At 45.9% G+C, this 115,343-nt stretch carries 102 protein-coding genes, 1 other RNA gene and 2 pseudogenes (2 of these 105 cut by a window edge); 46 read left to right on the top strand and 59 right to left on the bottom strand.

The window, feature by feature from the left end; all coding sequences use genetic code 11:
* The 3 genes from glmM to ftsH all read right to left on the bottom strand — a co-directional run.
* On the bottom strand, window positions 1-718 hold the 5' portion of the coding sequence (gene glmM, locus AC121Z_RS07305) for a phosphoglucosamine mutase (RefSeq protein WP_498127754.1). The gene continues 626 nt to the left of window position 1, outside the view; the window shows 718 of its 1,344 coding nt (coding positions 1-718); its start codon is at window positions 716-718; its stop codon lies beyond the left edge, outside the window.
* Window positions 719-732: 14 nt separating this feature from the next.
* On the bottom strand, window positions 733-1,548 hold the full coding sequence (folP, locus tag AC121Z_RS07300; protein WP_498127753.1) for a dihydropteroate synthase: 816 nt from the start codon (window positions 1,546-1,548) through the stop codon (window positions 733-735).
* 92 nt (window positions 1,549-1,640) lie between these two features.
* Window positions 1,641-3,587 carry an ATP-dependent zinc metalloprotease FtsH gene (gene ftsH / locus AC121Z_RS07295; RefSeq protein WP_498127751.1) on the bottom strand — a complete coding sequence of 649 codons (1,947 nt, stop codon included), beginning with the start codon at window positions 3,585-3,587 and terminating at the stop codon, window positions 1,641-1,643.
* Between the two features lie 594 nt (window positions 3,588-4,181).
* On the opposite strand from ftsH, the gene yhbY reads away from it, so the two are divergent.
* Window positions 4,182-4,478: a ribosome assembly RNA-binding protein YhbY gene (yhbY, locus tag AC121Z_RS07290; protein WP_498127750.1), complete on the top strand. Its 297-nt coding sequence runs from the start codon at window positions 4,182-4,184 to the stop codon at window positions 4,476-4,478.
* Between the two features lie 36 nt (window positions 4,479-4,514).
* Entirely contained in the window at window positions 4,515-5,294 is a 780-nt protein-coding gene (locus tag AC121Z_RS07285) for an SDR family NAD(P)-dependent oxidoreductase (protein ID WP_498127749.1), read from the top strand.
* 15 nt (window positions 5,295-5,309) lie between these two features.
* Here AC121Z_RS07285 and AC121Z_RS07280 read toward each other — a convergent pair whose 3' ends face one another.
* The 5 genes from AC121Z_RS07280 to AC121Z_RS07260 form a co-directional block, all read right to left on the bottom strand.
* Window positions 5,310-7,697 (bottom strand): Lon protease family protein, encoded by a 2,388-nt coding sequence (locus AC121Z_RS07280; protein ID WP_498127747.1) that lies wholly within the window; start codon window positions 7,695-7,697, stop codon window positions 5,310-5,312.
* 93 nt (window positions 7,698-7,790) lie between these two features.
* Entirely contained in the window at window positions 7,791-8,081 is a 291-nt protein-coding gene (gene nadS, locus AC121Z_RS07275; protein ID WP_498127746.1) for a NadS family protein, read from the bottom strand.
* A complete protein-coding gene (locus AC121Z_RS07270) occupies window positions 8,078-8,395 on the bottom strand; it encodes a type II toxin-antitoxin system RelE/ParE family toxin (RefSeq protein ID WP_498127744.1) in 318 nt (105 codons plus the stop codon). The genes nadS and AC121Z_RS07270 overlap by 4 nt, the downstream gene beginning before the upstream one ends.
* A 219-nt stretch (window positions 8,396-8,614) precedes the next feature.
* Window positions 8,615-9,184 carry a hypothetical protein gene (locus tag AC121Z_RS07265; protein ID WP_498127743.1) on the bottom strand — a complete coding sequence of 190 codons (570 nt, stop codon included), beginning with the start codon at window positions 9,182-9,184 and terminating at the stop codon, window positions 8,615-8,617.
* Window positions 9,185-9,186: 2 nt separating this feature from the next.
* Window positions 9,187-10,668, bottom strand: coding sequence for a hypothetical protein (locus tag AC121Z_RS07260; RefSeq protein WP_498127742.1), 1,482 nt, complete (start codon window positions 10,666-10,668; stop codon window positions 9,187-9,189).
* A gap of 302 nt (window positions 10,669-10,970) precedes the next feature.
* Here AC121Z_RS07260 and leuS point away from each other — a divergent pair, with 302 nt between their 5' ends.
* The 15 genes from leuS to AC121Z_RS07185 all read left to right on the top strand — a co-directional run bounded on the left by leuS (window position 10,971) and on the right by AC121Z_RS07185 (window position 25,875).
* Window positions 10,971-13,580, top strand: a complete 2,610-nt coding sequence (gene leuS / locus AC121Z_RS07255; RefSeq protein ID WP_498127741.1) for a leucine--tRNA ligase — start codon at window positions 10,971-10,973, stop codon at window positions 13,578-13,580.
* Between the two features lie 14 nt (window positions 13,581-13,594).
* Entirely contained in the window at window positions 13,595-14,116 is a 522-nt protein-coding gene (locus AC121Z_RS07250) for an LPS-assembly lipoprotein LptE (protein ID WP_498127740.1), read from the top strand.
* 4 nt (window positions 14,117-14,120) lie between these two features.
* Window positions 14,121-15,140 (top strand): DNA polymerase III subunit delta, encoded by a 1,020-nt coding sequence (gene holA / locus AC121Z_RS07245; protein ID WP_498127739.1) that lies wholly within the window; start codon window positions 14,121-14,123, stop codon window positions 15,138-15,140.
* Between the two features lie 5 nt (window positions 15,141-15,145).
* Window positions 15,146-15,790, top strand: a complete 645-nt coding sequence (gene nadD / locus AC121Z_RS07240; RefSeq protein WP_498127738.1) for a nicotinate-nucleotide adenylyltransferase — start codon at window positions 15,146-15,148, stop codon at window positions 15,788-15,790.
* Window positions 15,791-15,862: 72 nt separating this feature from the next.
* Window positions 15,863-16,132: a ribosome silencing factor gene (gene rsfS, locus AC121Z_RS07235; protein WP_498128177.1), complete on the top strand. Its 270-nt coding sequence runs from the start codon at window positions 15,863-15,865 to the stop codon at window positions 16,130-16,132.
* A complete protein-coding gene (gene rlmH, locus AC121Z_RS07230) occupies window positions 16,133-16,603 on the top strand; it encodes a 23S rRNA (pseudouridine(1915)-N(3))-methyltransferase RlmH (RefSeq protein WP_498127736.1) in 471 nt (156 codons plus the stop codon).
* A gap of 2 nt (window positions 16,604-16,605) precedes the next feature.
* On the top strand, window positions 16,606-18,510 hold the full coding sequence (gene mrdA, locus AC121Z_RS07225) for a penicillin-binding protein 2 (protein ID WP_498127734.1): 1,905 nt from the start codon (window positions 16,606-16,608) through the stop codon (window positions 18,508-18,510).
* The gene (gene rodA / locus AC121Z_RS07220) at window positions 18,507-19,622 is read left to right on the top strand and encodes a rod shape-determining protein RodA (RefSeq protein ID WP_498127733.1); all 1,116 of its coding nucleotides are present in this window, start codon (window positions 18,507-18,509) and stop codon (window positions 19,620-19,622) included. Before mrdA ends, rodA begins: the two co-directional genes overlap by 4 nt.
* Window positions 19,622-20,494, top strand: coding sequence for a septal ring lytic transglycosylase RlpA family protein (locus AC121Z_RS07215; protein ID WP_498127731.1), 873 nt, complete (start codon window positions 19,622-19,624; stop codon window positions 20,492-20,494). The genes rodA and AC121Z_RS07215 overlap by 1 nt, the downstream gene beginning before the upstream one ends.
* 179 nt (window positions 20,495-20,673) lie before the next feature.
* Complete coding sequence (locus AC121Z_RS07210; protein WP_498127729.1) at window positions 20,674-21,834, top strand: serine hydrolase; 1,161 nt, start codon at window positions 20,674-20,676, stop codon at window positions 21,832-21,834.
* Between the two features lie 89 nt (window positions 21,835-21,923).
* A complete protein-coding gene (ybeD, locus tag AC121Z_RS07205; RefSeq protein WP_498128176.1) occupies window positions 21,924-22,130 on the top strand; it encodes a DUF493 family protein YbeD in 207 nt (68 codons plus the stop codon).
* A gap of 3 nt (window positions 22,131-22,133) precedes the next feature.
* A complete protein-coding gene (lipB, locus tag AC121Z_RS07200; protein WP_498127727.1) occupies window positions 22,134-22,796 on the top strand; it encodes a lipoyl(octanoyl) transferase LipB in 663 nt (220 codons plus the stop codon).
* Window positions 22,789-23,751: a lipoyl synthase gene (gene lipA / locus AC121Z_RS07195; protein ID WP_498127726.1), complete on the top strand. Its 963-nt coding sequence runs from the start codon at window positions 22,789-22,791 to the stop codon at window positions 23,749-23,751. Before lipB ends, lipA begins: the two co-directional genes overlap by 8 nt.
* Window positions 23,752-23,820: 69 nt before the next feature.
* On the top strand, window positions 23,821-24,825 hold the full coding sequence (gene ansA / locus AC121Z_RS07190) for an asparaginase (RefSeq protein WP_498127724.1): 1,005 nt from the start codon (window positions 23,821-23,823) through the stop codon (window positions 24,823-24,825).
* Between the two features lie 216 nt (window positions 24,826-25,041).
* A complete protein-coding gene (locus AC121Z_RS07185; RefSeq protein ID WP_498127722.1) occupies window positions 25,042-25,875 on the top strand; it encodes a class I SAM-dependent methyltransferase in 834 nt (277 codons plus the stop codon).
* 16 nt (window positions 25,876-25,891) lie between these two features.
* Here the strand turns inward: AC121Z_RS07185 and AC121Z_RS07180 are convergent, their stop codons facing one another.
* From AC121Z_RS07180 to AC121Z_RS07145, 8 genes are all read right to left on the bottom strand, one after another.
* On the bottom strand, window positions 25,892-26,110 hold the full coding sequence (locus AC121Z_RS07180; protein WP_498127720.1) for a hypothetical protein: 219 nt from the start codon (window positions 26,108-26,110) through the stop codon (window positions 25,892-25,894).
* Window positions 26,111-26,112: 2 nt separating this feature from the next.
* Complete coding sequence (locus AC121Z_RS07175; protein WP_498127719.1) at window positions 26,113-28,899, bottom strand: DUF349 domain-containing protein; 2,787 nt, start codon at window positions 28,897-28,899, stop codon at window positions 26,113-26,115.
* Window positions 28,889-29,176, bottom strand: a complete 288-nt coding sequence (locus AC121Z_RS07170; protein ID WP_498127718.1) for a YeaC family protein — start codon at window positions 29,174-29,176, stop codon at window positions 28,889-28,891. Before AC121Z_RS07170 ends, AC121Z_RS07175 begins: the two co-directional genes overlap by 11 nt.
* Window positions 29,177-29,184: 8 nt before the next feature.
* A complete protein-coding gene (locus tag AC121Z_RS07165; protein WP_498127716.1) occupies window positions 29,185-29,511 on the bottom strand; it encodes a hypothetical protein in 327 nt (108 codons plus the stop codon).
* A gap of 152 nt (window positions 29,512-29,663) precedes the next feature.
* Window positions 29,664-31,325: an alanine/glycine:cation symporter family protein gene (locus tag AC121Z_RS07160; RefSeq protein ID WP_498127714.1), complete on the bottom strand. Its 1,662-nt coding sequence runs from the start codon at window positions 31,323-31,325 to the stop codon at window positions 29,664-29,666.
* A gap of 46 nt (window positions 31,326-31,371) precedes the next feature.
* The gene (locus AC121Z_RS07155) at window positions 31,372-32,499 is read right to left on the bottom strand and encodes a M14 family metallopeptidase (RefSeq protein WP_498127713.1); all 1,128 of its coding nucleotides are present in this window, start codon (window positions 32,497-32,499) and stop codon (window positions 31,372-31,374) included.
* 82 nt (window positions 32,500-32,581) lie between these two features.
* On the bottom strand, window positions 32,582-33,097 hold the full coding sequence (locus tag AC121Z_RS07150) for a redoxin family protein (protein WP_498127711.1): 516 nt from the start codon (window positions 33,095-33,097) through the stop codon (window positions 32,582-32,584).
* Window positions 33,098-33,209: 112 nt separating this feature from the next.
* On the bottom strand, window positions 33,210-34,667 hold the full coding sequence (locus AC121Z_RS07145; protein ID WP_498127709.1) for a glyceraldehyde-3-phosphate dehydrogenase: 1,458 nt from the start codon (window positions 34,665-34,667) through the stop codon (window positions 33,210-33,212).
* 296 nt (window positions 34,668-34,963) lie between these two features.
* On the opposite strand from AC121Z_RS07145, the gene AC121Z_RS07140 reads away from it, so the two are divergent.
* Window positions 34,964-35,680, top strand: coding sequence for a DUF2989 domain-containing protein (locus AC121Z_RS07140; protein WP_498127708.1), 717 nt, complete (start codon window positions 34,964-34,966; stop codon window positions 35,678-35,680).
* A gap of 95 nt (window positions 35,681-35,775) precedes the next feature.
* On the opposite strand, the gene glgC is transcribed toward AC121Z_RS07140, so the two are convergent.
* From glgC to malQ, 7 genes and pseudogenes are all read right to left on the bottom strand, one after another.
* The gene (gene glgC, locus AC121Z_RS07135; RefSeq protein ID WP_498127707.1) at window positions 35,776-36,996 is read right to left on the bottom strand and encodes a glucose-1-phosphate adenylyltransferase; all 1,221 of its coding nucleotides are present in this window, start codon (window positions 36,994-36,996) and stop codon (window positions 35,776-35,778) included.
* A gap of 273 nt (window positions 36,997-37,269) precedes the next feature.
* A pseudogene (locus AC121Z_RS07130) lies at window positions 37,270-38,118 on the bottom strand (iron-containing alcohol dehydrogenase); the annotation flags it as partial.
* A complete protein-coding gene (msrB, locus tag AC121Z_RS07125; protein WP_498127705.1) occupies window positions 38,115-38,507 on the bottom strand; it encodes a peptide-methionine (R)-S-oxide reductase MsrB in 393 nt (130 codons plus the stop codon). The gene msrB and the pseudogene AC121Z_RS07130, both read right to left, overlap by 4 nt.
* A gap of 22 nt (window positions 38,508-38,529) precedes the next feature.
* The gene (gnd, locus tag AC121Z_RS07120) at window positions 38,530-40,080 is read right to left on the bottom strand and encodes an NADP-dependent phosphogluconate dehydrogenase (protein WP_498128175.1); all 1,551 of its coding nucleotides are present in this window, start codon (window positions 40,078-40,080) and stop codon (window positions 38,530-38,532) included.
* A gap of 47 nt (window positions 40,081-40,127) precedes the next feature.
* Complete coding sequence (gene glgX / locus AC121Z_RS07115; RefSeq protein WP_498127704.1) at window positions 40,128-42,173, bottom strand: glycogen debranching protein GlgX; 2,046 nt, start codon at window positions 42,171-42,173, stop codon at window positions 40,128-40,130.
* Between the two features lie 17 nt (window positions 42,174-42,190).
* On the bottom strand, window positions 42,191-44,374 hold the full coding sequence (glgB, locus tag AC121Z_RS07110) for a 1,4-alpha-glucan branching protein GlgB (RefSeq protein ID WP_498127702.1): 2,184 nt from the start codon (window positions 44,372-44,374) through the stop codon (window positions 42,191-42,193).
* A 9-nt stretch (window positions 44,375-44,383) separates the two neighbouring features.
* Window positions 44,384-46,588, bottom strand: a complete 2,205-nt coding sequence (malQ, locus tag AC121Z_RS07105) for a 4-alpha-glucanotransferase (protein WP_498127700.1) — start codon at window positions 46,586-46,588, stop codon at window positions 44,384-44,386.
* Window positions 46,589-46,799: 211 nt separating this feature from the next.
* Between malQ and gap the strand changes: the two genes are divergently transcribed.
* Both gap and AC121Z_RS07095 read left to right on the top strand, forming a co-directional pair.
* Complete coding sequence (gene gap / locus AC121Z_RS07100; protein WP_498127698.1) at window positions 46,800-47,795, top strand: type I glyceraldehyde-3-phosphate dehydrogenase; 996 nt, start codon at window positions 46,800-46,802, stop codon at window positions 47,793-47,795.
* Window positions 47,796-47,885: 90 nt separating this feature from the next.
* A complete protein-coding gene (locus AC121Z_RS07095; protein WP_498127696.1) occupies window positions 47,886-48,731 on the top strand; it encodes a D-hexose-6-phosphate mutarotase in 846 nt (281 codons plus the stop codon).
* Window positions 48,732-48,866: 135 nt separating this feature from the next.
* On the opposite strand, the gene AC121Z_RS07090 is transcribed toward AC121Z_RS07095, so the two are convergent.
* Genes AC121Z_RS07090 through zwf form a run of 5 tightly spaced genes read right to left on the bottom strand, consistent with a single transcriptional unit; the run spans window position 48,867 to window position 54,496 of the window.
* Complete coding sequence (locus AC121Z_RS07090) at window positions 48,867-49,508, bottom strand: bifunctional 4-hydroxy-2-oxoglutarate aldolase/2-dehydro-3-deoxy-phosphogluconate aldolase (protein ID WP_498127695.1); 642 nt, start codon at window positions 49,506-49,508, stop codon at window positions 48,867-48,869.
* A complete protein-coding gene (glk, locus tag AC121Z_RS07085; RefSeq protein WP_498127693.1) occupies window positions 49,505-50,464 on the bottom strand; it encodes a glucokinase in 960 nt (319 codons plus the stop codon). Before glk ends, AC121Z_RS07090 begins: the two co-directional genes overlap by 4 nt.
* Window positions 50,461-52,290: a phosphogluconate dehydratase gene (gene edd, locus AC121Z_RS07080; protein ID WP_498127692.1), complete on the bottom strand. Its 1,830-nt coding sequence runs from the start codon at window positions 52,288-52,290 to the stop codon at window positions 50,461-50,463. The genes glk and edd overlap by 4 nt, the downstream gene beginning before the upstream one ends.
* A gap of 10 nt (window positions 52,291-52,300) precedes the next feature.
* Window positions 52,301-52,993 carry a 6-phosphogluconolactonase gene (gene pgl / locus AC121Z_RS07075; RefSeq protein WP_498127690.1) on the bottom strand — a complete coding sequence of 231 codons (693 nt, stop codon included), beginning with the start codon at window positions 52,991-52,993 and terminating at the stop codon, window positions 52,301-52,303.
* Window positions 52,994-53,002: 9 nt separating this feature from the next.
* Window positions 53,003-54,496 (bottom strand): glucose-6-phosphate dehydrogenase, encoded by a 1,494-nt coding sequence (gene zwf / locus AC121Z_RS07070; protein ID WP_498127689.1) that lies wholly within the window; start codon window positions 54,494-54,496, stop codon window positions 53,003-53,005.
* Between the two features lie 263 nt (window positions 54,497-54,759).
* On the opposite strand from zwf, the gene AC121Z_RS07065 reads away from it, so the two are divergent.
* Window positions 54,760-55,608, top strand: a complete 849-nt coding sequence (locus tag AC121Z_RS07065; protein WP_498127687.1) for a MurR/RpiR family transcriptional regulator — start codon at window positions 54,760-54,762, stop codon at window positions 55,606-55,608.
* 137 nt (window positions 55,609-55,745) lie between these two features.
* A complete protein-coding gene (gene pyk / locus AC121Z_RS07060) occupies window positions 55,746-57,182 on the top strand; it encodes a pyruvate kinase (RefSeq protein WP_498127685.1) in 1,437 nt (478 codons plus the stop codon).
* Between the two features lie 97 nt (window positions 57,183-57,279).
* Here pyk and AC121Z_RS07055 read toward each other — a convergent pair whose 3' ends face one another.
* On the bottom strand, window positions 57,280-57,834 hold the full coding sequence (locus tag AC121Z_RS07055; RefSeq protein ID WP_498127684.1) for an NAD(P)H nitroreductase: 555 nt from the start codon (window positions 57,832-57,834) through the stop codon (window positions 57,280-57,282).
* Window positions 57,835-57,902: 68 nt separating this feature from the next.
* Window positions 57,903-58,520: an HvfX family Cu-binding RiPP maturation protein gene (locus AC121Z_RS07050; protein WP_498127683.1), complete on the bottom strand. Its 618-nt coding sequence runs from the start codon at window positions 58,518-58,520 to the stop codon at window positions 57,903-57,905.
* A 339-nt stretch (window positions 58,521-58,859) separates the two neighbouring features.
* Between AC121Z_RS07050 and sppA the strand changes: the two genes are divergently transcribed.
* Together sppA and AC121Z_RS07040 are read left to right on the top strand one after the other, a co-directional pair.
* Complete coding sequence (gene sppA, locus AC121Z_RS07045; protein ID WP_498127681.1) at window positions 58,860-60,725, top strand: signal peptide peptidase SppA; 1,866 nt, start codon at window positions 58,860-58,862, stop codon at window positions 60,723-60,725.
* A gap of 51 nt (window positions 60,726-60,776) precedes the next feature.
* Complete coding sequence (locus tag AC121Z_RS07040; RefSeq protein ID WP_498127679.1) at window positions 60,777-61,271, top strand: SprT family zinc-dependent metalloprotease; 495 nt, start codon at window positions 60,777-60,779, stop codon at window positions 61,269-61,271.
* On the opposite strand, the gene yfbV is transcribed toward AC121Z_RS07040, so the two are convergent.
* On the bottom strand, window positions 61,252-61,698 hold the full coding sequence (gene yfbV / locus AC121Z_RS07035) for a terminus macrodomain insulation protein YfbV (protein ID WP_498127678.1): 447 nt from the start codon (window positions 61,696-61,698) through the stop codon (window positions 61,252-61,254). The two genes, AC121Z_RS07040 and yfbV, sit on opposite strands and share 20 nt — an antisense overlap.
* Window positions 61,699-61,990: 292 nt before the next feature.
* Here yfbV and trxB point away from each other — a divergent pair, with 292 nt between their 5' ends.
* From trxB to infA, 4 genes are all read left to right on the top strand, one after another.
* Window positions 61,991-62,953, top strand: coding sequence for a thioredoxin-disulfide reductase (trxB, locus tag AC121Z_RS07030; RefSeq protein ID WP_498127677.1), 963 nt, complete (start codon window positions 61,991-61,993; stop codon window positions 62,951-62,953).
* A gap of 38 nt (window positions 62,954-62,991) precedes the next feature.
* A complete protein-coding gene (gene aat / locus AC121Z_RS07025; protein ID WP_498127675.1) occupies window positions 62,992-63,717 on the top strand; it encodes a leucyl/phenylalanyl-tRNA--protein transferase in 726 nt (241 codons plus the stop codon).
* Window positions 63,717-64,415: an arginyltransferase gene (locus tag AC121Z_RS07020; protein WP_498128173.1), complete on the top strand. Its 699-nt coding sequence runs from the start codon at window positions 63,717-63,719 to the stop codon at window positions 64,413-64,415. Before aat ends, AC121Z_RS07020 begins: the two co-directional genes overlap by 1 nt.
* A gap of 77 nt (window positions 64,416-64,492) precedes the next feature.
* Window positions 64,493-64,711, top strand: coding sequence for a translation initiation factor IF-1 (infA, locus tag AC121Z_RS07015; protein ID WP_137166795.1), 219 nt, complete (start codon window positions 64,493-64,495; stop codon window positions 64,709-64,711).
* A 68-nt stretch (window positions 64,712-64,779) separates the two neighbouring features.
* Here infA and clpA read toward each other — a convergent pair whose 3' ends face one another.
* Both clpA and clpS read right to left on the bottom strand, forming a co-directional pair.
* Entirely contained in the window at window positions 64,780-67,053 is a 2,274-nt protein-coding gene (gene clpA, locus AC121Z_RS07010; protein ID WP_498127672.1) for an ATP-dependent Clp protease ATP-binding subunit ClpA, read from the bottom strand.
* Window positions 67,054-67,070: 17 nt separating this feature from the next.
* A complete protein-coding gene (gene clpS / locus AC121Z_RS07005; protein ID WP_100657072.1) occupies window positions 67,071-67,391 on the bottom strand; it encodes an ATP-dependent Clp protease adapter ClpS in 321 nt (106 codons plus the stop codon).
* Between the two features lie 196 nt (window positions 67,392-67,587).
* Between clpS and cspD the strand changes: the two genes are divergently transcribed.
* Complete coding sequence (gene cspD, locus AC121Z_RS07000) at window positions 67,588-67,806, top strand: cold shock domain-containing protein CspD (RefSeq protein ID WP_498127670.1); 219 nt, start codon at window positions 67,588-67,590, stop codon at window positions 67,804-67,806.
* Window positions 67,807-67,861: 55 nt separating this feature from the next.
* Here cspD and AC121Z_RS06995 read toward each other — a convergent pair whose 3' ends face one another.
* Window positions 67,862-70,090 carry an NADP-dependent isocitrate dehydrogenase gene (locus tag AC121Z_RS06995; RefSeq protein WP_498127669.1) on the bottom strand — a complete coding sequence of 743 codons (2,229 nt, stop codon included), beginning with the start codon at window positions 70,088-70,090 and terminating at the stop codon, window positions 67,862-67,864.
* 170 nt (window positions 70,091-70,260) lie between these two features.
* Here AC121Z_RS06995 and AC121Z_RS06990 point away from each other — a divergent pair, with 170 nt between their 5' ends.
* The 6 genes from AC121Z_RS06990 to AC121Z_RS06965 all read left to right on the top strand — a co-directional run bounded on the left by AC121Z_RS06990 (window position 70,261) and on the right by AC121Z_RS06965 (window position 76,420).
* On the top strand, window positions 70,261-70,824 hold the full coding sequence (locus tag AC121Z_RS06990; RefSeq protein ID WP_498128172.1) for a pseudouridine synthase: 564 nt from the start codon (window positions 70,261-70,263) through the stop codon (window positions 70,822-70,824).
* A gap of 144 nt (window positions 70,825-70,968) precedes the next feature.
* Window positions 70,969-72,033: a tRNA 2-thiouridine(34) synthase MnmA gene (gene mnmA, locus AC121Z_RS06985; RefSeq protein WP_498128171.1), complete on the top strand. Its 1,065-nt coding sequence runs from the start codon at window positions 70,969-70,971 to the stop codon at window positions 72,031-72,033.
* A complete protein-coding gene (gene hflD, locus AC121Z_RS06980) occupies window positions 72,034-72,660 on the top strand; it encodes a high frequency lysogenization protein HflD (RefSeq protein WP_498127667.1) in 627 nt (208 codons plus the stop codon).
* 13 nt (window positions 72,661-72,673) lie between these two features.
* Window positions 72,674-74,047, top strand: coding sequence for an adenylosuccinate lyase (gene purB / locus AC121Z_RS06975; RefSeq protein WP_498127665.1), 1,374 nt, complete (start codon window positions 72,674-72,676; stop codon window positions 74,045-74,047).
* Window positions 74,048-74,094: 47 nt separating this feature from the next.
* The gene (locus AC121Z_RS06970) at window positions 74,095-75,255 is read left to right on the top strand and encodes an adenylate/guanylate cyclase domain-containing protein (RefSeq protein ID WP_498127663.1); all 1,161 of its coding nucleotides are present in this window, start codon (window positions 74,095-74,097) and stop codon (window positions 75,253-75,255) included.
* Between the two features lie 40 nt (window positions 75,256-75,295).
* Window positions 75,296-76,420: a JmjC domain-containing protein gene (locus tag AC121Z_RS06965; RefSeq protein WP_498127662.1), complete on the top strand. Its 1,125-nt coding sequence runs from the start codon at window positions 75,296-75,298 to the stop codon at window positions 76,418-76,420.
* A gap of 30 nt (window positions 76,421-76,450) precedes the next feature.
* Here the strand turns inward: AC121Z_RS06965 and AC121Z_RS06960 are convergent, their stop codons facing one another.
* Window positions 76,451-76,864, bottom strand: a complete 414-nt coding sequence (locus AC121Z_RS06960; RefSeq protein ID WP_498127660.1) for a DUF4826 family protein — start codon at window positions 76,862-76,864, stop codon at window positions 76,451-76,453.
* 2 nt (window positions 76,865-76,866) lie between these two features.
* Window positions 76,867-79,920: a D-2-hydroxyglutarate dehydrogenase YdiJ gene (gene ydiJ / locus AC121Z_RS06955; RefSeq protein WP_498128170.1), complete on the bottom strand. Its 3,054-nt coding sequence runs from the start codon at window positions 79,918-79,920 to the stop codon at window positions 76,867-76,869.
* Window positions 79,921-80,255: 335 nt separating this feature from the next.
* On the opposite strand from ydiJ, the gene AC121Z_RS06950 reads away from it, so the two are divergent.
* Window positions 80,256-80,471 (top strand): PGPGW domain-containing protein, encoded by a 216-nt coding sequence (locus tag AC121Z_RS06950; RefSeq protein WP_498127659.1) that lies wholly within the window; start codon window positions 80,256-80,258, stop codon window positions 80,469-80,471.
* On the opposite strand, the gene AC121Z_RS06945 is transcribed toward AC121Z_RS06950, so the two are convergent.
* Together AC121Z_RS06945 and ppsA are read right to left on the bottom strand one after the other, a co-directional pair.
* Window positions 80,458-82,485 (bottom strand): putative bifunctional diguanylate cyclase/phosphodiesterase, encoded by a 2,028-nt coding sequence (locus tag AC121Z_RS06945; protein WP_498127657.1) that lies wholly within the window; start codon window positions 82,483-82,485, stop codon window positions 80,458-80,460. The two genes, AC121Z_RS06950 and AC121Z_RS06945, sit on opposite strands and share 14 nt — an antisense overlap.
* 139 nt (window positions 82,486-82,624) lie before the next feature.
* Window positions 82,625-84,997 (bottom strand): phosphoenolpyruvate synthase, encoded by a 2,373-nt coding sequence (ppsA, locus tag AC121Z_RS06940; protein ID WP_498127655.1) that lies wholly within the window; start codon window positions 84,995-84,997, stop codon window positions 82,625-82,627.
* 184 nt (window positions 84,998-85,181) lie between these two features.
* Here ppsA and ppsR point away from each other — a divergent pair, with 184 nt between their 5' ends.
* On the top strand, window positions 85,182-85,994 hold the full coding sequence (gene ppsR, locus AC121Z_RS06935; RefSeq protein ID WP_498127654.1) for a posphoenolpyruvate synthetase regulatory kinase/phosphorylase PpsR: 813 nt from the start codon (window positions 85,182-85,184) through the stop codon (window positions 85,992-85,994).
* Between the two features lie 21 nt (window positions 85,995-86,015).
* Here the strand turns inward: ppsR and AC121Z_RS06930 are convergent, their stop codons facing one another.
* Both AC121Z_RS06930 and AC121Z_RS06925 read right to left on the bottom strand, forming a co-directional pair.
* The gene (locus tag AC121Z_RS06930) at window positions 86,016-86,357 is read right to left on the bottom strand and encodes an RnfH family protein (protein ID WP_498127652.1); all 342 of its coding nucleotides are present in this window, start codon (window positions 86,355-86,357) and stop codon (window positions 86,016-86,018) included.
* A complete protein-coding gene (locus AC121Z_RS06925) occupies window positions 86,357-86,788 on the bottom strand; it encodes a type II toxin-antitoxin system RatA family toxin (RefSeq protein WP_498127651.1) in 432 nt (143 codons plus the stop codon). Before AC121Z_RS06925 ends, AC121Z_RS06930 begins: the two co-directional genes overlap by 1 nt.
* A 131-nt stretch (window positions 86,789-86,919) precedes the next feature.
* Between AC121Z_RS06925 and smpB the strand changes: the two genes are divergently transcribed.
* Window positions 86,920-87,390, top strand: a complete 471-nt coding sequence (gene smpB, locus AC121Z_RS06920) for an SsrA-binding protein SmpB (RefSeq protein ID WP_498127650.1) — start codon at window positions 86,920-86,922, stop codon at window positions 87,388-87,390.
* Window positions 87,391-87,414: 24 nt separating this feature from the next.
* Here the strand turns inward: smpB and AC121Z_RS06915 are convergent, their stop codons facing one another.
* The 11 genes from AC121Z_RS06915 to AC121Z_RS06865 form a co-directional block, all read right to left on the bottom strand.
* Window positions 87,415-87,918 (bottom strand): HisA/HisF-related TIM barrel protein, encoded by a 504-nt coding sequence (locus tag AC121Z_RS06915; protein ID WP_498127648.1) that lies wholly within the window; start codon window positions 87,916-87,918, stop codon window positions 87,415-87,417.
* A gap of 454 nt (window positions 87,919-88,372) precedes the next feature.
* A complete protein-coding gene (locus tag AC121Z_RS06910) occupies window positions 88,373-88,618 on the bottom strand; it encodes a hypothetical protein (protein ID WP_498127646.1) in 246 nt (81 codons plus the stop codon).
* A gap of 24 nt (window positions 88,619-88,642) precedes the next feature.
* Window positions 88,643-89,029, bottom strand: a complete 387-nt coding sequence (locus tag AC121Z_RS06905) for a hypothetical protein (protein WP_498127644.1) — start codon at window positions 89,027-89,029, stop codon at window positions 88,643-88,645.
* 553 nt (window positions 89,030-89,582) lie between these two features.
* Window positions 89,583-92,696 carry an efflux RND transporter permease subunit gene (locus AC121Z_RS06900; RefSeq protein WP_498127642.1) on the bottom strand — a complete coding sequence of 1,038 codons (3,114 nt, stop codon included), beginning with the start codon at window positions 92,694-92,696 and terminating at the stop codon, window positions 89,583-89,585.
* Between the two features lie 78 nt (window positions 92,697-92,774).
* Window positions 92,775-93,716 carry an efflux RND transporter periplasmic adaptor subunit gene (locus tag AC121Z_RS06895; RefSeq protein WP_100656030.1) on the bottom strand — a complete coding sequence of 314 codons (942 nt, stop codon included), beginning with the start codon at window positions 93,714-93,716 and terminating at the stop codon, window positions 92,775-92,777.
* A complete protein-coding gene (locus AC121Z_RS06890; RefSeq protein WP_498127640.1) occupies window positions 93,713-95,068 on the bottom strand; it encodes a TolC family protein in 1,356 nt (451 codons plus the stop codon). Before AC121Z_RS06890 ends, AC121Z_RS06895 begins: the two co-directional genes overlap by 4 nt.
* Window positions 95,069-95,135: 67 nt before the next feature.
* Window positions 95,136-95,534 carry a hypothetical protein gene (locus tag AC121Z_RS06885; protein ID WP_100656028.1) on the bottom strand — a complete coding sequence of 133 codons (399 nt, stop codon included), beginning with the start codon at window positions 95,532-95,534 and terminating at the stop codon, window positions 95,136-95,138.
* Between the two features lie 92 nt (window positions 95,535-95,626).
* Window positions 95,627-96,538 carry a cation diffusion facilitator family transporter gene (locus tag AC121Z_RS06880; RefSeq protein WP_100656027.1) on the bottom strand — a complete coding sequence of 304 codons (912 nt, stop codon included), beginning with the start codon at window positions 96,536-96,538 and terminating at the stop codon, window positions 95,627-95,629.
* A complete protein-coding gene (locus AC121Z_RS06875) occupies window positions 96,519-96,890 on the bottom strand; it encodes a DUF3703 domain-containing protein (RefSeq protein WP_498127638.1) in 372 nt (123 codons plus the stop codon). The genes AC121Z_RS06880 and AC121Z_RS06875 overlap by 20 nt, the downstream gene beginning before the upstream one ends.
* Before the next feature lie 2 nt (window positions 96,891-96,892).
* Window positions 96,893-97,522 (bottom strand): cation efflux transmembrane domain-containing protein, encoded by a 630-nt coding sequence (locus AC121Z_RS06870; protein WP_498127636.1) that lies wholly within the window; start codon window positions 97,520-97,522, stop codon window positions 96,893-96,895.
* 65 nt (window positions 97,523-97,587) lie between these two features.
* A complete protein-coding gene (locus AC121Z_RS06865; RefSeq protein ID WP_100656024.1) occupies window positions 97,588-97,773 on the bottom strand; it encodes a hypothetical protein in 186 nt (61 codons plus the stop codon).
* A 114-nt stretch (window positions 97,774-97,887) separates the two neighbouring features.
* On the opposite strand from AC121Z_RS06865, the gene cadR reads away from it, so the two are divergent.
* Window positions 97,888-98,280: a Cd(II)/Pb(II)-responsive transcriptional regulator gene (cadR, locus tag AC121Z_RS06860; RefSeq protein WP_100656023.1), complete on the top strand. Its 393-nt coding sequence runs from the start codon at window positions 97,888-97,890 to the stop codon at window positions 98,278-98,280.
* A 339-nt stretch (window positions 98,281-98,619) separates the two neighbouring features.
* Here cadR and AC121Z_RS06855 read toward each other — a convergent pair whose 3' ends face one another.
* The 8 genes and pseudogenes from AC121Z_RS06855 to AC121Z_RS06820 form a co-directional block, all read right to left on the bottom strand.
* On the bottom strand, window positions 98,620-100,848 hold the full coding sequence (locus tag AC121Z_RS06855; RefSeq protein WP_498127635.1) for an AAA family ATPase: 2,229 nt from the start codon (window positions 100,846-100,848) through the stop codon (window positions 98,620-98,622).
* Window positions 100,845-101,279 (bottom strand): VPA1267 family protein, encoded by a 435-nt coding sequence (locus tag AC121Z_RS06850; protein ID WP_498127633.1) that lies wholly within the window; start codon window positions 101,277-101,279, stop codon window positions 100,845-100,847. The genes AC121Z_RS06855 and AC121Z_RS06850 overlap by 4 nt, the downstream gene beginning before the upstream one ends.
* Complete coding sequence (locus tag AC121Z_RS06845) at window positions 101,276-101,932, bottom strand: hypothetical protein (RefSeq protein ID WP_498127632.1); 657 nt, start codon at window positions 101,930-101,932, stop codon at window positions 101,276-101,278. The genes AC121Z_RS06850 and AC121Z_RS06845 overlap by 4 nt, the downstream gene beginning before the upstream one ends.
* A gap of 1 nt (window position 101,933) precedes the next feature.
* On the bottom strand, window positions 101,934-103,943 hold the full coding sequence (locus AC121Z_RS06840; RefSeq protein ID WP_498127630.1) for a site-specific integrase: 2,010 nt from the start codon (window positions 103,941-103,943) through the stop codon (window positions 101,934-101,936).
* A gap of 8 nt (window positions 103,944-103,951) precedes the next feature.
* On the bottom strand, window positions 103,952-105,457 hold the full coding sequence (locus AC121Z_RS06835; protein ID WP_498127628.1) for a hypothetical protein: 1,506 nt from the start codon (window positions 105,455-105,457) through the stop codon (window positions 103,952-103,954).
* On the bottom strand, window positions 105,340-106,254 hold the full coding sequence (locus AC121Z_RS06830; RefSeq protein WP_498127626.1) for a hypothetical protein: 915 nt from the start codon (window positions 106,252-106,254) through the stop codon (window positions 105,340-105,342). The genes AC121Z_RS06835 and AC121Z_RS06830 overlap by 118 nt, the downstream gene beginning before the upstream one ends.
* Complete coding sequence (locus tag AC121Z_RS06825) at window positions 106,244-107,401, bottom strand: tyrosine-type recombinase/integrase (RefSeq protein WP_498127625.1); 1,158 nt, start codon at window positions 107,399-107,401, stop codon at window positions 106,244-106,246. The genes AC121Z_RS06830 and AC121Z_RS06825 overlap by 11 nt, the downstream gene beginning before the upstream one ends.
* A gap of 88 nt (window positions 107,402-107,489) precedes the next feature.
* Window positions 107,490-108,185, bottom strand: a pseudogene (locus AC121Z_RS06820) (oxidoreductase); the annotation flags it as partial.
* Window positions 108,186-108,374: 189 nt separating this feature from the next.
* On the opposite strand from AC121Z_RS06820, the gene AC121Z_RS06815 reads away from it, so the two are divergent.
* The 7 genes from AC121Z_RS06815 to acnA form a co-directional block, all read left to right on the top strand.
* Window positions 108,375-109,022 (top strand): DUF642 domain-containing protein, encoded by a 648-nt coding sequence (locus AC121Z_RS06815; RefSeq protein WP_498127623.1) that lies wholly within the window; start codon window positions 108,375-108,377, stop codon window positions 109,020-109,022.
* A gap of 60 nt (window positions 109,023-109,082) precedes the next feature.
* Window positions 109,083-109,443: a transfer-messenger RNA gene (gene ssrA / locus AC121Z_RS06810) on the top strand.
* A gap of 155 nt (window positions 109,444-109,598) precedes the next feature.
* The gene (locus AC121Z_RS06805) at window positions 109,599-110,252 is read left to right on the top strand and encodes a methylamine utilization protein (RefSeq protein ID WP_498127622.1); all 654 of its coding nucleotides are present in this window, start codon (window positions 109,599-109,601) and stop codon (window positions 110,250-110,252) included.
* Between the two features lie 80 nt (window positions 110,253-110,332).
* Complete coding sequence (locus tag AC121Z_RS06800) at window positions 110,333-112,579, top strand: putative bifunctional diguanylate cyclase/phosphodiesterase (protein WP_498127620.1); 2,247 nt, start codon at window positions 110,333-110,335, stop codon at window positions 112,577-112,579.
* A gap of 26 nt (window positions 112,580-112,605) precedes the next feature.
* On the top strand, window positions 112,606-113,427 hold the full coding sequence (locus tag AC121Z_RS06795) for a DUF3034 family protein (protein ID WP_498128169.1): 822 nt from the start codon (window positions 112,606-112,608) through the stop codon (window positions 113,425-113,427).
* Window positions 113,428-113,432: 5 nt separating this feature from the next.
* On the top strand, window positions 113,433-113,849 hold the full coding sequence (locus AC121Z_RS06790; protein WP_498127618.1) for a group I truncated hemoglobin: 417 nt from the start codon (window positions 113,433-113,435) through the stop codon (window positions 113,847-113,849).
* Between the two features lie 334 nt (window positions 113,850-114,183).
* Window positions 114,184-115,343 carry the start of an aconitate hydratase AcnA gene (gene acnA, locus AC121Z_RS06785; RefSeq protein WP_498127616.1) on the top strand. The gene runs 1,564 nt beyond the window's last position, so only the first 1,160 of its 2,724 coding nucleotides appear in the window; its start codon is at window positions 114,184-114,186; the stop codon falls past the right edge of the window.

The following is a 115,343-nucleotide window of genomic DNA, read 5'->3' as shown; positions in this document are numbered from 1 at the left end:
ATGCGATGCCCAAGTCTGCTCCGGACGCTTTAACTTCATCGACAATCGCTTTCATGCTAGTCGCACCAACCTGGTGATTAATATTGGTGCCGTTAGGTTTAGTACCGATTTCGATGACTTCTGCACCCAATTCACTCAATACATTAGGCGCAATGTGGTAAGTAGCGCCATGGGCGCAATCGACGACTATTTTTAGCCCAGTCAGAGATAAATTGGACGGGAAAGTGCCCTTACAAAACTCGATATAACGTCCAGCGGCATCATTAATACGAATCGCTTTACCTAATTTGTCCGAAGCCACACAGGTCATAGGCTCTTTCATTTGCGCTTCAATCGCCAGTTCAATCGAGTCATCTAACTTATACCCATCGGCAGAAAAGAATTTTATCCCATTGTCATAATAGGGATTATGGGACGCACTGATGACAATGCCAGCTTCGGAACGGAAAGTCTTGGTCAAATAAGCAATAGCTGGTGTTGGCATTGGCCCTAGCAGACCAATATTTATACCCGCCGCTGAAAGTCCCGCTTCCAGCGCAGATTCCAACATGTAACCGGATATCCGCGTATCTTTACCAATGAGTACTTTATTGGTGCCTTGCCCGGCTAAAATCTTGCCTGCAGCCCAACCTAACTTGGTTACAAACTCTGGATTGATTGCGCTCTCACCCACTTTACCGCGGATCCCGTCGGTTCCAAAAAATTCTCTTTGCCCCATATCCCTACTACCTTCTACTTGTTATTTTTAACCGCATTCACCACCCGCAACGCATCAATGGTGGCATCTACATCATGCACCCGAATAATCTGTGCACCCCAGTGAGCAGCCATGGTCGCAGCGGCGATACTAGCCGCTAGACGTTGCTCTACCGGCTTATCTGTTACCGCACCCAACATGGATTTGCGCGAGACTCCAACTAACAGTGGATAACCAAGTGCCAGGAAACGTGGAATGGCGGCAAACAGCGTATAATTGTGTGCCACAGTTTTACCAAATCCAAAGCCAGGATCCAATGCAATTTCGCTTTTATCTAATCCTACAGCTTCGCACGCGGCCACGCGTGCCGATAAGAAATCAATCACATCCTCTACGACATCAGTATATTCAGGTTTATGTTGCATGGTGCGAGGCTCACCCCGCATATGCATTAAACAAACCGGAACCTTAAGCTCGCTGGCTGCTTGCAGTGCGCCTGGTGTGCGCAAAGCATTGACGTCGTTGATCATTGACGCACCTGCACCTACGGCGGCGCGCATCACCTCTGGCTTATGGGTATCGATAGAAATAGGAATATCTGTTTTGCTGCGCAGTTGTGTGATGACCGGTACAACACGCTCGAGTTCCTGCTCGACGCTAACAGATTGTGCCCCTGGCCTTGTCGATTCACCACCGATATCAATGATCCCCACGCCTTGTGCAACCATTTCCAAGGCGGAATTTACCGCTTTATTAACGTGCAAGTGCTGACCGCCATCTGAAAATGAATCAGGCGTAACGTTTAGGATCCCCATAACAGTGGGTTGAGTTAATTGTGTAAGCGAAAACATAACTGCGTATTCTGTAACCAATTAGTTCGGCGTTTAAATTACCACAAAAAAACGCCAGCAATAGCTGGCGCTTTTCGGTCATTTACCCAACGTTAACTTGTTGCATCATTGGGTTTAGCATTGCTGGTGTCTGACGCTTCACCTTGGTTGACGTCTTGTTTGACTTCTGCACCACCGCTGGGTTTGTCGTTGTCATTAGATTTACTACTATCCCAGTCAGCTGGCGCACGAACTTCGCGACGCTCCATCAAGTCATCTATTTGCTTCGCATCAATCGTTTCATACTTCATCAACGCATCTTTCATGGCATGCAGGATGTCGATATTGTCTTTCAAAATTTGCTCTGCGCGCTCATAGTTACGATCAATTAATGACTTAATTTCTGCATCAATTGCGCGCGCAGTGTCGTCAGACATATGACTGGCTTTAGACATACTGCGCCCGAGGAATACTTCACCTTCCTCTTCTGCGTATAACATGGGCCCCATTTTGCTGGACAATCCCCACTGCGTTACCATTTTACGGGCAATGTCAGTGGCGCGCTCGATATCATTTGATGCTCCCGTTGTCACTTTGTCGTCACCATAAATGATTTGTTCTGCAATTCGTCCACCAAATAAGCTTGAAATCATGCTCTCTAGGTGTTGCTTGCTGTGGCTAACGCGATCCTGTTCGGGTAAGTACATGGTTACACCCAGCGCTCGCCCGCGCGGGATAATTGAAACCTTATACACGGGATCATGTTCAGGAACTAAGCGCCCGACGATAGCATGCCCCGCTTCATGGTATGCGGTCATAGTCTTTTCATCTTCCGACATAACCATCGACTTGCGTTCTGAGCCCATCATGATCTTGTCTTTGGCTTTATCGAACTCTTCCATCGAGACCAAACGCTTGTTCGAGCGTGCCGCAAATAACGCCGCTTCATTAACCAAGTTGGCTAAGTCAGCACCAGAGAATCCTGGTGTACCGCGCGCAATCACCGACGCTTCAACATTATCACTGATAGGAACCTTGCGCATATGCACTTTCAAAATCTGCTCGCGGCCACGAATATCGGGCAAACCAACCACTACCTGACGGTCAAATCGACCGGGGCGCAATAGCGCTGGATCCAATACATCAGGACGGTTAGTTGCAGCAATCACGATAATCCCTTCATGACCTTCAAAACCATCCATTTCGACCAACATTTGGTTCAACGTTTGCTCACGCTCATCATGACCACCGCCAAGACCAGCGCCACGCTGACGACCTACCGCATCGATTTCATCGATAAAGATAATGCAGGGCGCTGATTTTTTTGCTTGCTCGAACATATCACGGACACGGCTAGCACCAACGCCCACAAACATTTCGACGAAATCCGAGCCTGAGATTGTGAAAAACGGTACTTTTGCTTCACCGGCAATGGCTTTCGCTAGCAGGGTTTTACCCGTTCCTGGTGGCCCTACCATCAGCACGCCTTTCGGGATCTTTCCGCCCAGCTTTTGGAATTTGGACGGGTCACGCAAGAAATCAACGAGCTCAGACACGTCTTCTTTCGCTTCATCACACCCCGCCACATCAGCAAACGTGGTTTTAATTTGGTCTTCGCCAAGCAAGCGAGCCTTACTCTTACCAAACGACATCGCACCGCGGCCACCGCCGCCCTGCATTTGTCGCATGAAGAAAATCCATACCCCAATCAATAGCAGCATTGGGAACCAGGAAATAAAAATCGTGCCAAGCAACGATGGTGACTCTGGCGGTTCACCTAACACTCGAACATCTTGTTTGATCAGGTCAGAAATCAACTGTTCATCAAAATACGGGATGTAGGTAACAAAGGTATCGCCATTACTACGAGTACCGCGTATCTCACGCGCATCGCTGTTAATACGAACTTCTCTGATATTGCCCTGATTAACCTGATTGATAAATGTCGTGTAATCAGTTTGTGCCCGCGCAGACTCGCCAGGCGAGAAGCTCTGAAAAACGGACATTAAAACCACGGCGATTACCAGCCAAAGGATTAAATTTTTTGCCATGTCGCTCAACGCATTAAACCTCGTAAAAAATTGCTAAGACATTCGAGTTGCGCAGCCACGGATGGTTCCGGTGCCGAGCATGAAAATCTCATCGCGAAGTAGTAAACAATACTACACCTTGTAACCTGTCGCCACCTTATAGACAACACGCGAGTGAACTCGCAGCGGAACAGGCTTGCGCGTTTTTAAACCCTAAACACGCTTTTCACGGCTCGAAAAACTCATCTACATCCTTCGGCCTGAAATACTTTTATCACATCTGTCCATTCGACTTGGATCATGAATGGGGCAAATCTAACGCTAACTCACGCAAATACTATACTTACTACGTACTTGGTCAACGGTTGGATTACCAATCGTCTTGGCTGCCATAACTGTTACTACGACATCAAGCGTTTTTTGTCTCGCTATTGACCAATGCATTTGGCACCGACCTTCTCAATAATCGCCAGCCAGAGTTTTTTAAATAGCCGCGTTCACTGCCGGCGCAACACGCCTTTTTTGGTCATTAATTGCGATCATTGTCGTATTGCAACCTAGATGGCGTTAGAATACTGCTTTTCAAGTGACAATACGTCATCTAATTGTAAGAAAATTGGTACGATGAACTTAACAAACAAACAAAAACAGTTCCTGAAAGGGCTGGCGCACGACAAAAAACCGATTGTACAACTGGGCAATAACGGTCTTACCGAAGGTGTACTCGCTGAGATTGATAACGCACTTGGACATCATGAATTGATAAAAGTGAAAATCCCCACTGATGACCGTGAAGAGAAAAAACTCATTGCCGACGCAATCGTACGCGAAACTCACGCCGCGCAAATTCAAATTATCGGGCATACACTGGTACTCTATAAACCAGCAGATGAGCCCAAAATCGTGTTACCGAAACGTTAACCCGTTTCACCCTACAACGACAGAAGAAAAATAATTATGCAAATAACAAATAACATGACAGCCATTGTGACCGGCGGTTGTTCGGGTTTGGGGCATGCAACTGCGATCCGATTGCGCGCAGCCGGATTTAACGTTGCCATTTTTGATATGAATGCAGATGTAGGTGCGCAGCGAGTCACTGAACTAGGCGCAGATCAAACGCTCTTTTGTGCAGTTGATGTGCGTTCTGCTGAATCAGTGGAAAGCGCGGTTGCAGAAGTCGTAAAAACCTTTGGCAATATCCGTTTGTGTGTTAACTGCGCAGGTGTAGCGCCTGCCAAACGACTACTCGATAGAGAAAGCAACCCAATGCCACTGGATAGTTTTCAAAACGTTATCGATATTAATCTGGTCGGTTCGTTCAATGTTGCCCGCGTCGTCGCTGCCCACATGGCACAATTGGATACCGTCGGTGAAGCCGCTGAACGTGGCCTTATCATTAATACCGCTTCAGTCGCAGGGTATGAGGGCCAAATCGGACAAACTGCCTACGCGGCCAGTAAAGGAGGGATCATCGCCCTCACCCTACCTATGGCTCGTGACCTTGCTAAACTTGGCATTCGGGTCAATACCATTGCGCCGGGGATTATGGGAACGCCCATGCTATTAGCAATGCCAGATAATGTGCAGGACGCGTTGAAAGCCAACGTCCCCTTCCCTAACCGTCTAGGATTACCGGAAGAATACGCTAACCTCGCTGTTCACATGTTTGAAAATGCTTATCTCAATGGCGAGACCGTGCGTTTAGACGGTGCGCTGCGGATGCCGCCCAAGTGATCGTTTTGCGGCGGGCTAGTCTTGCCCGCCGTTTACGATATTCGCAATATTATATAAGCGATTAACCGCATGATAATTCACGCTGCCCTTCGGGTAGCGACCTTTCGCATTCATTTCCCCAGCCTCCTGCTGCATTAACAGGGTAATTGCCTCATCGACGGTGGCGACTGGGTAGATATGGAATTGCCCCTGACCAATGGCGTCGATTACCGGACCATCAAGCATTAAATTAACTTGATTAGAAGCCGGAATGATGACGCCCTGCTGGCCGGTAAGCCCACGATACTGACAAAGGTCAAAGAAGCCTTCAATTTTTTCGTTCACACCACCGACAGCCTGCACTTCGCCATACTGATTAATTGAGCCAGTGACGGCTAATTCCTGACTCGCTGGAATTTCGGTCAGTGCCGACAACAAGGCCAATAATTCTCCCAAAGAGGCACTATCTCCATCGATGTGGCCGTAAGATTGCTCTAAGGCAATATTCGCCGACAAGGTTAATGGGAAGTATTGCGCGTACTTATTCCCCAAATAGCCCGTTAACAACATAACGCCTTTGCTGTGAATGGGCTGACCAAGCTCAACTTCACGCTCAATATCAACAACCCCAGAAGCCCCTGCATACACTGTCGAGGTGATCCGAGCTGGCGTACCAAAGGTGGTATCACCAATTTCCAACACGGTTAAACCATTGACTTTGCCGACGGCTTTGCCTTGGGTATCGATCAGTACATGGCCTTCTTTAATATCATCGAATAAGGCCCCTTTTACCCGACCTGAGCGACGTTTTTTGGCTGCTAACGCTTCATCAATATGCACTAATTGAAGCTGCTCTTGCTGATTTTGACGCGCAAAATAGTTAGCTTCTTTGAGCAACTCGATTACATCTGAAAAACGCGCTGACAGTTTATGTTGATGCTCTGCCATACGCATCGAGTAAGTCACTAAACGCACCATCGCAGTCTGTTCAATGCCGCTTAGACCCAGCAATAATAATTGATGTCTTACCCGCCCGACGAAGTCCCGTAAGTTCTCATCACTGAGTTCAATTTCATGATCAAAATCCACCAAGACTCGAAACAGTTCATCAAATTCATCATCATAATCCTGCAAGGTATAATACAGATCACGCGACCCCATCAGGATGACTTTGACGTTCAGCTCCATCGGTTGTGGTGTCAACATGATCGCATTAACCATACCGATGTCTTGTTGCGGCGGTTCCATTTTCAAACTGGAAAACTTCAACGCCAATTTGAGAGACTCCCACACATAGGGTTGTTGCACCATTTTATCAGCATCAAGCAATAAATAACCGCCATTGGCGCGGTGCAAGGCACCCGCTTGGATCATGCTGTAATTGGTGTAAGCGACACCTTGACTGCTGTTATATTCGATTTTGCCAAATAAGTTCTGGTGTGTGGGATTCGGCTCATAGATCACTGGTGCGCCATCAGTAATCAAATGGGACACCATAACATTGGGTAAAAATTGCTCTTCTAATATTGCGCGTCGATCGAACTCTTCGGGTTTGTCATCTTTGTTCTCAACCAGCAACAATTCAAGAACCGCATCAATTAACGGGGTTTTCATTTGGCGTAAATACTTCAAAACCCCTAATTGTGACGCATATTGGTGCTCCAAATGCTTTAACAGCGGCCGTATCCCCTGCTCTGCGGTTGAACGCTTGAGTTCCCGCAGGCGTTCGCTGTGTTGACGCTTCCAAAGGGGCAATTCGATTAGCGCATCACTTAAACGTGTCTCTAAGTTATCGATCAAACTATAAAAGTGTGCCCGTTGTTGTTCGTCTAACTGGCTAAATTGTGCATCATTAATTGGCTCACCATTAATGATCGGTGAAAATGAAATACTGCCACTATCTTCATAGAGGGCTACGCCTTGCGACTGCGCGTATTTTTCAACCTCATCAATCGCATGATCGTACTGCAATTCAAATTGGCGCCCTAGAGCGGCCTTCTTGCGTTGATAGCCGGGGTTATCAAAAGCTGCCGGGAAGGTATCAAGGATATCATCAAGTAAATTCTCGATATCAGCAATCAAACGTTTACTGTCACCCGCCGGTAGATGCAGGATGAAAGGTTGGCGTTCATCGTCAAAGTTATTGACATAGACCCAATCCTCCGGCGTATTCTTATGCGTGACAGCCTTTGCTACATAGTCATGCACCAAGGTATAACGACCGGTGGCTTGTTCGCCCATCACGTAAAGGTTATAGCCTGTCGCTTCAATACCTAGCCCAAAACTGAGCGCCTCGCGAGCACGTGTCTGACCGACAAATGTTGCTTGCATTGCTGAATCATCAGCTAGTGCATGGATTATTTTCTGCAGTTGTGGGGCGGCATTCAGTTGTTCAGGGGTCAAGGCAGTGACGCCCTTCGGCATTTTTTTCATTGAATTATTTATCGTTATTGGATGCCTTTTGATTTTGCAGGGCTTTGCCACGCATTTCAACACGCCACCGAAATATTAATCAATCTAGTGATTAAGTGCTTCCAACGCATATTGAGGGTCAGCATCCAAGATTTTGAGCAGAGCGCGGGCGGGGCCAGTTGGATGACGGCGGCCTTGTTCCCAATTTTCTAATGTGCGTTTGCTCACGCCCAAAACATCAGCAAAACGGGTTTGCGTTAATCCCGTTTTGGCGCGAATGGCTTTTACTTGCGGCTCAGCAAATTCAGTTGTGCGAGCAGGCTTAGTCTTACCTTTGATGATCTCGTCGGCTTGACTAACGCTCTCTATCAATTGTTCAAACATGTCGTCATTCATTCTGACCACCTATCTACTATTTTCTTCAATTTTTTGAGCTGTGCATCTGTTAGATTATCCTGCACATTTTTTGGGTAAGCCAACAACATATACAATTGGTCGTTGTCATTCATCCAGTAATAGATAACTCTTACTCCACCACTCTTACCCCTTCCTTCCAGCGCCCAGCGGACCTTCCTTAGGCCACCACTGTTTTTGATTATTGCGCCCCTATCCGGCCTGCTAACCAATGCTTCCTGAAAGTCTTTGTATTCGTCATCACTCATCAGCTCGGTTATAAGCTTGGTGAATATGGGCGTTTCAATAATTACCATTTAGAAACTATACCACTAAAACAAAAATACGCCAATGGCGTATAAAAATAACCACTTGCATTGCTCAGGATAAGCTTGCTGAGGATCGAAAAGTTATACAGGACTGAACTTTACAGTATTTGGGCCAAAAGGCGCTTTAAGTGTTTCATCACCACCGCACGCTGTTTTGTCCCACCCAAACTATAAAGTTCCCCAACGCATTGCCAAAGGCATCGGCTGTTATTTACCAGGATTTACAATCTGTATTCTTGAAATACAAGCTTCAGCTCTTATCATTGAGCCTTTTCCTGAATTTACATCTGTATTGTGCATTAGATTAAGTTTTTCGGCATTTTCAGTGTTATAAACGAGATAATCTATTGATACAAAATGATTTTTTAGTTCCCGCAGTTTAAAGCTCAATTCTGTACTTCTACATGATTCAGGGAAAACATCTGATTCGACCCTGACCATCCTGCCATCAATAATGAATTCATATACCCCTCCAGCATTTCTATAATGTTCATATTCACCTTCAAATTTAAGCTGTACCAACTTTTCTCTATTCTCAATAAACCTTTCGTTTTTCTCCTTCTGAGTGTCAATACCGTTTAAGTAAACTGCGCCAGGTACCAAAAGATAAAACACCACCAAACACAGTTTATAAAAAACACCTGTTAGATTAAGCTTCTCGAAGACAATATACAAAATCAACGTAAGGAATAAATTTGCAAACGCGATCATCACTACCACTTCGATCTCTCGAAGTGGCAATACCTCCAATGAACCCAAGACATAATAATCCGTCACAGTCAACCTCCAAAGAAGTTAGCGATTTTCACGATGGATTGTGAATATTTATATGCTAATGCCCCTTGCCAACCCAGATCATAGGTTTTATCTATAACAAATGATCTTTCCAGCTCAAGTGCACCGTTGACTCCGGGTAGAAGTCGGGAACTTATATTGTTTGAAAGTGAGTTGACGCCAGGAATATTGTTAACAAATGGAATATCCTTTATTTCAAAACCGGCTCCTACATAAACACCCTGAAAATCAACCGGTTTAAGAACATAATCCGAGTCCAGCTTCATTAATGGAGAAAATTCATTTCCTAGAACATCATTTAAAGTATCTCCATTTAAAATTTGCCCTCGCTCAAGCCCAATAAATGGACCCATTTTTGCCTTCACGCCAATCAAATCAAGTGGAGACACATCGACCGTTGAGGATAATGCATAACCTGACAGGAAGTCTGTTGTGCTGGCAGTTTCGGAATATGAAATTCCTCCTGTTCCGAAAAGAGAAATATTTGATTCAGTTACGTCGGCTCCAAACAAATATCCTCCTCCAACCTGCATCTGGCCTTTTGAATTAATTGCAATTGCCATGTTTCCACTGCCAATTAATAGTCCAAATTGACCACCACCATTGAGTTCAAGCTCAACGGTTCCTCCGTCGTCTAGCAAAGGAATAATTACGGCATCAAGGCCATCATTGAACATCTCGTTGAAGCTATGGGAATTGTAATATTCAAGTCTCCCCTTACCCGCTCCCCACGCAGCTTGATCAAATGCACTTGCGGCATCCCAGTTATAGGCGCTAGCTGCATCTAAACCTACATTAGGTCGAGCATTACGGCCAGTAATGTATGAAGCATCTCCTCGCGAAACTGCCGCCTTCAAGCTTTGTTTATATTGGCTAGAAAATGCGCTTCTATCAGCATCAAACTGGGTTCTTTGTGCGCTGGCTAAAGCGCCAAGTGAACCACTTCTATTCACATATTTAGTCGACAATGCCACGCCCGCAGCGGAACTAGCAAATGAATCAACATTGCCGATTGATCGTGTGGGTATTTTTACCTTACTTTCAACATCAGACCTAATATCGCTCAATGCTTCAGACATTGAAGCTTCCAATCTAGTATTGAGAGTTAAGTTAACCGCCCCTGTGGCTTTGGAAGATATTGAACGATCAAAGGCTGACAGCTGTAATCCACGATCAATTCGTTCATTTACGACACCACTTACTTTGGCACCCAGCAGCGAACTCTGCTCAGCAAGGTATTGATTACGATTGCTGGACTCAATCTGCTTAGCAACTATCGAGTTCCCCAACGCATTGCCAAATACATCGGCCGTTGCATCATAGTCGTATCTGTAACGTTTTATGAAAAAATTCGCTTTAAATCCAGCGAGTTGATGACTAACGTTATTCAAGCGAGAAGTGCGTGTGTGCATCATAAACATACTTTGAAAAGCTTGCTTCCTTGCTTTTTTAAAACGATAACACATAGGCTTTTATTGCGAAATCCACTCAGTCGTAAAACTATTACTCATTTAAATACGCGCATCAATATAGGAAAAGGTGCTCTTTCGCTAGTCCTGTGTGCAAAAACAATTAGACAGCACAGTGCTGAATATCCACTGAAACGTTGACTACAATCTCACATTGGAAATCGGCTTTTTTTGTTAAATGCTGCGTTTGGATCTGTTGTTGGCTGCCTCGTTGAGGTATTCTTAGCGGCTTTATATTGGCGCGACAAATGCCCTCGCGTTGTTGCAATAACCCCCATGAATACGGAATCTTAAGCTGCATGTCAGAAAAGCAATACGATCACAAAGCCATCGAACAAGAGATCCAGGATCACTGGCAACAGAACGACACGTTTAAAGTCGACGTGGATGACACTAAAGAAAAATTTTATTGTTTATCCATGTTCCCGTATCCCAGTGGCAAGCTGCACATGGGGCACGTAAGAAACTACACCATCGGCGATGTGATCAGCCGTTATCAGCGCATGCAAGGTAAAAATGTGCTGCAACCCATGGGCTGGGACGCATTTGGTTTGCCAGCGGAAAATGCGGCAATCAATAACCAAACCGCGCCAGCCAAATGGACCTACGCCAATATCGACTACATGAAACAACAGCTTAAGTCACTCGGATTTGGCTACGATTGGTCACGCGAAGTCACTACCTGTAAGCCTGATTATTATCGCTGGGAACAGTGGTTTTTCACCCGTTTATATGAAAAAGGCTTAGTGTACAAAAAACTGTCAACGGTAAATTGGGATCCCGTAGACCAAACCGTGTTGGCCAATGAGCAAGTGATTGACGGTCGCGGCTGGCGCAGTGGTGCGGTGGTTGAGCAAAAAGAAATCCCACAGTGGTTTATTAAAATTACTGATTATGCTGAAGCCCTCTTAAACGATCTTGATGGATTAGACGAGTGGCCTGAGCAAGTAGTCGCCATGCAACGTAATTGGATTGGCAAATCTAAAGGCGCAAATATTCGCTTTGCATTACCTCAGGAAACCGCTGGTATCAGTAATCTAGAGGTATATACCACTCGCCCTGACACCTTGTTTGGCGTTACCTATGTGGCGGTTGCCGCACAGCACCCATTAGCTCAACACGCCGCACAATCGAATGCTAACGTGGCCGCATTTATCGCTGAAGCAAAACACACAAAAGTTGCCGAGGCTGAACTGGCAACCATGGAAAAGCGTGGCTGTGATACTGGTTTAACCGTGGTTCATCCATTAACCGGCGAAGCATTACCCGTCTGGGTCGCAAACTTTGTATTGATGGAGTATGGTTCAGGCGCAGTCATGTCTGTACCGGGTCATGACCAACGCGATTGGGAATTTGCCAGCAAGTATCAATTACCGATCAAACAGGTGGTAGCCGCTGCCGCAGACGCGGAAATTACGTCAATCGAGCACGCTGCGATCACTGATAAAGGCACCTTGATTAACTCTGAACAATACACCGGTTTAGATTTTGAAGCTGCATTTGATGCCATCTGCAAAACTCTCGAGGAACAAGGTAACGGCGAACGTACCGTTAATTATCGCTTACGTGATTGGGGAGTTTCACGGCAACGGTACTGGGGTGCACCAATCCCAATGATTAATCTGCCCGACGGCTCTGAAATGCCAGTGCCGGCAGAACACTTACCGGTCGAATTGCCTGAAGACGTCGTGATGGATGGTGTAACCAGCCCGATAAAAGCGGATAAGTCATGGGCACAAGTCAATATCGATGGTGTTGCCGGTGAACGTGAAACCGATACCTTTGATACCTTTATGGAATCCAGTTGGTATTATGCACGCTATGCATCAGCGCCAACAGATGCAATGCTAGATCCAAAGGAAAGCAATTACTGGTTACCGGTTGATCAATATGTCGGTGGCATTGAGCATGCAATACTGCACTTATTGTATTCACGTTTTTTCCATAAATTATTGCGTGATGAAGGCTTAGTTGATTCCGACGAGCCATTTAAGCGTTTGTTATGCCAAGGCATGGTATTAGCAGAATCCTTCTACCGCGAAGATTCGAGCGGCAAGAAAACCTGGTATTCACCCACGGATGTTGAGTTGACGCGCGATGACAAAGGCCGGGTTATCAAAGCTGTATTAAAGAGCGATGGCGAAACGGTGATTGCTGGTGGTATGACCAAAATGTCGAAATCCAAAAATAACGGCATCGATCCACAACAAGTAATTGATATGTATGGCGCCGACACAGTGCGGTTGTTTACCATGTTTGCGGCACCACCAGAGCAAACACTGGAATGGATTGATTCTGGTGTTGATGGTGCACACCGCTTCCTGAAACGTCTTTATCGCCTTGCCATGGACAATATGGATGCATTACAGCAATTCGCTAATCCTGCACAACAACACTTTGCCGACCTCAATAAAGCGCAAAAAGACTTGCGTCGTGAGATCCATAAAACCATCGACAAAGTCAGTGATGATCTTGGTCGTCGCCAAACTTTCAATACGGCTATTGCGGCAATCATGGAATTATTGAACCGCTTACAAAAAGCGCCAACAAATACTGCTACTGACAACGCTATTTTGGCGGAAGGCATTCAGGCAATGATCCAGTTGTTAAATCCAGTTACGCCGCACATTTGCCAACATTTGTGGCAAGCGCTGGGACATGCAGACAGCATCGAATTTGCTGGCTGGCCTCAGGCGGATCAATCAGCGTTAGTTGAAGATGAAAAACTGATCATCGTTCAGGTCAATGGCAAAGTTAGAGCGAAAATAACCGTTGCCGCTGATAGCGATGAAGAGTCAGTAAAAGCTACAGCCATGGCCCATGACAATGTGCAAAACTTTATCCATGATAAAACCGTACGCAAAGTCATTCTGGTGCCTGGTAAGCTTGTTAATATCGTCGCGAACTAGGTTTGGAAAATAGTATGCGTCAGTTAGCGCTTTGGATATGCCTCAGTCTTGGCCTGCTGACATTAGCAGGGTGCGGATTTGCGCTGCGCGGTTCGCAGCAGTTTCCTGAACACATTCAGCAAGTGGAAGTGCGCAGCTTGTCTGCGCACGATCCTCAAGCCCGTGCATTACGCGAGCGACTCGCAGTCTATCAACTAAATTACACGCGCAGTGCGACTGAATCTGAACTACCCAACACGGTGATCATTGAGTTACGCCCGGAAAACTTAACCCGCCGCTTATTGTCGGTGTTTCGTACCGGACAGGTCGCAGAGTATGAGTTAATATATCGCGTCGACTATCGCGTAACTTACCCCGGTTCGGAGGCGATTGATTCCAGTGTGGAAATTTTGCGCGAATATCAAGACGATCCGGATCAGGTATTGGCAAAATCACGCGAGCTCGATTTGATCCTTGATGAGATGCGCGCAGATGCTGCAGACCGCATGATCCGTTTAATGGCGAGCCAAGCGCCCGTCGCAATACCGAATCAATAGCCTGATGCAAATCTACCCCGATCGATTTAACGCCCACATTCAGCAAACACTACCGAGCATTGTTTTGCTGTTTGGTGATGAGCCACAACAAAAGCTAGAGTGCATTGATCAGCTTCGCACAACGGCCTTGGCGCAAGGCTTTAATGAACGACAAACGCTTGTGGCAGATAGTGAATTTGATTGGTCGCAGCTTATGCAGGCGACTCAATCGATGTCGCTGTTTGCTGATCGCCAGTACATTGAGCTCGAAATCCCAACCGGCAAACCCGGCACTGCGGGCAGTAAAGCGTTAGTAGAAATCGCCAATACCGAGTTAACTGATGTTTTATTGCTAGTGCATGGCGGCAAAATTGGCAAAGATGTACAAAATGCCAAATGGTTTAAAGCCTGTTTGCAGCGCGGATTTTATACCCCATGTTTTCCGCAAGAAGGCCAGCGCCTACAACAGTGGATCCGTCAATGTTTGCAGAGTAACAATCTACAAGCGGAACCTGAAGCCATCACGTTACTCGCCGATAATTGTGAAGGTAACTTGCTGGCCGCACGTCAGGAAATAGAAAAACTATCACTCCTATATCCCAATGCTCACATAACTCGCGAGCAAGTGGGTTCGGCTACTATCGACCAATCTCGATTCAATGTTTTTCAATTAGTCGACGGGTTACTGAATGGCGATATCCAGCGTGCAATTAAGATCCTGTATCGTCTCGAAAGTGAGGGCGTCGAACCGAATATCGTCATTTGGGCATTGATCCGCGAGTGGCAAACATTATGGGCGTTAAAACAAGAGCAGCTTGCTGGACAGCAACCCGCTTGGCAAAAACATCGAATTTGGCAGAATCGACAGGGTTTATATAGCGCCGCACTTGCCCGCTTAAACGCCGAAGATCTGCTGCAAATGCAGCATAAGTTGGCGATAGCAGATTTACAGTTTAAACAGACCAGTGTTAGCAAACCTTATGTCACACTGTGCCATTTATGTTTGTTGTTTCTTCCTGCGGCATTAGCCTCGTATACGTTATGAGCCGGATGCAAATGCCACTTGCTTTGTTCGGAGGCAGTTTCAATCCGCCCCATAACGGGCACATTTATCCATTAATCAGCGCCGCGCAGGAGTTTGGGTTAGAGCGTATTCGCCTGCTTCCAACCCCGAATCCGGCGCACAAGACGATCATTGGCGCATCCTTTGAGCAACGTGTCGAGATGCTAGAGTTAGTATGCCTTGACTATCCGTTATTTACTGTCGATTTAATCGAAACCCAACTGCCATCGCCCTCCTACACGATTCAAACATTGCGTCACTTGAGAGCACTGTCATCGGCTGGCAGTATCGTATTTATAATGGGGCAGGATTCGCTAAACACACTTGACCAATGGTACCAATGGGATGCCCTCATCGACCTGTGTAATATTTTGGTGTTGCCGCGCCAAGATGACATTACCGCCCCCTCACAACAGATAGCACAATGGATCGATAAGCATCATCAAAAACACAAGAGTCAGTTGCATACTGTGCCACATGGACAGCTATTTTTTGCAGAAAGCCCCCTTACAGAGGTATCATCTACGGAAATTCGTCACTTGCTTACACAACCGGACTCTGGCGACAAAACGCAGCATCTGCTGCCACGCAGTGTTTTCCAGTATTGTCAGCGCCATAATTTATATAACTAACGCTCAACTGTGATAGGAGAAAACTTGAACCACACAGAACTCGTTCAATTTGTTAAAGACAAGATTGATGATATGAAAGGTCGCGATCTCATCGAATTAGATGTATCCGGAAAATCCAGTATTACAGATACCTTAATTATTTGTTCAGGCAACTCTAAACGACACGTGATTTCAATTGCAGAAAATGTCACCTTAGCCTGTAAACAAGAAGGTAATCCTGCACTAAGTATTGAAGGCAAAGACACTGGCGAGTGGGTACTGGTTGATTTAGGCGATGTTGTTGTGCATGTAATGCAAGACGAAACTCGCGATTTCTATCAATTAGAGAAGCTCTGGAGCTAAATGCGCATTCAGATCATTGCCGTTGGGAACAAGATGCCGAAATGGGTGTCGGAAGGATGTAACGAATATTTACGTCGATTTCCACCGGATATGCCTGTCACGTTTACCGAAATTCCACCTGGGAAGCGCGGTAAAAACGCCGATATTCCGCGGATCCTCGAAAAAGAAGGTGATTTAATGCTGAAAGCCGCGGGTAAGCACACTCGGATTATTGCGCTAGCTGTGACCGGAAAAAACTGGAGTACAGGGCAATTAGCGCAAAATCTTGCCGCTTGGCAACTGGATGGGCGCGATGTCAGTTTATTGATCGGTGGGCCAGAAGGTTTATCTCCTGCCTGCACACAGGCTGCCGAACAGCAATGGTCCTTATCCGCACTTACTCTGCCGCATCCAATGGTCCGTGTCATTCTAGCTGAATCACTGTATCGCGCCTGGAGCGTTAATAATAATCATCCATACCACCGAGAGTAGTAGTGCCGATTAAGCGTCAAACCATTCGTGACCATACCGCTGAAGCGAATCTTTTTGCACGTCGCTCAGTGGTTGCGTTAATCATGATTGCAGCCTTGATTGGTATTGTGATTAGCAATCTCTACCATTTGCAGGTGACGCAGTTTGAAGACTACCAAACACGGTCAAACGGAAACCGCATCAAAGTGTTACCCGTGGCACCCAATCGCGGGCTAATTTTGGATCGAAATGGGATCATTTTGGCTGAAAATGTCCCCGTTTTTAGTCTCGAGGTGATCCCTGAACAAGTAGCAGATATAGACCAAATGCTCGCCGAGGTTAGGGCAATTATTACGGTTACCGATGAGCAAATCGACGATTTTAAAAAGAACTTAAAGAGTCAGCGACGCTTCAAACCTGTGGCTTTAAAAACCCGACTTGAACAAGATGAAGTTGCCAAGTTTTCGGTCCATCAACACCGCTTCGACGGTGTCAGCATTAATGCACGACTGGCGCGACATTATCCGTTTGGTGCTGCATTGACCCATGCGCTGGGCTACGTTGCCAAGATTAACAAAAATGATCTGAATAAACTTATCGAGTCAGGCCAAGAGGCGAATTACGATGCCACTCACGATATTGGGAAATTAGGTATCGAGCGATTTTATGAAGAGCGATTACACGGCCAAGTAGGTTACCAACAAGTTGAAGTCAACAATCAGGGGCGAATATTACGTACACTTGACTTTCAACCACCTATTCCCGGTGAAGACTTGGTGTTAAATTTAGATTTGGAATTGCAACTTGAGGTTCAGCGCTTGGTTGGCAACCGTCGCGCAGCAGTGATTGTAACCGAACCGAAAACCGGCGCGATTTTAAGCCTGTACTCAAACCCCAGTTATGATCCCAATATGTTCGTACATGGGATCAGTAGTCGAAATTATAATGCCCTACTCAACTCACGAGCACGCCCTTTGATCAACCGCGCCACACAGGGCCAATATCCACCTGCATCAACCATTAAACCGCACCTAGCGTTAGTCGGATTAGAGCGTGCCGTCATCGATAGTGAGACGGTCATGAAGGACTATGGTCGCTATCGTATCGATAACGTTGATCATGTTTGGCGAGATTGGAAACGAGGCGGCCATGGCGAAGTCGATGTAATCAAAGCAGTAGAAGTTTCCTGTGATACGTTCTTTTACGACCTCGCTTATAACTTGGGTATCGATGCCATCAGTGAGTCGATGAGTGAATTTGGATTCGGCGATTATACCGGGATCGATATTCATGAAGAGGCTGATGGAAATATGCCATCGCGCGGCTGGAAACGCGCACAGATGAACGAAGCTTGGTATATTGGCGATACAATCCCCGTGGGCATCGGCCAAGGCTTCTGGACCGCAACGCCAATTCAAATTAACGCCTCAGTAAACATGTTAATTAACCATGGTGAGAAAGTTCTCCCGCAACTATTGCGCGGCGTGAGTACCGCTGATGGTCTGCAACTTGAAGGACTCAAGACGGCTCGGCCGATAGATGTTGTCAATGATAAGCACTGGGATATGGCGCTCGACTCCATGTACGGAACGGTCAATCGCGAACATGGTACTGCACGCAATGCATTTGCCAAAACTCGTTACGTCTCGGCCGGTAAAACGGGGACAGCACAATTATTTACTGTCGGTCAAGATGAAGAATATGAAGAAGAAAATGTCGCGCTGCACTTACGCGATAATGCCATGTACATCGGCTATGCACCGTACGACAATCCAGAAATTTCAGTCACCGTGGTGCTTGAAAACGCTGGTGGTGGCAGTAGTAATGCGGCGCCATTGGCCCGTCAAATCATGGACTTTTATTTCCGTAATCACGAGTTTGCCCAACCGACTGAGGTTGCCGCCACCGAGGCTTTAAAAACACCATGATCCGCACACCCATTAATCCAAACAAAACGAGTTTGCTTCAACGCCTGCACATTGATGGCGTATTACTCTTAGGTTTATTGGTGTTGATGGCGGTAGGTTTAGTCACCATATACTCCGCTGGCGGCCAAGACCCAGCCCTGATCCAACGGCAACTTATCCGCCTTGGCTTAGCGCTGTTTGTGATGTTTTGTTTAGCGCAAATCCCCCCAATGATGTATCGCGGCATGGCAATCTATTTCTACACCGTCGGTTTATTAATGCTCGTCGGCGTACTTTTGTTTGGTGTCGTTGGTAAGGGTGCGCAACGCTGGCTAGACCTCGGTTTCATGCGCTTCCAACCATCAGAAATAATGAAGTTGGCAGTCCCTATGATGGTGGCTTGGTATATTAGTAAATTTACCCTACCCCCGCGCACCTATCAGATTGTGATTGGTTTTATCATGGTTGCGATCCCAACAGTATTGATTGCCAAACAGCCTGATTTGGGTACCTCATTGCTGATTGCCAGCTCTGGCATCTTTGCACTATTTCTCGCCGGTATGACTTGGAAACTAATCACTATTGTATCGGCTTTAGCCGGTGCTTTTATGCCTATCATGTGGTTTTTCTTAATGCAGGACTATCAAAAGCAACGGGTACTCACATTCTTAAATCCAGAAAGTGATCCGCTGGGTTCAGGCTACCACATTATTCAATCGAAAATTGCCATCGGCTCTGGTGGGATCGAGGGTAAAGGTTGGTTACAGGGCACTCAATCACAACTCGAATTTCTACCTGAACGTCATACCGATTTTATTTTTGCCGTCTTCAGCGAGGAATTTGGTCTGTTTGGGGTACTCGGTTTGCTCGGGATCTATGCCTTCATCGTGTTACGCGGTATGTGGATCGCAGTGCGTGCACAAGATGCATTTAGCAAGTTGCTAGCCGGTGCTATTACCCTTACCTTTTTTGTTTATGTGTTTGTTAACATGGGTATGGTCTCGGGTCTGTTGCCTGTTGTCGGAGTGCCATTGCCACTCGTTAGCTATGGTGGCACATCAATGGTGACACTGCTCGCTGGTTTTGGCATTCTAATGGCTATCAGTACGCAGGCCAGATTGTTATCGCGCTAATGAAAAATACAACAACAAACTTGGGGTCACTGTTATTGCTCGTTCTTGTTCTGCAAGGATGCCAATATGGCGGTCGCTACTCGCAGCGCCATGATTCAGCTCCCACTCATGTTCCCTCTTCGATCGCACGAGAAAGCGCAATTCCTCACTATGAGCCCTATCGCGAATGGAACAGCCGCCCATATACGGTGTTAGGAAAACGCTATTATCCGCTGCAAACTGGCAAAGGCTTTACTCAGTCGGGGTACGCTTCATGGTATGGACAAAAATTTCATGGCCATCTGACCTCAAACGGCGAAGTGTATGACATGTATGGAATGACAGCGGCGCACAAAACATTACCTTTACCCTCCTTTGTAAGAGTCACTAATCGCGCTAATGGTAAACAGGTCATAGTACGCGTGAACGACCGCGGCCCGTTTCATCAGGATAGGATCATCGACTTATCCTTTGCAGCCGCAAAAAAACTCGATTTTCTCAAAACAGGTACAGCGCAAGTAGACTTGGAAGTCATTCATTTTGATGCCCAAAACCGGGTGACTGTGGGGAATGGACCCACCATGAGTTACGCCGAGTATGCAGGGATCAGTGTGCCGGCACCAAACGAAGATACCACCGCTGCAGTGACAACTGAATCCGCCGCTCCCAGTGGGGTATATATTCAGGTTGCTGCACTCAGTGATGAACGCAAAATCCAAAAAATTTCTGATGATTTAACGGTGCGTTATCAAGTCCCAACCTTAACCGTCAATCAAGACAGTATTATTCGCCTTCGCTTGGGTCCAATTTCCAATCAACACCTAGCCGATTTGCTGTTAGATGAATTACGAACCACCGGATTTCCAGAAGCCTTTAGCATCTCGGCTCCCTAACCTAAGGGTAAAATCCAGGATTGATCTAACGCAGACTAAACTTTTCATATTTTTTATGGTCTTAGCCTAGTCCCAAGGTGGCGTTTTGCGATACTATTGCAACAGTTCGTTTTGCTAAACGTCGCGCTAATTCAAGGGGGCTCACTCCCTAAAACCATAACTCAAAAAACGGTAGTTTCATGCTTTCAAAATTACGTTATTTATCGGCTGCATTCTTTATCTCATTGACGCCATTATCACAAGCTGCGGTAGTTATCCCGCCACCGCCATCGGTAGCGGCTGAGGGGCATCTATTAATCGACCCAGCAACAGATACAGTGATTACCGAACAAAACGCTGATATGCGTTTAGCCCCCGCGAGTTTAACCAAAATCATGACGGTCTATGTCATCGGCAAGGAAATTCAAGCCGGTAATATTGCCATGACAGATAAAGTTAAAATTTCAGAGAATGCATGGGCTAAAAACTTTCCTGATTCTTCTAAAATGTTTATTGAAGTCGGTACTGAAGTTTCGGTAGCTGATTTGTTACGCGGTATTATGGTGCAATCAGGCAATGACGCCTGCGTAGCGATGGCTGAACACGTTGCCGGGAGCGAAAGTGCCTTTGCCAATATGATGAATGCGCACGCTTTAAATTTAGGTATGACAGGCACCAACTTTGTGAACAGTCATGGGTTGCACGATGCTGATCACTACACAACACCTCGCGATATGGCTGTTCTTTCTGCTGCGCTCATCAACGAAGTGCCAGAGATGTACGCCATTTACAGCGAGAAAGAATTTACCTACAACAATATTAAACAATACAACCGCAATAGCCTATTGTGGGATAAAAGCCTGAATGTCGATGGCATCAAAACCGGTCATACTTCTGATGCGGGCTACAGTCTGATTACCTCGGCAACCCAGGGGGATATGCGTTTAATATCTGTTGTTATGGGCACAGACAGTGAACGTTCACGTAAAGAAGAAAATAAAAAACTGCTGCGTTATGGTTTTCGCTTTTACGAAACAGTTACACCCTATGAAGCCGGCACCAGTTTTGTTGCTCACCGTATTTTTATGGGTGATCGTGAAACTGTAGACTTGGGAATTAATCAATCGACCCCAATTACCATCCCACGCGGACAGGTGAAGAACCTCGAGGCCAATTTTGTTCTCGACCAGAAATTAGAAGCCCCACTAGCTAAAGGTGAAGTGGTTGGTAAATTATTTATTCAACTTGATGGCGAAGATATAGCTGAATATCCACTGGTAGCGTTGCATGAAGTAAATGAAGGTGGATTTTTTGACCGAGCCGTTGACTATATTAAGTTACAGCTAGGTTTTGATAGTTAACAACGCAGATAGCGATAACGCAGGAGTTAACCGTGGACACCCGGTTTGATGAATTATTAGATTTCCCATGCTACCAAACTTTTAAGGTAATGGGCGTAGCGCATGAAAGCCTACCAGCGGTGGTGATAAACCGACTGCAACAACTCGCGCCCGGCGATTATGCGCCCAAGGTAAAACCGAGCAGCAAAGGTAATTATCACTCCTTATCATTGAGTGTAAAGGTAACCAGTAAGGACCATATGGAAACCATTTATACTGAACTCTCAAAGCTGGAATTAGTGCGCGTCGTACTTTAATTTATGACAGATAACTCCGGCATTCCCGTATTGGTTGTGCGGCAATTAGGGCGACAGCCCTATTTGCCGATTTGGCAGCGAATGCAGACCTTTACAGACCAGCGCAACGAGCACACCCAAGATGAAGTGTGGTTACTCGAACACGATCCAGTATTTACCCAAGGTCAAGCGGGTAAAGAAGAACACATTCTGATGCCCGGTGACATCCCTGTGGTTCCTGTTGACCGCGGTGGACAAGTTACGTACCACGGCCCTGGTCAAATAATGCTGTATTGCTTAATTGATATTAAACGCGCCAAGTTAGGTGTTAGGCATTTGGTCACGGCTCTCGAGCAATGTGTGGTGAACCTACTTGCCGAAGATACAATCCAAGCCTATGCCAAGGCCGATGCACCAGGAGTTTATGTTGATCAGAAAAAAATCTGTTCAGTCGGATTACGTATTCGCAAGGGTTGCTCCTTTCATGGTTTAGCACTCAACGTAAATATGGACCTGACCCCATTTCAACGGATCAACCCCTGTGGCTATGCCGGCTTAGAAATGGTAGATTGTGCGCGCTTAAATGGTCCAGATTCGGTGGCTAACGTAGCCATTCCGTTAGTACAGCATTTTGGTGCACTCATTGGTGTGCATTCATATGATTATATAGAAGGTTTTGATGAGTAACGTTAAACCCAAAGCGGGCGTCAAACTCCGCGATGACGAAAAAGTAAAACACATTCCAATCACCATAGTGCCAACGGAAAAAGAGCAGATGTTGCGCAAGCCTGATTGGATTAAGATAAAGCTTCCTCGCACTACTGACCGTATTGATCACATTAAGCAAACGCTACGCAAAAATAAACTTCACTCGGTGTGCGAAGAAGCTAGTTGCCCTAACCTTGCCGAGTGTTTTAACCACGGCACCGCAACGTTCATGATTTTAGGTGATATCTGTACCCGCCGATGCCCCTTTTGCGATGTCGCACATGGCAAACCCTTACCGCCATCAGCAGAAGAGCCACTTAAACTCGCAACGACAATCAAAGAAATGGGTCTGCGTTATGTGGTCATAACTTCGGTTGACAGAGATGACTTAAGAGATGGTGGTGCACAACATTTTGTCGATTGCATTAATGCCATACGCGAACACTCGCCAACGACTACGATTGAAGTACTAGTACCCGACTTTAGAGGGCGCATGGATCGTGCATTGGAAATCTTCAAGCAAGGTGTTCCAGATGTTTTCAATCATAATTTGGAAACCATTCCAAGGCTTTATCGTGAGTGTCGGCCGGGAGCTAACTATCAATGGTCATTGGACTTGCTGAAGAAATTTAAGGCACAGCATCCTGATATCCCGACGAAATCAGGGCTAATGATGGGAATGGGCGAAACCAACGAAGAAATTCAAATTGTCCTTGATGACCTGCGCGCGCATGACGTGGATATGTTAACACTTGGGCAATATCTTCAACCAAGTAAACACCACTACCCTGTCAAACGCTATGTTCCGCCTGTCGAGTTTGATGAACTCGGTGAGTATGCAAAGTCGATTGGTTTTTCACATGCAGCCTGTGGTCCTATGGTGCGTTCAAGCTACCACGCCGATAAGCAAGCGGCTGGCGAAGAAGTAAAATAGTCAACGCCGGTTAGACTGCGTTTGTCGAAAACGTACTCAGCCGCGCGGTGTTATAACAGGATGGCTCATATGCGCAAGAAGATTTACATTGCCTACACAGGCGGCACAATTGGTATGCGCCCTTCTGCTCGCGGTTACGTGCCGGCGCCTGGTTTTTTAACAGAAACCTTGGCTGGTATGCCTGAATTTAATCGCAGTGAAATGCCTGAGTTTCATATTCACGAATATGAAAACTTGATCGATTCTTCCGACATGACACCTGCCGACTGGCAAAAAATGGCAGACGATATCGCCGATCATTATGACCAATATGACGGTTTTATTATTCTGCACGGCACTGACACTATGGCATATACCGCTTCAGCGCTGAGTTTTATGTTTTCAGGCTTAAATAAACCTGTGATCGTTACTGGTTCGCAAATTCCTCTCGCAGAGCTTCGCTCCGATGGACAAGAGAACCTGTTGAATGCCTTATATATCGCAGCTAACTTTCCTATTCCTGAAGTTACTTTATTTTTTAATAACAAGCTCCTACGCGGAAATCGTGCACGCAAAGTCGATGCCAACGGTTTCGATGCATTTGAGTCGCCCAATTATCCAATATTGATCAATGCAGGGATAAAAATCCAAGTAACCCATCAGCACCGCCCTGCGCCGCAGGCTAGTGCACTTAGCGTCAAGCATATATTCCCGCAACCCATTGGATTGATCAGCTTATACCCCGGGATCTCGGCAGACGTAATCCAAAATATCTTACAACAACCAGTAAAAGCACTTATTTTATTGAGTTATGGCGTTGGCAATGCACCACAGTCAGAGGCCATACTGGCACCGCTGCGCTTTGCTCGTGAGCAAGGTATCATAGTTGTTAATTGTACCCAGTGCGCGCGTGGCAAAGTCGACATGAGTGGCTATGCCAACGGTCATGTTTTGAGCGAACTAGGCGTTGTTTCTGGGTCTGATATGACCCCCGAAGCGGCATTAGCCAAGTTGCATTTCTTGTTGTCACAAGGATATGACTACGATGCTACACGCCAATTGATGCAACAAGATCTGTGCGGCGAACTCAGCTAACATCACTCCAGATACAACTCAGAGTTCCCGTTTTATTAACGTTATCTCATGGCTACTGAGATGTGGGATAAGCGACAGCAATACTGTGATAGAACGCGGATATTACGCTAGCTATTTGGCTGGATTAAACTACGCTATAGAAGTGTTTATTCGATGCAGCACAATTGCAGCGAATCGCCCCCATTTCAGTCAACTGCGCCTAGCTAAGGAACGTCTATGCGAACATCAGCACTAGTATTACTCACCGCTTTACTATCACCAGTTTCATTCGCGGGCCCTCCCACGTTATTTGATATTGTTGAGTCACGCCCGCTCGAAGTTAAAGCTCGAGATGCGGCAAGAAACCCGGTTGAAACCCTACAGTTTTTTAAACTTGAACCTGGCATGACGGTGGCTGAAGCTCTTCCGGGGGGCGGTTGGTATACACAAATAATTGCTCCATTCGTGGGTGAAAAAGGGCGTGTGTACGGCATCAACTATAATGATGACATGTGGGCTCGCTTTGGTTTCTTCACCGACGAAGCAATTGCGGAGCAAGTGGCGTTAACCGCTAAATTTACTGGCATGGTAATGGCCTACCCCAACGCACCATTTGATGTCCAAGCATTTACGTTTGCCACTACACCCAAAGAATTACACGGCACCGCTGATCGCGTATTATTTATTCGCGCATTACACAACCTAAATCGCTTTGAAGAAGAAGCCGGTACATTAACCGAGGCGTTAACTGCGGCATACAACTTACTCAAAGACGGCGGAATGGTTGGCGTTGTCCAACATCGAGCGCCAGAGGATAACAGTGATAAGTGGGCAGATGGTAGTGCCGGCTACCTGAAACAGTCACAATTGATAGCCAGATTCGAGGGCGCGGGCTTCACCTTTGTTGATAGTAGTGAAATCAATGCTAACCCAAAAGACACTCCAACTGAGTCTGACATGGTTTGGCGCTTACCACCCACCTATTTTGGTGTGCAAGATGATCCGAATAAAAAAGCCAGCGTTGATGCCATTGGCGAATCGGATCGGATGACTTTACTATTTAAAAAATAAAGCCATGGCGAGCAAATCATAGCGCTCGCCCATTCATTCCAGCAGCAAGCGTATCTAGCCGCGATAACGTATCATCGAAACCCGTGTTCGCGGGCTTATATGTCACCCTAACATGAGCCGCATCTCGGCCATACTCTACGCGCATATCATCTTGGTGCCAGTTCTTTACTGTATTGAGAAAACGATAAGCCACAGGCTCACTGGTAAAGCTAAATTCAATACTTTCAGTAACCATTGTTAAAACCGCTCCGCATCGGCCATTAGCACGACCTGAACCCTGTCTAGGTATGTCTGTTCTTCTTGCAAAATAGGTCCCTTCGCTAACCAACCAGACACTAATTCATCACTACTCGGCATCCTGCCATTGTGCAATTTGTATTGCAGCATCAGTAATTGCTGGGCTTCGCGATCCGTTTGGCAGGATGGCGGAGACTGGCGTCCACAGGTAATTTCTAGCTGTATAGTCAATGCTGTGCGATCAAATTCCTGTGTATACTCGCTATCGATTACTTTAAACGGTAAATCACCGAGTGACTCGGGTGATTCTCCGCTCCCAACGATAGCAGACAGTTGCTGAAATACGGCTTTTAACGACGCCAATTTTTCAGCAGCCTGATGCTTTTTACTCAGCTCATTGAGCTCCGTTTCTATCTTTGTCAGTTTTTTCTGCAAGGCGCCTTTCTGCGCGGAAATTTCCACATCATTGCGAATGTGTTGTGACAATTCTCGTAACTGTTGTTGCAATTGGTCAGCACGTTTTAATGTCATTGGCTCCTGTAACATTACATCCCGCAATAATTGTATGTCGTCCTGCAATTCTTTGACTCGCTGGTCAGCTAAATTTTTATTTTCAGTTTGGCGTTGTCGTAAGGCAACAAACGCTTCATCATTGTACTGTCTAAATGCAGTCCAGAGCGCCTGATCCGTGTTTTTCCCAGCATATCCCACCGCCTTCCACTGGTCTTGTAAACGTTGCAGTTGAGTTGCGGTATCCTCTGGTAAGCTCGTCAAAATACTCTGCGCATGCGCGACTAATTGTTGCTTGCGCTGAGCGTTGTGTTTTTCAAGTTCGCGAACCCGCGAATTCAACGGCGCAGTGAGTTGCTTGAAACGGCGCGCTAATTCACGCCAATCCTTACGCTCTAACTCGCCAAGCCCATACCATGCTTGGCGCAAACGATGATAAGTTTGGGCTAATGAGGGATTGTCAATATCCACAGCCAGTTGCTCCAACTCTCCCAGAATAATTATCGCCTGTTGTTTATTCGCCGCGCGTTTCTCAGCCTGCTGTTGGTAAAACTCACGGCATGGAGCAAAAGCAGCCTCTGCAGCTTGCTCAAAAGCATTGGTAGTTTCTTGATCTAATGCGACATCACCCAATGATTGCCAGTTGGCGCGTATGGCGGCCACCTGCTGCTTGCGTTCCTGAATATCGATATTTTTCGCACTGGCCAGTGTCTGCATTTGTGTGAGGAGCTCAGGCCGTTTGGGCACTGCCACATAGGCTTGCCAGTCACTCAATTTCTCTGCTTCGCCACGAAGCTGTTCAAACTGCCGCATAAGCTGGTTTTGCTGGCGTTCAGCTAAATCCATAAAGCGTTCGTTTACCTGAGCATATATGGCTAACGCAGGCTTATACTTACCTTGTTCAATCAATGCCAACGCCGTACGGATTTTACTTCGACAAAAACGCTGATTATCGGATTGGCGCTGCTCAAATTGCACTATCACACCTTGCCACTGTTCGACCAACGAATCCCATAGGCGTAATATGTCAACAGGTACAGGATTAATAACACGCGTTAGTTGCTGCTTGAATTCACTCTCCAGGTTTCGAAACGCATTGACTTGCTCAATGGTCAGCGTTTCTTTGAGCGGTTTATCAAACTGCTGCAAAAATGTCGATAGACGAACTTTGACCGCGATAAGCAATTCAATATCAGAGGATAATGCAGCTAAGTAAGTCAGGCTTGTGCGCAGTGCTTCATAGGCTTCCTCCGCTTTCTTCTGCGGCTCTTCTAGGGTTTTATAGGCATGTAGATGCTGTTCTAGTTGAGTCTGAATTGTCGCATTTTCACGCGCCTGCAATTGCTCAAGTGTTTGTGCGATGTGAAACTGAGTTGTTGCCAATATGTTTTCAGCTTTTAGTCGCCATCGCTGTGCCTCTGCAGCCTGTTTTTCTGCGCGATGTTGAGCGTCTATTAGTGGCTTAAGACGAGTAAAAATTCCATCCAACCGGGCTTCAATTTTGGCTAGCTTGCTGCGCATTAAATCGGCTTGCTCAGAAGCCAACGAGGCAAGCTCTGGTAATACTGAATCAATATTGGTACGCAGCTTTTTACGCCGGTTTTGCCAAGTAAGATAGTCGTCGTGTTCGGCTAGTGCTTGCAGCTTTGCAAGATCCAATTTTAACCGCTGCTGCAACTCCAACGGTCGCTTGGCGCGTTCTTCCAACAAAGTAATTCGTGCGCTTACGACTTGTTGCATTTTCGGATCAGATACTTGCTTGCGTAACTTGATCAACATTGCTTGATTGTCGATGTTATCCAAAAGCTGCTTGAGCGCCGCGGGTTCGGTCAACTGCGCCAATACACTTCGGGTAAATTGACTGTCATTGATCCGCCCTAACACTAACTGCAATAACTCCAGATCCCGAGAAGGCCATGTCGCTTGCTCAAGCACTGCACGCAAAATCATTGGATCTTGGATTTCGCTGAGATTTGTTTTTTGTTGTTGTACCGATTGTTCACTGGATGGCGAGGTTAATGTTTCAATAACCTGTTGCTTTGCGGCCTTCTTGATTTGCTTATCAACCGCAATCTGCGACATTTTAAGCCATAAATCAAAGCTGTTTAGCCGAGTTAACGCTGCTAGGCTAACCCGCGCCTCAGCATCGTTAAACGCCAGTTCATGCAACTGACTCTTATGCTCTGGTTTATCTGGGTCAAGGTTGGCAATTGCACTAATGCGTACTGCAGGATCAGGGTGTGCATATTTGGGCGTAAACAGACGATTAAATATCATGCTTCTTGAACCGTGCAATTAAAGATTCTTGTGCCAATTTCAGCTCATTTTTAAGTTCCTGACGCGACTTTTGCACAATTTCGCCATCAGCCCCTATCGTCATGTGCTCACCTGATTGTTCAACCTTGGCCTGATAAATCATCACTGCCTGTAACAACAACTCCCGTTGATGGGCTTCTAACGCTGTACCATCAAACCATTTCCCGGTTTCCACTAACCCTTTAATACGGGCATACATTTCTGGCGTTAAAGCAGCAAGTAATTGTTCTAATTGCATAAATTAATTTACGAAAAACGTTTTAAGATAACCAGTCTGGCACGATTGATTAAGTACCAAACAAAACCAACAACCGAGCAACCGACAGCAATATTTTGTTGCAGATCAGTGGGTTGTTGACCGCCCCAATACCACAGACCAAAGCCAGAAACGAACAACAACATGGCCAGCATTGATTGGTTTTGCAAACTTTGTCGTTTATTAAAACGCTGCATTTGTTGCTTGCGCACTAAATCTTCTTCACTGGCGTTACCTATTGCAAAATCGCAATGGGAACAGGTTTTAGCTTTATCAGAAATTTTCTTATTACAAGATGGACAGTCTATTAATGCCATTTTCGACTCCTCTTCTTTAATTTGCAGCAAACAGAACTGCTGCTCATACGCAAAAAGCGCTCAAACAGATTGCGCAGATCAGGTTAAAACGGTGGATTACATAAAAGAAAGGCATCAGTTGCACACTGATGCCCACTTAAGAAAAGCGACGGTTATTTATTCCCGTTTCGTTGCCAATAATCGTTAACAGTTTCTTTCATCTCTTTGCGCAGTAGCATAATACCAAAAAGGTTAGGCAACGTCATAACCACGATCGCTACTGCAGATAGCGCCCACACCAAGGTCGTATCTGAAAACGAAGCCCAGATAAAACCAGCAACGTAAATGACTCGATACGGCATAACCGAGCGAGGGCCTAGTAGATAGGTCATCGCTCTATCACCGTAGTAAGACCAAGCAATCGCAGTCGAAAAGGCGAACAACAACAAACCGACGGACACGATATATTGGCCAAAATCACCAAAGAAACCACGGGTAAATGCAATCGCAGTTAATGGCGCCGAGTGCACCAATGATTTACCTGATACCTGCAAGTTATCACGCACCGGCTTCCCATCAACAATTTCCAGCATACCACTAAACAAATCTTCATCATTCACGCGATACTCAACATCTTCTGCGATAGAGCGTGAATTAATCAGTGTATAGCCACCGGAGACGGCAACACCATTAACCACAGAGATTTGCCCGTTGAATGCGGTTACTGCGTTGCCATCAACGTCATTTAAATAGCGATACAATTTATCTACGCTTGCAGCGTCACTTTCAGCATATTCACCAGCCACAAAAAGCATATCTGAACGGTCAAATATATTCTCATGCTTCTCTTTCCAGACGCCTGACGACAAGATGACAAGGCCGGTGATAGTACAAATGATAATGGTGTCGATAAAAGGTTCTAGGATGGAGACCATACCTTCTGACACTGGCTCTTTAGTCTTGGCTGCTGCGTGTGCAATTGGCGCAGAACCTTGACCTGCTTCGTTAGAGAACAGACCGCGGTTTACACCGCGATTGAATGCATAGGCTAAGGTCGCACCTAAGAAGCCGCCGGCTGCCGCCGAACCGGTAAAGGCATCGCCAATAACCGCCATAAAAGCCGGACCGATATTCTCAACATTAGCAAATATAACCGCAAATGCACCAACGAGATAAATGACCGCCATCAAGGGCACGATTCGAGCTGTCACCGCTGCGATACGTTGGATCCCGCCAAGAATAACTAAGGCGAGCAATATGCCAAGTGTCCAACCGACAATATACGCATCAATGCCGAATGTCGATTCAATACTGGTTGCAATACCATTGCTTTGTGGCAGGTTACCCGTACCAAATGAACTGATGACTGTGGCAATTGCAAACGCAACCGCTAACCATTTCATGTTGAGACGTCGGTCCATGTAATACATGGGCCCACCAGCCATAGTGCCATCCTCGGTTTTAACCCGATACTTGTGGGATAACGTGACCTCAACAAATTTTGTGGTCATGCCTAAAAATGCGGTCGCCCACATCCAAAACAACGCTGCCGGACCGCCTAAGAAAATCGCAAACGCCACCCCAGAGATATTTCCTGTACCCACAGTTCCTGATAAGGCCGTGGTGAGTGCTCTAAAGTGACTGGTATCACCGGGATCGGAGGCATTATCAAATTTACCAGTAATAACTTTACATGCATGTTTGAAAAAGCGAATTTGTGGGAACTTTAAGTAAATCGTAAAAAATAAACCCACACCTAGGAGTACATAAGGAAACCAAAAAGCGCCTCCCAGCAATCCATCTAAATCAACGAGAAAATTATACAAGCCTTCCAAGGAAATCCCCTTTTATTGTTATTGTTGTCGTTAATGCCCGCAAAGGTTACCCCAGTTCTTGAATAACTGCACGTATTGCGACCAATATATCTTCCCCCAATTGCATGCTGCGTTGCGGTGACCAACCATAGGCTGGGTCTGGCACATTTGCATTATCTTTAAAGGGCATTTCAAAGGTCAATCCCATGCAGTTGAAGCGCTGTGCAACCGCATTTGACGCTATCGTAAGATCGGCTTTACCCGGTTCATCTTTTGGGTAGCCATGTTCCACTTGGAATTCAGGCGTAACGGCCAGTAACGTATTGCGAAAGGTATCTTCTAGGCCTTGCATTCGAGCATCGAAATTGGGGATCCCTTCACTGCCTGCGACAAAGTTATACGGTAGCGCTTCATCACCGTGCAGATCAAGATACATATCAACCCCTGTATCCTGCATTTCCTGCAACACATAGAACACTTCAGGGCTCCGCTCTAAAGTCGGCTCGGCCCATTCACGATTAAGGTTGGCACCAACAGCATTAGTGCGTAAGTGCCCGCGGGCCGCGCCGTCAGGATTCATATTTGGCACTACATAGAAAACAGCTTCCTGTAACAGTGCCCGAGCTAATCCATCTTGTTCATCGAGCAAGCGCGTTAATAACCCTTCGGCACACCATTCAGCCATGGTCTCCCCAGGATGCTGACGTGCAGTGACCCATATCCGTTTTTTGTCTGCAGTGGGCTCACCAATAATCAACAATGACATGTCTCGCCCATCTAGGGTTTGACCGAGTAGCTTATGCGTACAATCTAATGAGGTTTGCGCATGTGCAATCAAATCAAGGTGACGCTCATAACTATAAGGTGCAAAATAAGCGAAATAGATGGTGGCATGCTCTGGCGTGAAGTCGACACTTAAACGCTCGCCATCAAAGCTTGATTCAATCCGAAACCACTCATCACGGTCATAGCTGGCAACAATGTCATAGCCTTGCCAACCATCGGGATACGCAGAAGATTTTAATTCATTGATTGTCAGCGTATGTTGTACATAAGGTGTGGAATGTAAGCGGAAATGGAACCATTGAAAGAAGTCCGACTGGTTATCTTTACGAATACGCAGTTGAATATCCGCGGGGGAATCAGCACTGATGACTTCAATATTACCGCTGTCAAAGTTTGCAGAAATTTGCATGACACGTCCGTTCTATTGTCAAAACGCTAGTGTAAACGGCTTGCCCCTATTCACTCAATAGCAATTCGTCTTCGTGAGAAATTTATCCATCTTGCGCATTAAAAACTTGACGTAATTTTAAGCCTAAAGCTGTGCTGTAGCCCTGGGTGCCAGCAACGACTTGATGTGATTTATTGATAACATAATAGGTTGGATAGGCTGATACGCTAAACTCGCGTCGTAATGCGTTATCTCCTAATAAAACCGGCGCCTCAATAGCGTGCGTCTGCACAAATTCAGAAACCTCATCGAGGTTAGAATAATCAAGTGCAACTCGCACAACCGCAACTTTATCAGTGTTAATGTATTCAAGATTCCCAATGCTCAAGTGACACACTTGGCACCAAGGAGCAAAAAAATAAATCAATGTTGGTTTATCTGTTGCCAGCAGCAAATGCTCCTGTCCATCGAGAGAAATCAACGTGCGATTATCAATCTTTACAGTACCATCAGTTGCTACAAGCGAGCGCTCCTGCCACTGTAAAACTGCAAAGATAATCAGTCCGCCGATAAGAATATCGCGCAACCACACTGTCCATTTTTGCCCTGCTAGTCTCATATCTGTTCCATAACTCAACGACGTGCACACTATGACCGTCTACACTAGCGGATCATTCCCGATTAAACAAAAACGCCCGCATCGAGCGGGCGTCTTAAACTACCGTTGCGAATTATTTACGTATATCTGCTGGGATTGTTGGGAAATCAAGTCCCGCCATGTCACGCACTACGCGCATAACCTGACAGCTGTAACCAAACTCGTTGTCATACCAAACATAAAGTGTAACACGATTATCCGCCACAATAGTTGCCTGACTATCAACCACCGCTGCAGCGCGTGCACCCACTAAATCCGTCGACACGATTTCTTTCGATGCAGTGTAATCAATCTGATGCTGTAAAGGTGAAAACAGCGCCGTATCACGCAAGAACTCGTTAATGGCAACCTTATCGGTTGGCTTATTCAAATTCAGATTTAAGATCGCCATAGACACATTCGGCGTTGGAACACGAATGGCGTTACCGGTTAACTTTCCAGCCAATTGTGGATAGGCTTTTGCTACTGCTTTAGCAGCACCAGTCTCAGTAATAACCATGTTCAGCGGTGCACTGCGACCACGACGTTCAGCTTTGTGATAATTATCAATTAAGTTTTGGTCATTGGTGTATGAATGCACTGTTTCGACATGCCCACTGATGATGCCATATTCTTCATCAATGGCTTTTAATACTGGTGTGATAGCGTTCGTAGTACAACTTGCTGCACTTAGAATATTGTCACTGGCTTCAATATCAGTGTGGTTCACGCCATGCACGATATTTTTGATATCACCTTTGCCCGGCGCAGTGAGTATCGCTTTTGCCGCGCCTTTGGCTTTTAGGTGCAAACCAAGGCCATCACGATCGCGCCAAATACCCGTATTATCGATAATAATCGCGTTGTTAATACCGTACTGAGTGTAATCGACTTCGTCTGGACTATTCGCATAAATGACTTGAATATACGAACCATTCGCTTTAATCGCTTTGCGTTCTTCATCAATGGTAATGCTACCGTTGAACGGCCCATGCACTGAATCACGACGCAGTAGGCTCGCCCGCTTTTCTAAGTCCCCGTCACGTCCACCTCGCACAACAATTGCACGTAAGCGGAGTTTATTGCTCTTACCTTGACGTTCGATCATCAAACGAGCAAGTAAACGCCCGATTCGACCAAAGCCATACAATACAACATCTTGTGGTGCTTGTTCGTCGTTCCGGTCGATGACATCAACCAAAGCTTCACGCAAGTACGCATCTAAGTCAGTTTTATCAACTGCACTACCATAATGGAAATCAAATGCTAATTTACCGATGTCAATCTGTGATGGAGCAAGCTGCATGTTGCTTAGCGCTTCAAGGATAGGCCAACTTTCACGAAGTCTTAGCTTGACGCCTTCATGTAAACGTACGGTGCGGTGGGCTTTGATCACATCAATCGCACTGGCATTAAGCAGCGGACGACCATAAATAGAAATTTCAACAGCATTGTTGCGATACATTTTACCGATCAACGGTAACATCATCTCTGCGTATTCTTGGCGTTCCTGCCAACTAGATTGTAACTCTTGCTCGAATTGTTGATTCATGCCCCACCTAGAAAGTAATCATTCGCTATACTTAACGCATCGCTGATATGCGCGTCTTAATTCCAAATATTCAGAACAATACGCTACACTGATTATCGACGATAACGCCCTCACTAAAATCGGGCGGTATTGTAATGAAGCATTTGAAGAACGCCAAATTGTTGAAAACTTTCAATTTTATATTTACTTGTGAGGGGAATACTATTTTTTTCCGTTATTTTTCCACAATTTTGTTAGTGCTTTTCGCGCTCTTGGGCAGCGGGTGTGATCAGATTACGAGTAAAACGGTTGCTCAAATGTGTAGCGAAGAACCGAGTATCTGTGATGACCTCAATCCGGATGCTTGGTGTCGAGCGGAAAAGGCTGACATTATCAAACATCGGTATCAACTGGCAGAACCGCCAACGCATAGCCAGCAGTACCAACTCATTTTGTTCTTCGAAGATTATCAAGACTGCATCGGCAAAGCTGCCCAAATCCGTCATAAGCAATTGCGCGAAAAGGAAACCGGGCGAATGAAAGGGCTATTAACCGCGCAAAATGAACTTAAACGTCTCGCCTATGAAACGCGCAACATCGATGATCCCTACCTTAGCTATTATCAATGGTCGCGCCATGGTAATGAAGATGCCCTTGCTCGTTTTTTACGCTTTGAACGCAATGGCGAACTGACTACTGCTCCATTACAAGTGGGTCTTGCCAGCTACCATGCCAAGCGGGATACTGGCAAAGCGATCAATGCTTTGTATACCGCACTTTCGTTGTATACCGATGAACAACCCATCGACCCAGAAATATTTACTTCCTTGTATACCTTGCACCAACAACGAGGAGAAAGTGAAATGGCAGTCGTTTTTGCCCTAATCGCTCAGGAATATGACAAGAATGAAATTGATGTCGTCACATTGCAACGCATAGCAAGTGATGCTGGGTTAGACTTTGACTATTTGCAAAAACGCGCCGATAGCATCCACGACACGATCGAAGCGCGCGAGTTTACCTTTTCATCGTAAATGAAATAAAATTTCATTTTTGCGTATCAAAATATTGACATATTTTGGTTATTTCGCAGATTTATTTGCTGAAAACTGGCTTCGCACAAACACGATTACTCTACTTTAACTCCTTTTGGTATAACTACGAGGCCAGAATCACTTACCGTTAATCCACGTTTTAAATCTGCCGCGCGATCAAAGCCAATCTCAACGCCGTCGGCAATGTAGACGTTTTTATCGATTATAACGCGACGTAGTTTGCAGTTTTGCCCTACATGCGCTTTACCGAGAAAAATGCAGTGATGAAGCTCGCACCCACAGCCTACCTGCACGCCAAAACCAAGTACACAGTTAACTAATGTCGCGGCAACCACTTGACAGCCGGCAGATAAAATTGAATCAACCACAACACTATTGTTGCCTAGTTCATCGCTCAAAACTTTTGCCGCCGGCAACGGCGGGCAATACGATCGCATTGGCCATTTAGGATTAATTAAGTTCAATCTTGCATTTTGTTGCAGTAAATCCATATGCGTTTGCCAAAATGTTTCTAAAGTTCCAACGTCTCGCCAGTACGAAGTATCCCTCTCACCTCTTATAGTATTTTGCGAAAAATCATACACATAGACTCGATGATGTGGAAATACTTTAGGGATCACGTCGCCGCCAAAGTCATGCGTTGAATTTTTGTCTTTAGCATCTTCTTCCAGTACAGCGTATAAAAACTGGGTCTCAAATACATAGTTGCCCATAGAAACCAACGCCATGTCTGGCTGACCAGGTATAGATTTAGGGTTTTCTGGTTTTTCCACAAAACCGACCATACGGAAATCTTCATCAACTTCTATAACACCGAAGCGACAAGCCTCTTTAATCGGCATTCGTGTGGCACAAACGGTTAGCTCCGCATCCTTGGCTTCGTGATAACCCACCATCTCTCGAATATTCATCTTATAAACATGATCGCCACCAAACACACACACATTGTCTGGGTGATGTAAGCCGATGAATTTACTATTTTGATAAATCGCATCAGCCGTTCCCTCATACCAGTGTTTGCCCATTCTCATTTGCGCGGGAACCGTTTGAATAAAGTTATCCGTGACACCAGAAAGGTGCCATGCTTGCCCCATATGAATACTTAAGGATTGGGACTTAAACTGAGTCAGCACATAGATTTTAAGAAAGTCTGAATTGACAAAATTGTTTAACACAAAGTCAATGATCCGCATATTGCCGGCAAAAGGCACCGCGGGCTTGCTGCGCGAGTTTGTTAGTGGATGAAGGCGTTTCCCTTCACCTCCGGCAAGTATCATGGCTAATGTGCGCGACATCGTAGTAACTCAACTTTCAATGTTTAATAATTAGACTATCAGAAGTGTTCATCGACCGAGATAAAGAGTGCCAAAAACTAGATTCAGATCAAATCTAGTCATGCCCTAGAATTGATCGTGGCACAAGTAAGTTGAGCAGATACCAACCCCATTCAATATATTTGCTGGCACCTTAAAATACATGCACTGCCCGCAGAGCTACTTTGTATAGTGAATACGATTCACTGAATAGATTTGCTTAACTGAAAACCCAATTTAACAGCCCCCATGGCGTCATTTAGTTGATACTGATTTGGATAACTCACAACGCCCATAAAATGCCTGTTTAAATAACTGTTTAATTTCCTTAACTAGCGGATATCGGGGATTTGCTGGCGTACACTGATCATCAAACGCTGACTCTGCCAACTCATCGAGTCGACTAATAAACTCTTCTTCATTCACGCCTGCCTGCTGGATGGAGGTTGGGATTTCAAGTTCCCTCTTTAAGCGCTCGACGGCCAATATCAATCGCTCAACCTTTTCCTCACTAGAATCTCCGCCGAGCCCCAGGTAGTCTGCGATTTTTGCGTAGCGCTCCGTCGCCTGAGGGTATTGATATTGCGGAAAGGTTCCTTGCTTTGCTGGTTTGTCAGTCGCGTTATAGCGGATCACTTCAGTGATGAGCAGTGCATTTGATAAGCCGTGTGCCAGATGAAATGCTGAGCCCAACTTATGCGCCATACTATGACATACGCCGAGAAAGGCATTGGCAAAAGCAATCCCTGCCATACTCGCTGCGTAATGCACTTTTTCACGTGCCTTTGGATCTTTTGCCCCTTGTTTGTAAGCGCTGGGCAAATATTTGAAAAGTAGACGAATGGCTTCCAATGCTTGACCGTTAGTAAACTCGTTAGCGTAAATACTGACGTATGCCTCGAGGCCATGCACCAGTGCATCTATACCACCATATGAGGTCAGCTTGGGTGGCAGTTCCATCACCAAATCAGGATCAATGATTGCCATATTAGGTGTTAGCTCATAATCTGCAATGGGGTACTTGATGTCAGTTTTGTGATCGGTCACCACGGCAAATGGAGTAACTTCAGAGCCGGTGCCTGAGGTCGTGGGTATTGCTACTAGCGGTTAGATCCGGCAACGAATTTAAGCGCAACGGAATTCACACAATAGCGCTGCCCCGTTGGGGCTGGGCCATCTTCAAACACGTGACCAAGGTGTGCATCGCATTGCTTACAAATAATCTCAATGCGCCGCATCCCATGGCTTAAATCCGTTTGATAACCGACATTATCATCGTTAGATTGAGCTGAGAACGACGGCCAACCGCAGCCGCTCTCAAACTTCGCTGTGGCATCAAATAACGGCGCACCGCAACAGGTACAATGGTAGCGCCCGGGTGCAAACTGATTGAGTAGCTCACCCGTAAACGGTCGCTCAGTGCCCTTCTCGCGACACACGCGAAATTCTTCTGGGGTTAGCTGTTGGCGCCACTCATCGTTACTTTTTTTCATCAACCTTTCCTGTCACAGAGAATTATTTCTTAATACTCACCTGTGGACGATGTGGGTCATTCCATTCAATGTGATAACGTTTGCCTTCAGGTTTATCCGTGCGTTGATAGGTGTGCGCACCAAAAAAGTCGCGCTGCCCTTGCAACAAGTTGGCGGGTAGCACGGCCATCCGATAAGAGTCATAGTAGCTTAGCGCTGATGTCATTGCTGGGCATGGCACCCCAGATAACACTGCTTGGCTAATGGCGCTGCGCCAATCCTGCTGATAAGCCACAATTTGCTGTGTAAAAAATGGATCAACCAGCAGGTTCGCTAGCTTTTCATCTTGCTCATAGGCATGCGTGATGGACTGCAAGAAAACGGCACGAATAATACAACCTGCCCGCCAAATTTTGGCGATTTCAGCAAAATCGAGTTTCCAGCCATGCTCCTTGGCTGCCATATCCATTAGCTGGAATCCTTGGGCATACGCGCAGATCTTACTGCAATATAACGCATGCTTAAGTGCAGTAATAATACCTTGCTTTTGTGCTTCGTCATATTGTTGGGTTTCAGGTCCTGCAAGGCATTGACTCGCTGCGACACGCTCTTTCTTCAAACTTGAAAGACTACGCGCAAAAACCGCTTGAGCGATGGTTTGTGCTGGACTTCCAACTTCTAGCGCACTGACAGCAGTCCAAAGGCCTGTGCCTTTCTGTCCTGCGCGATCAAGGATAACATCAACCAACGGCTGATCTGTTTCGGGATCATGCTGTTCCAAAACTTCAGCGCTAATCTCGATGAGGTAGCTATTTAGTTCTCCCTCATTCCACTCTCTAAATACTGCGGCGATGTCTTGTGGAGTCATCTTCAATGCCAAACGCATGATGTGATAGGCCTCACAAATCAACTGCATATCCGCATATTCAATTCCGTTGTGCACCATTTTGACGTAGTGCCCAGCACCAACGGGGCCGATATAGGTTGCGCAGGGATCCCCTTCGGTCACCGGCTGCCCTGGAGTGTTAGATTCAATCGGTTTACCCGTTTTCGGATCGACTTTTGCGGCGATAGCTTGGAACACAGGTTCTAAGCGTGTCCAAGCATAGGGATCGCCAGACGGCATTAAGGATGGTCCAAAGCGCGCCCCAACCTCACCGCCGGAAACAGCAGTAGAGAAAAATATGAACTTGCCTTTGTAGTGCTTTTCACGCTCAACCGAATCTGTCCATAAACTGTTGCCAGTATCAACGACAATGTCATCAGCTGCGATGCCAGAATCAATCAAATGATGACAAACATGGTCAACTGGTTCGCCCGCGGGCACGGATAAAATGATCAGATGGGGGGCTTTTAATTTACTTAGCAACTCGGTGTAAGAACGGCAAGCCATGACACGCGCTGGTTTATCGCCGCGCTCTTTTGCGTCTTGCGCAATGATTGCATCAACCTTGGTTTGGTCAAGATCAAAGCATGCAATACGATATCCATTATCGGCTAGATTTAAGGTAAGGTTTTTACCCATTACGCCAAGGCCGATAAATCCGATATCACACAGATTTTCGTCAGCGATTATTTGGTTCGGTTGATTCATCATGTTTTCCCCATCGCATAATGGGGCGGCATAATAGCAAAGCTCGCCTAATAGGAGTAGGTGAAAATTGCAATTGATTTACCCGCCTGTAAAAACAACTGCTTAACGCAGACTTTTGGTTGCATCGATAAATCCGCATAACGCGTATCTAAACGTAGAGTCCAGCCCGCCTTGGGCGCAAAAAATGGTAACGCAAAGCGTACATCGTCATCACTCGCATTAAAGCAGATTAGCCAATGCTCAGGCCGCATATTGCCCTGCTCTTGGACATGCCCCCGTATTTCGACCGCAAACGCTTGATTCTCACTTTCATGCCAATCTTGCGGCGCTTTGTTGGTGCCATCAGGTTTATACCAAAACACACTCGCCGGATTTCTACTCTGATAATAACCATCATCGTCTAATTGCATTTCTTGTAATAACTGACTGCTATTTCTTAATGCAATTACCTCGCGACAAAAACGCAAAAAACTGGCTTGCGTGGCAGACAAATCCCAATGTAACCAATTGATAGGATTATCCTGACAATAAGCGTTGTTATTTCCTTGTTGTGTGCGGCTTAATTCATCCCCACCGAGAATATGGGGCGTCCCCTGAGATAGCAGCAGAGTGGTAAAAAGATTGCGCTTTTGCCGTTCGCGCAACGCATTGATCTTAACATTGTCGGTTTCACCCTCATGCCCATAATTCGCAGACAGATTATGCGAATGTCCATCTCGGTTTTCTTCAAGGTTTGCTGTATTGTGTTTATGCTTGTACGTGACCAGGTCATGTAAGGTAAAGCCATCATGATAAGTGACCGGATTCACTGACGTACAAATCGGTTTAACCCCTTTATGAAAGATATCGCGTGAGCCCATAACGCGAGTGGCGAAATCACTGGTTAAGCCGCGATCACCGCGCCAGAATGCGCGTACGGTATCTCTAAATTTGTCGTTGCACTCGCGCCAGCCCAATGGAAAACCGCCTACCTGATATCCTCCTAAGCCGATATCCCAAGGCTCAGCAATGAGTAAAACATCGTGCAAAACAGGATCTTGCTCTATTGCTCTAAACAGCGCTGCATTTGTGTCAAACGCCAGCGGATCTCGGCCTAAACTCGCCGCCAAGTCAAAACGAAAACCATCAACACCGATAATTTCAACCCAATACCGTAACGCATCCATAATCAAGCGCAACATTTGCGGGTTAGCTACGTTAACACTGTTGCCACAGCCCGAGTTATTGATAAAGGCTTTGGAACCATCATCTAAATGCTGGTAAAGATAGGCCTGAGACCCCTGCAAACCTTTGAAGCACAACGTAGGACCACCGTCTCCCCCCTCTGCCGTATGGTTAAACACCACGTCCATAATCACTTCAATTCCTGCAGCGTGATAGGCATGCACCATTTGTTGACATTCAACTAGGGGATCAGCTATTGCGTAGCGCGGCTCCACAGCAAAGAAATTAATCGGGTTATACCCCCAATAATTAGTCAATCCCAATTGAGTAATATAGGGTTCAGGCATAAAACTGGCGCAGGGCAAAAATTGCACAGTAGTAATCCCTAAACTGCGTAAATGTGCCAAGATAGCTGGATGAGCAGCCCCTAAATAGGTTCCTCGCTGCGATTCGGGTACATCAGGATGCAGCTTCGACAATCCCTTTACATGGGCCTCGTATAGGATCCGTGGTTGTTCTTTACTGAATAAGCTCGATTTGCCTGCGGCCTTGGCCGGTTCAGTCACTACACACTTGGGTACCATGCGGTGACTATCATGTTGATATAACTTCTTATCCCAATGACAGGCGCGACTCAGTCGTTTGGCATAAGGATCAATAAGCAATTTTTGCGTACTGTTATTAGTCGGTATACCATCATCGACACGGTAACCATACAGACTACCGGCCGTAACCCCCGCAATATGTACGTGCCAAATATGCCCGGTTTTACCCAACATTGGGTATTCGACCAAGGGCGATTCATCTTTACCATCAAATAAACACAGAGAAACCGCTCGTGCATCGGGTGCATAGACCGCAAAATTGCATCCATCCTTGCTCAACGTCGCACCAAAAGGTTGCGGATTACCTGCTGCGATTTTCACCATAGATAGGGTTCGTTGTGTCAGTCAAAAACAAAGTAGAGCGTCGCCAACGGCGGCAAGTTAAACAAAATCGAATGGGGTTGATTATTCCAACCATGGGACTCCGATTTAACGCGTTCTTGGGCGGCATAATCGCTGCCCCAAAATTCGCTGCTGTCCGTATTTAGCAATAACCGGTATTCACCGGCATCTTGTACTCCGAGTCGAAAATTATCGCGGGGGATGGGCGTGAAATTGGTAATAGCATAAACCTTTTGCTTACCATTTTTACTACGTCTAACGAAAGACAAAATACTTTGCTCGGCATTTTCATGATCAATCCACTCAAATCCGCTCGCCTGACAATCCATCTCGTACAATGCTGGATGCTCGCGGTAACAATGATTGAGTGTTTTATATAGCCTCTGGATCCCTTGATGCTTGTCAAATGCCAACAGATCCCATTGCAACTGCCCATCATGATTCCATTCATTGGCTTGGCCTATTTCATTCCCCATGAAATTAAGCTTTTTCCCCGGATGAGCATACATAAAGGCTGCATAACTGCGCAAATTGGCAGCCTGTTGCCATTCATCACCGGGCATTTTACGGATCATTGATCCCTTGCCGTGCACGACTTCATCGTGAGAGATTGGCAGGACAAAATTTTCATCAAAGGCATACACCATTGAGAACGTGATTTCACCATGATGATAGCGGCGATAAGCCGGATCTTTACTGATAAAATGTAATGAATCGTGCATCCAGCCCATATTCCACTTAAAGCCAAAGCCCAATCCACCATCAAACACTGGGCGCGACACTTTAGCAAACGATGTTGACTCTTCAGCAATTGTCATAGCATGCGGAAACTTTTGATAAACTTCCTTATTCATCCATTGCAGTAGACTGATCGCCTCATAGTTGTGGTTACCACCATCAACATTTGGGATCCACTCACCGTCATTTCGTGAATAATCCAAGTAGAGCATTGAAGCCACAGCATCAACGCGTAAACCATCGATATGGAATTTATCCAACCAATACAGCGCATTCGCGACTAAAAATTGCCGCACAGTCTGTTTGCCGAAATCATAAATGCAGGAGTTCCAATCCGGATGCCATCCCTTCCTAGGATCTTCATACTCATAAACACAGCTGCCATCAAAGCGCGCCAACCCATGACCATCTTCAGGAAAGTGTGCAGGAACCCAGTCGATAATTACACCGATACCCTGCTGGTGACACTGATCCACAAAGAATTTAAAGTCGTCGGGATGACCGAAACGGCTTGTCGGCGCGAATAACCCGACGGGTTGATATCCCCACGAGCCGTCGAAGGGATATTCTGAAATAGGCAACAGTTCCACATGTGTATATTGCATATCGACGAGATAAGGGATCAACTCTGCCGCTAATTCGCGGTAACTTAAATAACGCTCACCACTCGCGGGATCTGGCCGCTTCCAAGAACCGAGGTGACATTCATAAATGCTCATCGGTTGCGTGTAAGGATCATTGTGTTGCCGATTCATCCAAGCCGAATCTTGCCAATCGTATTCGGTATGGTCATAAACTCGAGAAGCGTGAGACGGATACTGTTCAGCACTAAAACCGATAGGATCGGCCTTGTGCGGAAGTTGGTTACCTCCTGCATCTTTGACTTGGTACTTATACAGTGTTCCAGTTTGCAAGCCTGGCACAAATAACACCCAGAATCCCAGGTCAGTTTTTTGCATCGGGTGGCAACGCCCATCCCAGAGATTGAATTCACCAATCAATGAAACAGCTGAAGCATTAGGAGCATAAACCGCGAAACGCACCCCATTAACCGTGTGTTTATCATTTATACTGACGGTGCAAAGCTGTGCTCCAGCTTGCTGATAAAGGTTTTCAGGCGCATGATCGATAAAATGCACGGCATGATAGGCCTCTGCTTTGAACGCGTAGGGATCCAGTGTCTGATACGAGGTTTCCGCCGTTGTTATAGAGAATCCATATAACTCCGGTAATTTATTTTTAGCCAGAGATGCAACAAAAAAATCGGTACCTTCTTGAACTTGCATAGAGCAAATCACTTTTTTGCTACGCCAATCAATCAACTCGACGCTTTTAGCTCCGGGTAACCATGCACTCACCTTGAGCTGTTTGCCCTTTTCATGCACACCTAGATATTCAAAAGGGAAAGCGCAATGGGCCTGAGCGAGTTGTTGAATATGCTGCATTAATGATCCTTACTTGTCATTGCTGGCCTGTTGTCGAGCGCCGTCTATCCGCGCCGCGAGATGTAAAATATTGCCGTCATCAAAAATAGATGATAGCGAACGCGACAATTTACGCTTCCAATTTGGATATTCGTCAAATGTACCTGGAATATTGACAGGTTTATCCATTTGAAGCCAATCCTCTAACTGTAGGCTCAATAGCGCGCTGGATCCACCCGCCATGTGAACTTGCAGGCCATAATTTAAGGCTTCCGTCATTGGCGTGTGATCCACATACCGCCCTACGTCATCGCCAACCGATAAATGCCCGTGTAGCGAATCTAAAATTTGTTGCTTATTGGCATGTCGGTCGTCATATAAGGTTTTTAACACCTCGGGGTCACGATAAAGACCCAGATTTTTACCTAACTCCAAATCATTACAATGCCAGTAGCCAATCAAGGTTGGCATATCGTGTGTCGTTAACGTTGACATCGATTGCACGGGATAATGACTGGGTGAATAAAACCCGCCATCTTCAGCTTGTTCAAAGAAAAACACACGATATGAGTATATGCCGTTTTCCGCTAACTTCTCACGAATTTCATCCGGCACCGTACCCAAATCTTCACCGATCACTAGACTTTGTTTGCGCTGACTTTCCAGCGCCAAAATACCTAGCAGGTCATCAACCGGGTAATACACATAACCGCCAGATTCAGCGCCATCCCCCTTTCGGATCCACCACAAACGCAGTAACGCCATGGCGTGGTCGATACGCAATGCACCGGACGCATGCATGTTGGAGGCAAACAAATCGATGATCGGTTGATACCGCTGAGCATACAATTGCTCGGGGTCCATTGGCGGTAATCCCCAGTTTTGTCCAAGTGGTCCAAGGATATCTGGCGGAGCACCCACACTAGCGTCTGTGCAGTAGAGTGACTTATTGCCCCATATCTCGGCACTACCTTCACTGACACCAACCGCTAAGTCCCGATACAGTCCTATTTCCATCCCCAGTTCACGTGCTTTTTCACTGGCTTGTTCAAATTGCAACATGGCTTGCCATTGCAGAAACATATAAAACTTAATGCGCTTGGCATGCTGCTTTTGAAATTTCGCAACATCACTATTGCTATAATCTGAATACTTCGCAGGGAATACTGGCCAACCCCATGACTCCTTGCCCTCAGCGTGCAAATGCTCTTGCATGGCATCAAAAGTGGCGAGTACCTGCAGACTTTCACCACCCTCTTCAACGAACGCTTTGAATGCTTTATTCACTCTTGAATTTTTGCTCAAATGCTGGCTATTAAAAACCTCAAACACACGTGTTAGTGCAGCCAATTTTAATTTAGCCACAGCCGCGTAGTCGATGTAATCAATTTGCCGAACATGTTGCAGTTGTTGTTGGAAGCCTGAATTGGCGACCAAACTTTGCACCGACTCGTCGTTGTAACCATCAATCTTAGTGACATCGATATATAAATAATTCAGCCACCGGCGTGATGACGGCCCATACGGGCTGCAAGCGTCAGGGTTTGATGGATAAAGTGCATGGATTGGGTTCAAACCGATAAAATCAGCGCCTTGATTTGCCGCTTTTTCAACCAAGAAGAGCAAATCACTAAAGTCACCGATTCCCCAATTGCTTTCACTGCGCAAGCAATACAGTTGCACACTCAAGCCCCAAATCTTTTTCCCTTGGGCAACGGGATCGGGGGTGTAGCACTTTTCAGGCGCGATGATCAGACGCATGTCTGCGAGTAAGTCGTGGTCTTCAGCGCGCAATTCAAGATGGTGGTAACCGAGCGGTAGATCACTATCCAAGTTCACTGCATAGGCTTGAAACTCGCTGTCATTAATTTCTGCAGCATCGATCAAATCACAATCGACAGGCACAAAGGCGTGCTCAATGGTTGTACCGTCTTCCAGAGACAGCACTAATCTGTGCGGATCATTGACCAGCTCAATGGGTAACCTTACCGGCACGACTACGTGCTCGTTGGTCCTGACAACTTGTACGGGCTCCAGTGGCTTCATCCATGCACTTGCCACATGTTGATGAATTTGTTGTTCAATCACGGCATCGGTTTGGGTGTCATAACCCATGACCTCAAGTAATTTAGACTTGGTCGCTTCATCAACCTGCGCAGGCTTGCCCCACGCATCAATATATTTTGTTTCGATTCCACGCATTTCAACTAAAGAATCAAGCGCTTTTGATGCCATATATGTATCCATTAAAAAGTCAGTATATGAACCAACGTAAATAAATTGTTAATATTATGATTTAACAACGGCTGCATCGCATTTGAATACGTTTGCAGAACTTTATGCAAGCGATTAAATGTAATTTTACATCATTTTTGCGCTTAATCTTTGCGAAAATTGCTTTTTTGATCCATAATTTTCGTAATTATATTACACAAAAGGCAAGACAATGACTATCAAGGTTGGAATAAATGGTTTTGGTCGCATTGGACGACTCGTACTCAGAGCGGCAACTAAACGCAATGACATCAGTGTTGTCGCTATCAATGACCTGCTAGACGTAGACTACATCGCCTATATGTTAAAATATGATTCGACACATGGGCGTTTCGATGGTGCTGTCGATGTTGTCGATGGCAATCTGGTAGTGAATGGCCAAACGATTCGAGTTACTGCAGAAAAAGATCCTGCGGCCCTTGCTTGGTCCGATGTTGCTGTAGACGTTGTTGTTGAGGCTACTGGGTTATTCCTGACTGAAGAAACCGCGCAAAAGCATATCCAAGCCGGCGCCAAAAAAGTCGTGATGTCAGCCCCTTCTAAAGACGCAACCCCAATGTTTGTAATGGGTGTTAACCACAATGATTATGCCGGGCAAGCCATCGTGTCAAATGCGTCTTGTACAACCAACTGTCTCGCCCCATTAGCCAAAGTGTTAAATGACGAATTTGGCATAGTCGATGGTTTGATGACCACCGTACACGCAACCACTGCCACCCAAAAAACCGTCGATGGTCCTTCGCAGAAAGACTGGCGTGGTGGTCGGGGTGCCTCACAAAACATCATTCCATCATCAACCGGAGCAGCAAAAGCGGTTGGTCGTGTAATACCTGAGTTGAATGGTAAGTTGACGGGCATGGCTTTTCGCGTACCAACAGCCAATGTGTCTGTGGTAGATCTCACTGTTAATCTCGCTAAACCAGCAAGTTATGACGCTATTTGTGCGGCGATGAAAGCAGCCTCTGAGGGTGAGCTTAAAGGCGTACTTGGCTATACCGAAGATGCCGTTGTATCGCAAGACTTCATTGGTGAGACCCAAACCTCAGTATTTGATGCAACAGCAGGTATCGCTTTAACCGACACCTTTGTGAAAGTGGTAGCGTGGTATGACAACGAAATGGGATACTCCCACAAAGTTCTTGATTTAGTTGCCCATATCGCTAAGTGATCGATAGCGGTTCAATGTGGGTCCGCATTGAACCGCTCTTGCCGAAAGGCTAATCTATTTGCATCAGCAATCAATTAGACCCAACCTCAAATGAGTTCATTTAGCGTGCAATACTTGCAGCGCGATAACGTTGAAATCGTACGCGTGGAAAATGCCTTTGCGCAAGCAGAGTTCAGTTTATTTGGCGGACAGATGTTGTCTTTTATCCCCCATCATGACAAACGTGACCGCCTCTGGCTAAGTGAGAAAGCGATTTTTGATGGAACACGCCCGATCCGCGGGGGTATTCCGATTTGCTGGCCCTGGTTTGGGGCCGCTCCAGATTTCTTAACTGATTGCAGCCTGTTGCCCGCGCATGGATATGTGCGCACCTGCCAATGGGAAATCCTAGAGATATCTGATTGCCCAGAAGGTACACGCGTAATTATGCAGCCATCGGTTGATTATTCGACGCAGGTATTGCCGCATTTGCACGTAACTCTGCAGGTGCTAATAGGACAACAATTAAAGATTGATTTAATCACGGTCAATCAGGGCAACATAACACCTTTTTATGCGGCCCTGCACAGCTATTTTGCGCTTGACGATATCCATTCCACAGAGTTAGATGGCCTGAATTACCCCTATTGGGATAAGGTTACACAACGCGACAACAACGCTGCTGCAGTGCCTTATACCATTACCGGAGAAACTGACCGTATCCACGCCATCGCCGCGCCCACAGTAACTATTAAAGCCGGTAATTTTCAGACACAAGTCCATTCCAGCGGACATGATAGCATCGTCGTTTGGAATCCATGGCAAGATCTCAGTCAATCGATGCCCGACATGTCTGCTGACGGATTTCGTCAAATGCTGTGTGTGGAAACCGCGCGAACGCAAGCCAACAATTTAGCTCAACAGCAAACCCATTGCCTAAGTCAAACTATCGTTTAATGCTCTCGCGGGAACGATAATCAGATGCGCTAATGTCAGCAGTACTGGCAAACATACAAAAAAACCACCTACTGCCATAGGTGGTTTTCACAAGACGATCAACGCTTTATTGCCAGTATAAATTAAGCCATGAGCTTACTGCGCGTTTTTGATTGCAGTCGCTGCCAAGTCGGTTATCGCTGACCAGTTTTCTTGCTGCACTACGTCATCAGGCGCCAACCAAGAGCCACCAACACATTGCACATTCGGCAAAGCGAGATAGTCCAAATAATTATCCGGTCCGATCCCGCCAGTGGGACAAAAGGTTATCTCTGGGAATGGCCCGCCGATGGATTTGAGTGCTTTCACGCCTCCTGACGCTTCGGCTGGGAAAAACTTAAGATGGGTGTAACCGGCATCTTTGGCCTTCATTAAATCGCTAATTGACGAAATGCCTGGGATCAGGGGGATACTCCCGGCACTACCGGCAGCCAATAAATCAGCAGTCATTCCAGGGCTGATAGCAAACTTCGCGCCCGCTTCAGTTACTTCTTTTAATTGCTGAGCGTTGGTGACGGTTCCGGCACCAATGATAGCGTCAGGTACTGACTCGGCAATCGTTCTAATTACATCCAGCGCGGCTGGCGTGCGCAAAGTGACTTCGAGTACTTTTATCCCACCGGCCATAAGTGCTTGCGCAATCGGAACTGCGTGTGCAACGTCGTGGATAACCAGAACCGGAACGACCGGCCCAGAGGCGAAAACCTCAGAGGGAGAGATGGTCCAATTATTCATCATGCTTTTAAACTCGCTGTCTGTTGTGTTAAGTACGCGCCTGCCCCCAGCAATCCGTGATCGGGCTCAGCGATTAAGTAAGTGGGGATGGGTTTGACGTATTCGGCAAATTGGCCCTTGGCCTCAAAACAGCGGCGAAATTCACCTTGCTGCAGCTGTTCTAATAGCCGCATCGCTATCCCACCGCCAATAAAAACACCGCCGGTCGTCGCCAAATTCAAGGCCAGGTTGCCAGCAAAATTCCCCATTATGCGACAAAACTGCTGGATTGCCCGTTGACTCAGAGCACAGCTACCGTTACTGGCGGCCTGGCTGATATCCGCAGCCTCGATAAACTCAGGCTCGACATCTTCGGCCAACGCCAAAGCCCGATAAATGTTAACGATTCCTCGCCCTGACATGACTTCTTCAGCAGAAGCGCGACCATGCAAATCAACTAAATAGCGCCAAATAATGACATCAGTTTCATCGCACGGCGCAAAGTCAACATGACCGCCCTCGCCGTCGAGCGTTTGCCAGCCTGACGACGTTTGTGTCATATGCTCAACGCCCAATCCAGTACCAGGCCCAAACACCGCAATATTACCTTGCTTATCGCGCTGTCCGGCGCCGAGCTGAATCAACTGGTTATCCCTGAGCACAGGTAATGAATGCGCTACCGCGGTGAAGTCATTGATCACACCCAACCAATCCAGGCCTAATTCCTTTTGCAAATCAAGCTTGGAAAACTGCCAGCTGTGGTTGGTCATCTTGACCCAATCATTATTGGTCGGGCACGCGATTGCAATGCACCCGATCGTAAAATCTTTAATGCCAACTTCAGTGCAATAATGCTTAATTGCCGCGTCAATCGTGGCAAAATCTCTACACAAATACTTCTTTATATTGCTCAATTCGCCATCAACGTAACACGCTAAGCGAATATTGGTTCCGCCGACATCGGCAACAAATGCCTTCATTGACCTTGTTCCTGTTCCACAAACAATGAACATGCACCCTCTTCGGCACCGGTCAGGGTTGAGCGCATACCACCAAACATTTCACGGCCCATACCAATTTGATGCAAGGCAATGTCTGTTTGTGCAGCCTCGCGCGACGCTAGCTCATCAGCATCAACCAGTAAGGCCAACGAACCCGTAACGGTATCGATTTCAAGCATATCGCCGTTCTGCACTTTAGCCAGTAAACCGCCCTTATAGGCTTCTGGCGTTACATGAATCGCTGCAGGTACTTTACCTGAAGCACCTGACATCCGTCCGTCAGTCACTAATGCGACTTTATGACCGCGATCTTGCAGTACGCCAAGTGGCGGCGTTAATCGGTGTAACTCTGGCATACCTATAGCAGCAGGTCCTTGGAACCTAACCACGACGATACAATCACGATCAAGCTCACCCGCTTGGAACGCAGCATCTAATTCAAATTGGTCTTCAAACACCACTGCTGGTGCTTTGATCCGACAATGAGGTTCACGCAGGGCCGATGTTTTGATTACCGCACGTCCTAAATTGCCACTGAGAACCGATAGCCCACCATCAGGCTTGAAGGGTTCATCTAATGGCGCTAACACTGCTTTGTCGAGAGATTCCTTGGGGCCATCGCGCCATTCAAGTTCACCGTCATTAAGGAAAGGTTCTTTCGTGTACTGTTCGAGTCCTTCACCACAAATGGTCTTCACGTCGTTGTGCAATAGTCCTGCATCTAACAACTGCTTAAACAATAACGACATACCACCAGCGGCAGTGAAGTGGTTGATATCGGCGGAGCCATTGGGGTAGATCCGCGTTAACAACGGTGTGGCGTTGGAAAGATCAGAAAAATCATCCCAATTGACGATATAACCAGCAGCCCGTGCAACGGCAACTAAGTGCATGGTGTGATTCGTCGAACCACCGGTGGCAAGTAATGCCACGAGTCCATTGACAATGGCTTTAGCATCCACAATGTGACCAATTGGCGTGTAGTTATCCCCCAGATCCGTTAACCGTGTAACTTGCCGGGCAGCCGCTTTAGTCAGTGCATCACGCAAGGGTGTACCTGGATTAACAAATGACGAGCCGGGCAAATGCAATCCCATCATTTCAACCACTAATTGATTACTGTTCGCCGTTCCGTAAAACGTGCAAGTGCCCGCTGAATGATAGGATTGGGATTCAGCCTCAAGCAACTCATCGCGGCCGACCTTGCCTTCAGCATAGGCTTGTCTTACTCGCGCTTTCTCTTTATTGGGTAAGCCTGATGGCATTGGCCCTGCTGGCACAAACACGGTCGGTAGATGCCCAAAGCTTAGGCTACCGAGTAATAATCCAGGGACTATTTTATCGCAAATCCCCAACATCAGAGCCCCATCAAACATGTTATGTGACAATGCAACAGCAGTACTCATGGCGATCACGTCACGACTCATTAAGCTCAAATCCATACCCGGATTTCCCTGCGTTACACCATCACACATGGCAGGTACTCCGCCAGCAAACTGAGCAACGCTCCCCACCTCGCTGACCGCTTGTTTAATAATCGCAGGATAAGTTTCATACGGTTGATGGGCAGAGAGCATATCGTTGTAAGCGGAAACAATCGCCACATTCGCTTTAGTCATACTGCGTAAATCAGCTTTGTCAGCGCTATTACACGCAGCGAAACCATGCGCAAGATTACCGCATGACAAGACCCCACGGTGTGGACCGTCCCGCCGGGCTTTTTCAATTTTAGCGAGGTAGTCTGCGCGAGTTTTTATACTGCGCTCAATGATCCGTTGGGTTACTTCTTGAATTTGTGTATTCATATATACTCTCCTAAGGCGCCCACATCAATGTGACATCGCAGTTGTCCACGACAGCTTTAATTGGCTTTTCCAAGGCTGACTCTGCAGCCAGAGCGTCTTTTAAAACGTCTAGTTTCTTGTCACCCGTCAAATGCAAAAACACGTGTCGCGCCGATACTAACGCCGGCAACGTATACGACATGCGTTGATGCGGTGCGGTAGTAGGTTCAGTGGCAATAAAGGTGCGACCAGAATTTAGCGCCAGTCCATCAGCCAATTGAGCGCAGCACGGAAATAATGAAGCGGTATGTGCATCCTCGCCCATACCAAGGATTAGCACATCGAAAGGTTGTGCCGGCTGCTCTGCCGCCTGCTCGAGGCTCCGCTCTGCTGCAAACGCAGTGTCATGTGGTGTTTTTAATGCGAAGAAACTGGCACTTGCGGCATTTCCAACTAACAAATTTTCACGGACTAACTTTTCGTTACTGGCGCTATGTGAATTATCCACCCAGCGTTCATCAGCCAAGGTCACAGTCACTTTGCTCCAATCAAGGTTGATCTGGCTTAGTGCCTGAAATAGCGGTAACGGTGTACTGCCACCACTAACCACCAGAGAAGCTTTGCCCCGCAACGCAATAGCGTCAGTTAGGAGTTGCGCAATGCGTGCAGAAAAATCATCCACTAGCGCCGCTTTATCAGTAAAGTGTTGTTCGTTTAAAGCCATCTCTCTGCCCTACTTCTTTTTGGTTGTGCGACTTTCGTACCATGCACGATTTTCCCGCGCGAGCAACCCAATCGAGGCAACTGGGCCCCACGTGCCAGCTTGATAGGGTTCTGGTGGTTCATTGCTCCCTTTCCATGCATCCAAGATCGAATCGACCCATTTCCACGCCTGCTCTATTTCATCACGACGTACAAACAACGCCTGGTTACCACGCATGACTTCTAACAGTAACTTCTCATAGGCATCCGCAATTCGATCATCCGCAAAGGCTTCCGAGAAGCTTAAGTTCAGCTTAGATTTCTGCAAATCCATTGAACCACTACTTGCAAGACCCGGGACTTTATTCATTACAGTGATCTCAACACCTTCATCGGGTTGCAATCGGATCACGAGTTTATTGGGTGGGAGATTCGCAAAACTATCACCGAACAAATTGTGCGGTTGTCGTTTAAAGTAAATAACAATCTCGCTGACTTTCGTCGGCATACGCTTGCCGGTACGCAAGTAAAATGGTACACCTGCCCAGCGCCAGTTATCGATTTCAACTTTCAGTGCCACAAAGGTTTCCGTCAAACTCTCGGTATTGGCGTCCGGCTCTTCCAAATACCCTGGAACTTCCTGCCCTTTTACAAAACCATTAATGTATTGACCGCGCACGGTTGATTGCTGGTAGTTCGTCGCGTTGATTGGGCGCAATGCTTTTAATACCTTGAGCTTTTCATCTCGAATACTGTCTGCGTCGAGTGTTGTGGGTGGCTCCATCGCTATCAAACTAAGCACTTGCAATAGGTGATTCTGCACCATGTCACGCATCTGTCCGGCTTCATCGAAATACCCCCAGCGCCCTTCAATCCCTACAGATTCAGCGACACTGATTTGCACATGATCAATACAGTTATGGTCCCAGTTGGTTGCAAAAATGGAGTTAGCAAATCGCAAGGCGATCAAATTCAGCACCGTTTCTTTACCGAGATAATGATCGATACGATAGATTTGGTTTTCGCTGAAATACTCAGCGACTTGTTCATTAATGACGCAAGAAGACGCTAAATCATGCCCTATGGGCTTCTCTAGTACGACGCGCACACTACTATCGATTACACCGGCTTCATGTAAACCGCGGCAGATATCACCATAAATTGACGGTGGCGTTGCTAAATAGCAAACCATCGTCCGTTCTGGATCCACATGCTCGCAAAAAGCTTTATAGCTTTTGGCATCTTTCATGTCGACTTTGACATAATCCAAGCGTGCTTCTAGTCGCTTCCAAGTTTCCTCACAGAGTGTATCACCAGAGAATTTTTCAATGTTCTGTCTGACCTGCGCCTTATATTCATCAACCGAAATATCCTGCCTCGCAACCCCAACAATCGTTGAGTCCGGGTGAATAAGTTCTACTTTTTCAAGCTGATAAAGCGAGGGAAGAAGCTTGCGTCGTGCGAGGTCACCAAGGGTGCCAAATAAGACAAAATCACAGGGTTCTGTTGTGCTTTCGAATACCATGAGTCATACCTTAATTAAGGAGTGTGATGCTGTGCTGATTAATAGAAGCACCGCAAACGTATATCAGAGTAAACACTAAATGTTGTAATTTTACAACTTAATCCCCGTGCAGTTTTCAGTAAAATCCGCAAAAACGGGATCAAAATCGCGTTAAATGACGATTTCCTGTTAAAAAATTACAGCTTTTGATGTCATTTTACCAATTTGTCGTAGTATATTGGCACTCATATAACAATAGTATAGTAATCACGCTCAGCATCGCTATGAACATTCTTGAAAAAATAACTGAACACAAAGCTGCCTTCAGCAAGTCTGAACGCAAAGTCGCCGAAATCATTCTAGCGAATCCACAGACCGCCATTCATAGCAGTATTGCTACTCTGGCGAAAATGTCGGATGTAAGTGAACCTACCGTCAATCGTTTTTGTCGCCGCTTAGATACCAAAGGCTTCCCAGACTTCAAACTGCATTTGGCACAAAGTCTTGCTAATGGTACGCCGTATGTTAACCGGCACGTTGATGAAAACGACGGTCCTGCTGAGTACACCAATAAAATATTTGAATCGACCATGGCCTCGCTGGAGGTTGCGCGACAAAGTGTTGATATAGCAACGATTAATCGGGTCGTTGATTTGCTTACACAAGCACAAAAAATTTCGTTTTTTGGTCTTGGCGCATCAGCGTCAGTGGCGCATGATGCACTTAATAAATTCTTTCGTTTCAATGTGCCGGTTGTCTATTTTGAAGATGTTGTGATGCAACGAATGAGCTGCATGAATTGCGGTGAGGACGATGTAGTGGTGCTAATATCCCACACAGGCAGAACCAAAAGCCTGGTTGAAATTGCGGGTATCGCGCGCAGTAATGATGCAACAGTGGTTGGCATTACGTCAGCAGATAGTCCGCTAGCGAAAGAGTGTAACTACGTATTGTCGCTGGAAGTACCTGAAGACACCGACATGTATATGCCAATGGCATCGCGCATTGCCCAGTTGACGTTGATTGACATTCTGGCAACCGGGTTTACGTTACGCCGTGGTAATAAGTTCCGCGAAAACCTCAAGCGCGTTAAAGATACTCTCAGAGGCTCACGATTCGATAAGCGAGATTAACGCCTTATCCAATGGTCGTACCATTTGATGGCTAACTTTCATTTGCACTAACTGGGTACGCTGAACTACCATTAATGTAATTAAATTACGTAATGAAATTCCATTTCATTGTTAAATAGGCGCAAACGGCAAAGATTATGACTCGAAGAACCAAAATATTAGCGACCCTAGGTCCAGCGACAGATACGTTGGAAACCATAGAAGCCATCATCAGTGCAGGCGCAAATGTGGTGCGCATGAACTTCAGTCATGGCAATGCCGATGACCACATCGAGCGAGCTAAAAAAGTCCGCCAAGCCGCAAAAAACCTCGGTAAATATGTCGCCATATTGGGTGACTTACAAGGCCCGAAAATACGGGTGTCGCGCTTTAGGGATGGCGCGGTCAAACTTCCTTTGGGGCATCATTTTATCTTGGATGCAGAGTTCGACACCGATGCAGGTGACGTAAATACGGTTGGTATCGATTACAAAGCTTTACCCGGTGACGTCGGTCCCGGTGACATCTTGCTACTCGATGATGGTCGTATCCAGTTAGAGGTTGACTACGTAGATGGGCAAAAAATCCACACTAAAGTTACGGTTGGCGGCAAACTTTCCAATAATAAGGGGATCAATCGTCAGGGCGGCGGCCTATCGGCTGAGGCTTTAACCGAAAAAGACAAACGTGACATCATCACAGCAGCAAAAATCGGCGTTGATTATTTAGCTGTCTCCTTCCCTCGCAGCAGTGCGGATTTGAATTATGCGCGAGAACTGGCGCGACAGGCCGGCAGCGATGCTAAAATATGTGCCAAAGTTGAGCGAGCCGAAACGGTGGAGTCTGATTCTGCGATTGACGACATCATTTCCGCGTCAGATGCAGTGATGGTAGCACGCGGTGATTTGGGTGTTGAAATCGGCGATGCTGAATTGGTAGGTGTACAGAAGAAATTGATCGCGCGTTCACGCCAGTTAAATAAAGTGGTTATTACGGCGACCCAAATGATGGAATCCATGATTGATAGCCCAATGCCTACCCGCGCAGAAGTAATGGATGTCGCCAATGCTGTGTTGGACGGCACCGACGCTGTGATGCTGTCAGCCGAGACGGCTGCCGGCAATTACCCGGTAGAGACAGTAAAAGCCATGGCTCGGGTTTGTGAAGGAGCAGAAACTCATCCAAGTGTTAAAATTTCTAAACATCGTTTAGATGAATTTTTCACTTCGGTTAGTGAAACCGTCGCTATGTCAGCGGTATATGCAGCCAATCATCTCGCTAACATTAAGGCTATTGTTGGACTGACCGAGAGTGGTAACACACCAAAATTGATGTCTCGTATCACTACATCATTACCGATTATTGCGCTTTCCCGACACGAAGCGTCACTCAATACGATGGCGCTTTACCGTGGTGTACAACCCGTCTTTTTTGACTCTCGTAAGAGTGAACCTGGGCAATTAAAACAAGATGTGATCGATGTTTTAAAACAGCATGGTCTAGTGAAGTCTGGTGATCAGTTTATTATGACTTACGGCGATGAAATGGAAACTGTGGGCGCGACTAATGCGTGTAAAATTGTAACCGTTAACTAGCTCTCAGGGCGCTTAAACTGCGCCCTCAGATAACTTTCACGCTCAATCGCTTAGACCTGCTCTGGTGTTTTTATGATTGGCACTTTTGAGTAAAGTCTCAACCTTGCCAAACGGTAAAGTAATTATCAGCGTTGCGGCTAGGCGGCCCTTTTGGCTCACAACCTGGCGTTCCTAAATATAAAAATCCGACAATTTCATCATTATCATTAATGGACAAGGCTTCTTTCACATAGCTACACTGCGCATAACTGCCGGTCCGCCAAATACCGGCAAAGCCTTGCGCGACAGCCGCCATCTGCATAGCATGCACCGCGCAACCAGCGGATTGAACCTGTTCAATGAAAGGCACTTTAGGGTGTTCGATAGCGCGTGTTGCTGCGACAATGACCATCGGCGCCCGCACTGGCAATTGTGGCGCTCGTTCAATGGTTTTACTGTCTTCACCACGATGGATAGCCGAGGCTTCAAAGATTTCCCCTAATTGCTTTAATCCTTCCCCCGTGAAGATGATAAATTGCCACGGGGTCAAACACCCATGATCCGGCGCTCGCAGCGCCGCTTGCTTGATGATATCGAGCGCTTCGCCCGCTGGAGCTGGCGCTTGTAAACGTGGCAGAGATTGTCGTTGAGTTAATAATTCAATGGCATTCATTGCGATTCACAATAGTCGAATATAGAGACAATCACACTAACATAGCAAACGGCTCCTATCGATAATTTTTATCCGCTTACCGCGCGCTTGTGCAACCAATAATCAACCGAAACATAGCGTCCACCACCGAGAAAAAATAAGGCGACTAACATGATGAAATAGGTTGCCGCAAACTCTATACCGTTATTCAATATGACAAAGTTTCCGCTACTGGTTAGCCAATCATAATTTCCGTGTGTTTGTAACAACGACTTTGCTGCTGCGAGCTTATCCGCTGCCTCCATTACACTTGGATTACTCAAAATAGTGCCATCGGCTAACCAGCTACTGCTGTCCGCAATGGCTAACCAACCATTTTCCCAATGCACACTGAGCGCCGCAACCAACATGGTGAACATTAAAGGAAGGGCAATTAATCGCGTGGCTAAACCAATGATTAATAATGCCCCACCGATTAACTCTGTGCCTGCGGCCAAGGCTGCCATTACGGTTGGGAAAGGTAAGCCCAGTCCCCACTCACCATTGCCAAACCAAAGTACAACATCTTCAAAGCTAACAACTTTATTCCAACCCGCTTGCAGCATAATTGGGGCTAGGTATAGTCGCAGTAATAAGGGAGCGACTCCGTCAAATCGCTGGCTTGCATTGATTAATCTATGATAGGTTTGGACTATTGAGGCAATCACATCTCGACTCCGTGTACATGGGTTACATAACTAGAGCGTACGAGTCAGCATTAAATTTCAATAGTAATGAAAAATAATTGCGACCAAACTCAGCAACCTTCGGTATTTTCTCGTTTGCACCACCGGCAAGCGCGCAAAGTACGAGCAACCCCCAAAAAGGCACGCACGTTGATGGCCCTGAGCGCAGATGATCATAAAGCAATAGCTCAGCTCATTAAAAAGTGGTTAGGTGATAATTGAACAACAACACATCTGTCATAATTAATTACATTTTAAATTTCGCGATCCATTCCGGAATGATTAACATATAGACAGTTAAAGATCAGAGGTAGTACTTGCATGGCAAGCAATGGTAATTGGACTAAGTCTTTATTTGTTGGGCTTTGGAACGCACTGAATTTCAGTCGTAAATTAGTGTTCAACGCAATCTTCATTTTCCTTATCGTCGGGTTTTTCATCATCATAAGTAGTGGGGACGACAATAAAGTTACAGTACCGCAGGATAGCGCTCTGGTACTCAATCTTTACGGTACGCTTGTGGTTGAAAAAACGGCTGTAGATCCGTTTGAATCCTTTATCAATGAAGCCTTTGAGCAAGAAGAAGAAAACCCCGAAGTGCTAGTATCAGACGTTGTTATGGTGTTGGAAAACGCCAAAGCTGATAATCGGATTAAAGCACTGGTGCTGGATTTACATGGCTTATTTGGTGGCGGTTTAGATAAACTGCGCACCGTCGCCAATGCGATTGAAGACTTTAAGACGTCTGGCAAACCTGTGTATGCCGTTGGTGATTATTTCTCACAGGACCAATACTACATTGCAGCGCACGCTGACAATCTTTACTTACACCCCATGGGCGGCATGCTACTCGAAGGCTATGGCCGCTATCGAACCTACTTTGCTGAAGCCTTGGAAAAGCTCAAACTGACTACACATATATTCCGCGTAGGTACCTTCAAATCTGCAGTTGAACCCTATTTACGCAATGACATGTCAGAAGCGGCGAAAAAAGCCAACTCGGCGTGGTTAGATGTATATTGGCAACAATACAAACAGGATGTTGCAACCGCTCGCAACATGGATACCAGTAACTTTGACGAAAAGCTCGATGTATTGGTGGAAAAAATGGCTGCCGTTGATGGTGACTTTGCGCAATATGCACTAAACAACGGATGGGTCGATCAATTAAAAAACCGTGACCAAGTGCGTACTGAGTTGCAAGAAATCGTCGGCAAAGACTCCACTAAGCTCGGGTACAAAGCCATTAATTATGAGAATTACTTAAGTGTTATTAATTTACCTCTCGATTTGATGGCTACAGATAAAGACAAGGTCGGTATTGTAGTTGCTAAAGGCACAATCCTTAATGGGGACCAAAAAGCCGGCACTATCGGTGGTGACTCAACAGCCCGCTTGTTGCGCAAAGCTCGTTTAGACGACAGCATCAAGGCCGTGGTATTGCATGTAGACTCTCCTGGTGGCAGCGCATTTGCTTCCGAAGTTATTCGCAATGAAGTTGAGTTGTTAAAGCAAGCCGGTAAACCTGTCGTCGCGAAAATGGGTACTTATGCGGCCTCTGGTGGCTATTGGATTTCAGCAAGTGCAGACAAAATTATTGCTTCACCCAGCACGATTACCGGTTCAATTGGGGTTTTCGGTATGTTTTTGACTTACGAGAATACCTTAGAATATTTAGGCGTGCATACCGACGGTGTAGGCACAACTGAAGTTGCCGGAATATCCCCTGCCCGCAGTCTAGATCCGCGGGTTGGGCAAATTATTCAGCACAGCATTGAGCATTCTTACGACCAATTCATCAATCTCGTTACGACTGAGCGTAACTTGGATGAAAACAAAGTACGAGAAATCGCAGAAGGTCGGGTATGGATTGGTGAAACGGCGTTAGAGCTTGGCTTAGTCGATAGCTTAGGTGATTTGGACGATGCCATAGAAAGTGCCGCTGAGTTAGCCAACCTTGAGGACTATGCAGTGCGCAAAGTTGAACGATCTCTATCTCCAAAAGAAAAATTCTGGAAAGAGTTTTTTGGTCAAGCAGCCGTTTGGATGGCTGGCTCTGGTATTGCAACAAGCGAAAGTTATGCCATGGGATTGTTTAAACAAGTTGCCAAAGAATTTGACGCCGTAGCGCAACTCAATGACCCGCGCGGTGTTTACGCCATGTGTGTCGCTTGCGAACTAAACTAGTCCTGTGCACGTTCAAGAGCATGGGCGCCGTTTGGCGCCCATTGCATTTGCATGATTACTGAACCCCTAAAATGCCAAATTTACCAACACGTTGAAGCGCTCATTACGCAAGCTTCTGCGGCGCTTGGAAAGCCTTTAAAAGCGCCAACCATCGGCTTCCGGCGCGCAGGAAAAACGGGTGGCAGCGCACATTTACAGAAGAATCATATCAATCTAAACCCCATTTATTTGATAGAGAATGTGGCACATTATCAAGCCCACGTGATCCCTCACGAAGTGGCTCATATTGTGGTTTGGCAGTGTTTTGGTAGGGTAAAACCACATGGTAGAGAGTGGCAATCAGTGATGCGCGATATCTTTGGGGCTACGCCCTCTGTCACACATAATATGCAATCAAGTTTGCTGCGCGATAAGAGCTTTAAGTATCATTGCCTCTGCGGTGAGGTTAATCTAACTGTTCGGCGTCACAACAAAGTGTTGCGTGGACAACACTATCGATGCCGCAGATGTCAGCAGATATTGGTGGCTAAAACCACGACTTCGTAAATACCCGATCTAATTCATCGAAGGCTGTTTTTAACATCGCCGCCAGCTCTTTGTATCGGGGTTTTGGGGTCAGTGCTTTAAGCCGACACCCGTGCGCAGTCATCTTACTATGTATGTCGATATACCATGCTTTCAGCGCGGGGGGCAGTTGCTGATTGGCGCGAAAACCTAACCACATCAGCCCTTGCAACGGTAAGCTCAAGAAAAATGCGGCCACTGTGACGGCTTGTGGAATATGTGCCGTACCAAGTTGTTGGATCAACACTGCACAACTGACTACCGCTAGCGGTGGTGCCACCTTGATCAACAGACGTGTTAACGCAACCACACGACACTCAGGGAAAAGAGCGTACAAGGGTTTCTCCATTGGCCATGTCTTCATGTAAGACTGACCATCTTTGAGCATGGTGGCGACTGAGAGTGACATTTTGCTCGTTACCTCTAATTTGACACTTTAACTATAAACAAATACGGCTCATTTAGGTATATCGATTTCTTCTATAAAAGCATGAGCACTGATAGTGTTGATCTTTAACTATGACGTGTGGCGTATATCATCGTGTTAAGCCTTAGGTTTATCGAAAACGACGAAAAAATCGCGATTTTATTCATGCAAAGCGTGCGCGAGCAGTTGATTCTTAAAAATTAACCCCCAAAATACACAGCAGAAAATTTTTCCGGTTGTGTACCTGCACAACTTAGCTATCGGAGCTCATTTAATGCCTTCAGAAAAAAACACCCGACATGTTCGTTTATTAATTTTAGGATCTGGCCCAGCAGGTTATTCAGCGGCGGTGTATGCTGCCCGAGCCAATCTAAATCCTGTGCTGTTAACTGGTATTCAACAGGGTGGGCAATTGACCACTACTACAGAGGTTGAAAACTGGCCGGGTGATCCTGAAGGGTTAACTGGACCTGATTTAATGGTTCGGATGCAAAAGCATGCAGAAAAATTTGATACCGAAATTATTTTTGACCACATCAATAAAACCGACCTAAGCAAGCGTCCTTTTACCTTGGAAGGTGATAACGGTATCTACACCTGTGACGCTCTAATAATCGCTACAGGAGCGTCTGCGCGCTATCTAGGTCTGCCAACTGAACAAGCTTTCATGGGTAAAGGTGTATCGGCCTGTGCAACTTGCGACGGTTTCTTTTACCGTAATCAAAAGGTGGCTGTTGTTGGTGGCGGAAATACCGCAGTTGAAGAAGCCCTGTATTTGTCCAATATCGCGTCTGAAGTCCACGTTATCCATCGCCGTGATAGCTTCCGTAGTGAAAAGATTTTGGCTGACCGACTTATGGATAAAGCCCAGAATGGCAATGTTACCTTGCATTTAGACCGCACCTTAGATGAGGTTGTTGGTGATGACATGGGGGTTACTGGGATCAAGATTAAATCAACTAAAGACGATTCGATTGAATCACTCGATGTTGCTGGTCTCTTTATCGCGATTGGCCACAGCCCAAACACCGGTATTTTTGCCGGTCAATTAGAAATGAAAGACGGCTATATCGTAGTGAATAGCGGTCTTAATGGGAACGCCACACAAACCAGCGTAGAAGGCGTTTTCGCGGCTGGTGATGTGTCTGACCACATTTATCGTCAAGCCATAACATCTGCTGGTACTGGTTGCATGGCTGCTTTAGATGCTGAAAAATACCTTGACGGTCTGGCTTAATTCAACGCTATTGTTAGGCCTCTGATTGAGGCCTAAGTATGATCCAACTTTATCAGTTAGACAGCAGCTTACACTTCCCTCCCATCGACCTTGCCTTGCAAGAACCCAATGGTCTTCTGGCATTTGGTGGCGATCTCAGTGTGGAGCGCTTGGTGCAGGCCTATCAGCACGGCATATTTCCCTGGTTCAACGTTGGTGAGCCCATTTTATGGTGGTCACCCGATCCGCGGGCCATTCTGCGCTGCGAGAATTTTCATTGCGCAAAAAGTTTACATAAGCTGATCCGCCAACAACGCTATCAGATCACGATTAATCAAGCCTTTAATGATGTGATCAAGCATTGTGCTAACGTCCCTCGCAATCATTCGCTCGATACATCAGAACTCACCAGCCACACTTGGATCACTCAGGATATGCAACAAGCTTATCGTAAACTGCATCAACAAGGCTATGCTCATTCAGTTGAAGTCTGGGACGATAATGCACTAGTCGGAGGGTTATACGGCGTTGGTATTGGTGCGAGTTTCGCTGGAGAATCCATGTTTCATCTGGCGCCAAATACATCCAAACTCGCTCTTGCTGGATTAGTGCAGCATCTTCAAGCGCACGGCATTGACTTTATTGACTGTCAAATTGAGAACCCACATTTACTCTCATTAGGCGCTGAATCTATTCCACGCCAACAATTTTTAGCTATGCTTAAGACAGCACAAGCAAAACCAACGCAGTCAACATTATGGCAGTCACAACACATCAGCTTTTAATGAAGTTTGGACTAACTCAAACCTTTGAGTGCAGTTATATCCCTGCGCAGCGTGAACAACTGTTAGTTTATGTAGAAGAAAACGAGGACCAAAACGCACAATACGAATTACTCATTCGCGCGGGATTCCGCCGCAGTGGCGAGCAAATTTATCGACCGCATTGTCCCAACTGTAACGCCTGTGAAAGCCTGCGCATTCCCGTAAGCGAGTTTACAGCATCCAAAAGTCAGAAACGAATATTGGGTAAAAATCGCGCAATCACCGTAAAGTATCGTCGTGAAACACTGCCTGATCACTATCAACTCTATGAACGTTATATCAGCGGCCGACATGCCGATGGCAGCATGTATCCGCCAAGCCCTGCACAATATGAAAATTTCATTTATTGTAGTTGGAATCAAGCATTATTCTTTGAGGCGTGGGAGCAAGATAAATTAGTTGCGGTATCAGTCGTGGATGAATTGAGTGATTCCTACTCCGCTCTATACACCTATTTTGCACCGGATTTAGCTGAGCGCTCACTGGGTAAGTTTATGATCTTGAAAATTTTGGAATATGCGCAACAACAAAGCAAAGACTTTGTCTATTTAGGCTATCAAATCGATGCCTGTCAAAAAATGAATTATAAGAAAGACTTTTATCCCCACGAGCGATTTTTTGCCAATCAATGGCACCGGATCACAAAAAAAGGCCAGTAAGTGCTTTACACCTGCGTGGTTATTGATTAAAGTCCGCGCGGCTATTTTTTTGGAATATTTTGAGGTAATTGCTTTACATGGCAAAAGAAGACAGTATTGAAATGGAAGGCGTCATCCTAGACACCTTACCAAATACAATGTTTCGCGTAGAATTAGAGAACGGGCATGTGGTTACTGCGCACATTTCTGGCAAAATGCGTAAAAACTATATCCGCATCCTAACGGGTGACAAAGTTACCGTTGAAATGACGCCTTATGATCTAACCAAAGGGCGTATTATTTATCGCGCGCGCTAAGTAATGGCAATCCAACGAATCGAATAAAAAGCCCGGTCAATACCGGGCTTTTTTGTCCGTTTTTCACTTTAGGAAGACGTCGCTGGCTTATTCTTCTCCAGGGCTTTAAATTTGAACGTAAATTTATCCGCCTTCAGTCCAACTTTAACACTGCCACCGTTACTCAGTTCACCGAATAACAGTTCGTTCGCCAGTTCTTTCTTCAGGTGCTGCTGAATGACTCTGGCCATTGGACGAGCCCCCATGGCTTTATCGTATCCCAGTTCAGCCAAGTGGGCACGCGCCGCATTGCTGACTTCCAAGGAGACTCCCTTCGCATCCAGTTGCGCCTGCAATTCAATGATAAACTTATCAACCACTTGCAAGATAATATCTGGCTCTAAATGGTTGAACCAAATAATACCGTCTAAACGGTTACGAAATTCTGGTGAAAAGATTTTGTTGATCTCACTCAACGCATCATGGCTGTGATCTTGCTGCTTAAAGCCGATTGACTTGCGCACAGTTTCTTGTACACCAGCATTAGTCGTCATGACCAGCACGACATTACGGAAGTCAACCTTGCGTCCATTGTTGTCAGTCAAAGTGCCATGATCCATTACTTGCAACAAGATATTGTAGATATCACTGTGCGCTTTCTCTAGTTCATCAAGCAGTACAACTGAATACGGATTTTTGATCACGGCATCGGTCAATAGCCCACCTTGATCAAAGCCCACATAACCGGGTGGTGCACCAATCAGACGACTCACCGAGTGACGCTCCATATACTCAGACATATCAAAGCGAATAAGCTCCACGCCCATGATCTTAGCCAATTGTTGAGTAACTTCTGTTTTACCCACCCCTGTTGGACCAGCAAATAAGAAACTACCGGTTGGCTTTTGCTCATTTCCTAAACCCGAACGGGATAAATGGATCGCATCCGTTAATGTCTCGATGGCATTGTCTTGTCCAAACACCACCATCTTCAGGTTGCGACTTAGGTTCTTAAGTACTTCTTTGTCTGACGCCGATACAGATTTTTCCGGGATCCGCGCAATCTTCGCAATCACATGCTCGATATCGCCCACACCAATCGTTTTTTTACGTTTAGATTGTGGTAATAAACGCTGGCTGGCACCCGCTTCATCCATCACATCAATCGCTTTGTCTGGCAAGTGACGTTCATTGATATACTTAGCAGATAGCTCCGAGGCTGCCTGTATTGCCTTGTTGGTAAAGCGCACATTATGGTGTGCTTCATAGCGCGATTTTAAGCCCATCAAAATTTTTGTGGTGTCAGCTACACTGGGCTCCACAATATCGACTTTCTGGAAGCGTCGTGCGAGCGCCCTGTCCTTCTCAAAAATACCCTGATATTCCTGATAGGTGGTTGAACCAATACAGCGCAATTCACCGCTGGACAACTTCGGCTTAAGCAGATTTGACGCATCCATTACCCCACCGGATGCAGCGCCTGCCCCGATAATCGTATGGATTTCATCAATAAACAAAATTGCATGCTCGTCTTTACTTAGCTCTTTTAAAATGGCTTTTAAACGCTTTTCAAAATCACCACGATACTTAGTACCTGCGAGCAAGCCGCCTAAATCTAGTGAATACACCGTGCTTTCGGCGATAACATCTGGCACCTGTTTGTTTACAATACGATAAGCGAGACCTTCTGCGATTGCGGTTTTACCAACACCCGCTTCACCGACTAACAGTGGGTTATTCTTGCGACGTCGACATAAGATTTGAATCGTGCGTTCTAATTCACTGTCTCGCCCAATCAGCGGATCAATTTTGCCCTCTCTAGCACTTTCATTGAGATTACTGGCAAATTTATACAATGCTGATTGGTTTTCCTCACCCTCTGCGCCTTCTTCAGTCGACTCAGTGGTGCCCGGACTATCGTCATCCGCCTTGCTTACACCGTGACTAATAAAGTTAACCACGTCGAGGCGCGTCACATCGGCCTTTTTCAGGATATACACTGCTTGCGATTCTTGTTCGCTGAAAATTGCCACCAACACGTTAGCGCCTGTGACTTCTTCTTTTCCTGAGGATTGCACATGAAACACGGCGCGTTGCAATACGCGCTGGAAACCGAGAGTGGGTTGGGTTTCTCGCTCATTCTCATCATCTTCGAGGATCAATGGCGTAGTATCTTTCACAAACTCAGTAAGTTCGTTACGAATAATATCAATGTCTGCACCGCAGGCTTTCAGTGCCTCTTGTGCTGCGGGGTTATCCATCAGTGCCAGCAATAGATGCTCGACCGTCATGAACTCATGACGGTGTTCTCTGGCGAATACAAAAGCAGTGTTTAAGGTCTGCTCTAAATCTTTATTTAACATACTTCCCCCAAAAATACTTACGCGGGCTCCATGGAGCACATCAATGGGTGCTGGTGTTTACGCGCATATTGATTAACCTGCATGACTTTCGTCTCTGCAATTTCAGCAGTATAAACACCACATACTGCCTTCCCCCGATAATGAACCGTCAACATTAGTTGATTGGCCTTCTCACTGTCCATGTTGAAAAATTTTCTCAACACCTCAACGACGAAATCCATTGGCGTATAGTCATCATTATTAAGCAATACCTTATACATCGGCGGCGGCTGAGCTTTCTTGCGCACATCTTCCAGATGCTTTTGCTTATCAATACTGATGGTGTTGTCTTTACTCATACTTTAATAATAGTCACAGATTTGAAATTTTAAGAAACATTTGTTTCAGCGATTTTTACCTAATCGCCTTGACATATCATGGTTAAAATATCTACAGTTTAAGAGTGGTAATGTGAAGTGACGCACATTTCCCGCTTCTCTACTTCATTGTGGGGTCTAAAAAGTTGGAGTTCAAGGATTAAGAGGAAGTTGATGTATGGCAGTTGGTAAGGTTAAGTGGTTTAACAACGCGAAAGGGTTCGGTTTTATTGTGCCGGAAGATGGCGGCGATGACATCTTTGCACATTACTCAACGATTCAAATGGAAGGTTACCGTTCTCTAAAAGCAGGTCAAGAAGTAACGTTTGATATTCAGGAGGGCCCGAAAGGTCTCCATGCGGAAAATATCGATGTCCCGGATAAATCGGAACGCTAAAGGTTACAAAAAAGCCCGGTTTCCCGGGCTTTTTTATTACTTATTAATCTTTCAACTACACACCTGCAAGCGCATCACGGAGTAATTGACTTGGTGACATTGCTTTGCTGACTTTGCTTTCGTCAGGCATATAGTATCCGCCGATATCAATTGGCTGACCTTGCGTGGCATCAATTTCTGCCAAAATTTCTGTTTCTTTTTCCGCCAGAACCTTAGCCAGCTTTGAGAAGTGCTCGGCCATACTAGCGTTTTCTTGCTGTGCAGCAAGCGCTTCCGCCCAGTACATTGCAAGATAGAAATGGCTACCACGATTATCTAGTTCACCCGCCCGACGCAAGGGAGACTTGCCTTCATTGAGTAATTTTTCCGTAGCTTGGTCAAGCGTCTTGGCCAAAATTCGCGCATTCGCATTATCATTTTTAATCGCTACATCTTCCAATGATACCGCCAACGCTAGAAATTCACCGAGAGAATCCCAACGCAAATGGCCCTCTTCCACAAACTGCTGCACATGCTTAGGTGCTGAACCGCCTGCACCGGTTTCAAACAGGCCACCACCCGCCATCAGTGGCACGATTGAGAGCATTTTAGCGCTGGTGCCTAATTCAAGAATTGGGAACAAATCAGTCAGATAATCCCGCAATACGTTCCCAGTAACTGAAATCGTATCTAAACCACGGATAGCACGCTCCATACTGTAACGGATAGCGCGCACTGGCGACATAATCTGGATATCCAAGCCTGTCGTGTCGTGATCTTTCAGGTATCTTTCTACTTTCTTGATTAATTGCGCATCATGGGCGCGTTCATCGTCTAACCAAAATACTGCTGGCATACCACTTTGACGTGAGCGGGTTACCGCCAACTTGACCCAATCCTGGATCGGCGCATCTTTAGCCTGACACATACGCCAGATATCGCCCTCTTCGACTTGGTGCTCGATCAATACGTTTTCATCTTGATCAATAATGCGCACGGTTCCATCAGCTTCAAGTTCGAAAGTCTTATCGTGCGAGCCGTATTCTTCGGCTTTCTGTGCCATTAAGCCCACATTGGGAACCGTACCCATGGTTGTAGGGTCGAACGCACCGTGCGTTTTACAGAAGTTAATCACCTCTTGGTAAATCGTTGCATAAGTACTTTCAGGGATCACCGCTTTAGTGTCTTTAGGCTTACCATCTGGCCCCCACATTTGACCCGAGTTACGGATCATGGCTGGCATCGAGGCATCAACGATAACGTCACTAGGTACGTGTAAGTTAGAAATACCTTTGTCTGAATTCACCATGGCAAGTAATGGACGATCGGCATAGCATTTGTTGATGTCACGCTCGATCTCAGAGCGTTGTGACTCTGGTAACGTTGAAATCTTGTCATATACGCTACCCAACCCGTTGTTAGGATTTACGCCTAGCTCATCGAATAGCTCACCGTATTTTTCAAACAGATCTTTGTAAAAGACTTTAACGCAATGTCCGAACACGATCGGGTGCGACACCTTCATCATGGTTGCTTTAACGTGTAATGAAAACAGCACTCCGGTCTGACGCGCATCTTCAATTTGCTCTTCAAAGAACTTGCACAGTGCTTTCTTACTCATAAACATGCCGTCAATGACTTCACCCGCCAACAAATCAACCCGCGGCTTTAGCACTTTTTTGTTGCCGTTCTTATCTTCGAATTCAATGCGTACATGACCGGCTTTCTCGACCGTTAATGACTTCTCACCTGAATAAAAATCACCGCCGCGCATGTGCGCTACGTGGGTTTGTGAAGCCTGGCTCCAAGCCCCCATGGAGTGCGGGTGTTTCTTGGCATAATTTTTAACTGCGGTTGGCGCACGGCGATCAGAGTTGCCTTCGCGCAATACGGGGTTTACAGCACTGCCTAATACTTTGCCGTAGCGCTCTTTGATTTTCTTTTCTTCATCGGTTTTCGGATCTTCTGGGAAATTCGGTACTGCATAGCCTTTCCCTTGTAACTCTTTAATCGCGGCACGTAGCTGCGGGATAGAAGCACTAATATTGGGCAATTTTATAATGTTAGTGTCTGGGTGTTGGGTCAATTCGCCAAGTTCAGCTAACGCATCCGTAATACGTTGAGATTCCTCTAAGTATTCAGGAAAACTGGCTAAGATGCGCCCTGCCAGTGATATGTCACTGAGTTCAACGTCGATATCTGCAGTACCCGCGAAGGCTTTTATGATCGGGAGTAATGAATACGTCGCTAAGAGTGGCGCCTCATCCGTTTTCGTGTAGATGATTTTAGACTTTGATGTGGTCATTCTGAACCTCTTCAACTTGGCTCGTTGAGCCGATTAATTAAGAAATGCTTAAACGCTCAATTGTATATGGGCATATGCAAGATATACAAGTCATACCATTGTCGTATAAAGCATTTTTGATCAATGCTCGCTTCGCGTATGATGTCCTTTCAAGAAAAAAGCAGGTCACCATGCGCAAACTATCCAATAACTCTAGACAAGTTGTTCTATTTAACAAGCCATTTGATGTCCTGTCACAGTTTACCGATGACCAACAACGGCAGACCCTTAAAAACTATATCAATATTCCAGGCGTATATCCGGCAGGACGCTTGGATCGTGACTCAGAGGGATTATTGTTACTGACCAATGATGGCAAACTGCAGCATAAGCTCAGTCATCCTTCGCGCAAGACATCCAAGACCTATTGGGCACAGGTTGAAGGTGTTCCCGATTCTGCCAGCTTAACCGCCTTTGCAACCGGGCTGGAATTAAAGGATGGTCTAACGGCACCGGCTAAAATCCAAGTGATAGAACAACCCCACATATTGTGGCCGCGCACGCCCCCCATCCGCGAGCGTAAGAACATTCCAACCAGCTGGCTAGCGATAACCTTAACCGAAGGCAAAAATCGTCAAGTTAGGCGCATGACCGCACATATCGGCTATCCTACCTTGCGCCTAATCCGCTATCGGATTGGTAATTGGACCCTCGATGGGCTAATGAGCGGTGAATACCGGCAAATTATGCTGTAACAGTATCGAATTAGGGCGTGGCTTCTGCTAAAATTCGCGCCTTTCATTTTTAGCCTATAGGTAGTCATGTCAGAGTACACTCTTCCTTGTCCAATACCGGCTGCAGATGTTGCAGAGCCGCACACCAAAAAAGTCATTGTTGGTATGTCTGGCGGTGTGGACTCTTCCGTTTCAGCTTTCGTTCTGCAGCAACAAGGTTATCAGGTCGAAGGCGTTTTTATGAAGAACTGGGAAGAAGACGACAATGATGAGTATTGTGCCGCGGCTGAAGACCTCGCTGACGCACAAGCCGTGGCTGATAAGCTCGGTATTCATCTACATACGATTAATTTTGCTGCCGAGTATTGGGATAATGTATTTGAATACTTCTTAGCAGAATATAAAGCCGGCAGAACCCCTAATCCGGATATTATGTGCAATAAGGAAATCAAGTTTAAAGCCTTTCTGGAGTTTGCTGCCGAAGACTTAGGCGCTGATTTCATTGCCACTGGACATTATGTGAGAAGGCGTATCGTTGATGGTAAATATCAACTCTTGCGCGGAATGGATGACAATAAAGATCAGAGTTACTTTCTCTATACCCTGAGCCATGAACATGTGGCGAAAACCCTTTTCCCGATTGGTGATATCGAAAAACCACAAGTGCGAGAAATCGCTGCAGCAATTGGCTTAATCACGCATGATAAGAAAGACAGTACGGGCATCTGTTTTATCGGTGAACGTAAATTCAGCGATTTCTTAAGTCAGTATTTACCGGCGCAACCGGGGCCAATTGTCAGCGCTGAAGGTGAGCATTTAGGCGAGCATCAAGGACTGATGTACCATACGTTAGGTCAACGCAAAGGGCTGCACATTGGTGGACTGCGCGACCACGGTGATGAACCCTGGTACGTGGTAGACAAAGATGTTGCCAATAATACCTTAATTGTTGGCCAAGGCGCGGATCACCCGCGGTTATTTTCTAATGGGTTAATTGCCAAACAATTGCACTGGGTTGATCGCCAAGGGTTAAATGACGCCATCCGAGTGACGGTAAAAACACGGTATCGCCAACAGGATATACCAGCAACGTTAACCCCTCTGTCCGATGGTGATATTCAAGTCATGTTTGATCGCCCACAAAAAGCCGTCACACCCGGTCAATCCGTGGTTATTTATCAACAAGAAGTCTGCCTTGGTGGCGGCATTATAGAGAGTTATATTCGATAAATGTTAGTCCCTGCAATTGAACAACAACTCGCCCTCGCTGGGGTCTGTCAAGCCGCTGCGCTGGTCCAACGCATAGCCCGCCATGGCGAATTTGATCACAAAGCGGCCGAAGCCAGCTTATCCAGTATTTTGGTCACTAACCCAGAAAATCCGCAGCAGGTTTTCGGTGCGCTGGATAATCTCAAACTAGGCTTTGAGACTATTGTTGCACAGTTACATAATCAGCCCGGCAATAAAGACGCAGAATTAACGCGCTACATTGCTAGCATCTTAGGTCTAGAACGCAAATTAGCTAAGAACAGGCGAGCAATGGCACAGTTAGGCGAGCGTATTTCGCATGTCCAGCGCCAACTCAATCATGTTGAGTTTGACAATCATCAAATCATTGCGTCTCTCGCCAGCATTTATACCGATATTGTTAGCCCACTTGCTCCGCGTATTCAGATCGCCGGTCAGCAACAACATTTAAGTCAACCGCTCAATCAACAACGCGTCAGAGCACTGTTATTGGCTGGTGTACGCGCAGCTGTTATGTGGCGTCAAATGGGCGGCAAGCGCCGCAATATATTATTTAAACGTAAAACTATCATCGCGGCAGCCCAGCAGGCGCTACGTATAATCAACTGAATCGGAGTCGACATTGAATATTTCAACACTAACCGCAATTTCACCAATTGATGGTCGTTACGCCAGCAAAACCTCAGCGTTACACAGCATATTCAGTGAATTTGGTTTACTTAAGTATCGCGTTATCGTCGAAGTCCGCTGGTTGCAAATGCTCTCTTCATTAGACGGGATCGCAGAAGTCCCTGCGTTTTCAGCTGCAGGCAACGCGCATTTAGACGCGATTGTTGAAAACTTTTCCGTCAGTGATGCCGAGCGGATTAAAGAAATCGAGAAAACCACCAATCACGATGTTAAAGCGGTGGAATATTTTCTCAAAGAACAGGTTGAATCAGTACCTGAGTTAGCCGCGGTCACCGAGTTTATTCACTTTGCTTGTACCTCCGAAGATATCAATAACTTATCGCATGCACTCATGCTTGAGGAAGCTCGTCGCACAGTAGTTTTACCGATGCTGGATAATATCATTGAGCAAATGCAGGCGCTGAGCAAAGACTTAACCCCCGTTGCAATGATGGCACGCACCCATGGCCAGCCAGCCTCACCGACGACCATGGGTAAAGAATTCGCCAATGTAAGCTATCGTTTGCAGCGTCAACGCAAGCAAATTGCTGAGGTTGCAATATTAGGCAAAATTAACGGTGCGGTGGGTAACTACAACGCGCACTTGTCTGCGTATCCTGAAATTAATTGGCATGCCGTCGCTGAGCAATTTGTAACGCGCTTGGGAATCGAGTGGAATCCATACACAACACAAATTGAACCGCATGATTATATTGCCGAACTGTTCGATGCAATTGCCCGTTTCAACACAATTTTACTAGACTTCGACCGTGACGTTTGGGGTTATATTGCGCTTGGACACTTCAAACAGAAAACCGTTGCCGGTGAAATCGGTTCATCAACCATGCCGCATAAAGTCAACCCCATTGATTTTGAAAATTCAGAAGGCAATTTAGGGCTAGCTAATGCCCTATTCTCCCACTTAGCTGCCAAGTTACCGGTCTCGCGTTGGCAACGGGATCTTACTGATTCAACCGTACTGCGGAACCTTGGGGTTGGTTTAGGTTATTCGTTAATCGCCTATCAAGCCACGCTTAAAGGCATGAGTAAGCTTGAAGTTAATACGCAAAGCCTGTTGGATGAACTTAATGATAACTGGGAGTTATTGGCTGAACCAATCCAAACGGTAATGCGTCGCTACGGTATCGAAAAACCCTACGAAAAGCTCAAAGAACTCACTCGCGGTAAAAAAGTCAATGCACAAATTATCGCTGACTTTATTGATGCGCTTGAATTGCCAGAAACTGCGAAAGCTGAGCTCAAAGCTTTAACCCCAGCGAATTACATCGGTGATGCAATTAGACTATCCGAACAGTTACCACGCTAGCACCAAATAACTATCCTTAGCTAACTCTTGTTAGCTAAGGATAGTTCATGCTCGATTCAGTAAACCAAGCGCTCCGTTCGCTAGCGCTGCGCCCCTTTCGCAGAGCCATTCTACAACTTAAAGCAGCCTGGCTATCCCATACAGGTTCAGGGTTGGTCGTTGTTACGCTATTAATTTTTGCTTTGCAAATTCTAACCTTACTAAGGGCTGACGCCGCCATGCCTGAACTATGGCTAATCCATACGCTGTTTTACTTATGTACATTTATTACACTATTTGCCTACCGATTAATGACACAAAATCGCCGTTCTGCTCAATGGTTTTGGCAAATCACTCTCGCTAGCGCTTTCTGTATCGCTGAGTGGCAGCTACTGCATGTTCACTTCGCCCTTGGTAATCTTGCCACTGTGGCATTAACGTTGAACAATTGCCTACTACTTTTACTACTAAGCGCTTATTCTGCCATTTACTTACAAAATAACACGCGCAGTGCGCCGAATCGGCGCAAGCAATCTTCTCGGCAGCTAATCCCCAATAATTGGAACAGCCAGAGCGCGGCTTACGAAACCGTGAACATGTATCAAGAACTACATAACGTTACGGTTATGTTTATAGATATGAGCAACTTTTGTAACCTGGTCGATCGGCTGAACGCGAGTGAGCAACACGCCATGCTGCACCAGTTTTATTGCGAATTTGACCGCGTAGTGCATAGTCTTGGTTTATATCGCATCAAAACCAACGGCGACGAATATATTGTCGCTGGTGGCGTGACGCGTTCAGGCATTGATGCACTCCAAAGCACCAAAGTCCCACAAAATGCCCTGTCGCTATGCAACGCCGCATTGGCCATACGTAGCTACTTTAATAAAACCATTACGGCTTACACCGACAGCTGCCAATTACGTATTGGGATTGCCACTGGCGACGTCGTTGCCGGCCGAATTGGTCGCAAAGCAGTGGGCTTCGATTTGTGGGGTAAACCGATGCTACTGGCCTCACGGTTGGAAAGTAGTTGTATACCTGATCACATCCAGATTTGCCCTACAACCTATCACCAAATCAAGTCAGAACTTGTGGCAACCCGAAGAGGTGCACAGGCGCTAAAGGGGTTAGGTATTGTGACCTGCTACTGGTTGCTGGCGCAATCATCGCCTCATAGGACAAAACAAGAAACGGATGTCAAAGCAAATAGTGAGTCACTGTGATAATCTCATTTTTTAATTAATAAACGATTAATATACCCCAGTGATCCGAACTGACTTCAATATCGCCGACTTTTTGGCCAACTATTGGCAACAAAAACCCTGCTTGATACGTGGCTTAATACCCAAATTTATCGATCCTATAGACGAACATGATCTTGCTGGATTAAGCCAAGAGGAACATGTTGATAGCCGTATTGTTAGCTTACTCGACAATGGTGAATGGCATTCTCAATCAGGTCCATTTGTGGACTTTGACAACGTATTAAAGGGTAAATGGAGTTTATTAGTTCAGGCCACTGACCGAGATTTTCCAAGTGTTGATGCTCTCGCGCAGGCATTTGATTTTATTCCCTACTGGCGTTCTGACGATGTAATGATCAGTTACAGTGTACCGGGCGCGGGTGTGGGGGCGCATGTGGATCAGTACGATGTTTTTTTAATCCAGGGCAAAGGGCAACGGCGTTGGCAAGTAGGTAAGCCAACCAGCACACCGGAAGTTATTAATAATGGTTTACGCCACGTACCACCTTTTAGCGCGACCATCGACTGTATTTGTGAACCCGGCGATGTGCTTTACATCCCGCCCAATTGGCCGCACAAAGGTGAAACTTTAGTCGCTGCTATGACGTATTCTGTTGGTTACCGCGCGCCAGATAATGAGCTGTTGTTTGCCGCGATTGTAGACGGGCTAATGCAACAAACAATTGCTAATCAGCGTTATCAGGATCCGCAGCCTTCTTTTGCTTCTCTGCCCGCGCAGATATCGGAGTTTGAGCTTGATCGTCTAAAGCAGCAACTATGCGATACGATTCATTCGAATGCCGTTACCGATGTTTTGATCGCAGCGCTCAGCGCGCAGCATATTGAAACTGACGGTGAAGACTGCTCACCGGAAGAAATAATCCAATTGTTGCCTGATGGATTAAGATTAAATCGCCGCGAAGGATTGCGACCACTTTATGCCAATACGCAATCAGGCCACCATTTCACCTTCTTTGTTGACGGCGATAAAATGACCACCGCAGAGCCGCTGCGCCCCATTATAGAGCCTCTATTAAATCAGGCGCAGCATGTAATCTATCCCACGGGAGAAGTAGAACTCGACCACGAGTTAGCTCGGCTAATTTGTGCATTAATTAGTAACGGTTATTATTATCTCGATTAACGCTAGCTCTGTTTTATGTCTAGTCATGCACTACTGCTGTTGCCACAGACGATCCTGACTTTCAAGTTCAAAGAGATTTTCTGCGCGCGCTTCTAGCAAGGTCGCATAATCAAGCTGGGTTTTATCATGTGTGACTTGCAAGCGGATATTTTCAGCTTGTAGTTGCCACTTGAGGGCAAAGTGTTTTAATGCCGCCCTGGCATTATCTGCCACTGAAGCGGGTATAAAATCAACCGGTAGGTCACCGCTAACCACCCACAATTGTTTGCTATCACTGGTGTTGATTTTCCAAACCGCAATCAAAGGCGCTAAATAACGGCTTTCTTCAGCAACCACAGATTCGAACAACAATCCATTTTCAGCCAAATGCTTATTGGCTTTTTGAAATTGCTCTTTCGCCCATTCACCGAGTTGTTGTTGGTTTTGTGGTGTTTGTTGTTGCATAACTATCCTATTGTTTGTTGACGCAAGTGTTGTGCTAATACTTGCAATGGATGAAGCGGTTTAAAGTCGGCAAAGCGACCCACCTGACTGCGACAGGAATAGCCCGTCGCTAAAATGGTTTCGGGATTCGCATTGTTCACAACCGGAGCCCAACTTAATTCGTATATACCTTGGCTATTCGCGAGGTTTTGTTGTTCGTGGCCATAGGTTCCTGCCATCCCACAACACCCAACGGGCGTTGCAGTTAGGGTTAAACCCAGCTGGCTAAAAATTTCCGCCCACAGACGTTCAGACGCTGGTAGTGCGGTTTTCTCAGTGCAGTGACTGAGTAATCGATAAGTGACGGCTGGCGATTGCGGTTTAATACTAGCAATATTGCACTGCTCTATGGCATTTCTCAGCCATTCCTGCACCGTTAACACGGAGAAATCGCCGCGTTTGTCTTTAAGGATCTTGTTGTACTCATCGCGATAGCACAGCACTAGTGACGCATCTACGCCTACCATTGGAATGCCCAAGGTATAGAGCTGGTTTAACATGTTCGCAGTTTTTTGTGCGGTGCGGGCGAATCGATCTAAAAAACCTTTTACGTGCTGTGGTTTACCATTTGGGCTAAACGGCACTAGCACCGGCTTTAAACCAAGCGCCACAATCAGCTCAGCAAAGTGCGCAACGACTTCAGCATCATAAAACGAAGTAAAAGGATCCTGAATAATAAATACGTACTGACGGCGTTCGTCTGTGGACATGTGTGCAAAGCGCCTAAACTCATAACGCTCGCAGAGCGGCTCTGCGCGTTGTTTTAAATTAGGACTCGATAGTTTTGGCGTATCCACATAGCCAATGGTTTTCGTTAGTATCCACTGGGTCAGCCCATTGCCTTGCAACATGTTAAATAAACGTGGAAAGGCTGCCATTAACGGCGCTAGTACTTCAACATTGGCGACAAAATAGTCCTTTAGTGGGCGCATGTAGCGTTGATAATAAATGCTCAAGAACTTGGCCCTAAAGTCAGGCACATCAACTCCTACTGGGCACTGACTGGAACAGGATTTACAGGCTAGACAACCGTCCATGACTTCCAGTACTTCGTGCGAGAAATCTGCCTGTTTTGGGGTTTTGCGAGTATTCACCCAACGTTCCCACATTGAGGTACTGAATGTTTGCTGCTCCAACCGTTCAACGTCAACCCCTTGCTGCGCCAATAACCTTAACCATTCGCGGATCATTGTGGCGCGCCCTTTGGGACTGTGACGTCGATCACGCGTGATCTTGCTTGATGGGCACATTGGCGAAGTGACATCATAATTGAAACATAAGCCATTACCGTTACAGCTCATGGCCGGTTCAAAGGCTTGCTTAAACTGAATAGGGATCGTTCTGTCGAGGTGGCCTCGTTTCGGATCAGCGACTCGCACTAGTTCATCCGACGATTCAATGGGTGTGCATATTTTTCCCGGATTCATTTGGTTATGTGGGTCAAAGGCGGCTTTGATCTTACGCAATTCAGTGAACAGTTCCTCGCCAAAAAACGCGGGGCCATATTCACTGCGATACCCCTTACCGTGCTCGCCCCACATCAAACCGCCATATTTCGCCACCAAAGCCACAACTTGATCTGAAATTTGTAGCATCAATTTTTCTTGCTCTGGATCACACATATCCAGCGCTGGCCGCACGTGTAAAACCCCAGCATCGACATGTCCGAACATACCATAATGCAATTGATGGCTGTCCAGTAAGGCACGAAACTCCAAGATAAAATCCGCTAAGTTCTCAGGTGGGACAGCGGTATCTTCAGCGAACGCAATGGGTTTGCGCGCCCCTTTAGTTTTACCCAATAAGCCAACCGCTTTCTTGCGCATGGCATAAATTTTACTGATATCCGCACTGTTAAACGTTATCTGATAACCGATCACACCTGAGGTTTGCTGTTCAATAGCCGTGTCCAATGCGGTTGATAACGCCTGGATACGACTTGTAATTTCATCTTCTGACTCACTGTTGTACTCGACCATGTTGAGCCCGAGCATAATTTTGTTGGGCACATCACTAATTAAATCTTTGATACTTTCCCAAATAATGTCGGTGCGCGCGAGATCGAGGACATTGCTATCAACGGTCTCGACTGAAGTTGCCTCAGCGGCAACCATTGCCGGCGCATGCCGTAACGCAGACTCAAAGCTATCGTATTTAATGTTAACTAACGCCTTAAACGCAGGGATCGGAGTAATGTCGAGTTTTGCTTCGGCAATAAACGCCAATGAACCCTCTGAGCCTGTCAACAAACGGGTAATATCAACATGCGCTAACTCCTCGTCTACCGCATGTTCAAGATCATAGCCAGTAAGAAAGCGGTTTAAGCGCGGGAATTTAGCCAGTATCGCTTCTCGTTTCCCGACGCAAGAATCAACAACTTGGCGGTAGATGCGGCCAATTGTGTCGGTTGCCGCGCTCGTTTGTACATCAGCAAGGCTTTTAGGTGCGGTCTGCAGAACTTCACCGTTCGCTAAAACAGCGGTTAAGCTGAGCACATGATCACTGGTTTTACCATAAACGAGGGAGCCTTGCCCCGAAGCATCGGTATTGATCATACCGCCAAGGGTGGCACGATTACTGGTTGAGAGATCCGGTGAAAAAAAGAAACCATAAGGACGTAGAAAATCATTTAACGCGTCTTTGACAATGCCTGCCTGAACTTTGACCCAACGCTCCTCAACATTGATTTCCAATACCTGATTGAGGTAACGACTAATGTCAACAACGATACCGTGAGTGAGCGACTGCCCATTGGTTCCAGTGCCACCACCACGCGCCGAAAATTTAATAACCGGCATTGTATTAGCTAACTGACCAATACACTGTAAATCATCAACGCTGCGAGGGTAAACCACAGCCTGCGGCATCGCCTGATAAATCGAATTATCCGTTGCAACAGCTAAGCGACTGGAGTAGCTATGCTCAATATCCCCTGAAAACGCTGAACGACGTAAAGCATCTAAGTACGTCAAATACTCATTGGCGACACTACTTTCAGGTGGTACAACGGGCAATATCAAGCGACTGACTCCTTAAAATAAAGAGCGCAAAGTATACTAAAGCGCACAATGCTTTGCAGAACATTTTTAGCCAGTTTCGCGCTGAATTACGCAGAAAAAATATGCATTATTGTGCCCGCTGTACAAGAAATGGGTGTTTAGATTACAGATGTTCCGTAATTTAATAGTTTGAACTATTTCCCTATTCATAAAACCAGCGATTGAAGATACTGCATCAGTAAACGATAACGCTTTGTGTAAGCGAGCAACACTGCTGACATATTTATTAACACAATAGTACTTCAAAGATACGTCAGGGGTTTGCTATGGTCTAGGATTAAATTGGAGATGATATGTTAGCAAAAACCTTACGCACCACGATTGGCGGCAGTTTACTTGCCATCGGCGTAATCTTCACTATCGTACCTGGGTCAATTATATTGGTGCTAATCGGCTTGGTGTTACTCAGCATCGACCACGCGCTACCCAGACAGTGGTTACGCAAAGCCCAACACGGTATGACGGTGGGTGCACGTAAACTTGACGCTTGGCTGCTTAATCGGCGCTAGTCACGCGTTGAGAATAAGCTGCATACCACTGCGGGTACTCATCTATCGGCATGGGTTTAGCAAAATAATAGCCCTGCAGTAACGAGACCTGTTTATCGCGCAGGTAATTAACTTGTGCTTCAGTTTCAACCCCTTCTGCCACCGTCTGGTACTTAAATTCGCGTGCAATAAACAGCGATGCACGCACAATAACATCCTGAAAACTGTTCGTAGGATCCACAAACGCTTTGTCAATTTTTATGGTCGTTGCGGGTAAGCGTGTTAGCTGGGTAAAGTTTGAATATCCAGTACCGAAATCGTCAATGGACAAACCTACACCGAGCGCTCGGATCTCATTTAGTGTATGTAAAATATCCTGATGGTTTTCCATCAATGCAGTTTCAGTGATTTCTAGGTGCAAGCGTTGTGCTTGAAATCCGGTACGCGCCAATATTTGCTTTAAACGCACAAGAAATTGTTCGCTACTTAATTGTTTTGGGGATACGTTGACGGAGAGATGTTTGCTAGCAAGCAAGGGTTGCTGCAGCACTTCGACACAGCTCTGCTCCAACACCCAAAGTCCCAGTTCCAGTATAAAGCCCGTTTTCTCAGCTAATGGAATAAACTCATTGGGGCGTACCAGATCAGTGTAAAATTGCCAGCGTACCAACGCTTCTACGCCCCATAATTCACCGCTTTCTGCGTAGACTATCGGTTGATAAACCATAAACACTTGATGTTGTTTGATTGACTGCTTTAGTCCTGCAATGAGTTTTTGTTCTTGCACAACCTCTGATTTTAATTCGCTGTCATAAAACAAAAGTCCCTCACCTTGTTCACGCTTAAGCTTATACATGGCCACATCTGCTTTTTGCACCAAAATGCTCGGCGAGTCATCGTGTTCAGGAAACAGTGATATACCAATACTCGCATCTGTATTCAGCGAGTTCCCAGCAATATCAAGGGGCTCACTAACAACATCGAGTACGCGTTGAGCAAACTTCTGTACCCGTCCACGCTCGGCGAAAGGTAAAGCAATGACAAACTCATCGCCGCCCCAACGACACAAGAGCCCGGTTAACATGATTTGCTTTAAGCGGTTCGCAATCTCTTGAAGAACCAAATCACCTACGTGATGGCCCAAAGCATCATTAATCGCTTTAAAACCATTTAAATCAACAAACAAGATCGCCTGTTCATGCGCTTCCTTGAGTTCCGTCGATAGTGCTGTGGAAAATGCAGTGCGATTGAGCAGGTTTGTTAAAGGGTCTACATTGGAGAGCTTTTCTATCGCTTTTGTGCGTTTAAGGACCTTGTCTTCCAAGGTTAGGTTGGCTTCATCTAATTGCTGATTGGCTTGGCGTAATTGTGAGTAGGCTTTGGCCAATTCGTTACGCTCAGATTCAATTTGCCGTCGCAGGGTGACCTGTTGATTTTTGAATAATACCGATTGGCGCGTAATTTCGGCTGCGCGTCGACTGACATTGATCATCAGAAGCCAATAAATAAGCCCCAAAACCCCGACTTTGAATAATTCACCTTGTGAACTGGACAATGCAACAAGACTGATGGGCAGAAGCAAACATGTCGGGAACAGCAATGACAAATAACGGCTTGCAGATAACACAATGACTGCACCACCGGTCATCGAGCCTAGTGCTAGCAGAGTAAAATAGCGCTCCTCTAAACTTTGATAATTAAACAACACCACAGCACCGCTTGCCCACAACAAAGCAGTGCACGTAGCCAGACTCTTAAACCGCATTCTAGCGGCATTTGAAGCACCGATTTTGGCGGGATTGGCGCGCCAATACAGCCAATCGATTAGTCGCAATGTGAGGACAGTGCCCATAGCCCCCGCCAACAGAGTTCGTGCGTATGCAGGCGCCTCATTGGCAAAGAAAAAAATTAAGGAGAAATAAGTAATGGCAGTGATCAACACACCATTCAGCAAATGACGGTACAAATAACCAGTAAGTTCTAGCCGATCGAGCGTCAGATCTGTATCAGTCACTTGAGACGAAACATCTTTCATAAACGGGCAAAAGTTTTCTTTTCACCCTACACCAATCCACCCGTTTCGACAATCTTAAAACTAGCAGCATGTCTGATGCGCAAAGCACGCATAAAAAAGCCCCTTTGCAGGGGCTTGTTTAATTTATCGGCGGTGGTTGTTAACCATGTTTCTCGGCGAGATAAAGCCAAGTTTCGACCACAGTATCAGGGTTCAAAGACACACTATCAATGCCCTGCTCAACTAACCACGCTGCAAAATCTTCGTGGTCTGACGGACCCTGACCACAAATACCCACATATTTGCCGCGCGCCTTAGCCGCCTTAATTGCCATTGATAATAATGCTTTGACTGCCTCATTGCGTTCATCGAACAAATGCGCGATAACACCAGAGTCACGGTCGAGACCTAATGTTAATTGAGTCAGATCGTTAGAACCAATTGAGAATCCATCAAAGATATCCAAGAATTGATCAGCCAAGAGTGCATTTGACGGTAGCTCACACATCATGATCACGCGTAAACCATTTTCGCCTTGTTTCAAGCCCTGCTCAGCAAGTAACTCGATAACCTTTTGCCCTTCTTCCAAGGTTCGTACGAACGGGATCATGATTTCTACATTGGTCAAACCCATTTTATTTCGCACGCGTTTAATCGCTTCACACTCAAGCGCGAAACAATCACGGAAATCTTCTGAAATGTAGCGACTTGCACCACGGAAACCTAGCATTGGGTTTTCTTCGTCCGGCTCATACTGATACCCGCCGACTAAGTTAAAATATTCATTCGACTTAAAGTCAGACATACGCACAATCACCTTATTCGGTGAGAATGCAGCGCCAATAGTGGAAATACCCTCAACCAATTTTTCAATGTAAAACTCAACCGGTGATGCGTAACCTGCGATCATATCCGAGATTTCATCTTTCAAGTCATCAGGTTGGTCATCAAAATTAAGTAACGCTTTAGGATGCACGCCAATCATGCGATTGATGATAAATTCCAAACGCGCCAAGCCTACACCGGCATTGGGTAGACGCGCAAAATCAAACGCGCGGTCTGGATTGCCCACATTCATCATGACTTTCAAAGGTAAATCAGGCATCGCATCAATGCGAGAGGTTACTACGTCAAAATCTAACGCTTGGTTGTAGATATAACCCGTATCACCTTCAGCACATGATACAGTGACGGAATCACCCGTTATGATCGAATCTGTCGCGTTCGCACAGCCGACAACCGCGGGAATACCTAATTCACGCGCAATAATTGCTGCGTGACAAGTGCGTCCACCACGGTTAGTAACTATCGCTGCCGCTTTCTTCATGATCGGTTCCCAATCAGGGTCGGTCATGTCAGTGACTAACACATCGCCGGGCTGGATCTTGTCCATTTCTTCAATAGAAGCAAGTACTTTTGCTTGTCCAGAACCAATCTTATGGCCGATTGCGCGTCCTTCACAAACAATCGATGCTTGGCCTTTAAGCTGATAGCGTTCAATGACCTGCATGTCTTCGCGGCTACGCACTGTTTCAGGGCGTGCTTGAACGATATACAGTTTGCCATCTACACCGTCTTTCGCCCATTCGATGTCCATTGGGCGTTTATAATGCTGTTCAATAACCTGCGCTTGCTTGGCCAATTCCATTACTTCGTCATCCGACAAAGAGAATTGCATAGACTTGGCTTTTTCGATATCGACAATTTCCACCTGCTTGCCGTGCGCCATGTCTTCTGAATAGATCATCTGGGTTAGTTTACTCCCCAGGTTTCGACGCACGATGGCTGGATAGCCCGCGTTCATGGTTGGCTTGTGCACATAAAATTCATCCGGGTTTACCGCCCCTTGCACGACCATTTCGCCCAAACCATAAGAGCTAGTGATAAACACGACGTCGTCAAAACCGCTTTCAGTGTCAATGGTAAACATAACACCAGATGAAGCGATATCACTGCGCACCATACGCTGAATACCGGCAGACAGCGCTACGCCTTTATGGTCATATCCTTGATGCACACGATATGAAATGGCGCGGTCATTAAACAATGAGGCAAATACATGCTTGATCGCGACCATGACCGCGTCATAGCCTTTAACATTCAAAAAAGTTTCTTGCTGACCTGCAAATGAGGCATCAGGCATGTCTTCTGCTGTCGCGGAGGAGCGCACTGCGAACGAAGCTTGATCACCGGCATCGCCTTGCAAGGTTGTAAACGCTTCTTTAATTGCGTCTTCTAGTGCGGGTTGGAACGGTGTTTCGATAATCCAATCGCGAATGGTTTTGCCAGCTTCAGCCAGTGCGTTTACATCATCCACGTCAAGCGTGTCTAAGAGGTCGTGGATGCGCTTTTCAAGGCCGCTTTGTTCTAAAAATTCATTAAATGCTGAGGCAGTAGTCGCAAAACCGCCGGGCACCTGAACACCCGCATTAGCCAGGTTAGAAATCATTTCACCTAGAGAAGCGTTCTTGCCGCCTACTCTACCCACATCATGCATACCTAACTGCTGATACCAAAGTACGTACTCTTGCACTACTGAAGCCTCCGGCTATTTTTTTGCTAAATTTTAGGGTTTGTGTTTTTAGTACTGCTGCCTTACATTCTATTAAACTTTGCAGGCCTGCTTATTATTGGCAGCGATTTTAGAATGCTGTTGATATCAAAGTAAAATTTAATTTCCACCTGTAATAAATTTACAACAATGTTAAGGAGATGTTGTGCGCACTGCGTTTTATATTTCTGATGGTACAGCCATTACTTCTGAAGTGTTTGGCCATGCTTTACTGTCGCTTTTCCCGCTAAAACTCGAACATGTCACCATCCCTTTTGTTGAAACTGAAGAACAAGCTCACGAAGTATTAACAAAAATTTCTGAAAGTTTTCAAGAAAGTGGTGAGCGCCCTTTGGTGTTTTATACCATCGTAAACACCGAGGTACGTAAAATCATCGCCACCTCAGTGGGGATCAATTACAACTTTCTGGATCAATTTGTGGCGCCGCTTGAAAAAGTACTTGGCGTACCATCCAAACCCGAGAAGCATCGTACTCACAGCATTCATGAAACAACCTATGATATTCGGATTGAAGCTGTTAATTACGCGCTTGCTAACGATGATGGCTCGAATTTAAAAGACTATCACGAAGCCGACATTATTTTAGTTGGCGTATCACGCAGCGGTAAAACCCCAACCAGCCTATACCTTGCTTTACAGTACGGGATTAAAGCGGCGAACTATCCCTTCACCGAAGAGGATATGGGCGACATGCTGAAATTACCGCCCACACTGCGGCGCTTTAAGAACAAACTGTTTGGCTTAACTATTCAACCGGATCGACTCCATCAAATCCGTTCCGAGCGTCGTGCAAACAGCCGCTATGCGTCGATTCAGCAGTGCCGTATGGAATTGCGCGAAGTCGAAAACCTTTATCGCAAAGAAAAGATCCCGTTTTTAAATTCAACCAAGTACTCTATTGAGGAAATATCGGCTAAGATTTTAGCCACAACAGGCCTGCAGCGCCGTAAATACTAGGCTTTACTTTACGCGATTGCGTTAGCTACTTCTGAGTTTGTTGGGTCGACCACCGGTTACTTTGTCCGCGCGCCCTTCTTCTTTGGCTTTTTCTGCACGGCGTTTACGCACCTCTTTTGGGTCAGCGATCAAGGGGCGATAAATTTCAATCCGATCACCTGCCACCAGAGTTTCAGTAAGTTTAACCGTACGATTCCAAATGCCGACCTTATTCTTGGTTAAGTCGATATCTGTATACATCGCAAGAATACCGCTTTGTTCAATGGCACTTTGCACTGTGCTACCTGCGGCGACTTCAAAAGGCATTAAGGTTTGTTTTTCCGGCAGTGCATAGACTACTTCGATAGCAATTTTATCAGTCATTAGGCGTACACCTGCTTCGCCCGTTTTGTAAACGCATCAACCATGTTAGCCGCTATGCTATTAAATATCTTTCCAAACGCCGCTTGCGCCAAACGACTACTGAATTCAAAGGTTAAATTCAATTCTATTTTGCAGGCTGATTCTGACAAGGGAGTAAAGTGCCAAGCGCCACTTAAATGACTAAATGGGCCCTCGACCAAACGCATATCAATTCGTTGGTTTTCGACTAATTCGTTGTGGGTGGTAAACCACTGTTTAACGCCGGCTTTAGCAATCAATAATGATGCTTGCATCATAGAGCTGGTCTGTTGGTCTATGCGGCTTTGTGCACACCCAGGTAAAAACTCAGGGTATGACTCCACATCATTGACCAAGTCAAACATTGATTCAGCACTAAATGCCACTAACGCACTACGTTGGATGCTTGGCATGAAACCTCAATAAACAACACCTTCTTCGAGCTGCAGTTTAACATGAAAGACGGCAAGAAAAAGTGCACATGTTATGGTGATTTACGCATAAACTATGCAGACAATCGAGATGACTGCAGTATAATGCGCGGATGAAAAAGAAAAATACCAATCCAGGCACTATTGCCAAGAATAAAAAAGCCCGACACGAGTTTCATTTAGAAGATAAATTCGAGGCTGGCATTGAATTACAAGGCTGGGAAGTTAAAAGTATTCGTGCTGGTAAGGTCAGTATTACCGACACTTACGTCACCATAGATAAAGGTGAGGCCTATCTTTTGGGTTGTACCATCCAACCCCTTAATCAAGCATCTAGCCATGTGATTTGCGAACCAACGCGCGATCGTAAGCTGTTATTAAATAAGCGTGAACTCGACAAACTAATGGGTGCACGTGATCGTCAAGGTTACTCTATTGTCGCAACGGCTATGTATTGGAAGGCTTGTTGGGTAAAAGTGGAAATATACCTAGCGAAAGGAAAGCAAGCACATGACAAGCGCGATGCCGTTAAAGATCGCGATTGGGCGCGCCAGAAAGAACGAGTCATGAAACACAGCGCGTAACCCATGCCCTGTGTTTCGATACATCTATTTTACTTCGTTAGCAAAACGTCGGCGGTAACGCTTGGTTAACTTCGCCAAACGCAACTGATCCAGAATTAAGCTCCAGAATGGCGAATCTGAGTGGGAGGGTTGCTGACCTTTACTCATGCGCCTAAGCTGGCGCTTGATTATTGCCATGGTTGCCAAGCCTGCCAGTGTTTTGTCCTGCCAGGTTACCTTTGGAATAACGCCTTCAGTACTGCTATCTGTGCGCCAACGCTTGACTAAGTCTGGGGTAAACGCCAGTGCGCTGGCCATACCCACCAAGCTAACGCCGCTTTGTAGCACGCGCTCAGCGGTATCAAACCGACTCACGCCCCCGGTCGTCATGATGGGTATGTGCGTGCTTTTAGCAATTATTTCGGCAAACTCCAGAAAATAAGCCTCACGCGCCAAAGTGCGGTTATCGGCCGTGCGGCCTTGCATCGCCGGAGCCTCGTAACTTCCACCAGACAATTCAACAAAATCAATTCCGAGAGGCTCTAACATCTGTACGACACTCTCTGCATCTTCAACATCAAATCCACCGCTATCGTTATCTAAGGTAAATTTGTTGACATGGGGAGAGTGAGTGAGTGATATACTCGGTCACTACTGGGTTCATTGATTGTTATTTCGATTTTTCACGCACGTCAACGTTGACGGTAATGCGTTCTACAAGAAGAACTAAAAACAGAAGTACTTAAAATAGGAATGAAAGATAAATTTGTTGACACTTTGCGCAGCATCCATGCTGCGATTTTGCAATCGTCCAAGATTTTAATCCTGATTTGAATTTAAGATTCTCAGACAGCTTGTTCCAACAAGCTGTGACACATGTGCGAAGTAAAAGCGGTTTAGCAAGGTGGTGATGCGACGTGATTGTTACTTCGGTAAGACACAGCGCGTCCAGCGCTGCTGGTCAACCGAGAGAGCTAAAAAGCTGCAACGAGTAGTGAAAATATTAGGGGAAGTAAATCCCCATAGGCGACCAGCGCCATTCACAATGTCGAGCCTGGAGTATCCGCTTAACCCGCTTAGCATTGTCGTCCAAGGAAACCGGCACGAATCCATCCACTTCCATCACGTACCACTTGGTCGTTCCTTCATCCCGCCCAAAGATAATATGCCCTAGATGTTCACTTAGTCCTGGCTTGTAGACATCACAACGATAGCGGTGAATGGCGATAACGTCGTGCATCGTTTTCATCGTGCGGCGCATACACTACTGAGATTATCTGCTGTGAGTTAACGCCACTGCGTTATTAGATACATTCACCAAAGGAAATACTGCTGAGCCTTTCGGGATTAAATAGGGATTTCCAGAAGTATCTACCAGTGCGTAGACCGTGCCATTAATAACGTATGCGCTCAATGAGTGGTCGCTTAGCAAACACCAATCATCACCAACGGTCTGACGATAACCGGTCTGCCCATAAAACTCTGTCAATACACCAACGCCACTGTCTACCTTATCCAATGCATGTTTAGCTTTCATTACGCCTGCCCAGCTAAAGTTATCATAGGCATCATTCTGTCCCACAATGACCGATACACTCTCATCATGGGCGATGGCGTTACACACGACAGGGCAGTAATGGCGGTTCAAACGGAATTGCATTGGATTAAAAATACTGAATATGCATACAGTATATAATAGCAGGTAAATGCCTTTGAACAATGCGTTTACTTACTTATGTTGTATATTTCGCATTGTCCTGAACGGCTCTAATGTACGTTTTGCAGACACTGAGTTAATTTAAAACCTAGGATCTGCTTATCGTGCAAAGCGGACACTTACCAATAAAGAAACACTCTAAAATTTTGTTGAAAACAAATTGGAGCTTTTGAGACAAACCGGAATCTCAAGATATTCTAATTTTGATCGATTATTTATTAATTTGTGTGTTCGTTCCGTGCCAAATGCGGTCATTTCTCTCTCAAAGAAAGCTTGCTTTACTGCTGGAGCGGTCAGTCAGACTTGATTTATAAAAGAGCTGTCGCATCGGCAAATACGAAATAGGTAAATAGAATTTAGCTTTTTTGAATTAAGCAGGATTGTCTTGAGACCAAAGTTGAAAAAATAATTAAAAAGTTACTTTGATTAATTTCGGTGACTAGACTAAAAATAAAGAAAGCGCCTCGTGTCTCTTACACAAAGCGCTTTTAATGATTTAACTATCCATATTCTTGTTATGGGCTATCCTGTACAACACAGGCAACACAATCAGCGTTAGCAAAGTTGAAGAAATTATGCCACCAATGACCACCGTCGCTAACGGTCTTTGCACTTCAGCCCCTGTACCAACATTCAAAGCCATTGGAATAAAGCCGAGACTGGCGACAAGTGCGGTCATCAAAACAGGACGCAATCGCGTAATGGCCCCTTCAACAATAGACGTGATGAGGTCCCCTGTTTCTTCAAATTGTTGCTTTATAAACGACAACATCACAAGACCATTTAGCACCGCAATACCAGAAAGCGCGATAAACCCCACGCCTGCGGATATCGACAATGGCATGTCCCTTAGCCATAGTGAGAACACCCCGCCCGTCAATGCAAGCGGAACACCGGTAAATATAATAATCGCATCTCGCAGCGAGCCAAACACCACCACTAACAGCACCAAGATGACGAACAAGGTGGCAGGCACCACCAGAGATAATCGCTGACTCGCGCTTTCCAACTGTTCAAAGGTGCCGCCATAGTCGAGCCAGTAGCCTGCTGGCAAATCTACTTGTTCAGCTATTTGGGTTTTAGCTTCATCAACAAAGCTGCCCAAATCGCGATCACGCACATTGGCGGTGACGACTACTCGTCGCTTACCATTTTCTCGGCTAATTTGATTAGGGACGGTCGAATAAGCTAATTCAGCCACCTCCGACAAAGGCACAAAACCGCCATCGGGTATCGTAATAGGAATATTCCCAATTGCCTCTAAATTACTTCGCGTTTGCTCATCAAAGCGCACCATTAATTCAAAACGACGGTCTCCCTCAAATATCAGCCCTGCACTATTGCCCCCTACTGCTGATGCTAACCACGTCTGCAAATCCGTCACATCTAAGCCATATCGCGCCAGAGCAATGGGCTTGGGATTAATAGTAAATAAAGGGATATCGTCGACTTGTTCAAGTCGTGCGTCTGCTGCGCCATCAATGGACTGCAACACACGAAGTATGTCGTTAGCCGAGGCGACTAAGGTATCTAAATCATCCCCAAATACTTTGATGCCTAAATCTGAGCGGACGCCGCTTATCAATTCGTTGAAACGCATCTGAATGGGTTGGGTGAACTCATAGTTATTACCTGCCACTCCTTGTAAGTCTTGCTCTAACATTTCGACAAATTCGGCTTTCGAGAGATTGGGGTTAGGCCATTCATCACGTGGATGTAACATCACAAAGGTGTCGGTCACATTAGGCGGCATAGCATCGGTCGCTACCTCGGCTGTGCCGGTTTTGGCAAACACGGTTTTCACTTGCGGATAGCTCATGATTTTATCTTCAAGTGTTTTTTGCATCGACACGGCTTGTTCAATCCCCGTGCCGGGGATGCGCATAGCATGAAGGGCAATATCGCCTTCATCAAGCTGCGGAATAAACTCCGTGCCCAGTCGCGTTGCCATTACAACGCTGACCACCACAAGTGATGCCGCGCCCGCCAAGACAAACCATCTGAATTTAAGTGCGCCGCGCAAGATAGGTCGATACACCGACTTGCCCAATAAAATGATAGGGCTTTCTTTTTCACTGACTTTACCTGTCATAAACATGGCAACCGCCGCAGGCACAATGGTGATTGAGAACACCATCGCTGCAAGCAGTGCCATAATGACGGTCGCGGCCATGGGATGGAACATCTTGCCTTCTACGCCAGTTAATGAAAACAGCGGAATGTACACGACCGTGATGATGAGCACACCAAACAAACTAGGCCGTATCACCTCATTCGTGGCTTGAAAGACCAACTCTAGGCGCTCTTTTAGTGGCAACACGCCACCTGTGCGCTTTTGGGCTTCGGATAATCGCCTAATGCAGTTTTCTACAATAATCACAGCGCCATCGACAATCAGGCCAAAATCCAGTGCGCCTAGGCTCATCAAATTAGCCGATACACCATAATTGACCATGCCCGTGACGGTGGCGAGCATCGCAAGCGGAATTACAGCGGCAGTAATAAGCGCCGCACGAATATTACCCAGCAATACAAAGAGCACCACAATGACCAGTAATGCGCCTTCTACGAGGTTTTTTTGCACTGTATCAATCGCTTTATCAACAAGCTTTGTTCGGTCATAGACCGGGTCAATCACGATCCCAGTGGGCAGGCTTGTCTGTATGTCATCTACCTTGTCAGCGACTGCTTGTGCGACAGCGCGGGAATTACCGCCCACAATCATCATCGCGGTGCCCAGCACGGTCTCTACCCCTTCTTGCGTTGCTGCGCCGGTTCGAAGCTCTTTGCCAATTGCCACGCTGCCAATGTCTTTCACCATAACAGGAATCGAATTAACGCGTTTGACCACCACGTTTTCAATATCGCTAATGGTCTGTAACTGCCCTTGCGAACGAATCAGTATTTGCTGCCCATTACGCTCGATAAAGCCTGCCCCTTGATTGGCATTATTGCGCGCTAAGGCTTCATGAACATCAGCAAGACTTACCCCAAAGTTGAGCATTTTGAGTGGCTCAGGGTTCACATGATATTGTTTTACATAGCCCCCGATAGCATTAACCTCAGTAACGCCTTTTACTAATGAGAGCTGCGGTTTTACAATCCAATCATGGATTTCTCGCAGAGCCATAGCATCATAGGCCTCGCCATTTTCTTGCTGAGCGTTTTGTTCGGCGCGAAGGGTGTACATGAATATCTCGCCGAGGCCAGTGGCAATTGGTCCCATTTCTGGCTCTAAACCTTGCGGCAGTTGACTTTTTATCGCACCTAATTTGGTATTGATAAGGTTGCGCGCAAAGTACAGGTCGGTGCCTTCATCAAACACCACCGTGACTTGCGATAAACCATAGCGCGACAACGAACGGGTGTAAGATAGATTAGGTAAGCCTGCTAGCGCAGTTTCTACCACAAAGGTAATGCGCTGCTCGGTCTCAAGCGGTGAGTAGCCTGTTGCTTGGGTATTGATTTGCACTTGCACATTGGTGATATCAGGTACTGCGTCAATGGGCAGTTTGTTATAACTGAAAAAGCCCAACCCCATCACCAAAAAGGTCAGCATCAGCACCAAACCTTTGCGCTCTATGGAGGTCCTTAATATGGATTCAATCATACAAGTGCTCCTCTATCGCAATGGCCATCACTATCAGCAAGGCAAGCATTTATGCGTTGGATTGGAAAGTTCAGATGATTAATGATCATGTCCTGCCTCCGATTTTTCCAAGTCGGCTTTAAACAGAAAACTGTTGTTCACAACCACTACATCCGATACTGCAATACCGCTTAATACTTGAATGTTATCAGCGTCTTGTTTCCCTAGCCTGACAGGCTCAGGGTGATATTCATCACCCTTTTTAACAAAGACCACGGTGTTTCCTTCGTATTCTTGTATCGCTGCTTTGGGTAACATCATAGAAACATCAAGCGTATCAATCGTGATACTGCCTAAAACAGCAGCACCAACCGGCCAATGTCCGGACGTATTGTCAATTTTGGCGTAAGCAAGTACGTAAGGTTGCTCATCGGGTGAGGGCAAGATATGACTGATAACGGTATCAAATGTTGAATCGGCTAGTGTGAGTTGCACAGCCTGTTGCTCTGCGACTGTACGCAGTTGATTGGGAAACACTTTAAGCTGCGCCCAAACGCCGTCGTAATTCGCTAAAGAGAAGAGCACTTGTCCATTAGACAATTCACCTTCGTTCGCATGTCTGGCAATGACGGTGCCAGCAAAGGGGGCGGTAAGTGAATAGCTTTTAAGGCTTTCATTGGATTCAACTACAGCCAGTGCCGCACCTTTTTTTACCTTGTCGCCTAAATTAGCATTGACGCGTGTGACCACGCCATCAAATCTGGCGCGAATATGACTGAGCGAGGCAGGATCGGTCACAACATTACCATACACCGTCTTGGTAATGTTAAGGGTGCCTGCACTTACCGCTTGCGTCGTTACACCCACTTGTGCTGCCATTTCTGGGGTCATGGTTACAAACTCATTGCGATGCTCATCTTTTTTCTCATCGTCATGGTCGCCCTCGCCACTGATGGCAGCAAAAGAAATGAGTAATGCGCTTACCAATAAGGCAGCTCTGCATGAGGATAAAATAGTGATGGTTAGTGTTGAACGTTTCATTTTGACACTCGCTGAAAATTAGGGACTGATGATGTGGGTAAAGCAGACTGCGCCGATGTTGCCGAAGTGCTAGATAACGGCGTTGCCGTTAACGATTCAATATCAGCGGCTCGCTGATGGGCTTGTCGTGCTGAGTGAATAAGGGCTTGTTTAGCATCAAGCAGTTCTTGACGCGTACTCACCCACTCAAGGTAGCTAAAGCGACCATCAAGGTAAGCCTGCTCCACCAGTGTCAAGGCTTGCTCAAGTGGAGGAATGATTGAACTTTGTATTGTTTGCACATTAAGCAGTGCATTATTCCTTGCCATGAGCGCCGTATTGAGTTGGTGATAAAGGGCTAAGGCAGCGCCTTGTCGTTGTTGGTCTATTTGATCAAGCACTGCTTTTTGTTGCTCGTACTCGCCCAAGTTTCGCTCGCTAGCAAACAAGGGCATGCTGACCCCTGCCACAAAGGCGGTTTCATCAATTCCGTTTATGCGCCTAATACCCGCTGTCCAACTCAAATCAGCTTGATTGGCCGATTGCGCTAGCCTGACTTGCGCCTTTTGCAGTCGATATTCCTGTGCAAACACATCAATATTTGGGCTGTTGGCGACTTGCTCAAATAAAACCGAAAGAGAGGGCGATGGTGACAATGCAAACAAATTGCCTTCCACTTTAGTAAAGCGCGGTGCTTGCTCGCCCCACATAATGGCGAGGCTTTTTACCATCGCCACATGGGTTTGTTTGGCCATGAGTACATCAAGCCTTGCACGCGCCAATGCCGCATCGGCGCGTTGTTGTTCAAACGCGGGGGATGCGCCTGCTTCAACACGTTTTGCAACCGATTGATAAGTGTATATCGCTAATGCTTGTGCTTCTTCGTACGCTTCAATCAAGGCTTGCTGCGCCAATACATCCACATAGCGGCGGGTGACCTCAGCAAGGATATCCAAAGTGCGGATTTGCTTTTGTGCATCAATCACTTGTGATTTGGCGCTAGTAAAGTCACTTCGCGCTTGCAGTTTGTCTCCAAACTCAATCACCGACGATAAGCTCAAGGTAAGCTCGGTTTCTTTTATGCCAGAGACCTCACCAGTACCCAAAAAGTTTTCAAGCTCAATACCGGCGTTTAATTCAGGTTTAAGTGCTGCTGTTTTTAACTCACCTACGAGCGCTTGCTGCTTAAAGGCAAATTCATGCAAATAAGGTGCATTTGCCAAGGTGCGCTTGATGGCACTTTCTAAGCTAATTGACCTTGTTTCGCTGTTGCTTTGCATTTGCGCATGGGCAGGCAAATACGCAAAAACAGCCATACTACATACGCTCAAGGCACAGGTGCGCACCGAGCGTTTCAATGATAAAAATGTCATTGTTTACATCCTACTATGTCAAAAAATATTTCCCGCTATCAAGATAGCGAGCCAAGATTTGAGATAACTAGGAGGTGTATTTGGGTGGCCTAAGCAAGCGCGAGATTGGGGCGTCAATGACTTTTGACAGGTAGAAAAAGGCGTGACCTTCGTTGACTAAAAATGGTTTGAGACTTGATGCATCCCCTACCCACTGAGTATGAGAGCCATGGCAATGTCCGCAGTGATGGCAATCTGCTGGATTGTGGAAATTATCGTCTGAAGCAGAAGCATTCTGCGACGGCTGAGCATTGTCAGGCGCAATGAGTGCATGAGGATGATGGCCGTCGTGCTCATCATGATTATGTACTTCAGACAAATGCGTAACATCAAGCGAATGAAAGTCCAATAGACTGGCGACAGCCGTGAACGACTGACATAACATCAGCATGATCACTAAATAACTCGTCGCTTTTGTTTTAAACATCTATTACTGTTCTTCCATAGTTTATATTGCGAAGCATAGCATAATGCACACGACTTATCTGTGCACGAATCTTGCTGTTACTTGTTGTACTGCTAAAGCGCATCTGCCTCATCTCTGCACGCCTCATCAGCAAATTCAAATTCAATGGTTGTATGCACAAAATCATAATCAGCGAGAGACGCTCTAAGCGCCTCTTTTAACTCGCTCATGGTTTGCAATGAAATATTCTGCGTTAACTGTATATGTGCAGTCATCACATTGTGCTCACCGTCAAGTGACCAAATGTGGAAATGATGCACACTGTCCACGTTATCACTTTGTAATAAAATATTGCGCACCTCTTCTAATTGCTTCTTATCGGGTGTGGCCTGCAAAAACAATAGTACGGTCTCTTTTAGATTACGGCCTACGTTAAATAAGATAAAGAGTGTAAAACCAATCGATAGTATCGGATCGAGTATCGCCCAAGGCTTAAACATCAGCACAATCGACACAATGAGCACTGCTACCCAACCCAGTACATCCTCTAACAAATGCCAGTTAAGCACTTTTTCGTTAAGCGTACTGCCACCGCTCAGTTTGTAAGCGGCAAAACCGTTGACGGTAATACCAAAAATGGATAGCAGCAACATACCTTCAGCTTGCGGCATTTCAGGGTTAGATAAACGCGGAATGGCTTCAAACAAAATCCATACCGAGCCTGTAATCAAAACCAGTCCATTGATTAATGCACCTAGTAATGAAAAGCGCTTATAGCCATATGAAAAAGTCTTGTTAGCCTCTTTATCACTCAGTTTGTTTAAGCCCCATGCCGTGCCGATTGACAAGCTATCGCCTAAGTCATGCACCGCATCGGCCATAATGGCCGTGCTATTGGTGAGCCAACCACCAATAAACTCGATGATGGTAAAGACCACATTAAGAAAAAACGCCCAACCGATGCGTTTGGATGCTTCACCCCCGTGTGAGTGATTGTGGTGATGACTATGATTGTGACTGTGCATGCTTGATCTTATCTAATATTATTTGGTTACTTTGGCTGATAGGTAGCGGTTTGAATGGGCTAATGTTAGCACCGCCTGTATTACCATTTGGAATAAAACCTACGGCAGTTTTTGTAAATGCGCCGATAAGCCTTAAGATTTGACCTAAGCATTCTTTTACATCGCCATGTTTGAGTCCGTGTTTGAGCATGTAATAATGCGCCACACAATGAAGTCTTGTGGAATGTTGTCCAATGACATGCGCATCTTCTAAGTGTTGAAATGCGTCTTTAGCTCTACCTTCGGAAAGCGCGTTCGAATATGCGTTAAGCTTTTCTTGTACAAATGGTTTAGCTGCTTGATAAAAAGTCACGGCTAGCCTCCTGATAATGTTTTCACATTTTGATTTGCATTTAATTCTTGTGTGGCGTCTTTGAGTATCATCCAAGCACCACGTAGCACAACGATTGAAACAATCATTCCAATGATTAAATCTGGCAAGCGACTATCAAGCCATAGCACTAATGCACCTGCTGCAATCACGCCCATATTGGCAACCACGTCATTGGCAGAAAATATCCAACTGGCTCGCATGTTTACATCACCGTCTTTGTGCTTGCGAATGATCAATAAACAAATCACGTTTGCCACCAAGGCTACTGCTCCCATTCCCATCATAAGATAGGACACCGGCTCGCTACCCATAATCGAGCGACGAATAATGTCGATGAGAATAATCATGCCAAGCATTAATTGAAAATACCCACTGACTTTGGCTGCGTTGGCTTTGTGAATAATGGATTTACCCACGGCATAAATCCCAATGGCATATACAACGGCATCTGCAAGCATATCCATTGAGTCAGCGATTAATGCCGTGGAATCAGCCAACAGCCCTGCGGCTAGCTCAATGATGAACATGGCAGCATTGATAGCTAATAGCCAATAAAGTACACGTTTTTGTGATTTATCATTAATCGTGACTTCGCATCCACATCCACTCATATTGCCCCCAGCGCTATTATTTAGACACAGCATAAAGTCTATACATGGTATAGGGTCAAGCCTTCTTAATCATTTCTTTGTAATTTGGTTTTTTTAGCGCCTTTCAAGCCAAGCGCAACAAACAACAGCCCGAATAACACGGTGATTGGATGCACTAGCAAGCTATGAAGCATATTGATATCAGAGAAGAAACCGTGCGTGAGTGACACAATTGTAATTCCCAATCCTAGTAACACAAAAAATACTTTCATAATGAGTCCTCTTGTTAATGACATAACTTGTTAATGAAAAAATTCGTTTGCTTTACAAGCAGTAAAGCGAAGTATAAAGTCTATACTTAGAATAGAGTCAAGAGTGGATGTGTTATGAAAATTGGTGAGTTGGCGAAACGCTCAGGTTGCAGTATTCAAACAATCAGGTTTTATGAGCGTAAAGGTCTATTATCCAAGCCTGAGCGCACACAAGCTAATTACAGAAGCTATGATAAAACCTTGTTGGATGAATTGATTTTCATCAAGCAGTGTCGCTCGCTAGACATTTCAATGAAGGAAATTGAAACCTTGATCCACAATAAGAATAATCCAGAGCAAAGCTGTACTAGTGTTAATAAGCTCATAGACGAGCACATTTGCCAAGTGAACGAAAAAATAAAGGAGTTATCCTCCCTTAAGTTAACACTTGAGCAAATGGCTCAGTCCTGCGATGCCAACAAAACAATCAAAGAGTGCGGTATTTTGAGTGAGCTTAATGGGAGTTGATGTGGGTTTATAAAAACTGATATGCCGCTATACGAACAAACCTGCAATTCAAAAAGTGCTTACGATTTCAAAAAAGCCCAGCATCCGCTTTAGGTAGAAAGCGACCATTGAAATTCTAAAAATCGAACAAAGCTGGCTGTCCGGTTATTGTCTATAGATGCCGCTCGCAATGCATACAAACCTACCTCTATTGTCCATTTTAGAACAATCTTGCTCAACAATAATAAATGTCTGGAAATACGCCTTACTTAACATAATGTTTGTTATTGGCATAGCCGCTTTTGAGTTGGCGCAAATCAGGAGGTGAAACACCTATTTCTGGTGGTTTAATATCAGTAATTAGGCGTTTTTTGGCAGAGAATAATATTGGTTAATTTGACCACTTTCTGGTTTTGAGCGCTTCGCTTCATTTTTGAGTAATTCAGGTAAATAACTCATTCTTTGGTTAGCGTTACTGATGGTTTTGGTAATGCTGTTGAAGTCTGCTTCAGTGCCAACGATATGAATTTCAGCCTCGGCCCTTGTGATTGCCGTATACAACCACGCTCTATCAACGATTTTGCCTTTCTGTAGTGCGATTATGATTCTAGGGAATTGAGAGCCTTGCGCTTTGTGAAGGGTTATTGCATAACCCAATTCCATGCAGTCTAGCACGGATTGTGTGACCTCAACCTTATCCCCCGTATCTAGCGTTACTTCGCCAAAGCTTTCACCTGAAGGCTCAATGCTGCTAAGCGTTCCGAGCGACCCATTCTGAATCCCTTTGTCGTAGTGATTTTGCGTAAACAGAATCGCATCGTTCAATCTCAGGTTTTGGAAAAAACGCTCACCGTACATTTCGAACTCAAGTCTATTTCCGTCTGGATTGACGGCTTCATGAATGAGTTTATTAATGTCAGCAACAAGCGCTTTGGTCGGTGCCATCACACGACTGTTTCCAGGTGATTGCTGATACAGATTACAACAGACCTGAGCAATGTCGCTCTTGGTCGTTTCATGGAAGTGAATAGCGCCCGTACTTAGTTTCTCAGGTACGAGCCCTTGATTAATGAGCTTGGAGTATTCGGGGATGCCCGTTGAGCCTTCCTGGCGCTTAACAATATCTAGCATCGTGTTGGCAATAGCACCAGATTCAACAATGTCTGACAGCACCTTTCCGCACCCTATAGGTGGAAGCTGGTTAGGGTCTCCAGTGGCGATGATACGCACCTCTTGACCGATATGAGTGACGAGGCGGTACATTGTCGGTATGTCTATCATTGACGCCTCATCAATCACTAGCAGATGCTTTGGCTGCTCATGACTCGGCTCGATAGGGTCACACCGCAGAAGCTTGGCAATAGTGGATGTGGTAAACCCAATACTCTCATGCAGGCGCATTGCTGCTCGACCGCTGAGGGCTACAGCATGGATTTCATAACCTAAATTCCGATATGCCCGTAATGCTGTTCTAAGAACAGTGGTTTTTCCTGTTCCTGCTCCACCAGTGATCAGGCTTACTGCATTATCCAGGCAGGCCAGCACGGCCTGCGTTTGCTGTTTAGTCAGTTCATATGGTAATTCACCGACCGCAGAGCAATATGCAGAATCTGCATTTTCGTCATAAAGGTCACGTTGCTTAGCCAATGCTTTAAGTCGCTTAGCAACGACACTCTCCATTAACAGTTGTGCAGTTGGGTGGTAATAGCCGGTATCAGGATTAAGAATATATTGTGCTTTGTCGTGACCCGCTTTAAAGGCTTCTGATATCAACTCATTATTGTTGAGAATTTTACTCAAACAAGGGCGCAACGCTGCCTGAGTTGTATAGGTGTGCCCCTTCTCGATTTCTTTGCGAATGGCTGTTTCAAGTGCTGCGCTGAGTCTGCGATGGTCATTATTTGTGATCTTAAAGTGGTCGAATTCTACTAATCTATCAACATCCGCAAACGGCATACCAAAGCCAATCAGCGCATAGGGATTTTGCTTGATAGCCTCGATGGATTCTTCCCCGTGATGTTTTAACAAACGCTGCTGAACACTGGCGGGTATCTTGTGCTCAGTCATCCAGTTGCAATAAGCGAGATTCTTATATTTGGCGTAGCCTTTAAATAGTGCATCTATAGAATCTTCACTCAGGACGCTTCTGAGCCGTTCTCTTGCTTCAGGGGTATCTTTTTTTGCGGTTGAGTGGAAATCTTTCCCTAGCAGCTGCCAGAGCGCTCTCGCTTTACTTTCACCTATTCCTCTGAAGTCTTTTTCCTTGGCAATAAAGCGAATTACCTGCTCGCCAGTTTCTGGCAAGCTGCATTCGATGTGCTCTGGGGAATCATAGGTGTGCTGCTGCATCACAAAATCACCCGTTTCCATTTCTTCTATCGAGCGAGCGCCTTTTACCGACCAGTGTTGACCGATTGCGGGTTGTACGGGAATGGTATCGGGTTCAGCTTTAATTGTGATGTAATACTTACCACTGTTGGTTTTGTATGAGTTTTTTGCCAGTGGCACGCCACTGAATATCACCATATTGGTAGAGCTGTAAGGAATGCTGGTAACGCGCATTTGGTCTTCATGCAAAGCAACGATCATCGCGGCATGAATCCCATTTCTGACAAGGTTTCAGACAGTTCACCAAAGCGCTCTAGCTTGTTTTCCAGCTCCTTAACCTTGGCTTTCAATTCGATATTCTCGGCTTCTAATGCAGACACACGCTTTGAATCAAGTAGCTTACGATTCGCTGTGTTGTCGTATTGCTTTGGTTTGTCGGTATTTTGCTTTGCAGTTTCGGTTAGAGGAGGCAGGACACCTTTATCACGCAATTTATCTTCTAGCGCCTTGAGCGCCTCCCTCATCGCTGGATTCTGATTAAGCGCAGACTTGCCACAACCAATGGCTTTTGCCACTTCAATGCGGTTTAGCTGGCCTCTAAATATGATTTGCTTGAAGTCATCATCAGTCTGAGTGGCTTGCCATACCTCAAATGCTTCAAGGTTTTGCTGCGCCTTTTGTTGTCCGTTCATGACTTGCCTCGAGTGGCTTTTTCAAGTTGAGTTTCAAGCTCTGCGATCCTTATTTTTTGTTGATGGATTTTCTCCACAGCATCACTCAGCTCCCTGACGTAGGCTTTCACTTGCTCGGCATTATTGACGGCTTTCTTTTGGGACTCTCTGTATTCGGCTTCAAGCTCACGATATTTCTTTGCTAACTCATGTTGGGAATGAATGATTTTTGACTCTACGGCTTTGTCGAAATACTTATGTAACGCCTTGTTTTCGACTTCTGATAACGCTTTTTCTAATTCCGTTTTCTTTAGCTCTAGCTCTGGCTTTAATAGTGCTCGCCCCTGCTTGGCTTTCGTGCTGACATTTTGCCAAGCCTTGCTAAGACGGCCATTTTCCCGCTTAATGTAGTTAACCAGCTCAGGCATTCTGTCCTTACGAATATTCGAGCGTGTCACCCCTGCGCGCTCACATATTTGTTTAAGGACCAATGAGCGCTGGGTAGGCTTAAGCCTGCTGGCAAGCTTTGGATTCTCGAAGCTCGCTTCAATTTCTTTGACAATATCGAGCACCGTCAAATAGAGTTTTTCTTGTAATGGTTTACCCTGCGCCCAACCTGGAATTTTTGGAGCTTCGGGCGCTTTTGTGAAGTTACCTAGGGAAAAACGTGACATCTTAAACTTCCATCTCATCCAGAATTTTTTCAGCTTGTTTAACCACTCGCCTTGATGCGTCTACCGCTTTGCTCTTGACGTTTTTGCCCCACAGTTTTTCTTGCGCTTCTATCATGCTTTGGTGCGAAATCGCCGTTCTTACGATGAATTCTTTATTACCTTTGGCGGATACGGCATTGTGAGGACAGTCTGAGCATAGTTCAAAGCACCCATTTTCAATTAAGGGGGTTTGCGTCTTACGGTCATAGCATTTAGAGAGATGGCGAGTCGCTTTTCTAACGATGCAGTAACCGTACTCATGGGCGATGATGGATTCAAATTCATCTTCTATTGATTCAATAAACGCAGTGATGTCAGAGGTTTCAACAACGGTGACATCCATTGCTCGCGACAGATAACTGACAATCTTACCTGTCACGTCCCGTTTAAAATCTGGATCGTTCATCGCTTCGACATTTTCGGTGGCAATCCGCTCTAGTATTTCTTGCAAATAGCGTCGCTCAATCATGTTTTGAACTTCTTTATTAAGCTTGTTAAAGGTGTATGTCGTTGTCCAATAGCTGCCATAGGCGTGCAGAAAGTGACGACGTATAGCCTCAAACACATTACCCTCAAAGCGCCGAAGGGCAAACTCTGCCCACGTATGACGAAACATATGCGGGTGAACGTGGCCACACAATGCCTTCAATTCATGATGTGCGACCAGCGTCTTGTTAAGCTGACGTTTTAAAGCATGCTCAATTAGTTTGTGGCTTGTGCCTCGACTCATGCTTACTTCGCCGGGCTTTTTATTTAAATAAGTTTGACTAAAACTTCTTAAGAGTAGTGGCGATTTTACTCCCTTGGGGTTGTCACGTTTCTTAATGTAACTAAGCGCACACAAGGCCTCTGCAGCTTCCAAAGTTAACCCGCTAAGGGCGCGAGCTTCCGCCATGCCCTGTCGGTTTTTTATGATACTGGATGTAAACACCCAAGTACCATCGGGGTTTTTGTCGTAATCATCGGCGCTGATTGATAGTAATTCACTAGCACGAATACCTGTCAGGGTGAGCCAGATAACAATACAAGCATCATAAACAGCGCTACATTGATGATTAATATCGCAACTTTTAACCGAGAAATACTGACCATCATCGTTGATATGCTTATCCAACAACGCTTTAATTTGCCGGTAGTTTTCTAAATTTTTAAAGCTTTGCCCCTTTTTTTGTTTTTTATCCCCAGCAAGGTAATTAGAGAAGCCAGCTTTATACGTAAGCGGTTCAATCCAAAAACCCCTCTTTCGCTGAAGCGGCATAAACTCCAGTAAAAATGTAGTGTAGGGAGCACGAAGTGTCTCGATAGCACGCTGTAACATCGTCATTGCCAGCACCAGTGGTATAGACCCCCAGTTACCGCCTTTTATCCACTCTGAGTAACTTACGCCCTGCAACGCTAACGTGGGCGTCAAAGCGTCTTCCATGAAGTTAGTGGGTAACCGCACAGACATCCCATCTGAAATTATGTCTGCATCATATAGGCGCTTGGACGTTTCAAGCATTTTCAGCATTGTGGTAACGGCTGCATGACCTAGCGGTACAATATCTCTTTTCGCTGTCAATGGTATTGCGTTGAGCGATGCATCTTGCAATAGCTTAGCAATATCTTTTTCTTCCCACAGCGACAAAGACACCTCCGGCTTGTTCTGCGTCGCCCATACGCCAAAGCGCATCAAGGTGCCATGATAATTTCTTACCGTACCCTTCCTACCCATAAGAGTCTGTTTATTATCCCGCCAACCGCCGCAGCGCTGAACAAACATCTGCTTAGCCCACAGCTGCCAACGAGCATTTATCAGTGGGTGGTTAAAATCAAACTCCCAAGGAATGGCATTGTCTGAGCCGTCGCGCTGGACGATATCCATCCCTTTAAGAACATCATTGATGTACTGGTTAACCAGTGTGTTGGGCGCGTTGTCTGGATGGCTTGGCTCAGCCTCATGTCGTTGAATATCTTCAATACGAGTTGCCATATAAGCTCCTAAATGAGTGTGGCAAACGGAATGTCCAGCGTGGTCGAAAGTGCTTTACCTTTACGCTGAATATCTCTGGGAAACTTGGCGAGCACCTTTTCAAGATAGGTGCGCGTCGCGACTGCATCTATCGCCTTACTTTGACTGGGCGTATCATTAAGTAGCGTTGGTAGCTCGGATGTGATGTGCTCAATACGCAAATGCAGTAAGGCGGCGGTCAGGTCGTTAGCCACAAACACTGTCCTATCTTCGTGATGGATTTCACCAGATAACCCAATTTCTTCATCTAGCTCCGCGATGATGGATTGAATATCATCTTGCGTATCTTCGAAGCCCAGTAGACGTTTTGCCTCTGGTATATCTAACACTTGGGTGCGTTCTAAATATTGCGCTATTTTGCCCGCATCTTCTTCCATTAGCTCAGCAACCCGTCGTGCAAAGTGGTGGTCGACCGCTTCCTTGGGTGCTCTATCAAGATAGACATTTCGCTGCGTTTCAAGGCTGTGACCTTCTAATATCGCGCTGACATTTTCATCATCTTGATTGATTTTGGCATCACTACCCTTTTCTTTCACAGGGGCACGCGTCTTCATATAATTGCGTGACTGCCCAATCACATCGGGACTAAGAGATAGTTTACCCATCGTTGTTTTGAGCTTAGGCAACGGCTCACCAGCTCTCCTGCATCGGGTATATTCACGACCATGCGCTTTAAATTCTTCTTGATAGCGATTATTGTGCTCAATTAGTGCGCTAAGCCTGGTCAGAAAGGGGTTTGCTGCATCCTGTGAAACATCCTTTAGCAACTTGGCGTTTAACGCCGTGCCGAACGTGCATAGGCGCGTAAAAAACCGGCCCGTCTCGTTGTCTGTTGTTCCGAGGGGGCCTTGACGACTCTTTCCCACTTGAAATGGAAACAGTTTATCTTTAATGTCCTCGTCAGTCTCGCCCAGCCATGGCTGCAGATTGGTCACGGCATCCACATAATGTCTTAAGGCCACTTCGATAACATCATTCGGAGGGTACAGTCCCGTTACAAAGTTACTGCGACTGCGCCCTTTGGCATGCTGCCCCATGAATCCTCTGGTGTTATTTTCAATATCAGCAAGGGTTTTCCTTGCCTGATTACTTGCCTGCTCTCGCTCACTAGCAAAGAAGCACTGTGCAGCGAATATCTCAACATCTGATGGCCCAATAAGGTGGCGGAAGGTGAGGTCTGTAAAAGCGACGGTTTTAAATGACCGCCATTTTTCAGCTATTTTAATAAATAAAGCAGGCACCAATTGATTATCAGGAATAAAAGATGGCGGCGCGTTTTTACCAATGTAACCACGAATGACCTCGCAGCACTGCTCAGGCGTCAGCGTCGCCCCATAGTGATGTTTCAATCCCTGCGCTACCCGCTCAAGCAGCATATCGTCATTGAGCGCCAATACCGATTTAAACAGCGTGGCGTAGGTCGTTTTGGATAAGGAGACATAAGCGTCCAATTGCTGTAAAGACAGGTCATACAACCTTTTTTTGCTTTATTCCGTACGCTGTCTATATACTCAATTCGACCTTCACTCAAAGGCGGTGACGAGATGGCATGATGCTGCAACTGAGCAAGTGTATGGCGCACATCAGGCTGTAAAAGCAGTAATTCCCGCTGACGTTGATACTCATGGAGAATCCACGTACACACAATACGCAGCGATTGAATTAATTCTGTATCGCTAAAGCCCGTATTAAAGAGTGAAGACATCGAAGGCTTGGGATTGTGTTCGACTCTCGGCACTGACTTATATCTGAAAAGATAGCTATCAAATAACGCGATTGCAGCGTCATCGAATCGAAGACCGCTATCTTTAATTATGCCTTTGACTGCATGTGTTACACAATATAAGCACCTGGAGATGCTGGAGGAAGCTCTACCCACATCTCGCACATACTGAACAAATTCAGGCAAAACAGAAACGGGAATATCCGCATCGGTGTGATAGTTCTTTTCATCCAGGAACGCAAAGAAATCTCGAAATGATGCGTAATATCTTTCTTTAGTGCTAGGTGCTTTTTTTTGCGATTCGGGTAGTGTCAGAAAATACAGCAAGGCCCGACATAAGGATGATTGGTTCGCCTCTGGAATACGCAGTGTATACATGGTTTTATAACCACAATCCAGCTCGATCTCCCTCAAATTATCATCAGCACTTTTCTGGCTAAACCCCGGCTCAACATTCAGCCCGGTGTTATCGCTGGACGGCGAAATACTATCCAGTATGACGTGCTCTGAGATATTTAATTCGTCCGTCGTGTCTATATCATCCATCATGTTGATGACCTTGTTTAAATGTTTCACGCCATGTTTTCGCAAAGAAAGTTTCTTTTAGGGATAACGCCTTGATGATGTCCAAGCGGTTGTTCAATACTGCGTCATAGAAGATATAAATATCAGTGGTTTTTGGGTCGGAATGTCCAACCCATTGCGTGACAAAAACACGTGGATCAAGCCCTTCATCAACACATAGACCCACCATATTTGTTGCATAACAAGCACGTAAAAGGTGATATGAACGCTCATTCCAACGGTTGTATTCACTCTCTGATAGTGTGTTTGAAGCCAGATATTGGTTTTTACATTCAAGAAAAAGTTGTGAGCCATACATTTCGTTTTTCAAAGGCTCTCCATCTTTTTTGCACATTATCGAGCCATTAATGTGTTTTGCCTTTCCCCATATGAAATTATAAAGCGCCTCCGTAACCTCCACTGTCAGTCTGGCGGTTCGGTCTTTTTTACCTTTCCCTTTGATGTTCAGTTCCACGGATTGGGGAGTGCGTCTTTTTTGTTTTGGCAGCAATTCGCGTAGACGAGTCGCATTAAGATTATCGTAATTGACTAGCTCATGCGCTCTAAATCCCGCGTGATAGCCGAGTTTCAGCGCTAGTTCGTCACGCTCTTTTAAAAACGAGTCTTGTGTTATCAGGTATCCAAGGATCGCTGTATTAAACTCTTCTTCTTCCATATAAGTGCGATGAAGCTGAGTCGTCATCCCGCGCATCATGGTTTCGGTACTGATATCGTCGGTATAACTAAATGAAAAAAGTGGCTTGTTTGAGGTAAATCCGTGCTCGTAACAATAATTATAAAACTGATTGATGCTGGCGATATGGCGAACGATTGTTGCGGGTTTAAATCCACGCTGCTGATTTAAGTAACCATTTAGATAACCGTTCATCTGTTTGTCTGTCACATCTGTGTAATCAGAAGCCATCCCTGAACTATCTTCCAGCATCGTGAAAAATGTTCTTAAATCATTTGCATAAGAGCGAGTCGTATTTTCTGGCCTTCCTTTTATCGCTTCGTTAAACAGGAACATGCTTGGCTCAAACAAAGGAATGCCTTCTTCATCAACTAAACAATGAAAATTCAATTTGCGTCCCCCGTATGAATAATCCCATACCTGCTTTATTTTAATCATTTATTTATCACTAAATGCAATATGCTGTCAGTGTAGATCAAAAAAAAGACAGGTCAACATTTACTTGCCTAATGTCAACAATATGATAACGTTGAAAATCCGCTGAATTCAATTTAACCGAAACAGTGAATTTCGGACTGCAGACTTGTTTGATGCGTTCGACTACGGTTAATAGTAATCGCGCACGGTTGGCAAGCTCACCACCCCATTGGTCGTTGCGTTTATTGGTTAACGGTGACAAAAATTGCGCGAGTAAGTAACCGTGCGCCGCATGCACTTGAACGCCATCAAATCCTGCCTTCTCAGCCAACAAGGCAGTGGTTGCGAAACGCTCGATAAGATCAGCTATCTCGGCCTCGCTCATTGGCTTGGGTTGGGTAAATAGATTGGAGTGCTTCCCCATGTTCAATGCAACATCAGAGGGTGATAACACTTTCCCTCCCATTTTCTTGAATACTTGGCGCCCAGGATGATTAATTTGCATGATCACTTTGGTATTATTCTGCTGTGCAATTTCCGCCAAGGCTTGAAAGGACTCTAATGGCGTTCCCTGCTCTAATACAACCCCACCAGGGCCGGTCATGGCCAAATGATCAATCATCACATTGCCGGTAATAATCATACCAACTCCACCTTTTGCCCACTGCGCGTAGAGTTGTTGCAGCGCTTTACCGGGTAACTGTTCGGCCGTCGCGAGATTCTCTTCCATTGCAGCTTTCACGATGCGGTTTTTAATGGTCAGGCCACTGGCGAAGGTAAAGGGTTGTTCGATTAAGTTCATTATCGTATTCGTGTTTGTTCTGAATAACGCTACTATATGTTTCAAGTAAGCGTTGAGGTCAACAGCAATATGCAAATTCGTGTCTCCTTAATGCGACTTTTCACCGCCAATACATGCGTATAGATAATCATACTTATCAGACCACCTTCGCTTGCTACAATCGCGCAAATTTTAATCACGAGATCAATATCCATGTTGAAAAAGATTTGTTCCATTTTACTAATCACCACTATTACTGCGACAGCAAATGCTAACCTCATTGTTAACGGTAGCTTTGAAGATAACGCCGTAAATCCAGGCACCTGGCGTTGGTTTAACGCAGCCAACGTCAATGGTTGGTCAGGCAGTAACATAGAGATTTGGGATGACTTCTTAGGTGTTACCGCTGTGGAAGGCGCTCAGTTTGCTGAGTTAAACGCGCATGCCAATAACGGGCAGCAATTCACCATTGCACAGAGCTTTAATACAACAGTTAACAGCCTCTATGACTTGTCGTTTTTCTATCGCGCACGACGCTCAAATAACGAAGCGTTCCAGGTTGCATTATCAAATGGCCAATCAAACTTCTTTGAACAGATTATGACGGACCACGTGGTTGGGGAGTGGTCGTTCTTTAACGCCACATTCCGCGCGGCATCAAACACCACAACGCTACTATTTTCTTCGGTACAACCGCACTCAGGCACCGTTGGTAACTTTCTTGATAATGTTGTGGTAACCGGTTCGCCAACGACTTTGCGAGCACAGCCTGTGTCTGAGCCAGCCGCGTTTACATTACTGGCAATGTTTGCCGGCCTATTCTTGATGCGTTTAAAAAAGCGTCAAGTCGCCAAAAAATAACGCTAAGTTCTTCAAAGTCGTTAGAATTTCAGTCCCTTCCTGTGTTAGACTATGCGGTCTGGGGCTGATTAGGATTCGACAGGATTTGAGACGCTTTAGGTGCATGCAGAGGTGCGGTTTGCCTCTTTAAAAAGCCGCAATTAAATAGTCGCAAACGACGAAAACTACGCACTAGCCGCTTAATAACCGGTATAGGCCCTTCTACCCCAGCCTCTGTCCACTAGGCGGGGAATTGGAAGGTCATAAAAGTGGAATAGCGAGGGAAACTTGTCTAAGGTTGAACCGCGAAACAGTATTAGGCCAGCTGCAAGGAAATCCTGTTTGTCGGAGTTCCAAGTAGTTAAATAAAAGACAAAATAAGCATGTAGTACCGACGGTAGACACTTTCTGGACGCGGGTTCAAATCCCGCCAGCTCCACCAAATACAAAACCCGCGAATTCGCGGGTTTTCTGTTTTTATTGCTACTTAAATTTTATGTTTACTTATTGAGCTCCCACATAATTTATCGCGAAGTATTTCTTCCTGCATGAATTATTTGCTATGTTAGGTTCTAAGCAAATCAACATGATCGGTTTATGCTGAAACAACTAAAGCCCTTTGGCTTACTGTGCTGTCTTTTGAGTGCTGTTTGTACCTCAACATTGGCAACTGATAATTCGGTTGTTATTGTGGATCAAAACGGCAACCCAGTGCCTAATGCGGTTGTTGCTTTTCCAAGCAAGGTAAAGCCTGGTAGCGATCTTGACGTTGCCATAATGGATCAAGTTGATAAGCAATTTTTGCCGCGCGTTCTTGCGATCCAAAAAGGTCAAGCCGTTAAATTCCCAAACAGTGATGATATCCGTCATCACGTCTATAGTTTCTCTCCTGTGAAGCGTTTTGAAATCAAGCTTTATACGGGTTCAGACGTAGAACCAATTGTCTTTGAAAAGCCCGGTATTGGTGTGCTCGGTTGTAACATCCATGACGATATGATCGGGCATATATACATTGCAGATGGCGAAGCCACTGCCGTTACCGATGAGCAAGGGATTGCAACTTTTACCAACACAGTCCCCACTGAAGTGAATGTGTGGCACGCCGATATGTCAATCGATGGTTCGTTAAAGGCTAAAGTTACCCTGTCGAGCATCAGTGATCGAAATACCGGTGTTGTTACGTTAATAGAGCGTGAAACCAAGAAAGAAAAACGCACCTTCGGCAGTAGAACCTTTGGACGACAAAATTAACCGTGGCCTCTCATTCCCTTAATAAACATATCTTTAGGCTTAGCGCTGGCCTCGTTCTATTATGTACGCTGGCGATTTTGTTGAGTGTTTGGTCAACCACGATTCAACATGCTAAGCGCCAATTATCAGAAACTCTAGAAGTTGCTGAATCCGTGGTGATGGAGGTACTGCAAGGGCGAGAAGATTTGCTGTTTAACTCTGCCAATGTATTGACCTCTGATTTTGGCTTTCTCGATGCTATTTTCACCAACGACAATGCCACCATTGCCAGCACACTCGAGAACCATGGCGGTCGTGTGGACGCTGACTTGATGGCCTTGCTATCACTATCGGGAGAAGTTACCAGTAGCACCACTGACGGATTACCCACAGGGAGTGCCTTTCCCTACCCCAACTTAATTGAGCAAACTCTGCAACAAGGTGGAGCAAGCTCAATGATTTTAGTTAATCAACAGCTCTATCAGGTGCTTGTTGTTATTGTTGAAGCACCGCAGCCGCTTGCCATTGCCGTTGTTGGTTTTCGCATCGATGCAGATTTTCTGGCTCGCTTAAAATCCATTACTTTATTAGAAACCACCATTACCGCGATGCGTGGTGAAACCATGTTATTTGAGCGGACCACGCTAAATGATCAACAAGCGGTATTTAGTGATACCACGAGCGTTGATGATCTGTCTTGGTTATCGTTTATTCTGCTCAACCAGGCCAATTTGATTTCACAACGCGTGCCATTGATGAGCAATGACTTGCTGCAGGTTTCCTTGGGTTTATCCGAAAATAGCCAGCGTCTGTTTTCTGAATTTAGCCAATTACAATTGCAGATCAGTATCATCGCGGTCCTCTGTTTAATTATCTCACTGTTGTTAGGTGCTGCCGTTGCTCGGCGGCTGTCCAGTCCACTGAAACGCTTATCTGCAATTACCCAACGGATCGCTGGTGGAGATTACGCTGAACCGATTGAAATAAGTTCCAGTACTACCGAGATCGCGGAACTGTCCAGTTCGTTTTTATCTATGCAAAGCAACATCAAGCTGCGCGAAGAACAAATCCAATTTCAAGCGCAACATGACTTGCTAACTGGCTTATTTAATCGCTACCGCATTACCGATATGCTGAATCACTGGTTTACTGAACAACGACAATTTCAGGTCATTGGTATCAACATTCTTGGTTTTCGCGGGATCAATGATGTCTTCGGTCATCATAACGGCGATACTTGTCTGAAAGTTGTAGCAGAACGATTATCAAGTATTGGCGGTACCGCTGCCCGCTTGAACGGCGGCGAATTTCTCTGGTTACCGGATAATCCAGTTGATGACGCGACCTTGCAAAACGTGCAGGACAAATTGCAAACCCCTATCGAAATTGAAAGTGTGGTCATTCCTCTCAGAATGTCGTTGGGCGAGGTGCACTGCCCGGAAGATAGTGATAGTTCAGCTATTCTCCTAAAACGCTTAGCGATCACGCTGGATCAGGCACGCTCGGTGGTAGGCAACCGAGTTCGTTACAATGCCGACTTTGATGCGCAATATACCCGCCGCATTACCATCATCACTGAATTGAAAAAAGCGGTAAAATCCAACACCTCAGAGCTATCCTTGGCATATCAGCCAAAACTGGAATTATCTACCGGCAAAGTGACTCACGCTGAAGCTTTGATGCGATGGAACAGCAAAGTGCTTGGCTTTGTGCCACCGGATGAGTTTATTCAAATTGCGGAACAGGCTGGTCTTATTGGGGCAGTCACTGAATGGGTGGTTGAGCGCGCAGCCATGGACGCTCAGTATTTTAAACAACAGTCTATCGAACTTTGTATTGCGATTAATCTTTCCGCCAAAGATATCCTTGATCCAGCTCTGCTGCCCAAAATCCAAGCACTGATTAAGCGCTACCAATTGAACGAAACCCAACTGGCTTTTGAGATTACAGAAAGTGACTTAGTCACCGACGCAGATAAGGCTGTGAGCGAATTGAATATCTATCGTGAAGCTGGCTTTACTCTGGCCATCGATGATTTTGGAACTGGCTACTCTTCACTGGCTTATTTAAAAAGTTTACCGGTCACTGATTTAAAAATAGACAAAAGTTTTGTACTCAATCTTGACTCCAATGAAAACGATCAACAAATAGTGCAAACCATCATCGGTTTGGCACACAGTTTTGGCTTGAGCGTGATTGCCGAAGGTGTGGAAAACGCACGCAGTCTAGAGATGCTGCACCGCTGGCATTGTGAGTATATTCAAGGGTATCACATCTGTCGCCCACTACCGCGCGATGACTTTGTTCAATGGCACAATGAAAATGCCACAACCAATTGGCTACATTAATGATGAAACTCGTTAAACAACTGGCCATGCTAGCCATGGCAAATTGCCTTATTCAGCCTGCTATCGCGGCTGATGGTAAACTGGTGGGGACCGCAGGACTCATCCAAATTGAGGGTACTGGTGGCGGTGGCATTGTGCCGTGGGCTACCCTAAGTGGGTATGATTCACGCGATCAAATCTCAGTCAGTGCAGTCTCGACACAAGTTGATATTGATGATTATCGACTAAATGTGCTCGGCATCTCAGCCTCCTTCTTTGATCGAGTAGAAATCAGCGCTGCGCATCATCGTTTTGATTTGAAAACCCTCGGCGGTGACATTAAACAAAATGTCTTCGGCCTAAAATATCGCGTGTATGGTGATGCTGTCTATTCAACCTGGCCGCAACTAAGTGTTGGTCTCCAGCACAAGCGGCTTGAAGATAAAGCGGTTGCCGCACTCGTCGGCGCCAAATCCACGACCAGTGGAACCGATTTTTATGTTGCTGCTACCAAGGTACATCTCGGCGCTATTGCTGGTTACAACGCAGTTTGGAATCTAACCGCGCGTGCAACAAAGGCGAATCAATTGGGCCTACTGGGTTTTGGTGGCAATGCCAATGATAACTACGAAATCATGCTGGAAGCGTCAGCTGGCATCTTACTCTCGCGGCATGTAGCGATTGGCGCTGAGTACCGACAAAAACCCGATAACCTCGGTCTTGGTGAGGAAGATTGGTTGGACTATTTTGTTACCTATATCCCCAATAAACACTTCGCCTTAACCCTCGCATGGGCAGAGTTAGGTTCAATTGCAGGCGCTGAAGACCAAAATGGCCTGTACCTCTCAATCAATGGACAATTATGGTGAACACAATGGTAAAAATTTTCTGTATCGCTACGCTGTGTTTGCTAACTGTTGCTTGTGCCAGCCGTTCATCGTCTGTTTATGAACAGCTTGGCGGAAGTGAAAAAGTGACTGAAATTGTTGAAAATTTTGTGCTCGAGATTGAGCAAGATCCTACAATTCTGGCCTACTTTGAAGGTGCGAATATTGACCGATTTATAGAAAAACTCAGCGAACAAATCTGCCAACGCACGGGCGGACCCTGTGAATATACTGGTGACTCGATGGCACAAGTGCATGGTGGCATGAACATCACTGAAGCAGATTTTAACCGCACCGTGGATCTATTGATCAACGCTATGGATCGAGCCGATGTGCCGCACCGATTACAAAATCAGGTGCTCGCCGCTCTAGCACCTACCCGTAAGGAAATGCTGTATTTATAATTTCTTTTTGTTTTTTGTCCTCAAGCGTATTCGTCAAACGTTAAGGAGATGCACAATGAGCTGCAATAACTAAGAAAAAATACAAGAATGGGAATCCTGGATGACTGATGTGCGCCAAATGCTCTTCACCGTATTTGGCTCATCTACAAATCTATGCGCCCCCTTGCAATAGTAAGCTTCAACACACCTAACCTGACTATCATTCATAAAAAACTGATGTTTTTAAAGTTTTTATGAACATTTTACCTGAGTAATCACGTAGCAACTAGAACATGCAACATCACGTTTTGGCAACTACGCTTGTACAACGTGATCAAAATGAAAAGGATGGCTCATGAGTAATAACAGCTTGAACACAAAAAACAATCTTTCAATCAACGGTCAGTCCTATGACTACTATGATCTCACTTCACTGCCTGACCAAGATACTATTAGCCGCCTCCCCTTTAGTTTACGCATCTTGCTGGAAAACTTGCTACGCCATGAAGATGACTTGCACGTTACCCGCCAGGATATAGAAGCGGTTATCAATTGGGATCCTAAGGCGAAGCCTAGCCAACAAGTCGCTTTTGCTCCAGCACGTGTGGTACTACAAGATTTCACCGGCGTTCCGGCGATCGTCGATTTAGCTGCCATGCGTGATGCCGTTATCGCACTGGATAGTGACCCTGACAAAATCAATCCATTAGTGCCGGTTGATCTGGTCATCGACCACTCAGTCATGGTTGACTATTTTGGTACCGAGGATTCGCTCAGGAAAAACACCGCACGAGAGTTCGAACGTAATCAAGAGCGTTATCAATTTTTACGCTGGGGGCAAACGGCCTTTTCAAACTTCCGCGTTGTGCCCCCAGGTACAGGAATCGTGCACCAAGTGAATTTAGAGTATCTTGCCCATGTTGTAATGCAAACCACTACTGACGGAAATCCTATTCTCTATCCTGATACTCTGGTAGGAACTGATTCGCATACGACCATGATCAACGGACTGGGCGTACTCGGCTGGGGTGTCGGTGGCATTGAAGCCGAGGCAGCTATGCTCGGTCAGCCCATCAGTATGTTACTACCTGAAGTCGTTGGCTTTAAACTAGAGGGGGCTTTACCAGAAGGTGCGACAGCAACTGATTTAGTGCTCACCGTCACCCAAATGTTGCGCGAGCGCGGCGTGGTAGGCAAGTTTGTCGAATTCTTTGGTGACGGTCTTTCAAATCTGCCACTGGCTGATCGCGCAACCATAGCCAATATGGCCCCTGAGTATGGCGCCACCTGTGGTATTTTCCCGATTGATCAGGAAACCCTAGAATATATGCGGCTAAGCGGTCGCGAGCAAAGTCAAATTGATATTGTTGAGCACTACGCTAAGGCCCAAAATCTATGGCGTGAAGATGGCCAATCTGCACCAAACTATTCGGATACTTTGGTGCTGGACATGAGTGAGGTAGTGCCAAGCATCGCGGGGCCGAAGCGCCCGCAGGATAAAATCGCGTTGGAAAC

The sequence above is a fragment of the Alteromonas sp. DYW1 genome (assembly GCF_059752595.1).
The sequence above is the reverse complement of the archived record's forward strand: the minus strand, read 5'-3'. Positions and strand labels throughout refer to the sequence as shown.

Excerpts from the sequence above, each read along its gene's own strand:
- folP (WP_498127753.1), bottom strand. The coding sequence starts at position 1,548 with ATGTTTTCGCTTACACAATTAACTCAACCCACTGTTATGGGGATCCTA.
- yhbY (WP_498127750.1), top strand. The coding sequence starts at position 4,182 with ATGAACTTAACAAACAAACAAAAACAGTTCCTGAAAGGGCTGGCGCAC.
- AC121Z_RS07285 (WP_498127749.1), top strand. The coding sequence starts at position 4,515 with ATGCAAATAACAAATAACATGACAGCCATTGTGACCGGCGGTTGTTCG.
- AC121Z_RS07280 (WP_498127747.1), bottom strand. The coding sequence starts at position 7,697 with ATGCCGAAGGGCGTCACTGCCTTGACCCCTGAACAACTGAATGCCGCC.
- nadS (WP_498127746.1), bottom strand. The coding sequence starts at position 8,081 with ATGAATGACGACATGTTTGAACAATTGATAGAGAGCGTTAGTCAAGCC.
- AC121Z_RS07270 (WP_498127744.1), bottom strand. The coding sequence starts at position 8,395 with ATGGTAATTATTGAAACGCCCATATTCACCAAGCTTATAACCGAGCTG.
- AC121Z_RS07260 (WP_498127742.1), bottom strand. The coding sequence starts at position 10,668 with ATGTGTTATCGTTTTAAAAAAGCAAGGAAGCAAGCTTTTCAAAGTATG.
- leuS (WP_498127741.1), top strand. The coding sequence starts at position 10,971 with ATGTCAGAAAAGCAATACGATCACAAAGCCATCGAACAAGAGATCCAG.
- AC121Z_RS07250 (WP_498127740.1), top strand. The coding sequence starts at position 13,595 with ATGCGTCAGTTAGCGCTTTGGATATGCCTCAGTCTTGGCCTGCTGACA.
- holA (WP_498127739.1), top strand. The coding sequence starts at position 14,121 with ATGCAAATCTACCCCGATCGATTTAACGCCCACATTCAGCAAACACTA.
- nadD (WP_498127738.1), top strand. The coding sequence starts at position 15,146 with ATGCAAATGCCACTTGCTTTGTTCGGAGGCAGTTTCAATCCGCCCCAT.
- rsfS (WP_498128177.1), top strand. The coding sequence starts at position 15,863 with ATGAAAGGTCGCGATCTCATCGAATTAGATGTATCCGGAAAATCCAGT.
- rlmH (WP_498127736.1), top strand. The coding sequence starts at position 16,133 with ATGCGCATTCAGATCATTGCCGTTGGGAACAAGATGCCGAAATGGGTG.
- rodA (WP_498127733.1), top strand. The coding sequence starts at position 18,507 with ATGATCCGCACACCCATTAATCCAAACAAAACGAGTTTGCTTCAACGC.
- AC121Z_RS07215 (WP_498127731.1), top strand. The coding sequence starts at position 19,622 with ATGAAAAATACAACAACAAACTTGGGGTCACTGTTATTGCTCGTTCTT.
- AC121Z_RS07210 (WP_498127729.1), top strand. The coding sequence starts at position 20,674 with ATGCTTTCAAAATTACGTTATTTATCGGCTGCATTCTTTATCTCATTG.
- ybeD (WP_498128176.1), top strand. The coding sequence starts at position 21,924 with ATGGGCGTAGCGCATGAAAGCCTACCAGCGGTGGTGATAAACCGACTG.
- lipB (WP_498127727.1), top strand. The coding sequence starts at position 22,134 with ATGACAGATAACTCCGGCATTCCCGTATTGGTTGTGCGGCAATTAGGG.
- lipA (WP_498127726.1), top strand. The coding sequence starts at position 22,789 with ATGAGTAACGTTAAACCCAAAGCGGGCGTCAAACTCCGCGATGACGAA.
- ansA (WP_498127724.1), top strand. The coding sequence starts at position 23,821 with ATGCGCAAGAAGATTTACATTGCCTACACAGGCGGCACAATTGGTATG.
- AC121Z_RS07185 (WP_498127722.1), top strand. The coding sequence starts at position 25,042 with ATGCGAACATCAGCACTAGTATTACTCACCGCTTTACTATCACCAGTT.
- AC121Z_RS07180 (WP_498127720.1), bottom strand. The coding sequence starts at position 26,110 with ATGGTTACTGAAAGTATTGAATTTAGCTTTACCAGTGAGCCTGTGGCT.
- AC121Z_RS07175 (WP_498127719.1), bottom strand. The coding sequence starts at position 28,899 with ATGATATTTAATCGTCTGTTTACGCCCAAATATGCACACCCTGATCCT.
- AC121Z_RS07170 (WP_498127718.1), bottom strand. The coding sequence starts at position 29,176 with ATGCAATTAGAACAATTACTTGCTGCTTTAACGCCAGAAATGTATGCC.
- AC121Z_RS07165 (WP_498127716.1), bottom strand. The coding sequence starts at position 29,511 with ATGGCATTAATAGACTGTCCATCTTGTAATAAGAAAATTTCTGATAAA.
- AC121Z_RS07155 (WP_498127713.1), bottom strand. The coding sequence starts at position 32,499 with ATGCAAATTTCTGCAAACTTTGACAGCGGTAATATTGAAGTCATCAGT.
- AC121Z_RS07150 (WP_498127711.1), bottom strand. The coding sequence starts at position 33,097 with ATGAGACTAGCAGGGCAAAAATGGACAGTGTGGTTGCGCGATATTCTT.
- AC121Z_RS07145 (WP_498127709.1), bottom strand. The coding sequence starts at position 34,667 with ATGAATCAACAATTCGAGCAAGAGTTACAATCTAGTTGGCAGGAACGC.
- AC121Z_RS07140 (WP_498127708.1), top strand. The coding sequence starts at position 34,964 with ATGTGTAGCGAAGAACCGAGTATCTGTGATGACCTCAATCCGGATGCT.
- glgC (WP_498127707.1), bottom strand. The coding sequence starts at position 36,996 with ATGTCGCGCACATTAGCCATGATACTTGCCGGAGGTGAAGGGAAACGC.
- msrB (WP_498127705.1), bottom strand. The coding sequence starts at position 38,507 with ATGAAAAAAAGTAACGATGAGTGGCGCCAACAGCTAACCCCAGAAGAA.
- gnd (WP_498128175.1), bottom strand. The coding sequence starts at position 40,080 with ATGAATCAACCGAACCAAATAATCGCTGACGAAAATCTGTGTGATATC.
- glgX (WP_498127704.1), bottom strand. The coding sequence starts at position 42,173 with ATGGTGAAAATCGCAGCAGGTAATCCGCAACCTTTTGGTGCGACGTTG.
- glgB (WP_498127702.1), bottom strand. The coding sequence starts at position 44,374 with ATGCAGCATATTCAACAACTCGCTCAGGCCCATTGCGCTTTCCCTTTT.
- malQ (WP_498127700.1), bottom strand. The coding sequence starts at position 46,588 with ATGGCATCAAAAGCGCTTGATTCTTTAGTTGAAATGCGTGGAATCGAA.
- gap (WP_498127698.1), top strand. The coding sequence starts at position 46,800 with ATGACTATCAAGGTTGGAATAAATGGTTTTGGTCGCATTGGACGACTC.
- AC121Z_RS07095 (WP_498127696.1), top strand. The coding sequence starts at position 47,886 with ATGAGTTCATTTAGCGTGCAATACTTGCAGCGCGATAACGTTGAAATC.
- AC121Z_RS07090 (WP_498127695.1), bottom strand. The coding sequence starts at position 49,508 with ATGATGAATAATTGGACCATCTCTCCCTCTGAGGTTTTCGCCTCTGGG.
- glk (WP_498127693.1), bottom strand. The coding sequence starts at position 50,464 with ATGAAGGCATTTGTTGCCGATGTCGGCGGAACCAATATTCGCTTAGCG.
- edd (WP_498127692.1), bottom strand. The coding sequence starts at position 52,290 with ATGAATACACAAATTCAAGAAGTAACCCAACGGATCATTGAGCGCAGT.
- pgl (WP_498127690.1), bottom strand. The coding sequence starts at position 52,993 with ATGGCTTTAAACGAACAACACTTTACTGATAAAGCGGCGCTAGTGGAT.
- zwf (WP_498127689.1), bottom strand. The coding sequence starts at position 54,496 with ATGGTATTCGAAAGCACAACAGAACCCTGTGATTTTGTCTTATTTGGC.
- AC121Z_RS07065 (WP_498127687.1), top strand. The coding sequence starts at position 54,760 with ATGAACATTCTTGAAAAAATAACTGAACACAAAGCTGCCTTCAGCAAG.
- pyk (WP_498127685.1), top strand. The coding sequence starts at position 55,746 with ATGACTCGAAGAACCAAAATATTAGCGACCCTAGGTCCAGCGACAGAT.
- AC121Z_RS07055 (WP_498127684.1), bottom strand. The coding sequence starts at position 57,834 with ATGAATGCCATTGAATTATTAACTCAACGACAATCTCTGCCACGTTTA.
- sppA (WP_498127681.1), top strand. The coding sequence starts at position 58,860 with ATGGCAAGCAATGGTAATTGGACTAAGTCTTTATTTGTTGGGCTTTGG.
- AC121Z_RS07040 (WP_498127679.1), top strand. The coding sequence starts at position 60,777 with ATGATTACTGAACCCCTAAAATGCCAAATTTACCAACACGTTGAAGCG.
- yfbV (WP_498127678.1), bottom strand. The coding sequence starts at position 61,698 with ATGTCACTCTCAGTCGCCACCATGCTCAAAGATGGTCAGTCTTACATG.
- trxB (WP_498127677.1), top strand. The coding sequence starts at position 61,991 with ATGCCTTCAGAAAAAAACACCCGACATGTTCGTTTATTAATTTTAGGA.
- aat (WP_498127675.1), top strand. The coding sequence starts at position 62,992 with ATGATCCAACTTTATCAGTTAGACAGCAGCTTACACTTCCCTCCCATC.
- AC121Z_RS07020 (WP_498128173.1), top strand. The coding sequence starts at position 63,717 with ATGAAGTTTGGACTAACTCAAACCTTTGAGTGCAGTTATATCCCTGCG.
- infA (WP_137166795.1), top strand. The coding sequence starts at position 64,493 with ATGGCAAAAGAAGACAGTATTGAAATGGAAGGCGTCATCCTAGACACC.
- clpA (WP_498127672.1), bottom strand. The coding sequence starts at position 67,053 with ATGTTAAATAAAGATTTAGAGCAGACCTTAAACACTGCTTTTGTATTC.
- clpS (WP_100657072.1), bottom strand. The coding sequence starts at position 67,391 with ATGAGTAAAGACAACACCATCAGTATTGATAAGCAAAAGCATCTGGAA.
- cspD (WP_498127670.1), top strand. The coding sequence starts at position 67,588 with ATGGCAGTTGGTAAGGTTAAGTGGTTTAACAACGCGAAAGGGTTCGGT.
- AC121Z_RS06995 (WP_498127669.1), bottom strand. The coding sequence starts at position 70,090 with ATGACCACATCAAAGTCTAAAATCATCTACACGAAAACGGATGAGGCG.
- AC121Z_RS06990 (WP_498128172.1), top strand. The coding sequence starts at position 70,261 with ATGCGCAAACTATCCAATAACTCTAGACAAGTTGTTCTATTTAACAAG.
- mnmA (WP_498128171.1), top strand. The coding sequence starts at position 70,969 with ATGTCTGGCGGTGTGGACTCTTCCGTTTCAGCTTTCGTTCTGCAGCAA.
- hflD (WP_498127667.1), top strand. The coding sequence starts at position 72,034 with ATGTTAGTCCCTGCAATTGAACAACAACTCGCCCTCGCTGGGGTCTGT.
- AC121Z_RS06970 (WP_498127663.1), top strand. The coding sequence starts at position 74,095 with ATGCTCGATTCAGTAAACCAAGCGCTCCGTTCGCTAGCGCTGCGCCCC.
- AC121Z_RS06960 (WP_498127660.1), bottom strand. The coding sequence starts at position 76,864 with ATGCAACAACAAACACCACAAAACCAACAACAACTCGGTGAATGGGCG.
- AC121Z_RS06950 (WP_498127659.1), top strand. The coding sequence starts at position 80,256 with ATGTTAGCAAAAACCTTACGCACCACGATTGGCGGCAGTTTACTTGCC.
- AC121Z_RS06945 (WP_498127657.1), bottom strand. The coding sequence starts at position 82,485 with ATGAAAGATGTTTCGTCTCAAGTGACTGATACAGATCTGACGCTCGAT.
- AC121Z_RS06930 (WP_498127652.1), bottom strand. The coding sequence starts at position 86,357 with ATGACTGATAAAATTGCTATCGAAGTAGTCTATGCACTGCCGGAAAAA.
- AC121Z_RS06925 (WP_498127651.1), bottom strand. The coding sequence starts at position 86,788 with ATGCCAAGCATCCAACGTAGTGCGTTAGTGGCATTTAGTGCTGAATCA.
- smpB (WP_498127650.1), top strand. The coding sequence starts at position 86,920 with ATGAAAAAGAAAAATACCAATCCAGGCACTATTGCCAAGAATAAAAAA.
- AC121Z_RS06915 (WP_498127648.1), bottom strand. The coding sequence starts at position 87,918 with ATGTTAGAGCCTCTCGGAATTGATTTTGTTGAATTGTCTGGTGGAAGT.
- AC121Z_RS06910 (WP_498127646.1), bottom strand. The coding sequence starts at position 88,618 with ATGAAAACGATGCACGACGTTATCGCCATTCACCGCTATCGTTGTGAT.
- AC121Z_RS06905 (WP_498127644.1), bottom strand. The coding sequence starts at position 89,029 with ATGCAATTCCGTTTGAACCGCCATTACTGCCCTGTCGTGTGTAACGCC.
- AC121Z_RS06900 (WP_498127642.1), bottom strand. The coding sequence starts at position 92,696 with ATGATTGAATCCATATTAAGGACCTCCATAGAGCGCAAAGGTTTGGTG.
- AC121Z_RS06895 (WP_100656030.1), bottom strand. The coding sequence starts at position 93,716 with ATGAAACGTTCAACACTAACCATCACTATTTTATCCTCATGCAGAGCT.
- AC121Z_RS06890 (WP_498127640.1), bottom strand. The coding sequence starts at position 95,068 with ATGACATTTTTATCATTGAAACGCTCGGTGCGCACCTGTGCCTTGAGC.
- AC121Z_RS06885 (WP_100656028.1), bottom strand. The coding sequence starts at position 95,534 with ATGTTTAAAACAAAAGCGACGAGTTATTTAGTGATCATGCTGATGTTA.
- AC121Z_RS06880 (WP_100656027.1), bottom strand. The coding sequence starts at position 96,538 with ATGCACAGTCACAATCATAGTCATCACCACAATCACTCACACGGGGGT.
- AC121Z_RS06870 (WP_498127636.1), bottom strand. The coding sequence starts at position 97,522 with ATGAGTGGATGTGGATGCGAAGTCACGATTAATGATAAATCACAAAAA.
- AC121Z_RS06865 (WP_100656024.1), bottom strand. The coding sequence starts at position 97,773 with ATGAAAGTATTTTTTGTGTTACTAGGATTGGGAATTACAATTGTGTCA.
- cadR (WP_100656023.1), top strand. The coding sequence starts at position 97,888 with ATGAAAATTGGTGAGTTGGCGAAACGCTCAGGTTGCAGTATTCAAACA.
- AC121Z_RS06855 (WP_498127635.1), bottom strand. The coding sequence starts at position 100,848 with ATGATCGTTGCTTTGCATGAAGACCAAATGCGCGTTACCAGCATTCCT.
- AC121Z_RS06850 (WP_498127633.1), bottom strand. The coding sequence starts at position 101,279 with ATGAACGGACAACAAAAGGCGCAGCAAAACCTTGAAGCATTTGAGGTA.
- AC121Z_RS06845 (WP_498127632.1), bottom strand. The coding sequence starts at position 101,932 with ATGTCACGTTTTTCCCTAGGTAACTTCACAAAAGCGCCCGAAGCTCCA.
- AC121Z_RS06840 (WP_498127630.1), bottom strand. The coding sequence starts at position 103,943 with ATGGCAACTCGTATTGAAGATATTCAACGACATGAGGCTGAGCCAAGC.
- AC121Z_RS06830 (WP_498127626.1), bottom strand. The coding sequence starts at position 106,254 with ATGATGGATGATATAGACACGACGGACGAATTAAATATCTCAGAGCAC.
- AC121Z_RS06825 (WP_498127625.1), bottom strand. The coding sequence starts at position 107,401 with ATGATTAAAATAAAGCAGGTATGGGATTATTCATACGGGGGACGCAAA.
- AC121Z_RS06815 (WP_498127623.1), top strand. The coding sequence starts at position 108,375 with ATGTTGAAAAAGATTTGTTCCATTTTACTAATCACCACTATTACTGCG.
- AC121Z_RS06805 (WP_498127622.1), top strand. The coding sequence starts at position 109,599 with ATGCTGAAACAACTAAAGCCCTTTGGCTTACTGTGCTGTCTTTTGAGT.
- AC121Z_RS06795 (WP_498128169.1), top strand. The coding sequence starts at position 112,606 with ATGCTAGCCATGGCAAATTGCCTTATTCAGCCTGCTATCGCGGCTGAT.
- AC121Z_RS06790 (WP_498127618.1), top strand. The coding sequence starts at position 113,433 with ATGGTAAAAATTTTCTGTATCGCTACGCTGTGTTTGCTAACTGTTGCT.